We start from the raw sequence: 115,343 nt of genomic DNA, 5'->3' as shown, positions 1-115,343 counted from the left end.
AATCATTTCGGCTATTCCATCCATCACGTCGTCCCGCGTGAGAATTTCTGCGCCGCTGCTCATCAGTTCTGCAACGGAGTGGCCGGCTCTGGCGCCTTCCATGATTTCCGCGCTGATCAGGGCGATGGCCTCCGGGTAGTTCAGTTTCAGGCCCCGGGCCTTGCGGCGTTCGGCCAGCAGTGCGGCGGTGAACAGCAATAGTTTGTCTTTGTCTCTGGGCGTTAATTCCATGGTGTCTAACTCCGGTTATCGCGACGCAATTCGAATGGTGTTCAGGTCAGCCAGATGCGGGGAACGCTGGCTGGCTGGCCGGTGAGTTCTGGCCTGAGCAGTTCCCAGGCTTGCTGGCAAAGGGCCCAGGCTTCGTTTCTTTCCTGCCCCAGATAGCGCAACAGCAACACGCCACGGCGACGGGTAACGGCCCAGCGTTGATTAGCGGGCAGGTTTGCCCGGAGCGCTTCGATAGCAGCGGCTTCGTCTTCCAGCCCGACAACCCAGAGGGTGGCTTGCACGGTCGCACCACCCTGCCCCCAATGGCCTTTAAATCGGCTGTGGGTAGGGTCCATAGGCTGGCGTTCGAGCCACAGAGGGCGGCCGTTCATGTGCAGGCGAAAACTCTGTTCCAGATGACCGGACACAAACGGTAAATCACTGGCCGGGCGCCCCAGGGCAAGGATTTCCCAGCCGATGCATTTGGCGCCGGTTTCGAGTTCGATGGTGGTGCTTTGCTTGCCCCGGGAGCCGTCAAAGGCAATGGTTTCTTGTGGCAGGTATTCAAGAATGCCGTTTCTGGCCACCTGCAGGCGGGTGTGCTGCCCCCAGGCGACGCCGTGGCTGTCGGCTTTGTAAAGCTTGGCGGCGGCCGGAGTGGTTAGCAACACATGAGCTCGCTCACCGACCGAGGCTTCAATACGGAGCTCATCACCGCTCACCAACCCGCCGGGCGGGTGCAATAAATACACATGGCAGCAGCCGGTGCGCCCTTCCGGGTAGAAAGGCCGCTGCACCCTTAACGGGCCATGGTGTTTACGGCGAACCAGACGGGTAACAGGCTCACCTTTTTCTTTATCTCTCGCTTCAAAACCAAGAGACAAACCGGCGGCCCAACGCCGCTCCAGATCAAACCGGTGGCCCGACGCAGACTCGTGCTGAAGGAATGGTTCTAGTCGTTGGAAAGCTGTCATACCACGGGATGCTTTTGAAAGTGAGTTGCGCCGTTCATCATGAACCTTTCCCACATTGCATCAGCCGTTCCAGACCGGTAAAACCCTCATTAATTTCAGCTAGTTACATTAAAAACAAACATAGCATGGTGCTCTATTCCGGGTTCAAGAACCCCAAATCAGTGCGAGCAAAACCGGCGTGCGCCATTCTGGTGCGTTCACCCTGCCAGGTTGAGTGGGCTCTAGATCAGCACAACCTCGTCGCCAACACTTATCAGGCCCGAGTTTCTGACGTTTCCGTAGATCCCCAGATTCTGATCCGCGTGCCGAACAATGCTACGCAGCAAACCGGTATCTGCACCAAAGTCGCTCTGCTGCCGGGTAACCGCCCCGCAACGTGGTGCAGGCCCGTCGCATTCGATGCGTAGCTCGCCAATTTGTAGGGTTTTACCAATCCAGTCCTGTTCAGCCAGGCCCTCGATTCCCGGCAAGGTTTCAATCATCAGATTGGGGCGAAAGCGCTCCAGGTGCCAGTCGGCCTCCGGGTTCTGCTGCTTCATGTAATCCAGGCTGGCTGTGGTCAGGATATGAAACTGCGACACCAGAAAGAACGTGCCCCGAACAGACACGAACTCCTGCATGGACTTTGGCAGGTTGTCGAGATCGGGCAGTGGTTCACCTTCTTCTCGTGCGAAGGTAGCTTTCAGCTCGTCAAGCCAGGTGTGGTCATCGGTTTTGTATCGGCGATAGAAGTCGTCACCTGCATCTGCGCGCAGTGGCTGCAGAACGCTTTCATGGCCAATAAGGGCAGACACCTGGGCATTGACCTGCGGGTGATCGCTGCGAAGGGTTTGGCCGCCAGGAAAGGTGATTTCGATATGCTCGCTGTCAAGCTCACCCCGGGTGCGGGCACGGCATTGAAGGAGTTGCGGGCGGAACTTGCAGCTCTGGATCTCCTGGCGTTTTACGTCCTGCACAGCCCATGTGCGATCACCCGCCAAACCCTGCGAATCAAGAGCACAGGCTCCCAGACTTTCACCGGCCATGCCCTTTACGGGGTAACGCCAAATCGACTCGATCGTACCAATTTTCATTGCAGTTACCTCTGAAAATACCGTTTAAAGGTATTGCCGAGGTGTACAGGCGTCTATACGTCGGAGAACGTAGAAGCGCCCAAGGGGTTGCCAACCATCAACTTGCCTTACTTGATGCAGTTCTGGCGCTGTTGATGATGGCGTCTAACTCTAAACCGTCGCGAGGATACTCAGCAGCGCCCACTCTGCAAGAAACAAGCACATCCCGACCGTCCTCCAGCTGGATCGCCGACTTCAGGGCATCGGTTATAAGGTGGGCGACTTCACTCGCGTCTGCAGCGCTCTGCCCGGGAAGCAGAACAATGAATTCGTCGCCACCCCAGCGGGATACTGTATCGGCCTGGCCGATACAGGCGCCGACCCTTCGAGCCACCTGGCGGAGCACGTCATCGCCACCGGAGAACCCCAGCTTTTCGTTGACCTGTTTAAAGCCGTTGATGTTCACATACAAAACGATGACGGTACCCTGCCACCTGTCTGCCTGTATCATGGCCTGCCGTAATCTGTCGGTCAGTAACAGGCGGTTTGGCAGATCTGTGACACTGTCAAAATGCGTCAGGTACTCCAACTCCTGGCTTTTTTCCAGATTGGCGATTGCGAATGAGATATCGCCAGCGACTTCCCGCAAAAGTTCCATTTCAGCCTGGTCGAACGAAAACGGCTCACACCGATAGAGGACCAAAGCAGCGTCCAACGGCTGTCCCTGCGTGGTTAGCGGAAAACTGGCCAACGCCTGTATGCCCTGACCAACCAACCCCGCCAGGTCCACGTTGCCTTCCTGCTGCGCCAGATTGTTTCGCGTAACTACCTGATGTGTCTGCAGACACTCATAAATGGCATCGGTTTCGAAACCAGAGAGTGACCGGGCCTGCAGCTGCGTATTTTCGGCGTGTGCGTGCCGGATATTGAGCAGGCCCGAATGCTTGTCGTGCTCTACAACGATTGCAGCAGGCAACTCACCTTTCTCTACCGCAATCCATGTAGCGCCCTCATAGAGCGCATCCAGGGTCTGAGCGCGTAAGATCAGCGTGTTGATGCCACTCAGAACCTTATGAATCCGATTCAGGCGAAGTACTTTCAGCTCGGCTTCTACGCGCGCCGTGATATCCAGAATCGCCACGATAATAGAGTGGCCATCAGCCGTCTGTACCGGGTTCAGAGCAATCTCGGCCCGAAACTCGCTACCGTCCTGGCGCAAAGCAAACAGATCTCGCCCGCTGCCCAAAATTCTTCGTTCTCCCCCTTCCAGATACTCACGCTGGAAGGTTAAAGGCTCACTGCGGAACCGCTCGGGTAGAAGGCGTTCTACCTGCCGGTTAACCAAATGGCCTTGCGGGCAGCGAAATAATGAGTGTGCGAGTTGGTTGGCTATCTGGATAGTACCCCTTCGATCAACCATAAGCGTGGCCACTGGAGAGGAGTCCACGGTGGAGCGAAAACGTTCCTCCTCCCGGTTGAGGGCACCCGCACCGAGCCAGCCGACACAGGTCAGCACCAGGATGCTGGAGAGACTGCTCAATGCAAAGCCGAACGCCTCGGTGTAATAGCCAGCCACAACGCCTTCCATACTCAGCCAGCCTATAAGCACCGGAGTAACAACGAAATAAGGCAGAAGGCGCCTTAAGGAGCGGCCACCAATATACGCACTCGCTGCGGAACTCATCACCCCGGCGTGAGGCCTTACCATGAGCATGCCAGCGCCGCAGACAACGAACAAAGCAGCGGTGTGCAGGGCCATGGTGGAAAACAAAGGCAGCCTGAAGCGTTGCACACCGAAAATATATCCGATGAGTGCCGCACCGCTGATCACGATTACCGCCAGGGCAAGGAGTTGCAGTACGACGATGGAGTGGCGTAACGGCATAGCATTGATCAGCCACGCGACGCCCATCAGGCTGAAACAAAGGGCCGTGCCGGCCGACATACGCCCCGGCCAGTCCTCTGGAGGCGTATCCAAATCCTGAATCACAAGATTATCGATGCCCAGCTGCCAACCCAGCCCGTACTGGAGCAGCGTGAGGCCTGATATCACGAGAAGAAAAACCCCCAGGCAGGCAACGATCGAGTCCCGTGCAGAAGTCTCGCCACTCTGTGATTGACGATGAAAAAGAAGGCCGCAGATGAGGAAGCAAAATGCTGTATTGAACTTCATTGACTGGAAAGAGGGGCGAAGGCGTTTTCCCACCTCAATATCCAAACCCCACGACAGCATAACCAGCGAACTGATTACGATGACCGCCCAGCCAATATGACAGATGGTGCGGCTGTATGCGCCTTGCGAGCCTAGCGCTGGAATGTTATTCGGATAGCTTACCCCTGGCATGCCACTCGCCTCTTCCCTGGGTTAGCACGGAGTCTCTGCGCCAATTCGCCGGCCAATTCTCCGCCTGCCAACCCAGCATACACCTGAAGAATACAAGGTTGAAAGCTGAGCAGAAAACAAAGCACTCAAATAAAGCACTGCGCTCTTGAGTGCACCACTGTGGCACCAGCCGGGGCGATGTTTTACTCAAACAGGCAGTTTTTTCAAGGCTGGCCCAGCTCCTTGTTTTTCCGACACTATTAATAGAATCCGCACGCCGGGCAAAAGCCTTCTGGTCCCCACCCGGTACAAATCCTGCAAGCACCGTAAGGAAACATGCAGACAGGAGTGCACCATCATGTTACTTGCCACCGATCTTGACGGAACCTTTCTTGCGGGTGATCCGGAGAATCGCCTCAGGCTGTACCAACTGATCGCCGCCCACCCGGAAATCCAACTGGTGTTCGTAACCGGTCGAGGATTGGAGTCGGTATTGCCACTACTATCTGACCCGACCATCCCCCAGCCCGATTACATCATCTGCGACGTGGGCTGCACCGTTGTCCATGGGGATTCCCAGCAGGCCATACAGCCCTTGCAGGGCGAAATCGACGATATCTGGCCCGGCGAACAGATCATCGAGGCGGCGCTGACGTCGTTCGAAGGCCTGCAGCGCCAGGAAGTGCCTCAGGAACGCCGCGTTTCCTACTTCTGCCACAGCACTGCAGTGGGTGAGGAACTGAAAGCCAAAGCGGAAGCCTTGTCCTGCGACGTGCTCTTCTCCGCTGGCAAGTATCTGGACATTCTGCCCCGGGGTGTTAACAAGGGCAGTACTCTTACCCGTCTGATTGAGCACCTGGGCGCCGACCCGGAAACAGTTCTGGTGGCAGGCGACACCCTGAACGATCTGTCGATGTATCAGCAAAGCTTTAAAGGGGTTTGCGTTGGCGCCTCGGAGGCCAGTCTGCTGGAGGAAACCGAACAGCAGGCACGGGTGTATCACGCAGACGCGACCGGCTGTGGCGGTATTCTCGAAGCCTTTGAACACTTCGGGTTTCTGGGCCACGCCGGTATAGATGCTGAAATTCCGGATACCATGCGATCGGGTAAATCGGACCTGGTTATCGTGTACCACCGCCTGCCCTATGAAGAAGTGGTAGAGAACGGCCAACTGATCCGACGCCGGCCCCGTTCGCCCAACGGCATCATTCCCACTCTGCTGAGCTTCTTTGCCGATGGCAAAGCCGGATCCTGGGTGGCCTGGTCGATTGATGACCCGGAACTGGGGCCCTTCCAGACCCACACCGAAGTGGACACCAGCCGCTATGAAAAACTCGTAGCCGCACGGGTTGGGTTAACCGCCGAAGAAGTCGATATCTTCTACAAGCGCTTCTCCAAAGAAGCCTTCTGGCCCACCCTGCACACCTTCTGGGAACGCGCCACCTTCCGGGATGATCACTGGCAGGTGTTCCTCAAGGTCAACAAACTCTTCGCTGAACGCACGGCGGCGGAGGCAGCAGACAATGCCGTGGTGTGGATCCACGATTACAATTTGTGGATGGTGCCGGCCTTTCTGCGAGAGCTGCGCCCGGATCTGACCATCGCTTTTTTCCATCACACCTATTTCCCCTCTGCCGATGTGTTCAACGTTTTACCCTGGCGCCGGGAAATTATCAGTAGCCTGCTGCAGTGCGATCACATCGGGTTCCATATTCCCCGCCAAGCCGAGAATTTCGTGGATGTGGCCCGCGGCGTTACACCTCTGGAAGTCACCAAAAAAGCCGGCTGCGCACCTCGATTCCTGACTTACGGCTGCGCCGTGGGCCTGGACGAGATGAGCACCGAAATTACCGTGAACGAACGCAAGATAGGCCTTGGTGCACACCCGGTGGGGCTGGATCTGAGCCGTGTTCGCAACGCCCTTGCAGATACCGATGTCATTGCCCGTATGGAGACTCTCAGAGAAGAACTCGAAGGCATCCGGCTGATCCTTTCTGTGGAACGCCTTGATTTCACCAAGGGCATTCTGGAAAAGCTGCAGGCATACGAGCGCATGCTGACCGAGCATCCGGAACTGGAAACCAAGGTCACTCTGATGATGGTGTGTGTGCCCGCCGCGAAAGGCATGACCATCTACGAAGAACTGCTGGCGCAGATTGAACAGACCGTGGGCCGTATCAATGGCCAGTTTGCTCAGGTGGGCTGGACCCCGGTGCAATTCTTCTTCCGCGCCCTGCCCTTCGAGGAACTGGTTGCTTATTACACCATGGCCGATGTGATGTGGATTACCCCCTTGCGTGATGGCCTTAACCTGGTCGCCAAGGAATACATTGCTACCCAGGGGCTCACCAAGGGCTGCGGGGTGCTGGTGTTGTCCGAGTTTGCCGGAGCAGCGGCTGAACTTCGGGGTGCCATACTGGCCAACCCCCACCACCCACAGGACCTGGCAGACACCTGTTACTACGCATTGGCCATGAGCCCGGATGAAGCCAGAAACCGCTTGAGCGAGGCTTTCGAAATCGTGTGTCGCTACGACATAAGCTACTGGGGCGACGAGTTTATCGAGACAGTGGAACAGCGGCGCCTCAGCAAACTGAAAAAAGTCGTATCGCTGGGCCAGAGCGCGGCCTGATTGGTTTTTATCCGATAATTGATAACGCAGGAGCCCTGCCATGCTGCTCAAAAATGCCGTTCAGCTGATCTGCTATCCCGACCGGATTGGTAAAGATCTTAAAGACCTTCACACGGTGGTGGACAAGCACCTTTCGGAAGCCATCGGCGGGCTGCACATACTGCCGTTTTTTCCCTCCAATGCAGACGGCGGTTTCTCACCCCTGACTCACAAGGAAGTCGACCCCGCCTTCGGCGACTGGGACGACATTGAAGCCTTCACACAGAAATACGATCTGTGTGTGGATCTGACGGTGAATCATATCTCTGATGAATCCCCGGAGTTCCGGGATTTCATCGCCAAGGGGTTCGACTCCGAATACGCCGATCTGTTCGTACACGTGGACAAGTTCGGTGAGATATCGCCGGACGACATGGCCAAGATTCATATCCGTAAGGAAAAAGAACCTTTCCGGGAAGTGACTTTCGCCGATGGCACCAAAACCCGGGTGTGGTGCACCTTCACCGAACAGCAGGTCGACCTCAATTACGACGCCGATCTGGCCTACAGGTTGATGGAAAGCTACATCGGTTTTCTGACCTCCAAAGGCGTAAACCTGCTGCGGCTGGACGCCTTTGGCTACACCACCAAACGCATCGGCACCAGTTGTTTTCTGGTGGAGCCAGAGGTTTACCGCATTCTGGACTGGATCAACGAAGTGGCCCTCAAGCACGGGGCCGAGTGTCTGCCAGAAGTGCACGACCACACCAGTTATCAGTACGCCATCAGCCGGCGCAACATGCATCCTTACGGATTTGCCCTGCCACCCTTGCTGCTCTACTCACTGCTCGACGCCAACAGTGTTTACCTGAAGAACTGGCTGCGCATGTGCCCGCGCAACATGGTAACCGTGCTGGATACCCACGATGGCATTTGCATACCCGACGTTGAAGGGGTGCTGCCGGATGACAAGATCAGAGTGCTGATCGATAACATCGACGCCCGCAGCGCCGACCCGATTCTGCGCCGCTCTGCAGCGAATATTCACAGCGTGGGCGCTATCTACCAGCTTACCTGCACCTTCTATGATGCTCTGATGCAGAACGACGATGCCTACATTGCTGCCCGGGCCATCCAGTTTTTCACACCGGGCATTCCGCAGGTGTATTACGTGGGGCTTCTGGCGGGTTGTAACGATCAGGAACTGATGGAACAAACCGGCGAACTACGCGACATCAACCGGCATTATTACAGCCTGGACGAAGTAGAGCAGGAGATGCAGAAACCAGTGGTGCAACGCCTGCTGAGCCTGATGAAGTTTCGCAGCAACTACCCCGCTTTCGATGGCCACTTCGAGCTGAACTACTCCAACGATTCCAGCGTCGCCATGGCCTGGCGACATGGGGAATATTACTGCCACCTGTTCGTGGATCTGAACTTTAATACGGTAAAGGTCGAGTACCTTGATGTGCAAAGCGGGGAAACTCGGCGCCTGGATTGTTAGGCGCCGAGCCTGCTCAAAATGTCATATCAGCTAAACATTCTCGTCACGCAATAAAACATAATTGCCCTACCTAACGATCAATTACCTACCATAAAATATGGCTTATTGAAGTACTGATGAATAAGCCAATTTTATTGCTCTCCAGGCTGCACCCTCAAACAATATAGGTTCTCGATGTTAGAAAGCAGTTACAACGGGGTTTTAGTTGCCTGTTCCATCATAGTCGCCATTCTCGCATCCTACACTGCCCTCAACATGGCCAGCCGCGTCTCCAATGCCTCGGGCAAGACGGCTCTTTTCTGGCTGGTCGGCGGCTCGTTTGCCATGGGGTTTGGCATCTGGTCGATGCATTTTGTCGGTATGCTCGCTTTCAGCCTTCCCATTGATCTGGGCTATGACGTCCCGCTAACCCTGCTTTCATTGCTTATTGCCATCGCATCCTCTGCGTTCGCACTTTACCTGGTGTGCCAGGACAAATTGCCTTTGAGGCGGCTGTTGTCCGGCGGTGTTCTGATGGGGCTGGGCATCGCCTCCATGCACTATACCGGCATGGAAGCAATGCTCATGAATCCGCACATTTTTTATGTACCCTGGTTAGTTGTGCTGTCCATTGTTATCGCTATTGTCGCCTCTCTGGGCGCTCTCTGGCTGGCTTTTCGGCTTCGCGAGGAAACCAAACGGGCCACATTTAGCCGCATAGGTGCATCGCTGGTTATGGGCTGCGCCATCATCGGTATGCACTACACAGGAATGGCCGCTTCCAAGTTCCCCCTCAATAGCTTCTGCGGTGCCGCAAACAGTGGCATTGATGCCAAATGGCTGGCCATACTGGTCATCATTGTGAGCCTCGCGGTTTTTGCCATTGCGCTGATTGTGTCCATGCTCGATGTGCGCACAAACCGCCTGTCCACTTCACTTGATGACGCCAACAACGAACTGATCAAGCTGGCTTTGCATGACAACCTGACCCGCCTCCCAAATCGTGTTCTTCTGGGTGACCGGCTGGAGCAGGCCATACATCGGGCAGAGAGAAGCAAGAATGAGTTTGCAGTGCTTTTCCTCGACCTCGACGGTTTCAAGGCCATTAACGACATGCACGGGCACCATGTGGGAGACCTTTTGCTGAAGGAAGTCTCTCAGCGCCTCCTATCGAGCAAGCGCGAGGGGGATACGGCTGCAAGGCTTGGAGGGGACGAATTTATACTGCTGATGGAACCCGGCACCCCGGAAAATTCAGCCGGTTTTGCCCAGCGGTTGATTGATAAAATAGAAGAGCCTTACGAGGCTTTGAATAATCACCTGAAAATATCTACCAGCGTAGGTATCGCCATTTACCCTCAGGATGGTGAGACCGGACACGAGCTGATGGTGAACGCCGACGCCGCCATGTACCACGCCAAAAAGCAGGGCCGTAACGGTTACTGTTTTTTCGAACACAGCATGAACGCCGATGTACACCTGCAAATGCAGATGCAACAAAACCTGCGAAACGCGATTGATCGCAACGAGCTGGTTTTGCACTATCAACCCAAAGTTGTCGCTCCGAACGGACCCATGACCGGGTTGGAAGCCTTGCTAAGGTGGCAAAGCCCCGACCACGGTTTCCTGTCACCAGATCGCTTTTTGCCTCTGGCCGAAAGCTCCGGGTTGATCGTGCCCATTGGCAATTGGGTTATCAACGAAGCCTGCCGGCAAATGCGGACCTGGTACGAGCAAGGCCATCAGGACTGGAGTGTGGCGGTCAATCTTTCCGCTGTGCAACTTGAACACGACAGCCTGGTGGACGTTGTTCGTTCGGCACTGATGCGCAACTCGTTGTCTGCTTCACACCTGGTGCTTGAGATCACTGAATCCACCGCCATGCGCGATGCCGAGACCAGCCTGAAGGTGCTGAACAAACTGTCTGAGCTTGGCGTGTCCATTTCTATCGACGACTTTGGCACAGGTTACTCAAGTTTGCTGTACCTGAAGCGCCTGCCAGCCGATGAGCTGAAAATCGATCGGGGCTTTATAACTGAACTGGCCCAGGGCAACGATGACGAAGCGATCATTCAGGCCATTATTGCCCTGGGCAAGACGTTGGGTATGAGGATTGTCGCCGAAGGTGTTGAAACCTCAGACCAGCAGGCACTGCTGACTCGCCTGGGCTGCAATACCTTGCAAGGCTACCTGCTAGCCCGGCCCGCCGCGCCTGATGTATTGTTCGATAGCATTGCTCATCTGACCAAACGCGCTGAGCCAACGCTCGTTACTACTTAGCCTGATTCAACCCTACTTCACCCGGTGCGTTGCGGCATTTTTCGAGCCGCAACGCAGCAAGGAACAAACAACGAACCGGTGCAGCCAGGCCACCTGTTTGTAGTGTTTTGAGAGCCCTGACACTCCCCCATCGATAGCCCCCTGCCAATCGATTTTCTTCATAAAATAAACTAAGCTCCCACCACTCTCCCCATCTTCAGCGGGGGTGCATTTTTCAAACGCGTTATCGCCTGATTAATCAAGGACAATTACAATGACAAAACTCAGCCTGAATACGCTGGCGCTAAGCATTTCACTGGCCCTGGCCAGCACAGCTTTTGCCTCCGATTTCACCGATATGGACCCCGTTACCCTGCGACTGGCACACGTGGTCAACGAGCAGGATGGCTTTCACATAGCCGCTGTAAAATTTCAGGATTTGGTGGCCGAGCGTACCGAGGGTGCGGTAAGCATCGAGCTTTATCCGAACGCTTCTCTGGGTGACGAACGTACCTTGCTCGAAGGCATGCAGATTGGCACTGTGGATATGGGTGTGATCACCAACGGGCCGGTAGCCAACTTTGTAGAAGAGATGGCGGTTTTCGAACTCCCGTTTCTGTTCCCCTCACCACAAGCCGCTTATGAAGTGCTCGATGGGCCCATTGGCCAGGAACTGCTGGACAAGCTTTCTGAGGTTAACCTGAAAGGCCTGGCCTATGCAGAGCGCGGCTTTCGCAATCTGACCAACAGCGAGCGCCCGGTTAACACTCCCGAGGATCTGGATGGCCTGCGCATTCGTGTAATGGAGAACCCGGTGTATGTGGATACCTTCCGGGCATTAGGTGCCAACGCCATTCCGATGGCGTGGACGGAAGCCCTGACAGCCATGCAGCAGGGCACCATCGACGGGCAAGAAAACCCGGTCAACGTGGTTCACTCATTCAAGCTCAATGAAACCCAGAATTACATGACCCTTTCCCGGCATACCTATGCCCCGGCCATCTTCGTTATGGGCATGCCCGCGTGGAACAAACTACCGAAAGCTGCTCAGGACGTGCTGAGCCAGGCCGCTCAGGAAGCCGCAGAGCATGAGCGCCAGGTAAATGCCGAGATGGCATCAAAGCAACTCGAGGAACTCAGGGCAGCTGGTATGCAGATCAACGACGAGCCGGACATAAAAGCTTTCCAGTCTGCAGTAAAACCGGTTTACGAGCAGTACGGCAAAGAGTTCGGCGACTACCTGCCGCGCATTCAGGAGGCGCTCAAGTAAGTGGCATTAGCAACTCAATCGGTGCTGAGGCCGCTGAAGCGAGTTGAGCGCGGGCTGGATGCAATTCTCCAGCCCGTGGTCTTTGCGGCTATGGCGGCATTGATCGCAGTGATTACCCTGCAGATCGTATCCCGTGTGCTGTTCAGCGCGGTCGGCTGGACCGAAGAGGTCAGCCGCTTTCTGCTGGTCTGGATTACCTTTTTGGCAAGCACTCTGGCGTTTCAGCGTGGCCGGCATATCGCCGTAACCTTTGCCGTAGATGCGCTACCTGTGCGACTTCGGCAGGTCGCACGCATTGTTGCCACGCTGGCAGTGCTGGCTTTTCTGGTGACTCTTGTAGTGATCGGGTATCGCTACATGCAGGTTCAAAGCTTTCAGAAATCCGCCTCACTGCGTTTGTCCATGACCTACGTTTACGCCGTAATTCCCCTGAGCGCCGCGATAATGTGCTGGTATGCCTTGGTCGACGTGGTAGAGCTGATTGTGGATGGCGAACGTGTTGAGGGTCCCGCGCCATGACGTTGCTTCTGTTCGGGCTCTTCTTCGGGCTTATGCTTCTGGGCGTGCCGATTGCATTGGCAATAGGCGCCAGCACCATGATTGCACTGAGCCAGGCCGGGGTGCCACTGATGGTGGTCACCCAGCAGATGTTTCAGGGCATCAATTCGTTTGCCCTGGTGGCCATTCCGATGTTCATTCTGGCCGGCGACCTGATGGCTCAGGGCAAGGTAAGCGAAAGGCTGGTGAACTTCGCTGACTCCCTTTTCGGTTTCCTGCGTGGGGGCCTGTCTTTGGTGTCGGTGATGGCAGGTATGTTCTTCGCAGCGATTTCTGGCTCCGGAGCTGCGACCACGGCGGCAGTAGGATCAAGCCTGGTTCCGGAACTGCGCAAGAAAGGCTATGACCCTGCATCTGCCGCCAGCCTGATTGCCGCAAGCGGTACCCTGGGCGTGGTGATCCCGCCTTCTGTGCCCATGATTATCTATGCCGTGATTGCTCAGCAATCGGTAACCGAGCTGTTCCTGAACGGCTTTTTGCCGGGGCTGGCTATGGGGTTGGGTTTGATGGCAATTGCCATTACCCAGGCCTACAAGCGCCAGTATCCAAAAGGCACGACGCTCTCGCTGCGCACCATCTGGCGCACGCTGAAAAGTGCAAGCTGGGGCTTGATGACACCGGTGATCATTCTGGGAGGGATCTTTTCTGGCATTTTCACCCCGAGTGAGGCGGCTGTGGTAGCCGTAAACTACGCACTCATGGTGTCATTGTTCATCTACCGCGATCTCAAACCACGCGATGTGTATCGAATTCTGATTCGCTCGGCAATTACCACATCGGTGATCATGCTGGTGATCGCCACCTCGGCGGTGCTGAGCTGGACACTTTCCAGCTGGCAGGTACCCGGCGCCATTGCTCAAGCCGTGCTTTCCATCTCCACCAACCCATACGTGATCATGCTTCTGGTGGTAGGAGTAATCCTGCTGACCGGCGTATTCATTGAAACCGCCAGCGCCCTGATCATCCTGACTCCGGTGTTGCTGCCGCTGGTACTCCAGCTCGGAATCGACCCGATTCACTTCGGCATAGTCATCGTGGTGGGATTGGCGATAGGCATGATAACTCCGCCGGTGGCGATCAACCTTTATGTGGCATCCTCGATCACACAACTGCCGCTGGAGCGCATCACCCGGGCGATCATTCCATACTTGCTGACCTTGATCAGCGTATTGCTGTTAATCGTTTACGTGCCGATTCTCGCTGGCTGGTCAGGCTCCTGACCAGCCAGCGAGAATTTCACAGGCTATCAACATGCGCCACCATTCGCTTGCGCAATGTCTCATCAGGCAGCGCGCCCATGGCCCCACCCATGTTATCGATCATATGCCGGGCTTTGCTGGTCGCGGGTGTGGCAGCCGTCACCACGGGGTTTGAAAGCACAAACTTCAGGAAGAACTGAGCCCAGGAATGAGCATCAAACTCTGCTGCCCACTCCGGTAGCTCCTTGCCTCTTACCTTCTCCCACAGACGAGAGCGACCAAACGGCGCGTATATGAGCACGGCAATGCCCTTGTCTTTGGCCAGTGGCAAAATACGTTCTTCCATGGTCAGGTTGTCAACGGCGTAATCAACGCCGATAAAATCAATGGGCTCCTTCTTCATCACCTCTTCCAGGCCCTCGTATTGGCGCTGAAAGGTCGTCGTCACCCCGATGTAGCGTACCCGGCCATCGGTCCGAAGCTCCTTTAGCAGGCCAAGCTGGTTAGGGATGTCCGCCATGTTGTGGACCTGGATCAGGTCGATGGGGTTTTTGCCGATCCGCTCAAAAGAGGTTTCTATCTGGGCCCGGGCATCGTCCATGTTAGCGGTACGCCCACCCCAGCCAGCTGCGTTCAGTTTGGTCGCCCAGAACAACTTATCGACAATGCCCAGCTCATTGGCGATTTTCCCGGCCACTTCCTCAGACGCCCCGTAGCCCGGTGCTGTATCAAATACCGAACCGCCCTCTTTAATCAGCGCAGCCAGCACTTCCCGCAACGCGTCAAAATCCTCGCTTCGGGCGGTGCTGGAGAAGCTGGCAGAACTGCCCAGGCCGACACCCGGCAGGCGCTCGCCTGTGGAAGGGATGGGGCGGGTGATCAATTCAAGCTTGCGGTCTTCTGCCCACAACAGGCCAGGCCGCATGGCCAGGCTGGCGCCGGCCGCCATCGCCAGTTTGAGATAGGTACGACGGGATATCATGATGGCATTCTCCTCTCTTGCTCTGCACCGGCTAACTCGTAGGCCAGCGCCTTTTGTTTCTGGGATCGTCCAAGCCAGAAAGCCAGAACCGCCCACATCAGGGCAAGCGGAACAGCAACAGCGGCTATGCCGGCAAGGCCCATTCCTAAACGAGTCAGAAGGCCTTCTGTCTGGGCGCCCACCACATCACCCGAGCGATAAACAAAGGTATCGATAAACGCCTTGGCCTTGTATTTTTCCTCGCGGCTGGCAACGGTGTACAGGGTTTCCCGAGCTGGACGCATCAGCGACCGCTGCACCGCCCTGAAGGTGGCTTCGAATACCACCAAAGCCGCGAATGAACCCACCATCGCAAGGCCAACAAAACCCAGTGCAGCCGTCAGCGGCAACAACGCCAGGGTTACAGAGACCCCAAGGCGTTTCATCAAATGCCCTGCCACCAGCGCTTGCATCACCAGAGTGGCAATCTGGGTTATCAGATCAATTCGGGCAAACAGCGTGGTGCGCAGGTCGGTGCTTTCTCCCATGGCTGCCACCATATGCAGCCGGGTGAAGTAGATGAAGGTGGCCATCACGGCAAGAATCACCACGTAAGCCGCAATACCCATCAGGTAGCGGGAACGGCAGACCGCCCGCAAACCTTCCCAGGCACTGCCTCCGATGCGTGCATGCTCATCGACGGGAAGCGGATCTTCCGGGCTATGACGCTGTGACGGCGAATGGGGCTGCAGACGGGTGAGCACCAGAGCAGAAATCAGTGCCAGAACCAGAAAGCCGGTGGCTACCAATAAAAGAGCCGGTGTGCCCAATGGCTGGGCGAGGCGCCCCGCCAGCCAGGGCCCGAAAATAGCGCCCAGGGTGCCTCCAACCGCAATTAACCCGAAAAAGCGCTTCCCCTGCTCAAACGAGAAACGATCCGCCATCAGCGCCCAAAACACCATGGTTACGAACAGGTTGAACACGCTGAACCACACATAGAACACCTGTCCGGTGGTTACACCAATCACATTGGGGGTTAGCGTCATCAAACCGTAGAAAACCAGCAGGCTGGCACTGAAAAACAGGTAAGTTGCAGAGATAAACAGACGCCGGGGTAATTTGCTGACCAGCCACCCAAACACCGGGTTAACGGCCAGTGTAACCACCGCCGTGCCAATGAACAGCCAGCGAACCGTGTCGATGCCGCCCTGAATACCCAGCGCCTCCCGGGCGGGCCGAAGCACCATCAGCGCAGTCAGGACACAGAAAAAATACAGGACAGCTACAAAGACCGGCAGGACTTCATGTCGGTGGAGGTTGAAGGCGTTCTGGAACGGGTGACGCATGAAAGCTCTCCTGAGGCCAAGGTGTTAATTATCCAGCCATAGGTCGATTGCCGCATCGTAAGTTGATTGTCTTGCATCCTCAGAAGCGCTATAGCCGCCGTTGCCGCTTTGCTGAGAGGAAGTTTTCGGAACCGACCCTACACCATGTTTGTTGTACGACCAGCTTTCCATGTTTTCGAATAGTTTCTTTGCTTCAGCGAGGTCCCGCACCAGATACGCCCCTGCGCTGTGTTTGTAGTCCGGATGGTCAGACCATTTTGCACAGGAAATAAACGCGCAGGTTCTCCCATTAAAATTCCCTATCCTGCAGAACCTTTGGTTGCTTGAATTCTTGAACCGGTAGATTCCCCGTCTTTGCACACCTCCTTTCTCGAAAACCGGTTCCAGATAATGCGCCCGTGTCGCCCCATAGGTCTCGCGACCACAAGCGTCACTAACGGCTTGCATATAATCATTCGATACCCAGTTTCCAAGACTGTTGTGCCAAGTGCCTTTATTGGCTTTCTGATTTCGGCGAGCAAGCCTGGGATCTGCTGACGTGTGAACGATACTGACAAAATCATAGCCCAGAGATGGCTTGTGCCTGGTCACAGTTATCTGGGCTATTCCGGAACTTGAAACTTCGTACCAGCCGTGAGGATTATCCAGCTTTACTATGGGCTTTCTGACGGGGGTGGTAGCAACTTGAGGCGGTGTTGCCGCTTGGTTTGCTACTCGGTCCTGACTCAAAGAAGCTAACTCTTTCTGTTGGCGGTCATACCCCACAGCTAATATTGACTGTGCCTTAAAATTGTCTTGAAACGTACCGTCTTTCAAATTGATAGCAACAAATTCAGGCTGTTTCATCATATTCGAAATGTCACTCAAAACCTCCGGCGATGAAACGACTCTTTCAGGTACGAGCCCTTTTGACGTAAAAGCACCAACAGTTAACCCCCCGGGGGCAGGCTCCAGTGTGAAAAACAGGTTCCTCTCAACATTCTCGTTCCCATGCAGGTAAGGTTTCAGCTTGCCTGTGCGATCATCCCTCTTCGCAAGAGACTTCGCAGGAACTGTGGCTAATACACGTTCAGTGCCAGGAACCCACGACAAGACTGCAACACCAGAATAATGCGTCACAGTTTTTTGATTGCCTGTCTGGAAGCTGAATTTAACTGCCGGTAAGGCTTTAGCGGGTTCAGTAGATCCAGCCTCGCCAGGATGCGCTGGCGTAAATGGCGGGCTCCATGAACCCAATGAATCTGAAATCGATAAGTACCAGACGTAGTCTTTATCCTCGATCCGAAGATAAACACCCGATAGCTCGCGAAGCTCATGTTCACTTAATAAATGGTCTCGGAATACGACTGCATTATCGGAGACAGTCAGGCAGCCGGAAAGCAGCAGGAAAGAAGCGATCAAAAATAACTGAAAGCGTTTCTTCAGCGCTGCGCCGAATGCGAACTTGTGCTGATCGGAGTTGGTGCGGTATGTCGTTATTCTTCGATTCATTGGCGCTGACCCCTGTTTTTGACGTTCAGCCAGCAACTCCGAAACCGGAGCGACGCCAGAACCAACAAACAGCATGTTGATGCCGATAGCCCAACCTCAATCGTTCTATCTATAACAGACAGCCCCGCCAATGCAACACGCCGGCGACACCTGAACTGTTACAGAGCATTCACTACGCCTTATTTGCACACACCCCGGCCCTATGTTTGTATTAGCGAGTGGGGTCGATTGAACGGCTCAGCCTTTGCCTCTATTGTCCGAAGCGGGATCACCCGGTTCCGATATTCCCCAGGAGAGCTACATGGATAGTTTGTTCAGCAGTTTAGGAAATGTTTTCGGTGGCCTGTTGAGCCTGATCTGGCTGATCATCGTTATTATGGCCATTATTAACGTCACCAAAAGCAGCGCCAGCACCCTCGCCAAAGTGCTCTGGATTATCGTTCTGATTTTCTTCCCTCTTGTCGGCCTGATCATCTGGTATCTATTCGGCCCCAGAGGGTAGTTCGCCAGTGCCGGGAATGTTTCTACAATTCTCCCAGCGGGTGATACGCAACTTTCTGCGCAATCACGGCATATTGCTGGCAGGCGGGGTTGGCTACAACGTTCTGCTGTCGGCAGTGCCCATGCTTGCTCTGCTGGCGGTATTGCTCACTCGGGTGGTCGACGAGGAGCAACTGTTGGAAGTTATGTCAGTACAGGCACAGCACTTTGCCCCCGGCAACGCGAGCCTGCTGCTGGATGCGGTCCGGGCGTTCATGGATTCAAGGGACATCATCGGCATTGTCGGTTTACCAGTGATGTTGTTCTTCAGTTCGTTTGCTTTCCGTATGCTGGAAGATTCCATTGCAATCATTTTCCACCGGCCAGACAACCCTCACCGCAGTTTCTGGGTGTCCGCGGCGCTACCCTATGCCTTCATCCTGGTATTGGGCGCCGGCCTGCTTGCCCTGACGCTCCTATTCAGCCTGATCAACGCATTGTATGACGCCCCGGGGCTAACTCTGTATCTGATCAGTTTCCTGGGTGTATTTGCGCTGTTCAGCTCTATCTATAAGGTTTTACCCATTGTGCGCATCTCTCCCCGGAGAGCTTTGGTGGGTGGTCTGGTGGCAGCGATTCTCTGGGAAACTACCCGCCTTTTGCTGATGTATTACTTTCTCAACGTATCATTCGTCAATGCAATCTATGGCTCACTGGCGACCATCATTGTCATACTGATCAGCCTGGAAATTGCGTCTATTATCCTGTTACTTGGTGCCCAGGTAATCGCAGAGCTGGAACGAAGCGAACGATTGGGCTTGCCTTGGTATGTTTCCCCGGACTGAATACAGTGTCCTGAGGCGATTGATTGCTATACAGTTTCGTTTTCGAAAAGAAACCCATGAACTCCAGGGAGTTTAAAATGTTAAGTTCATCAGAAGGTAAGAAGGTCCCCGAGGTTACGTTTCCTATTCGCCAGGATAACGAGTGGAAATCTATAACCAGCAACGAGTTATTCAACGATCAAACAGTCGTTTTGTTCGCCTTGCCGGGCGCGTTTACACCAACCTGTTCGAGCACGCATTTACCGCGATACAACGAGCTGGCACCGGTTTTCAAAGAGCTTGGTGTAGATCGGGTAGTCTGCCTTTCAGTGAACGATCCGTTCGTGATGCAGGCGTGGGCGGAAGACCAGCACGCTGACAACATCGAATTTATTCCCGACGGTAACGGCGACTTTTCCCGCGGGATGGGCATGCTGGTCAACAAGAGTGACATAGGGTTTGGCGACCGCAGCTGGCGCTATTCCATGCTGGTCAAAAACGGCACCATTGAAAAGATGTTTATTGAGCCAGACAAGCCTGGCGACCCGTTTGAAGTATCAGACGCCGACACAATGCTTCATTACATGAAGCCGGATGTAACCTTACCGGCACGGGTCAGCATATTTACAAAACCCGGATGCCCACACTGTACCCGCGCTAAAACGCTGCTACAGAGCAAGGGCTACAAGTATGAAGAAATCACACTGGGCGGCGCTGGCCTGTCGTATAGCACACTGCAGGCAGTGACAGGAAAAGGCACAACCCCTCAGGTGTTTATCGACGGTCAACTGGTTGGTGGCGCCGATGAACTCGAAGCCGCGATGGCCTTGCGCTGATCGCCGAACCGAGCTGAACTGAGCTGCGCCTGCACGGATATTGTTCAGGCGCAGTTTTCTGACAACTCAGTTATTATCATTCACACCCCTTACCCTTTAGAATAGTCGCCCCTGAAAGATCGAAAGACGACCAAAAGTCTCTTTGCTACCTAACCTGTGCGCGATTATTTGATGACTCACACACCCTCAAACTCTGCCGGGGTTTCGCCACCAAGGCTGCTACAGCTACTCGCCCAACCCGGAGCGCAGACTGCCGACGAGCGACTACCCTGTTGCGGTGAACTGTTGGGGCGTCTGTTCGGGCTATCAGACACCCTGGCCCTGGATTCGGCGATCGGGTTTCGGACTCGTCAACCAGGCATGGACCAGGGGCCAGCTATTGAACGAGTCATTCAGGAACTGACCAACACTCGCAGGGCACTGATACGAAAAATCAGCAGCTACGGTAGCGAAGTCGAACCCATCGATAGCCTGGAGTTCGAGCCCTACCTGAACGCATGGACCACGCTACAGCGCAGGGTTATCGCCGCCAGCCGCCAGCTTCGGGACAAAACCCGCAAGGTGATGAAAGAGCACAACCAGAACCTGGCCCGGCTGGCAGAGCTGGACTCAGCGTTTGACCACGCCATGGCCGGTTACACCAGCCAGTGTTTTTCCCATATCCCCAAGGTACTGGAACAACGGTTCCAGGCACTGGCCCAGGCACTCCAGAGCCCCTCTGATATCCCCCAGGAAGCCGGTATTACGCCCGCTGACTGGCTCCACAGTTACTGCGAAGAAGCGCAGAATCTTTTACTTGCTGAACTGGATGTTCGGCTGGAGCCAGTGCTGGGATTGCTTGAGGCCTGCCACAACGAGGTAACACATTCGCCATGAGCAGATTTTTCTATTTTTTCGCTTTTGCCATTGGCCTGGCCGTGGTGGCCTGGATTGGCCAGCGCTTTCTTGGCTCGGACCTTCTGGCTCTTACCGTTACAGCTATTATTGCTGTGGTGTACGCCCTGGGCTTTGTCGAGTTGGCGGGGTTTCGCCGCACCACCCGGCAGCTCGCAGAGCGGCTTGATGATGTTCCGCAAAACCGTGAGCAGCTGGAGGGCTGGCTCTCTGGCCTGCCCGAGCAAGTTCAGTTTGCTGTACAGAAGCGCATTGATGGTCATTTTGCCGCCCTGCCCAGTCCTCAGTTGACGCCCTACCTGGTTGGCCTGCTGGTGATGCTTGGTTTGCTGGGCACCTTTGCCGGCATGATCGTAACCCTGAGCGGTGCTGCGTCTGCACTGGATGGCAGTACAGACCTTAGTGTGATTCGTGGTGCACTGGCCGCCCCCATTGCCGGGCTGAGCCTGGCGTTTGGCACCTCCATTGCCGGCGTTGCAGCTTCGGCTATGTTGGGTTTGGCATCCACTCTCAGCCGACGTGACCGATTGCAGATTTCCCGTCAACTGGATAAAACCCTGCGCCAACGGCTGTACCACTTGTCAGCGGACTACCAGCGCCAGCAAGCCTTCGCAGCACTCGAATCCCAGGCCGCCGCCCTGCCTCAAATGGCCACGGCCATGGAGTCCATGACTGCCCGCATGGAACAGCTGGGCCAGCAACTTGAGCAGTCGCTGACCCGCAACCAGCAGGAATTCCACAGCACCGTTGGCAACCACTACCAGGCTCTGGCGGATTCTGTTGCCAAGTCCCTGGAGAACGCATTGGAATCAAGCTCGCGCCTGAGTGCTGAACGTATAGAGCCCATAGTCACTGAAGCCATGACAAGCCTGCAGTCCAGTGCCGGACAACTCCATGAAAACTGGTCTTCCACCACCAGACAACAACTGGAGGAGCTTGCCGAAAGCTTCCAGGAAACCACCAGGGATGCGGGTGAAAACTGGCAGCAAAACCTTCTGGCTCAACAGCGAGCCTCGGCTGATCACAACAAAGCTTTGCAAGAGACGTCACAGCAGGCACAACAGCGCCTGTTGGAGCAGGTTCAGCAAGCTACTGAGCAAACCGCACAGCTCTGGCAGGCTGGCGTAGAGCAACAGCAGCAAACCGCAGAAGCGCTGATGACCAACCTGCAGAGCAGCTTGCAGGAATATCAATCCAGTCTCCGAGAAGAAAGCGAAAAGCTCACCACAAACCAGCAACAAGGCCTGGATGCTCTTATCAACCGCATCAGCGAGCAGCTCACCAAGCTGCGTGACCAGGAAGCTGTCAGAGGCGAAGCTGCCAATGACCGACTGGCTCAACTGGAAGCTGCTGTCGCCAAACACCTGAATGAATTGGGCTCCGGCTTGGAAGCCCCCATGACCCGCCTGATAGAAACCGCGTCGGAAACTCCGAAGGCCGCAGCACAGGTGATCTCCCGACTGCAAGGTGAAATGGCGCGCAACAGCGAGCGGGAAAACGAATTGCTGGAAGAACGCCAGCGGCTGGTGCAGGAACTGGATAGCCTCCTCGAATCCCAACGCAGCAACGCAGACAGTCAGCGCCAGGCGGTGGACTCCCTGATCAGCGGCGCTGGCGACACCCTCACAGGCATCAGCGAACGCTTCAACACACTGATCCAGGAACAAAGCCAGCAGCTAGGCAAACTGGGCGAAGACATCACCGGTAGCAGCCAGGAAGTAGGCGCCCTCAGCGAATCTTTCCTCGCCGCTGTGGAGCTGTTTAGCTCTTCCAATACGCAACTGCAGGAAAGCCTGACCAACATTCAGAAAGCACTGGATAGCGCCGGCAGCCGCCACGATGAGCAACTGGCCTATTATGTTGCCCAGGCCCGTGAAGTGATCGACCTCTCGGTTTCTTCCCAGAAAGACGTGATTGATGCTGCTGCGGCCTTGATCTCCAGCCGCGATGAGACCGCTGGAGCCAGCTGATGGAATACCTCGAGGATGGCGAACAACAGTCCACCCCCATCTGGGCGATTTTCTCAGACCTGATGGCCGCACTGGTGGGTATCCTGGTGCTGATACTGGTGTGGGTCATCGGAGTTCAGGTAGAACTCAGCCAGTCTCTGGAAGATGAAAAAGCCAAGCGGGAAGCCGAGGAGCAGCGGCGCATTGCGCTTGAACAGGCCCTGGAAGACCCACTGACCAAGGGCCTGGTAACCTTTCAGAACGGCCGCATTGGCATCAGTGGCAACGTGCTGTTCGAGTTGAACTCGGATCAGCTACAGGCAGACGGCCTGGACGTGCTGGAAGCCCTGATAACCCCTCTGCAAACCTATCTGACTCAGCATGAAGAGCTCTTGATGATCAGCGGTTTTACCGATGATCTGCCCATGCACAGTGGCAATCGATACCAGGACAACTGGGGCCTGTCAGCTCAACGAGCCCTGACGGTTACCCGAACCTTAATGGAGCTTGGCCTACCCAACGACCGGGTATTCGCCGCTGCGTTTGGCCCGCACCATCCGGCTGTGCCGAATACGGATGCCGAATCCCGGGCTCGGAACCGGCGGGTGGAGATCAGTACCGTGCCCCTGGCCCCCGAAACACCAGCAAGCGAAGAGTCCGGGGATTTATGACCACAGCGGTGGAAACAGCCCCCATGCACCCGCAACTGGAAGAGCTCCGGAACTGCGGCGCGAATCGGGCAAACCCGGCCCGCTTCCGCTATCTGGAATCTCTGGCCCTTCGCCTTCGCGCGAAAGGCCTGCAGCAAACCCGGCATTGGCAGAAGCTGGAGCAGGCTATTTCAGATTATCAGGCCAGCTATGAATCACCAGCCCAGCCTTCCAAAACCGATGAAGCACACTCCCCCTCACCTCTGTCAGATCTTCTGGAAAGGCTGAACCAGTCGCCAAATATTCCTGCGACCCAACCCAGCTCAACACTGGAACAGTTGGTTTTCGGAGCAGCCCAAGAAGATTCCAGCCCGGCCCAACGCCGGCCATTAAAAGCCATGACAAGGGCAAGCGCCGGGTGTGGCGAGCAAGCGTTACAGGAGCGTATTCGCCACGCCATCGAACACGCCCCCAAAGACGCCGGCCCGATAAACGCCCACCGGCTGGTAAGCCGGGCGCTTGCAGAAATGCAGAAGCTGTCGCCGGAGTATCTGAAACGCTTTGTGAACTATACGGATACACTGATGGCGTTAGAGCGGCTGGGGCGGAAGGGTTAGGCTGCATGGATCCCAAGCAGGCACACTGAAAAAACTACCAGCTACACACCTGGATGCACCACCCGTACTTCGAAGATATATTTCATACATACCCCTCCATTATTTGCGCAACCAAAAGCCCTGTGCTTGTATAAATATGATAGGCCAATTGGAAGGTAGCGCCTATCACCCTTCAACCCGCCGTGAGATCAACTGATTTCAAGCGGTCTGGCATCACTGTTAAACGGAGTTAGCTTTGTTATGGCTTATGAAACGATTGATGGTCAAAAATACGAAAAAGAACTTCTGGATCTGGCCCGCAAGCACACGACCGGGCAAGGCGAAGGTAATTTGTCCAAAGACGAGGTGGCTGATCTTTTCAAATCTGCCCAGGATGGCACCAGCGTGACTGAAACGGAAAAGGCTACGCTGGCGTATATCAGGAACAACTTTGATTTTACCGACGCTGCAGCCAAGGATTTCGATGCAGCTTTCGGCAAGCTCTGACCAAGTGAAGCGGTAATCGGGGCAATCAAATCCCCCGATTACCGTCCTGGTTCAATCTGCAACTATTCCGTTTCATTCACCAAAATAACTTTTCGATGGGGGAACGGAATTTCTATACCCGCTTCATCGAGAGCCTTTTTGATCTGTTCCGGCACTGAATACAGCACATCGAAATAATGCTCACCCTCGCAAAAAGGCCTGACCAGAAAGTCTACGGAACTGTTATTCAGGGTTTCAACTTCAACAAACGGTGCAGGGTCGGTCAGGATATGGGGATGGTTCGCCAGTACGCTGTCGATTACCTTTCGGGCTTCATCAATGCTTTCGTTGTAAGCGATACCAAAATGCATATCCACACCCCGCACAGGGTGGTGAGAATGGTTGGTAATCTGCTGCCCCCAAATCTGACTGTTGGGAATAATAATCTGCTGATTGTCGAAGGTTTGCAGGATGGTGGTGAACATATCCACTTCCCTGACATTTCCGAATTTACCGGCCGCATCGATAAAATCACCAACCTTGTATGGGCGGAATATCAATAGCATTACACCAGCAGCGAGATTGGAAAGCGTGCCCTGCAACGCTAACCCAATGGCCAGGCCGGCAGCACCGAGCAGGGCAATAATGGAAGCCGTCTGAACGCCGAAACGATTCAGCACCGCGATACCCACAAAAGCCAGAATGGTATAGCGCACAACGCTGCCAAAGAACTTGAACAGGGTATCGTCCAGCTGATCGTAACTCGCAGAGATACGGACAACAGACTTGTAAGCCTTGCCGGCAACCCAGAAACCAATTATGAGAATAACCAGAGCCAACAGAATGTTGGTTGCCCAATCCAGAGCAGTGGGGAGGTACTGGTTGATATCCAGTTGATCGATATAATCCGTCATCATCTTGAGCTTCCTATGTGTTGAAGCTCATTAAAATAAGTTAACCTTTAGGCGTGCGCAATATTTTTTTCTTGGCCATTAGAGCAACACGCTAACCATACCCACGCTGCTTACCACCAACAGCACTATGCCCAGCAGGCGGAAAAACACTGGTGTTTCAGCTTTCAGAATGCGTTCATGAAAGCGCAACCCGATCACATGACCTATGGCTGCGCAGGGTAGCAACCACAGGTGATGAATCAGTTGCAGATCAAGCCCCACCCAGATGAACGCTGCCAGTTTGATAAGTACCAGAATGAACCAGAGACCAAACAGCGTGTCGCGCAGTTTTTCCCGAGCCAGGTGCTGTGCCGCAACGGCAATAATCAGCGGCGCGCCAATCAGCGAGGTGCCGCTGATATAGCCGCCAGCCATCAACAAAGCCACATCCACGCTTTTACTTTTACTGCGAAACGGCCGGTTAATGATGTAGGACACCGAGTAGATTGCGACAATCACGAAAATAATTGCACTCAACACATTCGATGGCAGCGTAAACAGTCCAAACACACCAATCAGCTTGGGTATCAGCATCACGCGCAGCATGCGCCAAAGGTAACCCCAGTCAACCGTACCTTCCGCCGGAGCAGAGGCAACATCAGGTCCAAAGCCAGTCAATTTCTGCCGGCTCTGGCTATCTTTATTCGCTGAACTACGGCGATTGTTCGTCCAGATCGTCAGTGATGAAAACACCAACAGATGCACTGCAATAATGGGCAGAAAGACCAGCGGGTCGTCCTTCACCAGTAGCAGGAAAGGCAGCGACAGCACCGCCCCTCCAAAGCCCAGACCGGAGCGCACAAAACCACTCCAGATGAAAATGAGTGCGATCAGGGCATATTGAATTACGGAAAGGTCTGACATAACTTCCTGAACAGGGGAAAAATTTTCTCAATTGTAACGGTTTTCCAAAAAAAACACCGGGCAAAGCCCGGTGCAAATTTCTTTATATCTCTGCTAAAGCGGCTTATCTGCCACTTAATCGCTCACCGGCCCCTCCTTGATGGCGGTGCGCATGCGTCTGCGCAATATCGGCCCGAATAGAGTCGGCAACACCAGGCCAAGACCGGCTACCAGCCACAGCCCAATGGCCAGAGGGCTTGACCAGAGCGTTGACCAGTCACCATCAGACAGGATCAATGCGTGGCCCAGGTTTTTCTCCATTTCCGGTCCCAGAAGCAGACCCAGAATAATGGGTACCATGGGAATCTCGAGCTTGCGCAGAATAAACCCGCCAACCCCGAAGACGATCATGAAGTACAGATCGAAGGTACTGTGGCTGATGGAGTAAATCCCCACAAACGCCACCATGGTCACAATGGGCAACAGGTACATAGGCGGCACGGACAGCAGCCGCACAAACACCCCGATCATCGGAATGTTCAGCACCAGCAGAAGTACGTTACCGATCAGCAGCGCAGCAATCACGCCCCATACGATGTCGGCATTCTGTGTGAACATCAGGGGGCCTGGCGTGATATTCAGGGAGATCAGCATAGCCAGCAGTACCGCTGTGGTGCCACTACCAGGCACACCCAGAGTCAGCATCGGCACCAAAGCACCTGACGCAGCACCGTTATTGCCCGCTTCCGGTGCCACAACGCCACGAATATCGCCTTCACCAAAGCGACCTTTTTTGCCCAGTACCGATTTCTCCAGGGTGTAGCTGATAAAGCTACCCAAAGACGCACCGGCGCCCGGTAAAACACCAGCAACAAAGCCCAACAAACCACCACGCAGCTGGGTCGGAATTGTCGTTACGACCTCTTTAAAACTCAGTGTCAGCTTACCCACTTCCACTTTGCTACGGCCTTTGCCCATGCGTGATTCAACAAAAAACAGCAGCTCGGATATGGCAAACAGACCAACAATCGCCAGAATGAAATCGATGCCCTCGTACAGCTCCAACACACCGCCGGTGTATCGCTGGGTGCCGGTGGATATGTCGATCCCTACGGTGGAAATCATGATGCCCAGCGTTGCGGCAATGACCGTTTTCATCGGATTTTTGCCGGTAATACCACCCAGGGTGGCGAAGGCCAGCAAAAACAGCGCGAAATATTCCGCCGGCCCGAACGTCAGCGCAAAACGCGCCAGCACGGGCGCCAGCATGATCAGCCCTATGGTGCCAATCAGACTGCCCGCGAAGGACGCAATTGCCGAGATTGCCAAAGCGTCCGCCGCCCGGCCTTTTTGTGCCATGGGATAGCCATCAAGGCAAGTCATCATGGCAGGCTCGTCGCCCGGAATATTCAGCAGAATCGACGAGATCCGACCGCCGTACATGGCGCCAGCGTAAACCGATGTGAGCAGAATCATCGCGGTTTCAGGCGGCAACCCCAGGGTAAAAGCCAGCGGAATCAGAATGGCAACGCCATTCGCCGGGCCCAGGCCTGGCAGACAGCCAATCAAAGTACCCACAAAGGCACCGAACAGCGCAAACATCAAGTTGTACGGTGTCAACGCCACCGCAAACCCTTCCATCAGAAAGCCTATGGTTTCCATGATTAAAAGCCCCCCAACAAGCCATTGGGCAAGCTTAAGGACAGCCCATAATTAAACAGTCCAAACACCACAACAGCGCTGATCAGGCCAGTTACAAACGAGTTGGTTACCGGTGCACCCATACGCCAACTCAAAGCACCAACGGCCAGGGTGGTAGAAATAATAAAGCCCAGAGGCTCCAGCAGAAGTGCATAAATCACCAGCACAACGATTGATATCAGCAGTTCAAGAGCCGATTTCCCTACTGGCCACTGAGCGTCTGCATCTGGCTTTATCATCAGGTACAAGCTACCCACCACCAGTACGACCGCCAACATGGTCGGAAAGGTTTCTGGCCCCACCCCCTCGGTACCGCCGAAGGGCTCTGGCCATTGTTGAGCTACCCAGCCGTAGGCAACCGCCAACACCAGCAGGAATAGCCCCAGAATACGATCACCCATACCAGTCATTTCAGCAGCCCTATTTCCCGGGACAGGTCTTCGATCTCCTGCACCTGATTGGTCACGAAGGCCTCAAACTCACCTGCTTTGGGATGGAACGGAATCAGACCGTTACTTTTCATGACGGCTTTCCACTCTTCACTGGCGTAGAGGGTGTCGATTGCCTTCACCCAATACTGCTGAGCGTCTGCTGAAGTGTCTTTTGGCATGTAAAAGCCACGCCAGTTAGGGCCAAGCGCATCAATACCCTGCTCACGGGCAGTAGGGATATCGCCGAATTTACCCGGCAGGCGCTCCTCTGACAGTACCGCTAGCACGCGCAAATCGCCGGATTCCATAAAGCCGGTAGCCTCTGACACATCACCGGTAAAGGCGTCCACCTGGCCACCCACGACCTGGGTCATGGCTTCGCCGCCGTTGTTGTATGACAGGTAAGGAATGGATGGCAGTTTTTCAGCGCCTGCAGCCTTTGCTGCAATAAGGACTTTGAGGTGATCCCAGCCGCCACGGGCACTACCGCCGGCGAATTTGACCGAACGCGGGTTCGCTTTCAGCGCGTCCATCAGTTGATTCAGGTTTTCATATTTGGAGTCTTTGCCTACAGCAATAATGCCGTAGTCTGCACCCAGCGCGCCGATCCACTTCACCATGGAAGCATCCATACCGGGAAACTGTTTCTGCGCCAACCGCGTGGTGGTTGCGGTAGACGCCGCGACGATCAGCTTATCGTCGTTTTTACGCTTGCTGACCGTGTGAGCATATGCCACACCGCCGCCTGCGCCGGCCATGTTAACGGTTTGCACCGTTCCATCGACCAGATCAAGGGTTTGCATCACGTTGCCGACACTGCGGCAGGTAAAATCCCAGCCGCCGCCTGGATCGGCTGGCGCCAGGCACTCGACTTTTCCGCTGGGTTGCCAGGCCATGGCAGACATACTGAAGGCGGCTACTGCCGCAAATGCGATTGTTCTTTTAATAAACATACACATTACCTCTTTGTTGTTTGAGCACTCAGAGTAAAAGGCAATGCGTAGTTCCTGAAGTTTGCGGGCGTAACGCGTTTAAAAAAACTACTGTGCTTTTTGTGCATAAAGTTCACGAGCAAACCCGCCAACGGTGTCCTACCCTTTACCCATTCCATTGATGGACGATTCTTAAGAGCCTTATGCCTGTTAAACGACGCACCAAACTCAAAACCCGCATGATTCTCACCCTGGGCCTGGTGAGCGCACTGCAAACAGCGTTTATCGGGGTATTTGCCGGTTATTACCTTAGCGAATCCCTATACAGCGAAATTGGCCAGCGTGCGCTGATGGTGGCCAAAACCGTTGCCGCCAGCCCTGCAATTATCCAGGGCATACAGCAGAAGGACGTCGAGTCTCTCAACACGCTCACCCATACAATGGCTGTAACCAACGAAGCCTTGTTCATCGTGATTGGCGACCACAAAGCTATTCGCCTGGCCCACCCCTCACCCGATCGCATCGGACACTCCATGGCGGACGACGACGGCGACTTTGGCCGCCGCGCGCTGGAGGAGGGAGAGGGTTATGTGGCCCGTGCGGTAGGCAATCTGGGCGAATCCATGCGAGGTAAAGCGCCCGTGTTCGAGCCCGACAGCGGCGAGATTATCGGCATTGTGTCGGTGGGATACAGCGTGGGGCAGGTAGAAGCAACGGTGCAGCGCTACAACTTTGTGCTGTACGGCGTTCTGGGCGTGGTCTTGCTGGTTAGTATTCTGGCCGCGGTGGTCATCGCCGGTCGGTTCAAGCGCGCTATTTTTGGTCTGGAACCGGAAGAAATCGCGGGGCTCTTTCAGGAACGCGATGCTACTCTACAATCGATACGTGAGGGCATTATTGCCATCAATCGTCACGGCATTATCACTACGGTAAACCGTGCCGCCCTGACAACTCTGGAGCTCAGCCCAGATACCCCCATTGCGGGGCGACCCATTCTGGAAATACTGCCGGAAAGCGACCTGATGTCGGTTCTAACCACTGGTACGCCGGATTTCGATCGCGAAGTGTGGCTGCGCAACCGCCAGATGGTGGTGAACCGGCTACCGATGCGCCAGGGCAACGAGATTATTGGCGTGGTGGCCAGTTTTCGCCTGCGCAACGAGCTGGACCAGGTTAGCCAGCAGCTCACGCACATCCAGCAATACGCCGACACTCTGCGCAGCCAGACCCACGAATACTCCAACAAACTCCATACCATTGCAGGGCTGATCCAACTGGGCGCCTACAATGATGCGCTGAAGCTAATCGGTAATGAGGTGATCAGTCATCAGGCGCTGATACACCTGCTGCTTGAAGCGGTACCAGACCCCATTATTGCAGGTTGCCTTCTGGGCAAGCACAACCGGGCGCGGGAGATGGGCCTGCATCTCGACATAGACCCAGGCAGCCAGATGGCCGACCTGCCTGATAACCTGCCACGGGATCAATTGGTGAGCGTACTGGGCAACCTGATTGATAACGCGCTGGAGGCCACACGTCGCCACACCGGAGCAAACGGCCGGGTGCATTTGTCTATGACCGACCTCGGCCAGGAGCTGATTTTTGAAGTGGAAGATCAGGGGCCGGGCGTGGCACCGGAGGTACAAAACCGCATCTTTGAAAAGGGTGTGACCAGCAAAGCCGGTAACGAACACGGTTTTGGGCTTCACCTGGTGCGCCAGTTCCTCGACAGCTGGGGCGGTTCAGTAACCGTGGAGAATCTGGGCGAAGCAGGCGGCAGCCGCTTTACCTTATACTTACCCAAAGAACCCACAGGCAGGAGCCAACCGTGCCCCCCATCCGACTGCTGATCGCCGAAGACGACCGCCAGATTGCAGAAATTCAGCGCCGCTTTATTGAACGCCTGGGGCAGGTGGAACTGTGCGGCATCGCACACACCCTGGCAGACGCACGGGAGCAGGCCGAAGTGTTGCAGCCCGACCTGATTCTTCTGGATGTGTATTTCCCCGATGGCAGCGGCCTGGATTTACTGCGCGAACTGCGCGCCAGTGACAACAGCAGCGATGTAATCCTGATTACCGCCGCCAAAGAAGTGGACACGCTACGCACCGCCCTGCGCGGCGGGGTGTTCGACTATATCCTGAAGCCTCTGGTGTTCGAGCGCCTGGAAGAGGCCATAACCCGCTACTGTGATCACCTTTCGCGCCTATCGGCACTGAAACACCTGGGCCAGGACGAAGTAGACGCCCTACTCCCGCGCAACGCCGGCGACACGGGCAACGACACCCAGCATAGACTGCCAAAGGGAATCGACGTTATTACCCTCGACAAGATTCGCGAATTGATCGCAGATGGCAAACCCTGGAGTGCAGAAGAAGTGGGCGGCGCCATGGGTGCATCACGCACCACCGCCAGGCGTTATCTGGAATACATGACAGGCACCGGAACTCTGGTGGCTGAGGTTAGTTACGGCAGCGTTGGCCGGCCAGAGCGGCGCTACCGGATGCAGGGCCTCCCGACCTGAGAACTAAGGATTAACCACCCATTCCGGCTCGTTAAACTCTCCAAGAGGCCGGATTTCACAAAAAGGCGCCGCACTGCGGATAATCTCAGCCACGTCGCTGCTGTGTTGCGCCTCCATCGCATCCCGGCTGGCTTTGCTGTCCCAGTGGGCAATGGCTATAAGGATTTTGCGATGAACAAGCGAGCAACTAAGCCGCAGATGGCGATACATAACTGAAGCGCTTGCGGTACTGCTCCATGGTGCAGCCCGCTATCCTTTTGAAAAGGCGCCGGAACGAACTGGCATCTTCATAACCCACACTCCAGATAATGCGAGCAGTCTGTTCACGACTGGATTCCAGCAAATGCTTGGCTCCCTCGACCCGCAGGTGTTGCAGGTAACCAATGGGCGTTTCGCCAGTGGCCTCCTTGAAGCGGCGTTTGAAAGTACGGGCGCCAAGACCAGCAACAGCAGCTACCTCATTGATGGTCACGGAGTCGGCATAATGCTCTTCAAGCCAGGTTTGTGCCTTGCGGATGGCATCATCCTGATGAGCCTTCTGGCTGTATAACGCCATATAGGGTGTCTGCTCTATTCGGCGACCGTCCAGCACCAGCATTTTACTGCAGGCAAGAGCAACCGCAGGCGAGGCAAATCTTTCCACCAGATGAACACACAGGTCCACAAACGCCGAAGCACCACCGGCACAGATGATCTGGCCGTTATCCACCAGCAACTGATCCGCATCCATGCGGATATGAGGATAACGGCTGCGGAACAGTGAGGCTGCTCGCCAGTGAGTAGTCGCCACCTGATCGTCAAGCAAACCGGCCTCCGCCAACACAAAACTGCCGGTGCAGACACTCGCAACCACCGTACCCTTTGCCACGGCGTCCCTGAGCCAGCCATGCAGCGGAATTGCCGGCGCCAGGGTTTGATCCAGACGATCTGCACCAACGGCCGCTTCTACCGAGGACCCCATCACAATCAAATCTGCCTGAAAGTCTCTCCGCTGGATGGTCGGCGTGATCACGGCACCGCTGTAGCCGCGCACTGGTTTGTCATCCACGGTGACGATCTGGCAGTCGAAGAGCGGAGCACTCTGCGCCCCCGATTGGTTGCTGCAGTAATTGGCTACGGAAAAGAAATCCATTACGCCGTGCACACCAGAGGCGTGGCAGTATGGTAAAGCAACAATCGCGACGTTGAACATGAATCTGGCCCTTTTCGCATTTTATATGTCAAATATGACACTCCTGCTCATCGCCCGCAAGCCCTAACCTGAAGCTGTAAACAACCAGAGCAGGAAGAAGGACTTTCACTATGAACTCACCACTGACCACCCAACCTTCGATTACTCAACAGTCCACACCTCGCCGTGCTGGTCTTTCAGCCACCCGACTGGCTTTGCAGCTTTACGCTCGCGTGGCCCCGCAGAAAGCAGGTCAACTGGTAAATCGCATGGCATTCCGGCCATCACGCCTGCCATTGCCTATACGCTATGAATACCTGTTGGACACTGCCGACAGCTATACCCGGCTCCAACATGGTGCCCACAGCATTCCGGTGTATTCTTGGGGGAAGGGACCCGTTATTCTGGGTGTTCATGGCTGGGCCGGCGCAGGCATCCAGTTTGGTGCCTGGGTGAATCCGTTGGTAGAAGCCGGCTATCGCGTGGTGCTGTTCGACGCAATAGCCCATGGGCGCGCCCAGGGCAGCAGTACCGACCTGTTTGAGATAGCCGAGGTCACAACGAAGGTGGCTGACCATGTTGGCCTGGTCCAAGGGATATTGGCGCATTCCATGGGCTGCATAGCGGCTGCAAGAGCAATTAAGGACGGTCTTCATTCCCAGCACTTGGTCATGCTTGCGCCCCCACTCAGCGTAGCGGCTGTGATGGACAATCTGGGGCAGCAACTTGGGTTACGCCAGGATGTTCTCGACGTCCATCTTCGGCTAATGGAAGAGCGTTTCGGGAATTCGGTTTGGGAGAAGCTGGATCTGGAGGCACTATCCCTGTCACTTAAGCAGCGTGGCATGATCGTCATTGACCACGACGATATGTCGATTGCCCCAAATGAAAGTGAAAGAGTCTCTACCAACTGGCAAGCCGCACAGGTACTGCGCACCCGTGGCCTGGGGCATTACCGGCTGCTTTGGAGCCCACTGGTCATTGAAACCGTTCTTCAGGATCTGGGCAGGCCGGTGGTCGAGACGGTTGCTTGATTGAACATGACCGCTTTATCTCATCTATGACGGTTGCACCACCCATTCCGGCTCATCAAACTCACCAAGAGGCCGGATTTCACAAAAAGGTGCAGCACGGCGGATGATCTCAACCACATCCGGATTGTGCTGTGCCTCCATCGCATCCCGGCTGGCTTTGCTGTCCCAGTGGGCAATCGCTATAAGCGTATCCGGATCACCGATCTTGCGGTGCAATTCGGTTCCCCTCGCGCCCGGTGCACGCTGAATCAACTTACTTGCACGCACCCAGGCATCGGCGTAGTCCTCGGCGGTATAGCCCTCTTTGATATGTACTTCGAAGATGTATTTCATACCTGCCTCCACTGTCGGTAGGGGTAATCCACAAACCATGCCTTTTCAAAGGCCTCAGTACTGAAGCTACTAGCTAGCTTGTCCTTTATCAAGCAGCTACCTTGACTACGGATCAGACCACCTTATAGCATTTAACATTCATGCGAAATACTTGTTAAAGGTGACCACATGCTCTCTGAATATACCATTGCTACCGTTAAATCGACGGTGCCTCTACTGGCCGAAAATGGCCAAGCCATCACCAAAGAGTTTTATAGAAGGCTGTTCGCCAACAACCCCGACCTGCAGCATATATTCAACATGGCCAATCAACGCAGCGGTGGCGGTGGTCAATCATCCGCTTTGGCAGATGCCGTTTTTGCCTACGCCAATAACATCGACCAGATTGAAGTACTGGTTCCCGCAGTGCAGCGAATCGCCAGCAAACATGCCAGCATTGGCGTTGAGCCCAAGCACTACCCGATTGTAGGGGAAAACCTGATCGCAGCCATTCGGGATGTGTTGCAGTTGCCAGACAATCACAAAGCACTCATCGCATGGGAGGAGGCCTACAACGTGCTGGCACAGATTTTTACCGCTACTGAAGAAAGCATGTATAGCGAAAAAGAAACTCAACCAGGGGGCTGGCGCGGATTTCGCTCCTTTACCATTGAGCAAATTGTTGAGGAAACACCGGAAGTTAAATCGTTTTACTTCAAACCAACCGATGGTGGTGCTATTTGCGCCTATTCCGGCGGCCAGTATCTTGGCATCAAGCTGACCGGAACCGGTGACAGCTATGATGAGATCCGCCAGTATTCATTATCATCCTGGGGCACAGAGGATTACTACCGGATTTCGGTCAAAGCCGAAACTCACGGAGCAGCATCGCAACAACTCCATCAATGTGCGGTCGGTGATACAGTTGAACTGAGCGCGCCCAATGGGCAATTCATGCTGAACAAAAACATTCCGAAGCATGTATTTATCTCCGGTGGCGTTGGCATCACTCCGCTGTTCAGTATGTTGAAAGAAGCGCTGGCATCTGGCATCCCAGGCGACAACCTACAATTTATTAACTGCTGCCGCAGTGCCGAGCATCAGATCTTCCGCAAGGAGCTGGCAGAGCTGACAGCATCAACAGGGCTGGATCTTAGGCTTGCATTTGAGTTTGGCGAAGGAGCGGACTGGGTTGGGTACTTATCCGCTGACATTCTCAATACATGGCTGACCGACAAAACTGCCCACGTTTACTTCTGTGGCCCTATGCCCTTTATGGCCGCCCTTAAGAGCATACTTAACAGCATCGGATTCACCGACGATCAATTGCACTACGAAGTGTTCGGGCCAACCACGGAGATCCCTTCAACCCATTGATGCCATAAAGAAACCAGGCAGGATTGTAAGATGGAATGCTTTGCTGCCTGCTCATCCCACCGTACCCTTTGCCACGGCCTCCCAGAGCCAGCCATGCAGCGGAATCGCCGGGGGAAATTAATTCGCCCGGACAAAGACCCAGTTTATCCCGACGTTGTCGCAGACGATGACATCGCGATCGACGGTCTCACACATAGACAGGTTTTCTGGCAGCTCATCGTGGTAGCGGGCCTTCACGCCCAGAGTTTTTCGATCCTGTTTGAGCAGCTCGTAGGTCTGCCCCATACGCTTGGAAAAATCCACGCCACTGTTTTCAAGGGTTTGAAAGGCGTTGTGAAACGCCGTGAAACTCATGGTGTTTGCGCCAAGGCCAATAGCCAGCATTTTGAGGATGTAACGATCATAGGCGGCCGAGAGATAAGACCGCACGGCTTCATCATCGTTTCGTCCGCCATCAAAAGGCACTATTCCGAGACGGTTGCGAGGCTCCAGCACGCCGTCGTCCAGTGATGCAAGTGAGCGATTGCCTTCCAGCTCATAGGTGACTTTCGGGCACTGTATAAACTCGCCCCTCAACAGGCAACCCGCCAAGCCCCGGGTAACCGACGGTTCAGAGCGGGATTCTTTCGCGGGTTCTCGCTGCGACGTGGCCAATTCAGGTTTAGACCCAGGTTCAGGGGTGGCCGAAACCTCGGGCAATGTCAGGCTCAGACGTTTGGCTGGCTGGCGCAACAACAGCGCCTGCACCTTTGGATCATTACGCTTGAAATCCACCATAGAAGGCAGGCCTGCACCTCCACCGCGCTCTACAACCTCACAGTAGAGACGTTCCAGATCCGACTGTGCTGACGCCAGACAACCTTCATCGGCGCTGGCGACCGAAATCCAGCCAGCGGCGAAAATCATGAAGAGTTGTTTTAGGTAGGCGATGACTCAAACCTCAATAATTCTGTCTGCAACAAACAGCGGTGGCACGTATTCTTTCGGATAGGCACCGGGGTTAGCGAACACGCGAGTGCCTTCAACCTGCAGGTCTACCGGCTCATGAACGTGGCCGTGGACCCACAAATCCATCTTCCCCATCAGCGACCGCAAATCCGAAGCAAAAGCTGGCGACAGGATATCGCCCTGGTATTTTGGCGGAATGCATTCCGGCAAAGGCGCATGATGGCTGATGACCACTTGCGGTCCCGAACAGGCTTCGCTCAGCTGCGCCTCCAGCCATGCAATGGCTTCTGCGTGCAGCTTCTGGCTTTCTGCCGTAGTAAACACCTCACCCGTTGGTTGTTCGATAATACGGAAATCAGGCATATACGCGAGCGCGCGCCGTTCCGTCTGCAACGGATCCTGGTCAGGTTGGCCGTCATACAGACTAAAATCTGTCCATAAGGTGGTGCCATGAAAGCGCACGCCGCCAATGTTTACCGTATCGTTATCAAGCAGATGAATTCCCAACCGCCGGGCTTCGGCACGCATTGACTGGCGGGCCTCGGGCATACTTGTTCCGTAGAACTCGTGGTTACCGGCAACGTAAATAATCTCCTGCCCGACAAACCGCTCCGCTGCCCAGGCAAGACCCTCCGTTGTGCGGTGAATGTCTCCGGCAAGGATAACCACATCTGCGGCTACGTCCGGCAGCTCTCGACCTTCCCGAAAAGTCTCGATGTGTAAATCTGACAATATTCGCAAACGCACAATGTTACCTCCTTTATTGATGTGCCAGAGCGTAGTCGATCCCGGCGCACACCGCGGCAACCTGCGCAGCATTGCATTGCTCGGGGGTCGCACGGGGGCTGTCGGGATAAACCTCCGTCGTCGTTCTATAGGGTGCATTGGTCACACTGGCACAGAGGCCCAGTTGCTTGAGCGGATACTGGATAACGCCCCTGGCTGCCATCGTTGAACCAAGGATCTCCCCGTTGTCGTCAGCGGGAGCAATATGAGTGACCTGCTCCACCGCCTCAATCACCTTCTGCTGAAATTCAGAGTGCGGGTTCTCGCTGTCGTCGACCAGATAAAAACCATCGGGAATCTCACCCGGCTCGAATGGATTTCCTTCGAGAGCTGCCAGTGCGGGCCTAAACTCGCTTTCATCCGTATCGGTAGTTTCGTGCAGGTCCATATGCATCAGCACACGATCACGAACGGGCGCAACAAGCCGCATCAGTGCCGCCGCCTCCTCAGCCGGGCTATCATCCCGAAACGAGCGATTCGGGTCGACGGCGTGCGGGTTCCAGCGGTGGATGCGCTCATATGCCCAGGGGCTAACACAGGGCGCAACCAGCAAGTTTACGCGCCCGGCGTAATCTTCCGCACGCTGATCAACGAACTGCAGCGCACCATGCACCCCACTGGTTTCATAGCCGTGCACTCCGCCCGTTATCAGCACGACCGGAAGATCGTCACGCCAGTCGCGGCTGCGGATCGCCATCAGCGGGTAAGTATCCGGACCATAATCCAGCCGCCCAAACTCTTCCACGTCAAAGCGCGAGCGCAGGCGCTCGATCACGCTCAACACTTCTGACTCGTAGCTGCGCTGCCGAGTCTGTCGCGAAACCCACTCGGCGCGTTCCACCTCGCCCCAGGGAATGCCAGGCGTACCGATTGGGTAGAATGCGGTAACCGTGCTCATCTTGATTTTCTCCGGAATGCTTTCATATCACCTCTCTTTCCTGAGGCCGCCATCCAGACCGGCGCTCTGTATTGCCACGTACTCAGTGCCGTATTCGATAAACGACCATCCAAATGCATCACCAAAGAACTCCTTCGTTGCCCCATGCCCATATTAGCCCTTGATCAATTTATCGACCATACTGATAAATCTCGTGCAATCCCAGCCGAACTCAGCATGAACTAACCGCGCCCTATGGCCGCCGATGATCTTGGCTAATAACAAACTAGAGGTGAATCCGGTGCTGGAAGATTCAGTTTTCATAGGCAAAGGCAGTTCTGTTCAAAACCTGTTGTTACGTCGCGCCAATCGTCACGGCCTTATTGCCGGAGCAACCGGTACCGGCAAAACCGTCACCCTGCAGATTCTGGCGGAAGGCTTTTCCGCACAGGGTGTGCCGGTATTTATGGCCGATGTGAAAGGCGACTTGTCTGGCATTTCCCAGCCAGGCACTGCCAAACCTTTTCTTACCAAGCGCGCAGAGCAGGTTGGCCTTGAACCCTACAATTTCGCGGGATTCCCCACCGTGTTCTGGGACGTTTTTGGTAAGCAGGGGCACCCAATGCGAGCCACCATTTCAGATATGGGCCCGCTTTTACTGTCTCGTCTGCTGGAACTAAACGACACTCAGGAAGGCGTTATCAACATAGCCTTCAAGCTTGCCGATGATCACGGCATGGCCTTGCTTGATCTCAAAGACCTGCGTGCATTAATGACGTTTGTGTCCGAGCAGTCGAAGGAGCTCACTGCGTTATATGGCAACGTCAGCAAAGCATCCGTAGGCGCGATACAACGTCGCTTGTTACAACTTGAACAACAGGGCGGAGATCAATTCTTTGGCGAACCGGCCCTGGAACTCGCCGACCTGATGCGCTGTGATTCGGCTGGGCGGGGGCACATTAATTTGCTGGCTGCAGACCAGTTGATCGAAAGGCCCCAGCTATACGCCACCATCCTGCTCTGGCTATTGGCCGAGTTGTTTGAGGAACTACCCGAAGTTGGTGACCCTGAAAAACCCAGGCTCGTGTTCTTTTTTGATGAAGCTCACCTGCTATTCGAGGATGCTCCGAAAGCTTTGCTTCAAAAAGTGGAACAGGTGGTGCGATTAATTCGATCCAAGGGCGTAGGCGTCTATTTTGTTTCACAAAACCCTACCGATATCCCCGACAAAATACTCGGCCAACTCGGCAACCGGGTGCAACATGCCCTGAGAGCCTTTACCACTCGTGATCAAAAAGCCGTTCGCGCAGCCGCTTCAACCTTCAGAGAAAACCCCGAACTGGATACTGAAAAAGTCATAATGGAACTCGGTGTCGGCGAAGCCCTGGTCTCTACCCTCGATGCCAAAGGATCGCCCTCTATCGTTGATCGAACGCTTATACGTCCGCCTTCTTCACGCATGGGGCCAGCTACGGCAGAAGAACGCAAACGTATTCTCAACCTCAGTGAGTTTGGCCCTCGCTACGACCAGGTTATAGACCGCGAATCCGCTCACGAAATTCTGCAAAAACGCGCGGAGAAAGCTGCGAAAGAAGCTGAGCAAGCAGCCCTGGATAAAAGCCGGGTTTATAAACCGCCTGCCAGTAAAAGCAAAAAGCCCCCACAGCGTCGACGCTCCTCACGCCAGGGGGTCTTTGAAACCATGGCAAAAAGCGTAGCGCGTACCATGGGTCGCGAAATGACACGGGGAGTTATGCGAGGCCTGCTAGGATCCCTGTTTAAAGGGCGCTAACGAGGAGCATGCTTCGAAGGGATCACTCATAGGTTCGCCCGTTGTGCTTAAGCCAGCCTCCATCAGGGACCTCCTTATAGCGCAACAGTTTTATCTCCCTGGCAGAGCAACCTCAACGGTCTTACCTCCGTAGCCGAAACGTTGATCACGACCTTGAATGACCACCGTCGCAACGGACTTTGGAACCTTGACCGCATGGAGGCTTCTGGTGAAGGGCTGTTCGGCGGCGTGATCGTGTAGAAGTATTCGTTCGCCGTAGAGCGTGCCATCTTTTCCCATCACCCGAAATGCATCTGCATAACGTTGTGGCGTGTCGTAGGGTGAGGAAAGAGTAACGTCGAAACCGAAGCTGTCATCGCCGGTGGCGCGCACCTCGGCTGAAATGACATCGGGGTACCTCTGTTGAGGTGCATTTTCTGCTAATGCATCGCCCGCCAAGGTGATGATTCCGATCGCAAGAATCGTGAAGATTCGAAGGTGCGTCAGCATGGCGGATTACTCCTTCGTTGACTGAACTGTCTTGAGATAAGCCGAAAACACACGGTGTTTATCGTCCTGCCCATTTTATTCGCTAACTTCCATTGTATTAACGCGAGTGGTACCGGTCACTGTAACCAAAAACTTCCCGATCTTTTCTTCAATATGGCTTTCGACCGTTTTCAGCCGAAGCAAAGGCAAACCACCTTTTTGAAGGATGCTATTCTTCAGGGCATCCCATTGCTTCTGCTGAGGCTTTTCGTGATCACCTCCGTCTACCTCAATGACGGCTAGCGGTTTCTTACCCACCTTGAAGTAGAGCACAAAATCACAAGAGCTTCGGCCCTTCATAAACCCGCGTTCTCTGGCGGTCAAAGCTTCGCTGTTAAGTGACACCAACTGATTCAAGGCTATCTGCGTATGGAAGGTTATCCCCTGATTAGCAGGAAGAGAAAGACGTTCGCGCAGTATCTGGGCGACTATCTGTTCCGACCTGAATTGTGAATCGCCCGCCCTTAAAGCAGACTGCAGCTTTTCCAGGGATTGGTCATACTCGGCGTAGAGCAGATCAAAAGCCGACACAACGGGTGAGCGATGGACTTGTGCCGTTTCATTCGCGTAATACTCAATATAGCGTATCAAAGCTGCAACAGGCCCACTCGACGCACTGAAGACATCATCACCTGTTACCAACGTAAACTTCTCTTTTGCCCGGGACACCGCAACGTTGATCAGATGGGGATCATCCACAAATCCCAGATTTTTCTGGTTACTGGCTTTCTTGTCCAATACCGTCGAAAAAACAATCTCATCACATTCCCTGCCCTGGAACTTGTGGGTGGTATCTTTGATGAAGCTGGCAGGAAGGTGAGAGCGCGAAAGCGCAACCTGTGCGTTGTATGGTGCAATAAATCCTCGCTTGGAGGCTTCATCCCACTGGCTGCTTTCGCCCCCTTCCAGGACATGGAGTAATGAATCCAGCTCTCGCTGGTTTTTGTAGAGCCGGGTGTGATTCCCTTTGGCAGTTACTATAAGTTGCAGGACATCTTCGCCCGCATCCTGAGTCATCGGAATAAGTTCGTTGTCATAGAATTGCTGATTACAGAACTGGATGATTCTGGGGTGGCACCGGTAGTGCTCCTTCAACAGGGTAACCGGAATGGTGTCGCCAAAAACCCGAAGGCAGGAATCCAGCAAGCTGTACTTTTCGCAGTCATACGCTCTATCAGGCGCTGATTTACCAGTCTTCGTAAAGATTGGGGGCAATTGTTTTCCGTCACCAACGATAACCAGGTTCCGGGCGCACCCCAACGCCAATATTCCCGGAATAATATCCTGCTGGGAGGCTTCATCAATGATGGCGTAGTCGAGAACCGTCCCTGACTTGAGCGAGTTGATGATGGAGTGCGTACTGCTGCCGATGATTGGATAGCGCTTCAGAAACGCATCGATCCGGTCCCGGTACCCTTCCGAAGTAAAGGCTTCCTCAGGCCGTTTTCGTTGTTGAAGCTGATCTTTCAGGTAGGCCATCGAGGAAGTGGTTACGCTCGCTAATAATGCGTCGAAGTCACCATTCTTCAAAGTCTCCTGACAGGAAGCCAGCTCAGCTTCTTTTTCCTGCAAGGACTTGTCGTAGTATCTCAGTTGCAACGCATGGATTGTGGCGTCGCGTTTATCGGTGGTACTAAAAGGTTTGATGCGCAAAATCCGGAAATTCAACCACAGCTCTATTCTGTTCCTCATGCTGACGGGCTTGTCATCCAGCATAGTAAGATAAGCCATCAGATCGGTGATCTTTTGCTTTGATAACCGGTATTTGTCCAATGGGTCCGTTTTGGGCGAGTTTGGGTCAGTTTCCAGATTCTCCTGCCGCCAGTGAAGCAAGTGCTTTCGCTCGATGTTCAGTTCATCGACTTCAGCTTGCAGTTTCGCCATCTCGTTCCGTGCATGTAGAAACTGCTTTAAATGCTCCACATCTGCCTCGATATCATTCAATAACGGCGCAGGTGGCGACTCTCCTGTTGGAAGCGAGGGAGTATTTTCAAAAAAATTCTTACGATTTTCTCTGTTGCCGAGCTTGGCGACAAGGAAGTCCAACCCTTCTTTACCCAGCTTCTCATACACATTTTCAACGGCGGTATTATTGTTGGAAAGGATGGCAACGGTTTCATTCCTTAGCAGAATATTGGCAACGATATTCAATATCGTCTGGGTCTTTCCTGTGCCGGGAGGGCCCTTGATAATACTTACCTGCGAGGAGAAAACGCCCGCCACGGCCTCTAGCTGGCTCTCATTGATACCAAAGGGAAAAATAAGATTTTCTTGAGATTCTCTTGGCTGACTGAAGCCTGTGCAGTATGAATTCAATACCATCTCTGGATTTGAAGGCAGGGCCTTCAGTTGGCGCAACACATTTTCCGCAATCGCGGAATCTTCCTTAGGGCTTGCCTTCGCCTTTTCCAACCTGGCCTCGGCCACAGAAACGAAGTAACGGAAGACTTCTCCATCCTTGAGCTTTGTTTTTTTAACAAGCCGGATGTTGTCCATATTCATAACGTAGGTTTTAGCATTCTCCGAATACTGGACAACAGCCTGTTTGTTACCATAAACCACCGCCCTATCCACTTGCCCGAACACGCTACCGTTTTTCTTAACAAGGAGCGCGTCCTCCAGCACTTCTGTGGGCGTGACTTGGCATTCACTAAGCGGACGAGTGTAGGATTTTCCTGAGGGGAAAAAGCAGGTCAGCTCCAGGCCTTTACGAGAATCCCGTATTTTCCAATCATTGATCTGCTTGGTCTTATCCTGGCCGTCTACATGGATGGTGACCATGGCCCTCTCGATATTATTTGCTCTGAAAAAACTGATTGGAGTGCCTTGCAAGGTATGAGATGAACCAGGCAATTAGCCATGCAACCACTACCCAAAAGGTTACAAGCACAATGTAACCAAAAACAATCGGGCTGTAATCTACCAGCCCCCTGCCCTTATGCTCTGGATGGGTTAGACTTCAAACAGCCAGCCGGACGCCCCAATTAAAGGAACAGAATGAGTAAACCTGGCACCATCAGACCCGAAACCCGATACCTTCTTTACTTCGCTGTTTTCTGGATTGTGTTCCTCACCGCTGCAACCTATTTACTCGGTAGCTGGGACTCCCGCAAAACCAACCCGAACCAGCAACTGGTCAGCCACACCGACGGCGACGCCACCGAAATTAAACTGCAGGCAAACCGCCAGGGCCATTATCTGGCAAATGGCACCATCAATGACCAAAACGTGACCTTCATCCTCGATACCGGCGCGACAACCGTGTCTGTCTCAGAACACATCGCCCAAAACGCAGGCCTTGTCCGGATACAGCCCAGCCTTGCACGCACTGCAGCTGGTACCGTACGTGTGTGGGATACAACCATTCCAGAACTCCGCATGGGCGATATCACTTTCAATAACGTACCCGGCACCATTAACCCGGAGATGGACCCGGACATGGTCCTGCTAGGCATGAGTGTGCTTGGACAACTTAACTTCTCCCAACAATCGGGCGTTTTGACCCTGAGCCAGGGAACACATTGAGATGGAGGGGAGCCTCTCAATCGCCATAACCTGGCAGCCTGTCACTATCCGTGCCGTTTCAGAAGATGAGGGTGTCCGGTGGAGGCATCAAGTGCAGAATGAACTACAACTACTGGCTATGTGGTTGGGCTAATGAACACAAGGTTGCAGCGAAAACAAAAATAGCCCAAACCAAACATTCCCCAACAATATCTGAAGCCTGATCGCATCCCGAGCAAATGCCGGAATATTTTGATAGCGGTATAGATAACCAATGACTACCCACTGCACTGCCAGCCATATCGCAGAGAAATACAAAAAGCCTTTATGGCACTGAGTGTTGGGGGTCGTGTAATAGGCATACCACCAAGCCGATACTGCACCCGTAGCGATTAACACGAGAATCGCACACGACAAAAGATTGCGCCAACGCGGGTACTCCGTGCTTAAAAGCCTGTCCTTCGCTTCAGTCAAATTTTCCGGCATTCAAATCCCTTCATGAACTACCACATACCGCTCTATGTACGGGCTAGGCCTCACCGCGCTTCCACAAAAAGACCACGAATCAGTGGCCATGTGACGCTCTCGAATACCTTTCCAGTTAACTCAACATTCATGTCACCAAAGACGAGGTTCAGCCCCTCGCCCTGGTGGATCGTCGGGCTGTTCTGCATATGCATGTGCAGGTGCGGGAAATCGCTGTTTCCCGAATTTCCAACACGGCCGACCACTTGGTGGCGCTCGAGGCGTTCTCCCACCTTCACATCGACACTACCCCTCTTCAAGTGCGCCAGGAATACAAAAGTTCCTGCTTCGCTTCGAATGGAGACGTAGTTGCCGGCAGAACGCCGAACATCCCTCTTGCCCAGCGGATTGTCGGGAAGATCGTTGACAACCGAGGTTACCACCCCTTCCACAGGAGCGAGAACCAACTGGTTCCATGAGTAGAAGTGTTCGAGTCTGGAAGGCTTCTCCACGGGTGTCAGCGCCCTGCCAGAAGCACCACCGACCATAGCGAAATCAACTCCGTACCACTGCGCCCTTACCGCCATGTGATGGTTGACGTTCGGCGTATCCCCTCCCTGTACTACAAACCACCGCCCCTGAAACGGAAGAACAAGCTCCTGGGCATGTGCGCCAAAAGCAATCACGGTCAACAGCAACAGTGCGAGCTTCCTCAGCATCTCAACGTCTCCCGGAGGCTTAACGCGGAGCTTCGCGGCAATTTTAGAGCCGCGAAGCGGTGGAAAAATTGTCCGGCAACAGCGTCTTGTTAGCTCTCACTCTCTATCACCTTCAGATGGTGCAAGCTCACGATCGAAAGCGCGGCTACAGCAACATTAGTTGTTACAGGATTGAATGCGGCACCCAGCAACATAGGCTGCACCAGAATTACGAATGCCAGCAAACCTATCATTGCAAATAATGTAAGTAGCATTGGCCAACGCTGCCGCCAAAATATCAAGATCGCAACGGACATGGCAATCTCCAATGCTCCACCGATAGTGGCCAACTTAACTGCATCGGGCCGTGAAAATCCGGCGGCCATATTCATTGCCAGTTCATCCTGGTGCATGTAAAGCAATTTCGGAATCAAGCCTTGATAGAACCAAATAAACGCAATGGTGCCCCGGCAGACTGCGTAGCTCAAAAGTGAACTACTCACCCAGGAACCTTGATTTATGATCTTTATCAGGAATCACACAAGCCTCATAGCGACCGAACAGCTTGTAACGATTTAATGCGATACGGTCGTAAAGCCAGTCTCGAAAAACCGATGGGATAACCCGACCAATACAGGCCAATGGCCACGGCCATGGCAGTTCACGCATTACCCGGAAAAATGCGGTCGATTTGGTATAAATATCCTGCCCCTCAGCAAGCAACATGGTTTCGTAGTAGTCCGTTGGAAAACCGTGCGATTGCAGAATGGCTTGGCCTTCAGGTGACTGCACGGTAGCTAATTTAAATCGACGTTTTTTATCGAACTTAATAAGGAACCGCGCCCACGACGAGCACAATCGGCACACCCCATCGAACAAAACCACCCGATCCTCGGGAGCAGTATTTGATTGAGTTTGAGACTGTATTTTTTGTTTCATAATAGAGCTAACAGCGTATTAGATAAAACGCCTCATTATTGCAAAAACGTGACTTCCGCATTTTACGCAACCCGCGCTCTGCAAAAGAATTTTTTATCTTACAATATCAATAACTTAAAATCACAAACTTCCCATGCCCCGTAATCGCGTGACGCCTTCATTCTTGCAATAACAACGAAGCACCGGCGTCTTGCGGTTTCGGGTAATCGCTCTGAGTTTTTTTCGATCCGCACCGCATCATTCACAGGCAGAGCTGTGCCCAATAGACGCAATAAGGCGAAGCACCAAAAATTGAATAAAACAGATTGTATTAGTACTGAAGAGGTCATCGGCCACTGTCCCTAAACGCCGTGCGTCCATAGCGTATAGCTTCCAACACTAGCCCATCCCCGGACTATTTGCCGCCGTCTTTTGCAATACTTTGTTAATCTGGATGAAGAATATCGAGAAGAGAAACCGGAAGCGGGAATTACAGCCCCAGGCGTAGATCAGCAACACAAACAGTATTGCGGCCGCTGTTCTTAGCCTGATAGAGAGCCTGGTCAGCTCTGTTAACCCAACTGGTCAGAGGGGCGCCGGGCACAACTTCTGCAACTCCGAAACTGCAGGTAAGGTGCCCGACTTCGCCAAAAACCTGTTCAGCCATCGACAGACGCAGCTTTTCAGCGACTTTCTGTGCCTCTTTGGCATCACTCTGAGGTAACAGGATGATGAATTCCTCACCACCCCAACGGGCCAGAACATCACTGGCTCTCAGATTTTGAAGGGTCAGCTCGGTTAACCGAACTAAAACCTCATCCCCACTGTGGTGGCCAAAGCGATCATTGATCTTCTTGAAGTAATCGATATCGAATATTATCAATGAAAGAGGCGTTCCATGGCGCAGTGTTCGCGAAGCTTCTACTTCGACTCTCTCTTCAAAATGTCGTCGATTAAAAGCGCCTGTGAGAGGGTCCGTGGTCGCAAGCTTCGTCAATGCTTGACTCGAGTTCTGCAACTTCCGGTATGCAGATTTGATTTCAGCGACGTAGTTCATGATCAAAGCGCGGCCGACCAGCAGAAATACCACCAGATAAACGGGCAAAAACACGAAAATCAGACCAAGCTCTACGACCCTGATGCCGTAGGTCTTGTCGACCGTGATCGAGCTTCCCAGGAAAAACAGTCCTAGTCGCGCACACTGGACGACTAACTGGACGATCAGCAATGTTTTAAGTGAGTTCAGGAGGGGCTCGCCCGGGCTTCGCTGAAGGTGCAACACCAAAACCTCGGCCAGTGCCCAGCCCGCAAGGCAAATCAGCAGGATCAATAGTAAAAGCTGGTGCTCCCACTGTATGTTGAGCAAAGACAGAAGGTCCAAGCTGAAATTCAGTGCCAGTATCAACGCACTTAAGGCACCGACTATGCTGAGTGGCAGTCTCGCCTTTTGTAACCAGGGGGTCTGGTCCAGATCTCTCACTGGTGATCACCTGATTTTCTTATTAGAACGGGTTCCACCAACTCTTGCCATTCATCGGAGCAGCCCGGATAGAGCTCATCACAGTACTGCGCCCATTTTGGAAAGACGGTCTCTTTAAAAGCTTGGCCCAGTAACTGGTAGTCCTGCTCACTCGGCTCAACATCAACCAGGTTATAAGGCGTGCCGTCCTGGCAGGGTTGACCCGTGTTGCACGCTGAAAACTGTAAATGAAGTTGCTCAACAGACGCCCATATGGCGTCTACATAAGCTTCAAAGGCCTGCTCCAGCCTCTCCTGCTGGTGACGCGACAAGCGGTTCCAGAGGCTGAGGTTAATAACATAGCCATTGACCCCCGCCTGTGTGCGTAGCCGGAAGAAGTGGGTTGCGTATTCCGGCCATCCAGCTGCATTAGCCGAGGCGGCGCTACTGATGGCGCAGTCGATCAGCCCGCTACGCAGGCCCATTTGGACGTCTTCAAACAACATAATGACCGGCGAGGCACCAAAATATTCTATAAGAGGCGAGAAGGTTTCATTACTCACTCGTATCCTCAACCCCTCAAAATCCTGTAGGGACTCAACCGGTGTTCTACAGACAAACACCTGAGGGCCAAACGGCCACATACCCAACAATTTCACATTGAAACGGTCCTGCAGGCGACGGTCGAGTGCAGGAGCGTAGGCTTGCATGATTGCGTAAGCGTTCTCAACATCAACCGCTCCGCCGAGCAGGTCCACACCGAGCAATGCGGGTTCAACCCAGGCGTTCTGAGGAAACCGCAGCGAAACAAGATCAAGCGCGCCTTCTCTCAACATGATTAACTGGTGGGTATCTTTGAATCCAAGGGTATCGACTGGTGTATAGTTAATTTCAAGTGGCAGGTCCGTCGTTTCTGCGAGGTCCTCAAAAAATTTTCTTTCCTCGATGTGCACAGAACCCGACGCATGCTGCTGACCAACAACCTGAACAGGAATGCGGTCGTATACCTTCCAGGCGATGGAAAACCCGGCGATCAAAACCATCGCAACCAGAGGTCTAACCCACATACACGAAATGCCCTCAACGTGCGCGTTGGCGCCCCCACCCAGGATCAAAAGAAGTCATCAGCCGTTGTCCATTACAATACTTAATTAAGATGGGTAATGAATATCGAGGAGTGAGTTCAATGGGGGGGACATGACAGCCCCAGGCAAAGCGCCAGGGGCTGCTTTAACGCAACTTACTTAACTTTCGGATCCAGCTCACCAGACTCGTAACGCTCAAACATACGCTCGAGATTGATTGGCTTGATCTTGCTGGCCTGGCCGGCGCAGCCGAAGGCTTCGTAGCGTGCGATGCACACGTCGGTCATGGCGACCATGGTGGCTTTCAGGAATTTGCGTGGGTCGAACTCGGCCGGGTTCTGGGCCAGGAAGCGACGCACTGCACCTGTGCTGGCGAGGCGCAAGTCGGTGTCGATGTTTACTTTACGCACACCGTGCTTGATGCCTTCCACGATTTCCTCAACCGGCACACCGTAGGTTTCCGGAATCTCACCGCCAAACTCGTTGATCACTTTCAGCCATTCCTGGGGTACGGAGCTGGAGCCGTGCATGACCAGATGGGTGTCTGGAATGCGTTTGTGGATGGCTTTGATTTGCTCGATGGCCAGGATGTCGCCTGTGGGCGGGCGAGTAAACTTGTATGCACCGTGGCTGGTGCCGATGGCGATAGCCAGGGCATCTACGTGGGTCTTTTTCACGAAGTCGGCGGCTTCTTCGGGGTCGGTCAGCATCTGGCTCATGTCCAGGGTGCCTTCGGCGCCAATGCCGTCTTCTTCACCGGCCTGGCCGGTTTCCAGGGAGCCCAGGCAACCCAGTTCGCCTTCTACAGACACGCCACAGGCGTGAGCCATTTCGACGGTACGACGGGTTACGTCTACGTTGTATTCGTAGTCCATAGGCGTTTTGCCGTCTTCACCCAGGGAGCCGTCCATCATGACTGAGCTGAAGCCCAGCTGGATGGAGCGCTGGCAGATAGCCGGGCTGGTGCCGTGGTCCTGGTGCATGACTACCGGGATATGTGGCCATTCTTCAATAGCGGCCAGAATCAGGTGGCGCAGGAAGGGGGCACCAGCATATTTGCGGGCACCGGCAGAGGCCTGAACAATCACCGGGGAGTCGGTTTTGTCAGCCGCTTCCATGATAGCGCGCATCTGTTCCAGGTTGTTTACGTTAAAGGCTGGCACACCGTAACCATGCTCGGCGGCGTGGTCCAGCATTTGCCGCATCGAAATCAGGGCCATTTGGTTGTCTCCTTAGTTACACATTTGTTTGAAATCTGGTTCGCAGTCCTACGCGCCGCGCTCTTCCAGTACGGCAACAGCTGGCAGCACTTTACCTTCCACAAATTCCAGGAAGGCACCACCGCCGGTGGAAATATACGAGATCTTGTCAGCTATGCCGTATTTGTCAACGGCCGCGACGGTATCGCCACCGCCGGCCAGAGAGAAAGCATCGCTCTCGGCGATGGCGTTGGCCAGGGTTTTAGTGCCGTTACCAAACTGGTCAAACTCAAACACGCCCACAGGACCATTCCACAGGATGGTTTTGGCATTTTTGAGCAGTTCAGCGAACTGGCCCGCAGTTTCCGGGCCTACGTCCAGGATCATGTCGTCTTCAGTTACGTCGGAGATGTTCCGGGTGGTGGCTGTAGCGTCTTCTGCAAACTCACTGGCAACCACCACATCGACCGGCAGTGGTATGTTCACGCGGGAGGCGATATCTCTGGCAGTTTCCAGCAGGTCGTGTTCGCACAGGGATTTGCCTACCGGGTGACCAGCAGCCGCAAGGAAGGTGTTGGCGATGCCGCCACCGACGATGATCTGGTCACACACTTTTTCAAGGGCGTTGAGCACGTCGAGCTTGGTAGAGACTTTCGCGCCGCCAACAATGGCAACAACTGGCCTGGCCGGGTTATCCAGGGCTTTGCCCAGGGCTTCCAGCTCTGCCGCCAACAGCGGACCGGCGCAGGCTTCCGGTGCAAAACGGGCAACGCCATGGGTTGAGGCCTGGGCGCGGTGCGCGGTGCCGAAAGCATCCATCACGTAGATGTCGCACAGAGCGGCGTATTGCTTGGCCAGGGTTTCGTCGTCTTTCTTTTCGCCTTTGTTGAAGCGCACGTTCTCGAATAGCACCACTTCGCCGTCAGCTACTTCAACACCTTCGAGGTAGTCTTTGATCAGGCGCACTTCCTGGCCCAGCACTTTGGTGAGGTGCTCGGCAACCGGCTTCATAGAGGAGGCTTCGTCGTACACGCCTTCTTCCGGGCGCCCCAGGTGGGACATCAGCATCACCTTGGCGCCGGCGTCTTTTGCCGCCTTGATGGTTGGCAGGGAGGCACGGATGCGGGCATCGCTGGAAACCGCGCCGTTCTTCACCGGTACGTTGAGGTCTTCGCGGATCAGAACCCGTTTGCCCGCGAGGTTCAGGTCGGTCATTTTTTTGATGGCCATAACACTCTTGTCCTTAACGTTTAAATCTTGAAGATGGGGGCAGGCGATTCGTCGCCTGCCCCCTATTCAGTCTTGAACCTCTGCGGTCTTGCTCAACCAGCTCTGACTTACGTCCAGCATTCGGTTGGCAAACCCCCATTCGTTATCAAACCAGCACAACACTTTCACCATGGTGCCCCGGGTTACCCGGGTCTGGCCGCCATCCACAACGCCGGAATGGGCATCGTGGTTGAAGTCGGAGCTGGCCAGCAGTTCGTCGGTATAGCCGAGAATGCCTTTCAGCGGGCCCTGGGCGGCCTCTTTGATTACACGGTTTACCGATGCCACATCAGTTTCTTGCCTCACGTTGAACACCATGTCGATGGCAGATACGTTCATGGTGGGGACACGCAAAGCCACGGAGCTGAACCGACCTTCCATATGAGGCAGCAACCGCTCCACACCGCGCGCCAACCCAGTGTCCACCGGCACTATGTTGTGCAACGCACTGCGGGTGAGGCGCAAGTCCTGCTGGTGGTATGCGTCGATGACTGGCTGGTCGTTCATGGCGGCGTGGATGGTGGTGGTGCTGCCCTGCTCCACACCAAAGGCTTTATCGAGCACACAGATCACCGGCACCAGGCAATTGGTGGTGCAGGAACCTGCGGCCATAATGCGATCAGCACCGGTGATTTCCCTTTCATTGATTCCGTAAACCACCGTGCGGTCGACATCCGATTCCGCAGGCTGGGAAAACAGCAATCGTTTTGCGCCCGCCTGAAGGTGCCGTTCCGCGGTCGCCCGGTCAGAATAGGAACCGGAGCATTCCAGCACCAGATCAATGTCCAGTTCATTCCACGGCAACTCGGCCGGGTCCGAATGGCTGAGCACGCGGATGGGATCGCCGTTAACAATCAGTTCCTGCCCTTCCACCGCAATGCTTCCGGAGAAGCGGCCATGGGTAGAGTCGTACCGGGTCAGGTGTGCAATCGTGTCGATATCAGAAAGCTCGTTAATCGCGACCACCTGAAGATGATCGCGAAAACCGTTCTCGTACAGAGCACGCAACACGCATTGGCCGATACGGCCGTAGCCGTTGATAGCAATACGAAAAGGCGCAGGTGCTGTCATCAGGCGTCCAGAAGCTCCGCAGCAACTTCGAGGATGTTGTCCACGGTAAAGCCGAACTCTTTGAACAGTTCGCCAGCTGGCGCAGATTCACCAAAGGTGGTCATACCTACAACGCGACCGTCCAGGCCAACATACTTGTACCAGTAGTCGGCAATTGAGGCTTCGATGGCAATGCGGTTAGTGACTTCCAGCGGCAACACCTGCTGTTTGTACTCGGCACTCTGGGCATCGAATACGTCAGTAGACGGCATGGATACAACGCGTACCTTCTTACCCTGCTCACGCAACTTGGCAGCGGTATCCTGGGCCAGACCCACTTCGGAACCGGTGGCAATCAGGATCAGGTCCGGAGTGCCTTCGCTGTCTGTCAGCACGTAGCCGCCTTTGGCAACGTCTGCCAGTTGCTGCGCATCACGCGCCTGACCGGGCAGACCCTGACGGGAGAAGATCATGGCCGTTGGGCCGTCTTTGCGTTCCAGTGCGGATTTCCAGGCAACGGCAGACTCTACGGCATCGGCCGGGCGCCAGGTGCTCATGTTCGGCGTGGTGCGCAGGCTGGCCAGCTGTTCAACCGGCTGGTGTGTGGGGCCGTCTTCGCCCAGACCAATGGAGTCGTGGGTGAATACGTAGATGGAGCGCTGCTTCATCAGTGCGGCCATGCGCACCGCGTTACGGCAATATTCCATGAAGATCAGGAAGGTCGCGCCGTAGGGTACAAAACCGCCGTGCAGGGCAATACCGTTCATGATCGCAGCCATGCCAAACTCACGCACACCGTAATAGATGTAGTTACCGCTGGCGTCGTCTTTGCTCACGCCTTTGCAACCGCTCCAGATCGTGAGGTTGGAGCCTGCCAGGTCGGCAGAGCCGCCGAGCAGTTCCGGTAGCAACGGGCCGTAGGCGTTCAGGGTGTTCTGGGAAGCCTTGCGGCTGGCAACAGTCTCGCTCTTGTCCTGACATTCCTGAATGTAAGCCTGAGCTTTTTCAGAGAAATCAGCAGGCAGGTCACCCGCCATGCGACGCTTCAGCTCGGCAGCCAGTTCCGGCTCAGCTTTTTCGTAAGCTGCAAAGGTATCGTTCCAAACGCTTTCAGCCGTTGCGCCTTTGTCCTTGGCGTTCCAGGCGCTGTAGATGTCGGCCGGAACTTCAAACGGGCCGTGAGTCCAGCCCAGTGCTTCGCGGGTCAGTGCAATTTCATCATCCCCCAAAGGAGCGCCGTGACAATCTTCTTTACCCTGTTTATTGGGAGAACCAAAGCCAATGATGGTTTTGCAACAGATCAGCGTGGGTTGATCTTTATTGGCACGGCCAGCTTCTACGGCAGCGCGGATGGCGTCAGCGTCGTGGCCATCAACATTGGCAATTACCTGCCAACCGTATGCTTCAAAGCGCTGCGGGGTGTTATCGGTAAACCAGCCCTCAACTTCGCCATCAATGGAGATGCCGTTGTCGTCGTAGAACATGATCAGCTTGCCCAGGCCCAGGGTGCCTGCCAGCGAAGATACTTCGTGGGAGATGCCTTCCATCAGGCAGCCGTCTCCGAGAAACGCGTAAGTGTAGTGGTCAACCACATCATGGCCAGGGCGGTTGAACTGCGCGGCCAGTGTTTTCTCAGCCAGTGCGAAACCCACTGCGTTGGCCATGCCCTGCCCCAGCGGGCCGGTGGTGGTTTCAACACCCGGCGTGTAACCGTATTCCGGGTGGCCCGGGGTTTTTGAATGCAGCTGGCGGAAGTTCTTGAGGTCGTCGATGGAAACGTCGTAACCGCTCAGGTGCAGCAGCGAGTACTGCAGCATCGAGCCGTGGCCGTTGGAGAGTACAAAGCGGTCGCGGTTGGCCCACTGTGGATTAGCCGGGTTGTGGCTCAGATAGTCATTCCACAATACCTCGGCGATATCCGCCATGCCCATGGGCGCACCCGGGTGGCCGGATTTGGCTTTCTGGACCGCATCCATGCTCAGCGCGCGAACGGCGTTGGCGAGATCTTTACGAGAGGGCATCAACGTTTCTCCAATGTTTTACGAAAAATAGGAAGCAATCCAGGGCTTTTTACAATGCTTGAAAAAGCTGCTTAAAAATAAGGCGCGTATTTTCGCCGATTAGGGTGTGCCGGGGCAAATCAACATGCCGCTTGTGTGTAAATATCCTGACGCGGAAACCCGAAAGAGATTGATTTCAAAGAATGATAAATCTATATCAAAAAACTTTGATATGGCTATTGATTGAACAACTCAACGCCCTTACACTTCGCAACCATGACAAGTTTGAATGCACACGCTAACCAAATTTCCTCCGTGGACGTGCTGGCCCCGATCTTCAAAGCGAGCGGCGACCCTTTGCGTCTGGAGATTTTGCGTGTGCTGAGGCGCGATACCTTTGGTGTTCTGGAACTGAGCCAGCTGTTCGATATGCGCCAGTCCGGCATGAGCCACCACTTGAAGGTGATGCATAAGGCTGGCCTGGTGGAGCCGCAACGTGAAGGCAACGCGATTTTCTATCGCCGTCCGTTGCACCTGGATAGCGAAAAGCCAACCGACCTGACCATTCGCCAGATTTTTGAAGCGGTGGATCGCGCGCCTTTACCTGCGCAATTGCAGGAAAAGATTGAATCTATACGTACCCAACGGGCAGATCAGTCGCAGGCGTTTTTTTCCCGGCACTCAGAACAATTCCGGGAACAGCAGGAGCTGATCGCCGCGTTTGATCTGTATGCGGCACCCGTGGCCGACATGATTCGTAAGCGGACCCGCAAGCAGCAGTGGCAGACTGCGCTGGAAATTGGTCCGGGCGAAGGCGGCTTTCTGCCCGTACTGTCGGAATTGAGCGAACACGTTGTGGCGCTGGACAATAGTAAAGACATGCTCGCCAAGGCAACGCGCACCTGTATTGACGAGCGTCTTAATAACGTGGATCTGATAGAAGGCATAACCGACACATTGCTGGCCCGGGGAGATGCGTTCGATCTTGTTGTGGCCAATATGGTTCTGCACCACGTACCTAGCCCTGCAGACATTTTTCTGGATGCTGCGGCACTCATGAATAATGGCGGCTGCCTGGTTGTCAGTGACCTTTGCAGGCACGACCAGAACTGGGCAAAAGACAATTGCGGCGATCTCTGGCTTGGCTTTGAACCGGAGGAATTGACCGCCTGGGCGGTAGCAGCCGGCCTCAAAGCAGGCGAGCAGCTATTTATTGGATTGCGCAACGGCTTCCAGATCCAGGTCAGGGAATTCTGGAAAACCCAATTGCCACTGAGATGAACAACCCCTGATACGCCAACAGCTTCACAGGCATATCAAAAAACTTTGATATTGGTGTAGGTAGTACTACTTACACGCTAAACCACAAGATTTCGAAACGCTCACAAAGGAGCAAACCTATGTCTGACTACAGCATTTTCACCTCCGAATCGGTCTCCGAAGGCCACCCGGACAAACTGGCAGACCAGATCTCCGACGCCGTTCTGGATTCCATCCTGACGACTGATCCGCACGCCCGGGTAGCTTGCGAAACCATGGTGAAAACCGGTGTAGCTATCGTAGGTGGTGAAGTTACAACCAGCGCCTGGGTAGATCTGGAAGACCTGGTTCGCGGTGTGATCAAAGATATTGGTTACACCTCTTCCGATGTCGGCTTCGACGGCGACACCTGCGGCATTATCAACATCATCGGCAAACAGTCTGTGGACATCGCCCAGGGCGTTGACCGTCAGAAACCTGAAGACCAGGGCGCCGGCGACCAGGGCCTGATGTTCGGCTACGCCAGCAACGAAACCGAAGTGCTGATGCCCGCGCCGATCACTTTTGCCCACCGTCTGGTCGAGCGCCAGGCAGAAGCGCGTAAAAATGGTGTCTTGCCGTGGCTGCGCCCCGACGCTAAGAGCCAGGTAACCTGCCGTTACGAAAACGGCAAGGTAGTGGGCATCGACGCGGTCGTGCTCTCCACCCAGCACGATCCGGACGTTTCCCAGGCAGATCTGCAGGAAGCCATCATGGAGCTGGTGGTCAAAAACGTACTTCCGGCTGAGCTACTGCATAAAGGCACCCAGTTCCACATCAACCCTACCGGCAAGTTTGTGATCGGCGGCCCAGTGGGTGACTGCGGCCTGACCGGCCGCAAAATCATCGTAGACACCTACGGCGGCATGGCTCGCCATGGTGGCGGCGCTTTCTCCGGCAAAGACCCCTCAAAGGTTGACCGCTCGGCGGCCTACGCTGGTCGTTATGTTGCCAAAAACATCGTCGCAGCAGGTCTGGCTGACAAATGCGAGATTCAGGTTTCCTACGCCATCGGCGTGGCACAGCCAACCTCTATCTCTGTAAACACGTTTGGAACGGGCAAAATCGGCGACGACAAAATCATCGAACTGGTTCGACAGCACTTTGATCTGCGCCCTTACGCCATCACCAACATGCTTGATTTGCTGCACCCCATGTACCGGGCCACAGCAGCCTACGGCCACTTCGGGCGCCAACCAGAGGAAGTGACCATCGGTGGCAAAACTTTCACGACCTTCCCTTGGGAAAAAACCGATCGTGCAGCCGCTTTGAAAGACGCAGCTGGCATCTAAATCATTTTCGGGCGTATTGATGAACTCAAGCGTCTAAACAGAACTGACTGGAGAACACCTGAATGAGCAACTTCGAAGACTTTAAAGTCCGCGACATTTCCCTGGCAGACTGGGGCCGCAAAGAAATCAAAATTGCTGAAGGCGAAATGCCTGCTTTGATGGCGCTGCGTGAGAAGTACAAAACAGAGCAGCCGCTGAAAGGCGCCAATATCATGGGCTGCATCCACATGACCATCCAGACCGCTGTACTGATCGAAACACTGATCGAGCTGGGTGCAGACGTGCGCTGGTCATCCTGCAACATTTTCTCAACGCAGGACCAGGCGGCTGCAGCCATCGCGGCGCAAAATATCCCTGTGTTTGCCTGGAAGGGCGAGACCGATGAAGAGTACGACTGGTGCCTTGAGCGCACTGTCGGTGTTGACGTAGAAGGTTGGGAACCCAACATGATTCTGGATGACGGCGGCGACCTGACAGCCCTGCTCCATGAAAAGTATCCGGAAGTTCTGGCCAACTGCCACGGCGTGACCGAGGAAACCACCACCGGTGTACACCGCCTGCAGGAGATGCTGCGCGACGGTACACTGAAAGTCCCGGCTATCAACGTTAATGATGCCGTAACGAAAGCAAAGAACGACAACAAGTACGGTTGCCGTCATAGTCTTAACGATGCCATCAAACGCGGCACCGACCACCTGATGGCCGGCAAGAAAGCGCTGGTTGTCGGTTACGGCGACGTGGGCAAAGGCTCTGCTGCCTCACTGCGTCAGGAAGGCATGATTGTGAAAGTTACCGAAGCCGACCCCATCTGTGCCATGCAGGCCTGCATGGACGGCTTTGAAGTTGTTTCTCCCTACCTCAATGGTGTGAATACCGGCACCGAAGCAGGCGTAGATAAAGCTCTTCTGCAAACCACCGATCTGCTGGTGACCACCACCGGTAACATGAACGTGTGTGATGCGAACATGCTCAAGTCCCTGAAGTCTGGCGCGGTGGTTTGCAACATCGGCCACTTCGACAATGAGATCGACACTGCGTACATGCGCAAGAACTGGGAATGGGACGAAGTGAAGCCTCAGGTTCACGTGATCTACCGTGACAAGGCCACCAACGATCATCTGATCCTGCTCTCCGAAGGCCGTCTGGTAAATCTGGGCAACGCGACAGGTCACCCGTCACGAATCATGGACGGCTCATTCGCCAACCAGGTTCTGGCTCAGATGTACCTGTTTGAGCGCAAGTTCGCTGACCTGCCAGAAGAAGCACGCACCAAGGGTGTGTATGTTCAGGTCCTACCCAAGCAACTGGATGAAGAAGTTGCTCGAGCCATGGTGGAAGGTTTTGGTGGTGTGATCACCAAAATGACCCCGGAACAGGCAAAATACATCGGTGTACCGGTCGAAGGCCCGTACAAGCCAGAAAGCTACAAGTACTGATCAGGTAACAAGATGCAATCCCAGAAACAGTTCAAACGCCGTTTCAGCTTCGAGTTTTTCCCGCCCAAGACCGACCAGGGCAAGGAAAAACTCCAAGTGGTGCGTGATCAACTAGCCGGGGTGAATCCGGATTTTTTCTCAGTGACTTTCGGGGCGGGGGGCTCCACCCGGGAGCGCACCATTGAAACCGTCCTCAACCTGCACAAGCAGGGCATTTCCACAGCGCCACATCTCTCCTGCGTCGGTGGTACGCGGAGCGAGATTGCTGAGCTGCTGGATGTGTATAAAGAGAACGGCATCAACCGGATTGTCGCCCTTCGGGGTGACATGCCGTCCGGTATGGGTGCCTCCGGCGAAATGCGTTACGCCAACGAGTTGGTTGAGTTTATTCGTGAGCACAGCGGTGATCACTTTAATCTCGAAGTAGCAGCCTACCCGGAGTTCCATCCCCAGGCCCGTAACGCTGAAGAAGATCTGAAAAACTTCGCCCGCAAGGTAGAGGCTGGTGCCAACAGCGCCATTACCCAGTACTTCTTTAACCCGGACAGCTACTTCTACTTCATCGACAGGCTTGAACAGCTCGGGGTTACCATTCCGGTGGTACCCGGCATCATGCCCATCGTGAACTTTTCAAGCCTGGTGCGCTTCTCCGACATGTGCGGTGCAGAAATACCGCGCTGGATTCGTAAGCAGCTGGAAGCCTATGGCGATGATAAAGAGAGCATTCTCAAGTTCGGCGAAGAAGTCGTCACCAATATGTGTGAAAAGCTTCTGAAAGCCGGTGCACCGGGATTGCACTTTTACACTCTGAACCAGGCTGAACCCAGCATCAGCATATGGAAAAACCTTGGAATCAGTGAGCGCGAGAAAATCGCATTCTGATTACATGTCAGAGCGTTCGAAATATTACCGGGTTATGCCACGTGGCTATAACCCGGTTATCTAAACTCCCTTCATTCGCTACAGGGCACAACCCAAGCAGTTGATATTGGGTACGCTCCTGAGTAATAGTCTAAAGTGTACGTGACGCATTCACTAATGCTCCCCGGGAATCACAGTCATCAGCAGTGAACTCCCCGGCCTGCCTTATCGGGCAAACGGAGCCTCATAAGAAAGAAAAGGAGAAAGCATGAGCACGAAATGGCTGAAAACAATGGGTACTGGCCTGGCACTTACCGTAGCCGCCAGCGCCGTAAGCGCCGAAACCCTGCGAGTGGCTACCGACCCTAGCTTCGTCCCGTTCGAAATGCTGGACCAGGAAACCGGTGAGATGATCGGGTTCGATATGGAAATCATTGCCGAAGTCGCTGAGCGTGCCGGTTTCGATTACAACATCAACACCATGGACTTCAACGGTATTATCCCTGCACTTCAAACCGGCAACGTGGATATTGCCATTGCCGGTATCACCATTACCGACGAGCGTGAAAAAATCGTTGATTTTTCAGACCCCTACTACGATTCTGGCCTGCGCATTCTGGTTCGCCAGGACAACGACAATGTCACAGAAATATCCGATCTGGAAGGCCTGAAAATCGGCTCCAAAATCGGCAGTACCAGTTATGACTTCCTGAAGAAAAATCTGGATGAAAACGACGGTGTAACGCCTTATCCGGGCAGCTCGGATATGTACATGGCCCTGATGTCCCGTTCAGTTGACGCGGTATTCTACGATGCCCCGAACGTTGGCTACTTTGCCCGCACCAAGGGTGAAGGCAAAGTCAAAACCGTTGGCCAGCTATACGAAGGTCAGCAATATGGCATCGCGCTTAAAAACGGCAGTGAGTGGGTAGACGAGGTTAATGAAGCCCTCGCAGCCATGAAAGAAGACGGAACCTACAAAACCATCTACGAAAAGTGGTTTGGCCCAATGCCTGACGGCATGTAAAGGCCGAAAGGGCCATCAGGTCCTTTCCTTTTGTAGCGCCGGGGTTATTTGCCCCGGCGTCTTCTGCCCCTAACTCCTGCGGAGACGCACACTGTGGAATCCCAGTTCCAATTTGACTGGCAAGCAGCCATCGACTCGATTCCCTTTCTGATTAAAGGGATCCCCTATACCTTGATGATCTCATTTGGCGGCCTGCTTATCGGCTTTGCCCTGGGCATCATTTTCGGCCTGTTGAGCATCAATAAAAAGTGGTTTCTTAAGTGGCCCGCAACGGCTTATATAGAAATCTTCCGTGGCACACCGATTCTGGTTCAGGTTCTTTTTATATTTTATGGCCTGCCCGACTTGATCGGCGGCCCTATCGATCCTCTTACCGCGGGTGTCGCCGCCATCGCGCTGAACTCAGGCGCTTACATTTCTGAAGTGGTACGTGGTGGCGTTCAATCCATTGCCAAGGGTCAGACCGAAGCCGGGCTTTCCCTGGGTCTTTCCCGCACTCAGACATTCTGGTCAATCACCTGGCCGCAGGCCTTCCGGCGCATGATTCCGCCGCTTGGCAACCAGGCCATCGTCAGCATCAAGGACACCTCGCTGTTCTCGGTCATTGGCGTCGGCGAACTGGTTCGTCAGGGCCAGGTTTACATTGCCAGCACCTTCACTGCCTTCGAGGTGTATTTTGTGGTCGCGATTATGTATCTGGCCATTACCCTCTCACTGTCTCTGATTCTCCGCCTGGTTGAACGGCGTGGACTGGCCTCTGTCTGAAGGAACCTGACCCATGACTCAGATTGTAAAGATGAAGGGCATGAACAAGTACTTCGGCAAGGTACATGTCCTTAAAGATATAGATTTAACGGTAGAACAGGGCGAAGTCGTGGTGATTATCGGTGCCAGTGGCTCCGGCAAATCCACTCTGATCCGTTGTGTGAACGGGCTGGAAGAATTCGAATCCGGCCACCTGGAAGTCGACGGCCAGGCACTGGCACCGAAAGGCGGTAACCAGCAGGCGCTAGCGGAGATCCGCAAAGAAGTGGGCATGGTTTTCCAGCAGTTCAACCTGTTCCCTCATCTTACGGTGAAAAAGAACATCATGCTGGCGCCCCAGAAAGTTAAAAACACATCCCAAACAGTTGCGAATGCAACGGCTGAACGCCTTCTGGAACGAGTTGGGATTGGCAGCCAGGCCGACAAATACCCCGGCCATCTCTCGGGCGGTCAGCAACAACGGGTTGCTATCGCCCGCGCCCTGGCCATGGAACCGCGCCTGATGCTGTTCGACGAGCCCACCTCGGCACTGGACCCGGAAATGATTGGTGAAGTGTTGGATGTAATGCGGGAACTGGCCAAAGAAGGCATGACCATGATGGTGGTTACCCACGAAATGGGCTTCGCCCGTGAAGTGGCTGACCGCGTGATATACATTCACGAAGGCCAGATTGTGGAAGAAGGCAAGCCGGATGACGTGTTCGACAACCCTCAAAATGAGCGCACACAGGCGTTTCTATCGAGGGTGTTGGCGCACTGACCACTTGCGGACATTTTCATGCGCAAGGCTTCTAACAAGCCCCTGTGGACCTTTTGTCGTCCACAGGGGCTTTTTTAGGGCCTCCACTAAAGAAACAGATCACCAGCGCAAAGACTCCATACTCGGCTACTTCTTGAACACCTCCTCGCGTGATGATATATATGATGCTATATGTCATCAAAACTGAGGATAACACGCTCATGCGTACTACCGTGACCATCGATGAGGAACTCTACCAGCAGGCGTTGGACATGGCTGATCCCGACATGGATAAGGCTGAGCTGTTTCGGGAAGCTATCAAAACGTTTGTAAGAGTTCGCGCGGCCAAACGCCTTGCTGCTCTTGGTGGTGACACCCCCGACATGGAGTCCATTCCTCGCCGTCATGAAGTCGCGCCTACATCATGAGCGTACTGGTTGATACATCAGTATGGGTAGACCACTTCCGAAACCGCAATATAGTGCTCACCCACCTTTTGCTCTCCGACAGAGCTCTCACCCACCCCATGGTGATCGCCGAACTGGCCTGCGGCACACCACCCGCGCCACGAAAACAAACCTTGGGCGATATCGGCTTGCTTCAGCCCGCAACTCAGGCAAACCTTAGCGAAGTCAGAGAGCTAATTGAGCGGGAACAACTCTACGGTCTTGGCTGTGGCTTGATAGATATCGCGCTGCTGGCATCCACATTGATCACACCGGATGCCCGGCTATGGACCTTTGATAAACGCCTGGCGACGTTAGCGTCGCGATTTGATGTGGGCTATCAATACGAAATAGCTGAGTAGGCAACCAGGCATTGAGAAATAACCAAACTCCAGGCGCAGAATTCTTCGCCAGCTTTCAGGCAGGACCAAACGCAGAATCCGTCAACTAAAATCCAAAGAAAGACCAACCGAAAAGAACACGATACCAGAGAGAAAAAATACGATGTGCGGAAAAGTCGCCCACAACTTGAGGCTCAACGATAGTGGTTCGACTTCATCACCGTAACGTGCAGAGATTTTTGATCCGTATTTCGGGATTTTCCGAAACGCAAAAAAAGCAAACACATGAAGCGAGCGCATCCATCGCCCTATAGGCCCACCACCGAAAGACAGCCTCACAGAATCAATCAGTTTTCCTGCGGTACCAATTCGCCGTTCCACATCTGCAATTCTGGGAAATGCAACCGTCACTATAAATATCACGGAAAGCAGCCCGGTTGGCAGCGAGACCATCAATGCATATTCCCAAAAGGTAAGTGCGCTATTCTCCATCAGTAACGACCTTCCTCATCAAATTACCAGCATTTCCCCCGGCCGTTCCGCCTAACTGCCCCCCAACCGCCGAACCAATTCCACCCACGATAATAACGCAGGCGACACCTCCGATCCCGGCAGAAGCCACACCAAGCAAGCCGCAGCCCAGTGCTGCTGTGGAGCCTAACGCTCCACCAAGTGCACTCCCTGAAAAACGTCCATACTCCTGATATTTGGCTACTTCACATTGCTCCTGGCTGCCAAATGTACAAACCTGCTCAAGGCGCCGATCCATGGCCAAATAATCGAGCCCCAAAGCCACATAACCCACACCCTGAGCATATTTCGCAGCATTTGCGAGCGTCGCGTAATGCGTGCCATAACCCGGAATCCCGCCAACTCCCGAAGCTTTCCACTCATGCACAATGCTCTTGGAAGACAAGCCCAATGCCCGCTTGAGTTTCGCGTTGTCGTCTAAAGACATCCCTTTTCTGGCGACTTTACCGAGCGCAAAGTCCAGCTTCGTAAACAGTCGCTGGCGGCGCTCAAAAAACTCCGAATGGCTAAGTGTTCCATGTTTTCGGAAGGTATCCTGGTGCAGAACTTCCAGCTCCTTCAATGTGGCATTGATGCTCTTGATTTGCTGGCCAATCATTGTGGCACCTACACCAAGTCCAGTTGCGGTGCTTGAGGTCATCATTTCCAATAAATTGTAGTGATCTACAATGAACTGGGCTTCCGGCTCACTGAGTTGTCGAACTTCCTGATTCACCTGCTCAGCCACCTGCATCAGGTCGTTTTCCTCAACCGTGCATTCAAGGCTGTTCGGGTCAGCGATCACGATCATTTCACCAGGCAACACCCGGCTACCCAGGCCCGGATTGAGGCGTTCGAAATTATCTGGTTTGGCTGATGCATCACCATAGAGCAACGTAAGAAGTCCGAGCTTGCTCATGGGCTGACGCACGATGTGAAATCCCGGTTCGCTCAACAGCTGATCCGGCTTCTGGGCGAGGTTGCCTGAAATACCCTCGACAGGGGGCACGCTTTGGACAGAGACTGGTGATTGCTGCGGAGACGCATGCGGGCTAGCCGCTTTAGCCGGGGCTATTCTATTCTGTAATGCCGAAGCCTGAGCGGCTGCAAAAGTACCTCCCTCGGATAATGTTGTCGGTGACACCCCCGAGAATGTGGCGGGTGTATGAGTATCACCAATCACCACCGACCCTGAACCAATCGTTACACCCCCACAGGAAATCGCACTACCCGTTACGGCTGCGGGTATGCCATTGATCATCACGGTGCCAGAACCGTCAGCAATCACGCGCGGGTGCGAAGAGTGCTTAGGCTTGGAGTGAGGCGCCAGTGGATCACCAACCCGGGCTACGGGTTTGCCATCAATCAGAACATCGGGGGAACCGGCAATAACCGGCGTAGGCGGGAAACCTTCGTGATCGGAGCCCATGTCTCCGAGAAGCACAGCTGCTTTACTCATGCCGCATCCTTTGCGTTATTTTCTTCCTTGAAACCAGACCGCACATCTTCGAGCCAGCCAGGCTCTGTCGGTATGAACGAGCATCTTATACCGAAGGCGCGCAGAGGCCAAACCAGGCAAAACCTCGGTGGTCTGGCTGTGCTCGGCATCACAGTGGCCAGGCACCGCTGTTAACTGTATTATCGCCAAAGGTTAACAGCCAGACTTTTTCATTGTAGAACCACCGTCTTATCGGAGCTCCCATATGCGCAATGCCGACCTTGTCGCCCGCGGCCTGAAATCCGTGTGGCACCCTTGTACGCAGATGAAAGACCACGAAACTCTACCTCTGGTCCCGATCAAACGGGGCGAAGGCGTCTGGCTGGAGGATTTTGAAAACAACCGGTTTATCGACGCGGTCAGCTCCTGGTGGGTAAACCTGTTCGGCCACGCCAACCCCAGAATCAACGCTGCGATCCAGAAGCAGATCGGTGAGTTAGAGCATGTCATTCTGGCCGGTTTTACCCATGAACCCGTCGTCAATCTATCCGAACGGCTCATCGAAGTTACGCCTGAAGGACTCAATAAATGCTTTTACGCTGACAATGGCTCATCAGCCATCGAAGCTGCGCTCAAGATGAGCTTCCACTACTGGAAGAACCTGGGAAAGCCCGGCAAAAAGAACTTCGTAAACCTTAGCAACAGTTACCACGGCGAAACCCTCGGTGCCCTGGCACTGGGGGATGTTGCTTTGTACAAGGACACTTACCAGCCATTGCTGATGGAAGTGCTAACCGCCCCCTCGCCAGACGCTTACAACAAGGAAGAAGGCGAAACCGACGAAGCCTATGCCCTGCGCCAGTTTGAGGTTATGGAAACGCTACTGGCAGAGAAGCATGAGGAAATCTGTGCCGTTGTGGTGGAACCGCTGATCCAGTGCGCCGGTGGCATGCGCATGCACCACCCGATTTACCACACCAAACTACGCGAAGCCTGTGACCGCTATAACATTCATCTGATCGCAGACGAAATCGCCGTCGGCTTTGGGCGCACCGGTACTCTGTTCGCCTGCGAGCAGTCAGGTATCACCCCGGATTTCATGTGCCTTTCAAAAGGGCTGACCGCCGGCTACCTGCCGCTATCCGTAGTGTTGACCACCGATACCGTCTACAACGCTTTCTATGATGATTACGAAACCCTGAAGGCCTTTCTGCACAGCCACAGCTATACCGGAAACCCCATCGGTTGTGCAGTAGCACTGGCAACACTCGATATTTTCCGCGACGATAATGTAATTGAGAATAACCGCCGGCTTTCAGCCTGTATGGCTGACTCCGTCGCCCATCTTGCCGATCACCCCAACGTCGGGGATATCCGCCAGCACGGGATGACGCTCGCAGTGGAAATGGTGAAGGACAAAGCCTCGAAAACGCCTTTTCCCTGGCAGGAGCGTCGGGGTGTTCGCGTTTATCAGCACTCTCTCACGCGTGAGGCCTTGCTTCGACCCCTGGGTAATGTGGTTTACTTCATGCCGCCTTACGTCATCACCGAAGACCAGATCCGCCACCTGGCCCAGGTCGCGACCGAAGGCATCAACATAGCCGTTCGGGACTGACCAAGGTAAACACGCATGCGTATCCCAAGAATTTATACCGATTCGCCACTAAGCGAAGGCCACCAATCGGATCTGGACGAAAACGCCACCCAACATGTTGGCCGGGTATTGCGCATGCAGCCAGGCCAGGAGCTGAGACTGTTTAACGGCGATGGCCAGGACTACCCTGCCACTATTACTGAAGCGGGCAAGAAGCGTGTGGAAGTACTCGTGGGAGCGCCCGAGACAAACCACACAGAATCGCCGCTGCAGATCACTCTTGGCCAGGCCCTTTCCAAAGGCGACCGAATGGATTATGCCGTGCAGAAAGCGGTGGAAATGGGCGTCACCCGCATAGTGCCGCTCACCACCGAGCGCTGCGAGGTAAAACTCAAAGGCGACCGTGAAGACAAGCGACTGCGTCACTGGCAATCCATTGCTGTAAGCGCCGCGGAACAATGTGGTCGCGCCCGGGTGCCCGAAGTCCTGCCAGTTATGACGGTGGCACAGTGGCTAGAGCACAGCCACAACTGCGATCTGCGCCTGGTGTTACACCACCGCACTGAACAGTCACTGGAATCCATGGCCAAACCCGACAGCATAGCCCTGATGATCGGACCGGAGGGCGGCTTGACTGCCGATGAAATTGCACACGCAGAGAAAGACGGATTCATGCCTGTGGCACTTGGCCCCCGTGTTCTCAGGACAGAAACCGCACCGGTCGCAGCCATGGCCCTTTGCCACTGGTTATGGGGTGACATTGGGCACTAGCGCCGCTTTTAAGGGGCTGGCGAGTCATTGACAGGCACAGGCCTTCCACACATGCTCCATCCCACAGACATAATCAAAAAGTGAGCACGAGCCCGGATGACAAGCCTGTTTAGTAACCCAGAATTCTGGCAATACCTCAGCATCCCCATTATTGCGGCACTCATTGGCTGGACCACCAACTGGCTCGCCATCAAGATGACTTTCTTCCCACTGGAGTTCGTTGGCAAACCGCCCCTGTTGGGCTGGCAGGGCATCATTCCATCAAAAGCCCGAAAAATGGCTGCTATCAGTGTCGACGCTACAATTTCCAAAATCGGCACCGTGCGGGAAATTTTCCAGCAGATTGACCCCAGAGTACTCGCCACCCACATTGTCCACTCCGTTGAGCCTCGCATTGAAGAATACGTGGACGAACTGATGCTTAGAGAGCACCCCACATTCTGGGAAAACCTTCCCGCTTCAGCGCGAAAAATGGTCTACGACCGGGTGCGTAAATCTACACCTCAGCTTGTAGACAACCTGGTGGACGACATATCTGACAACGTCGAAGATCTGCTTGATATCAAAGGCATGGTGATTGAGAGGCTGGCTGCAGACAAACAGTTGCTGAACCGCATCTTTCTGGAATGCGGCGAGGTCGAATTCCGCTTCATTGTAAACTCCGGCCTTTACTTCGGTTTCCTGTTCGGCCTGATTCAGATGGCCGTCTGGTACTTTTATCAGAACTGGTGGGTGTTGCCCGTTTTCGGGTTATTAGTGGGCTGGGCAACCAACTGGATTGCACTGAATGTTATCTTCCGGCCTTTGCGTGCCAGGAAGATCGGACCATTCCGCATTCAGGGCCTGTTCCTCAAACGGCAACCCGAGGTCGCGGAATCCTTCTGCCACATAGTGACCCACGAAATCCTTACCGTCGGGAATATTATCAACGCTATTCTGGAAGGCCCCAAGGGTGACCGCGCCAGCAATATGGTAAAAAAGCACATCAAACCTCTGGTCGACGAAACGGCTGGCATGGGCAAGGCACTGACACAGATGGCGTTTGGCCCTACAGGTTTTGCCACCCTCAAAAACCAGGTGGGCGAAAAAGCCATCGAGATATCTAAAACATCCTTTAATAATCCGGTGTTCGAAACCGACCGCGCACGCGCCGTTGAGTCTATTATGGTCGAGCGAATGGTTGCCCTGTCATCGGTAGAGTTTCAGGATCTGCTGCGCCCCTGTTTTCAGGAAGATGAGATCAAGTTGATTCTGGTAGGTGCCACGCTCGGCTGTGCGGCAGGTATATGCCAGCTTGTTTTCGTATTTGGTGGCGCACTGGTATAACCGCCCTACTGGCCTTAACGGGTTTGGCCTGTGCAAGCCTGCGGTGTACCTCTATACTGCGGAATATGAGTGCGTACTCTTTCACGACTGATTGATCCGGAGGGTGTGGATGCCAGGCTTCTTTTCCTGGATTGCAGGCTTTTTCAAGACAGCAGAACCGCCACCTTCTCCGATGGCTGAGGCCAGGCTGTTTAATCCTGCGAAAACCACAGAACAAGGTGAAGTACCGGAGAACACCCAGGACCTTACCCTGCAACTTGAAGAAAACCTGTTCTGCTGGCTTCTGGACACGGGGCCTTCAAACCTGCACTCAGAATCAAGCTCATGGGACGCAGTGCTTCAGGAGCTTCAATCCCGCCTTACAAATAACACGATGGAAGAGGTTCCGAGACGGCCCATGACGCTGCCCATGCTCATGAAAGCCCTCTCGGATGAGGGTTCTGACCGTCATAAGCTGACGCAGATTATTCTTGGTGACCCCGCTCTGACGGACCAGATTCTGCAAGTTGCGAACAGCCCGTATTTCCGCACCGGGGAGCACACCATCGAGTCTGTTGACCAGGCTGTCTTTGTACTCGGAATGAACGGCATCCGAAATGTGATCTCTGCTGCGGTTATGCGCCCTATGATGGCCGCCCGTAACAGCCGGGAAGCGCTGTTCGCCCAGAGGGCCTGGGCCTGGGGCCTTACATGCGCACGCGCTGCCGAGTTTATCGCCGATATCCGCAACGAAGACACAGGTGCACTTTTTACGGCCGGCTTGTTGCCGGCGCTTTCCTATATAACGATTCGCCGGGAGCTTCAGCGCATTTGCAAGGCTCAACGTGGCAGCGATGAACCCGATACTGCATTGATACGCAACGCAATTTCACGCTATCAGTGGGTGGCTTGCCAGCTAATTGCAAGCGAATGGAACCTGCCGCCCAAGTACCACGCTTACCTGATGGCAGCAGAGCGCCCTGCCCCGGATCAGGAAGAAACGACATTGATCGACGGCATGGTAATAGGCAGTCGCGAAGTCCTGCGCCACGCCCACCAACGAAATCTGCCCGAAGAAGATCTCAACAAGATTGTACACCTTACCCCGGAGCAGACCGGTCGCGTGCGTACAGCGCTGAAAGCTTTGCTCAACCAGGGGGCTAGGGGCTGATCTCAGGCCGGGCGCCGTTTTTCAGCAGAGCCGCGAATGTCATGGATTCATTCTTGCGCTCGCCCTTGAGCAACTCGACAGGAAATACGGGCGGCAACCGATCAACGACCCGATCCTCATCGTGGCGCACCACCTGAAGCACATCACCCACCGTAATCAGATCCAGAGCCCGCCCGGGTACAAGCTGATCTCCCTGCTTGCCCGCCAATGAAAGCAACCCCGCACGAATCAACTTGTCACTGACTCCGCGCGTCACTTCACCCGGCACCCTCAAGGTTTGTTCCAGAGCTTCCTGCTGCGGTGCTTTGTGGCCCTCATTGAATGGACGCGCCACCAGCCACATCATGGCTAAAGCCACTTTCTCCTGGAGCTCCGGTGCCAATTGCACATGGGTATGCTTGGCAACAGCACCGGGGTTTTGCAGGTAAAACGCCAGGCTCGCACCCAGAAGCAGAATCATCCAGTTCAGGTAAATCCAGATCAGCATGATAATACCGATCGCAAAGCTGGAATAAATGGCGGCGTACTTTGCTGAACCGGCCACAAAGGAGGCAAACAACATTCCACCGGCTTGCCAGGAAACCCCGGCAACCAGACCACCAATAAAGGCATACCTCAGCTTCACCCGGGTGTTGGGCATGAACACATAAACAAACGTAAAGGCGCCTACCACCAAAAAGAACGGCGTAAAACGACTGACCACGAGGATAACCGAGCCAAACGGCTCAATGGCAATCAGCGCCTGTACAATGGATGAAGAGAAGATAGTTGCGCTGACACCAATGGCCGAGACCATCAGTAGCGGCCCAACCATGATAACGCTGAGGTAATTGCTGAATCTCTGGGCGACCGACCGCATCTCCGGCACTCGCCAGATCATGTTGAATGACCGCTCGATTTTCTGCACCAGCGAAACCACAGTATAAACCAGCAACGCAAGGCCTACAGAGCCCAGGACACCCACCTTCATATTGTCCACAAAGCCAAGTACGCGCTCGGCCATTTCAATACCCTCAGGCCCCATGGGCTGAAAAAACTGGAACAGGAACGGCTCCATGCGCTGGTGGACACCCAACGCTTTCAGCACCGAAAAACTCAGAGCCAGCAGAGGGACAATACTGAGCAGCGTGGTGTAGACCAGACTCATGGCATGGAGGGTCAGCTGCCCACTGATAACATCTCGCATCAGCGCGTAAGCAGAGCGCCCTACTTTATAGAGCCAGGTCCAGGGCCACCTTTGCGGCGGGTTCGGGTTTGCAAGAATCCAGCTTTCTGCAGCCTGGAGTCGCTCTTTGAATTGGAAGGAAGCCACTTTAGATCCTGTTAGTCCAGATTTGTTCAGATTATCAGTCAGATATCTGCTTTCCATCCAGTATGACGGATTAACAGCTTTTTGCGAGGCGCTCGTTCAATATAACCATATCGACATTAGTTACTTCCACTTATAACAAAAAGACTGTAAAAACGTTCACATCTTATATGTCGCCCAACCAAATAGGTTTTACATGCGCATCAAAACCGCCTTGGGAGCTTTTGCTCTTTCAACACTGTTCCCTACCGCCGCCCTGGCAACGAATGGTTACTTCAGTCACGGTTACGGGGCCATAAGCATGGGCATGGCCGGCGCTGGTTCAGCCTTGTCTCAGGACAGCATGGCTGCTTCCACCAACCCGGCGGGCATGGCCTTTGTGGGCAGCCGTATTGATGGCGGCATAGAGGTATTTTCACCACGGAGAGAATATTCAGTTGAAGGCCCTCTATCACCCCCTCCCGCATTTTCTCTTCAGCCGGGCACCTACGAAAGCAGCAAAAACGGCTTCCTCATCCCTCATTTCGGATTCAACCATGAGGTCTCAGACACCACGGCTGTAGGTGTTTCCATTTTTGCCAATGGGGGCATGAACACCGACTACTCGGGTGACAACGGCGGGGCATTCTATGGTGGCCGTACCGGGGTGAACCTTGAGCAGCTATTTATTGCACCGACGGTGTCCTGGGAGTTTGCCGACAATCAAGCCATCGGTATTTCTCCAATAGTCGCCTATCAGCGCTTTTCGGCGGAAGGGCTGCAGAGCTTTGCGCCGTTTTCGTCCGATGCTGACGCACTTTCCAATAATGGTACAGATGACGCCTGGGGTTACGGGTACCAGATAGGTTGGCAGGGTAAAATCACCGATACCCTGCGGGGTGGTGTCAGTTGGCGCAACATTCTGAAAATGGGAGAGTTCGACAAGTATCGCGGACTGTTCGCAGAACAAGGCGACTTCGACATTCCACAAATGTTCAATGCCGGCATTGCCTGGTCAGGCATCCAGGATCACTGGCTTCTATTGGACATCCAGCATATTCGATACAGCGAAATTAACAGCATAGGCAACTCTGTAATGCCCATCACACCGGGATCTTTGGGTACAGATGAAGGGCCCGGGTTCGGCTGGGACGACATGACCATCGTAAAACTTGGATGGCAGTGGCAGCAGACTCCTGGGCATGCCTGGCGGGCTGGCGTGAGCTACGGAGAAAACCCGATCTCCGCCGAAGACGTTTTATTCAACATCCTCGCGCCGGGAGTGCAGGAATGGCACTTCACGGGTGGATTCACTCACGGTTTCAGCGAAAACCTGGAATTGTCAGCAATGGCCTTCTTCTCGCCCGCGAAAGAAGTCTCCGGCCCCAACCCACTGGCGCCTAACCAGACAATTAGCCTGGAAATGTACCAAATCGGCGCCTCCGCCAGTCTGGGTTGGGTCTTTTAATCGCCACAGTAAAGCAATGGGTGTGACAGCTCCTCTTCTGATTACCAGGAAACGGAGCTGTCAGGGCCACGCTTGATGATAGGCGTTTCACCTTCCCAGATAGCCAGGCCTGATTCGAGATCGGTCAGGGACAACTGAATGTAGTATTCCACCTGTTGCTCCTTACCCACCTTATGATTACGCTGAAGAATTTTTCCTGAAAGGCTCAGATCAGGTGCCTGAAGTGTGCCTTTACGCATAACGCCTGACTGATCAAACTCCTCCGAATCGCGCAACTCACGCGCTTTCATGTTCATTTCATCCTCTGCGCCGTTGAGGCCGACGGCTGTGGTGGTCACAACCTTTCCGGATTGGAGAAGGGATACGCGGATTTTTTTGGTGAGCTGGTCGGTATCAATACGCTGCATGGTGTCGTTGGTCACACGGCTGACCACCATGATGTAACGGCTACCATCGGGATTGTTTACGGCGCCACTGGCAAGCATGTCCTCAACAGCATCTGTGGCCGCCTTTTCAAAATCCCGGTAGTCCATAGTCATAGCGACGGGACCATCGTCAGCAGCCGGGTCAATATAGCGGGCAGGTGCGGCGCAGCCGGCGACAACAGCCAGGCCGACTGAAATGGCAAGAGCACGTATCAACATAGGAAGTTCCTTTTATTTGGGTTCACGGAGGTGCAACTGGTAACTGGTGGCCCTGGCATGAGGTGCAGTGGCATCGAAGTAGCGCACCTGGCCAGTCAACAGGGTTGCTTTGCGATACCCCTCACCAACGCTTTTAACAACCATGCCATTGTCGTCAAACCAGATCACGGTCCATGCAAGCTCGGCATCTGACCTCGCTTCCACCGCAAACTGCACTTGCAGAAGGCTATCACCACCGGGTTGAGCCAGGCGTTGATCAAAGAGTTCTGTCACCGTCATGGCGTAGCTGACTTCCGGGTCTACCCTAAGGTTTTGCCTCTCACTCATTGAATGAGTTTCCGGCTGCGAGGCGCAACCTGCCAGGCCGAAAATCAGCAGACTGGCTAATAATAGTGTTTTCATAGCATGATTCCTCATCTCACTCGGGCATGCGCCTTAATGTCGCTTCAGTTTTCCCCTGCAAATCCATAGTGATAACCGTCGCAGGGGCACTCAGTGTAGGTCGCTTAACATACACCAGTGTGAATGCCTGGTGTGGAATATCCAGTTCACCCAGCACCTTTCCCCGGTTATCCAGTAGCGTGATGCTCCCGCTTTCAGGGCGATCGACACGTAAGGCTTCCCAATGATCAGGTAATGCCTGCCAGCTGCGCAGATCGGCCTGAGTAGTCGCAACCGCATATGCGGCAGCAAAAAGCTGGCCCCAGGGGCCAAACTGATCTGCCGCCTCGCTCTGGAGAACGGCTTTACTTATCGCAGACGCAACAGCTCGGGAGAGTATGCCCGGGAACCGCTCTTTCATCTCGGTACGGATAACCTTGCCCATGTCCGAAATTCTTTCTGTCTGAACGAGCTGTCCGGTGGGCTCGACCACGCCGAGACCACCAGGTACAGCGGATCGTTCAGTATACTCCGGTAGAGCTATACCCACATACGCGGGCGCCTGGTGGGCGCCGCGCACAATAAACAAGGGTACATCCAGTCGGGATTCTCGCAGAACCGGCCCCAACCCGTTTTCATACAAAACCCATACTTGCGGGGGCAACTCTTTCAATGACTGTCTGCCCGACGCGAGGTCGGCAGCCAACTCTGCATCGGCTTGCAGCACCCTGCTCCCCGGGCTCATTTGTGCAACACGACCAAGCGAGGTAACCGCCCGTTCATAATCTGCGGCGTCTTCAGCATTCGCAAGAAAGTAAATGCCATGGAGATACGTACTTGAGGGCACAATAAATTCAGGGAAAACAGACCAGCTCGAAGTCGCACCGTACTGGTTATCAACAGCTGACTGAAAGCGGCTGTCTCCAAGGCTGGTGCGAACCATCGAGGCTTTCTGGTTCCCGCTCTGAGCCTCACGCTTCAGGGCAGCCTGCTGCTCAGCGATTTCCTTGCGGAAATAATCAACAGCGCGACGGGTCCGGTCGTCGGCCCGGTTAAACTCGACCCGGGCGTATTCGGTATTGCCCGAAGCCAGAAACGCCAGTCCTTTATAGGTATTCACCAGCACAGCCTCAGACATCAAAGCCTCGTAGTCCCGTGTTGAGTCATTGACCATAACCGCCAAAAGGCCTTCCGTAGCACTCGCCAGCAAGCCCTCAGTATCGAGGTATTTCATCCCCTCCTCTGCCAGGTCGAACGCTTTGACAGATTCGTCATAATGGCCTGTCAGGCGGTACATTTCGCCCTGATGCAGTAATTCGAGCAAGTGCGCCCTGGAATCGACAGGTTTCTTATCAGACTCACGGAAGCTCATCGCCTTAAGCGCCGACGTGTAATCACCGGCAACATAGGCTGAATTAAAAGAAGCAAGCTGATCACGTTGTTGGAACGACGAGCACCCTGAAACAAGAAGTGCCAAAATCGCCGCAAAAACCACGTACCAAGAGCTTTTCAAACTACCATTCCTTGCAAACCATCATCTCCCGCCCGGCCCTGTCCTTTGATGCGTCAGGAAATCGACGCAAGATTTCGTGCCGTAATTTCCACAATTCGCTGCCGCGCCTCACGGCTGGCCCAGGCCGAGTGCGGCGTAACAATCAGGTTTGGAATATCATCTGCTAACAAGGGGTTGCCATTTCGCGGCGGCTCCTCCGTCAGCACATCAAACCCGGCACCTCCAATAATGCCCTTTCGCAACGCATCTGCCAGGGCCGCTTCATCGACCAGCCCGCCGCGGCTGGTGTTAATCAGCAGCGCGTCCGGTTTCATCATCTGCAATTCCCTGGCTCCAATCATATTACGGGTTTCATCGGTTAACAGGCAGTGAAGTGAGAGAACGTCCGCTTGCGGGAGGAGCTCGTCCATAGGAATCCTGGGGTACCCATCAACTTCCCCTGCCGACTGTCCAGGCCGGGCGCCCAGCACTATATTCATGCCAAATGCCCTTGCCCGTTCCGCAACACCCTGGCCGAGATCTCCGTAACCAACGATTCCGAGGGTTCGCCCCTCGAGTTCCATGATCGGGTGGTTCATCAGGCAAAACATGTCGCTTTCAGCCCAGCGCCCTGCACGCACATCACGATCGTAATCCAGCAGGCGCGTTGCCAAAGCCAGCATCAACGCCACGGTGTGTTGCGCCACCGTTGAGCGGCCATAGTTGGTCACATTGAGAACCTGGACGCCATGTTCTCGAGCGGCTTCCAGGTCAATATTGTTCACCCCGGTGGCCACTACTGCGATAGTTTTCAGCTCCGGACAATTCTCGAAATGCTCCCTGGTGAGCAAAACCTTGTTAACCAGAACAGTGTCGAAGCCGCAGATCCGCTCGGCCACTTGCTCTGGCGTGGTTGCGTCATGTTTAACAATGCCGCCAGCAACCCGCTCAACAGCGGCAAGGTCTACATCATGGCCAAGTGTGGCCGCATCAAGAAATACCGCTTTCATACTTTTCTCCCTCATCAATATCGCCTGAGATTAAGGTAGACTGAACCAAACGTCCAAATAAGAGAGCGGAAACATGGAACACGAATTCTGGCACGAGCGCTGGAGTAAAAAGGAAATTGGCTTTCACGAAGGCACCGTCAACCAGTTTCTTTACGACCACTGGCCAGAGCTTTCCGGCAGTGGTACCGAAAGCGTATTCGTTCCGCTATGCGGCAAAGCCCACGATATGTGGTGGCTGCATGACCGGGGTCATGCTGTCCTGGGCGTGGAACTGAGCGAGATCGCCTGCAAGGATTTCTTTGAAGAAGCCGGCGAAAAAGCCATGGTTCATCCCGGCGAGCCTTTCACAACCTTCAGCCATGACAATCTGCAACTCTGGGCCGGCGACTTTTTTCAGTTAGCCCCGGACGACCTGAAGCATGTCCGTCTGGTATACGATCGCGCTGCACTTATTGCCCTTCCCCAGCCTATGCGCAAGAAATATGTCGAGCACCTTACGGCCATTATCCCGGAAGGCACCAAGATTCTGCTCATTACCCTGGACTACAAAACCAGAATTACCCCACCGCCGTTTAACGTCAGCGACGAAGAAGTTCGGGAGCTCTATTCTGCCGACTACGACATCGAGCATGTCCTTTCCAATACCCTCCCCAACGATCACATGTTCACCAAACGCAAGGGCCTGATAGGCGCAACTGAGAGCGTATTCCGGCTCACTAAACGCTAGCACCGGGGCAGTAGCGGTAACATAATTTAATGAACCTTAACCGTTTACTGCCTGTCCAACCTCGTGACCGTGAACTAAGCTCAAGTTAGAGCTGGCCGGAATCCGGCACAGAACGTGATCGGCCGAAAACATCCTTTCCTTTAACCCATAACCAACGAATCGCCAGCATGGCGACCGTAACTGCAACGGGGATATTGCGTGTACTGAAAACTGAAGAACAGCGAGCGAGGGGCTACCCATGAGCATACTGCAGCAGTTTAGAAACCGGTATGAGAGCACCCAGGAAGAAGAGTACAGCCTTGAGGAATACCTCGAGATCTGTAAAAAGGATCCCACGGCCTATGCTACGGCCGCAGAACGATTATTGATTGCCATCGGCGAACCCGAATTTGTCGATACTTCCCGTGACACCCGCCTGTCACGTATCTTTTCCAACAAAATCATTAAACGATACCCGGAATTTTCCGAATTCTACGGCATGGAAGAGGCTGTGGAGAATATCGTGTCGTTCTACAGGCACGCGGCTCAGGGGCTGGAAGAAAAGAAACAGATTCTTTATCTGCTGGGTCCCGTCGGCGGTGGCAAATCATCACTAGCAGAGAAGCTCAAGTACCTAATGCAAAAGGTGCCCTTCTACGCCATCAAGGGTTCTCCAGTTAACGAGTCGCCTCTAGGCTTATTCGATCCAGCCGAAGACGCCAGCATTCTGGAAGAAGAGTACGGCATTCCCTCTCGCTATGTGAAAAACATCATGTCGCCCTGGGCAGTCAAGCGCCTTCATGAATTTGGCGGCGATATCAGCCAGTTCCGTGTGGTGAAAAAATATCCCTCGGTGCTGGATCAGATTGGGGTATCCAAAACCGAGCCGGGGGATGACAACAATCAAGACATCTCTGCGCTTGTAGGCAAGGTGAATATCCGCATGCTGGAAGACTACTCCCAGGACGATCCGGATGCCTACAGCTTCAGTGGTGGTCTGTGTAAAGCCAACCAGGGACTCATGGAGTTCGTAGAGATGTTCAAGGCGCCCATCAAGGTGCTGCATCCATTGCTTACTGCGACTCAGGAAGGCAACTACAACACCACCGAGGGCATGGGTTCTGTACCGTTTGATGGCGTTATCCTTGCTCATTCCAACGAATCGGAATGGCAGACTTTCCGTAACAACAAGCACAACGAGGCGTTTCTTGACCGGGTGTACATCGTCAAGGTGCCCTACTGTGTGCGTGTGACGGAAGAGATCGAGATCTACAAAAAATTGTTGAAAAACAGCTCTCTGGCCGGTGCGCCCTGCGCGCCGGATACACTGGATATGCTGGCGCAGTTTTCCGTGCTCTCCCGCATCAAAGAGCCGGAAAACTCCAGTGTTTTTTCCAAAATGCGGGTCTACGACGGCCAGAACATCAAGGACACAGATCCCAAGGCTAAATCCATCCAGGAGTACCGCGATGCAGCGGGCGTTAACGAAGGCATGGACGGCCTTTCGACCCGGTTTGCGTTCAAGATTCTCTCCAAAGTCTTCAACTTCGATACCACCGAAGTGGCCGCCAACCCCGTGCACCTGCTTTACGTGATTGAAAAGCAGATTGAACAGGAGCAGTTCGCGCCCGAAACTCACGAACGCTATCTGCGTTTTATCAAAGAGTTTCTGGCTCCGCACTATGTGCAGTTTATCGGCAAGGAAATCCAGACGGCCTATCTGGAAAGCTACAGCGAATATGGTCAGAACCTGTTCGACCGCTATGTAACCTATGCCGACCTGTGGATTCAGGATCAGGAATTCCGGGATCCGGAAACCGGCGAGATTCTCGACCGTTCGTCTATCAACGAGGAACTGGAGAAAATCGAAAAGCCGGCAGGCATCAGCAACCCCAAAGATTTCCGCAACGAAGTTGTCAATTTTGTACTGCGGGCCCGAGCTAACAACCAGGGACAGAATCCATCCTGGCTTAGCTACGAGAAGCTGCGCAGCGTGATAGAGAAGAAGATGTTCTCGAACACCGAAGACCTGTTGCCGGTTATTTCGTTCAACCCAAAAGCCAGCCAGGAAGATCAGAACAAGCACAAGCAGTTCGTCGAACGCATGGTCGATCGGGGCTACACGGAGAAGCAGGTGCGCTTGCTGGCCGAGTGGTACCTGCGAGTACGCAAGTCGCACTAGCAGTGGCAGCGGACTCGGTAAACGCGCCCGCGATACTTGCCCCGAACGCGTAAGTGGAGTGTGAATTATGGGTATGACCCACATTGTCGACCGACGACTGAACGGCAAAAACAAGAGCGCGGTGAACCGGGAGCGGTTTTTACGCCGCTACCGCCATCACATAAAGAAGGCAGTTTCTGACGCAGTACATCGGCGCTCGATCACCGATATAGAACGGGGGGAGCGCGTCAGTATTCCCACCAGGGATATTGATGAGCCAGTCTTCCATCATGGCCAGGGTGGCCATCGCGAAATGGTGCACCCGGGTAACCGGGACTTCGTGGCGGGAGACCGACTGCCAAAACCGGAAGGCGGCGATGGGCAGGGCCAGGGACAAGGTCAGGCCAGCCCTGACGGCGAAGGCATGGATGAGTTTGCCTTTCAGATCACCCAGGACGAATTTCTGAACTTTCTGTTTGATGATCTCGAACTTCCGAACCTTGTCCGCAAAAAGCTCAAGGATACGGAAACCTTCAATTATGTGCGCTCCGGCTTCAGCACTCAGGGTGTGCCTGCAAAACTAGACGTCGTTCGATCACTACGCGGTGCCCACGCCCGTCGCCTGGGTCTTGGCGGCGCTCGCAAAAAGAAAATTCGTGAACTGGAAGCCCAGCTTGCCGACCTGAAATCTGCTCCCGCTGATCTGGATGCCGCGTTCAGCCATGAAGATCAGATAAAAGTGCTGGAAGACGAAATTGCCCGCCTAAAGGCCAACGTAAAACGGATTCCGTTCATTGATGAAATCGACCTGCGTTATCGCCAGCATCTGAAGCAGCCAAAACCGGCCACCAGCGCAGTCATGTTCTGCCTGATGGACGTGTCTGGCTCAATGACTCAGATGCACAAGGACACCGCAAAGCGGTTTTTCATCCTGCTGTACCTGTTCCTGAAAAAAAACTACAAAAAAATCGATGTGGTGTTCATTCGCCACCACACCAGCGCCAAAGAAGTGGATGAAGAAGAATTTTTCTATTCCCGGGAAACCGGTGGCACCATCGTTTCCAGCGCCCTGAAACTGATGCACAAGATCATCGAGTCCCGCTACTCCCCGGCAGAGTGGAACATCTATGCGGCACAAGCGTCTGATGGCGACAACTGGAACGACGACTCACCCGTGTGCGGCAAGTTGCTGACCGACAGCATCCTGCCCCTGGTGCAGTATTTCGCCTACGTGGAGATTACTCCCCAGGACCACCAGATGCTGTGGCACGAATACGAGCGGGTGCAGGAGCGCTTCCCCGAGAGTTTCGCCCAGCAGCAAATTGCCGACCCCGGCGAGATCTACCCGGTCTTCCGCCGGCTTTTTGAGAGGAAAGCCGCATGAGTGATGCCCTCGATACTCCGAACGACTCTGGCAATGAGAGCCGGGCAAGTGGCAATCCGGTTTCCACCGGCTCGGAATGGACGTTCGAACTGATTCGACAATACGATGAGGAAATTGCCAAGTGCGCCGCCGAGTTCGGCCTTGACACTTACCCCAACCAGGTTGAGGTGATCAGTGCCGAGCAGATGATGGACGCCTACAGCTCGGTAGGCATGCCAGTTGGCTACAATCACTGGTCGTTCGGCAAGCAGTTTCTCAGTACATCCAAAGGCTACCAGCGCGGGCAGATGGGGCTGGCCTATGAAATAGTGATCAACTCCAACCCCTGCATTGCCTACCTGATGGAAGAGAACACTCTGCCCATGCAGGCACTGGTGATTGCCCATGCCTGCTATGGCCATAACTCGTTCTTCAAGGGCAACTATCTTTTCCGCACCTGGACAGACGCCAGCGCCATTATTGATTACCTGGTGTTTGCCCGGAATTATGTGTCTGAGTGCGAAGAGCGTTACGGCGTGGATGCGGTCGAGGAAATACTCGATTCCTGCCATGCTCTCATGAACCACGGCGTCGACCGCTATAAACGACCCGCTCCGATCTCTGCCGCCGAGGAAGCCCAGCGCCAGGAAGAACGAGAGGACTATCTGCAACGCCGGGTGAACGATCTGTGGCGCACTATTCCGAAAATGGGGGAGGATGAAGATCCGATAAAGCGCCAAAAGCGCTACCCGGAAGAGCCCCAGGAGAACCTGCTGTACTTCATCGAGAAAAATGCGCCCCTGCTGGAGACCTGGCAGCGGGAGATCATCCGGATTGTGCGCAAGCTGGCCCAGTATTTCTACCCGCAGCGCCAGACTCAGGTGATGAACGAGGGCTGGGCTACGTTTTGGCACTACACTCTGCTGCATCGGATGTACGAGAAGGGCCTGGTGACCGATGGCTTTATGCTGGAGTTTCTGCAAAGCCACACTGCGGTGGTGTATCAACCGCCATTCAACAGCCCATGGTATTCCGGCCTTAACCCCTACACTCTCGGGTTCTCTATCTTCACTGACCTGCGACGGATTTGTGAAACGCCCACCAATGAGGATCGCGAGTGGTTTCCAGACATCGCCGGCTCAGACTGGCTTGAAACCCTGCATTTTGCCATGGCCAACTTCAAGGATGAGAGCTTCATCCTGCAATTCCTTTCGCCCAAGGTGATGCGGGATTTAAAGCTGTTTGCCATTGAGGATGATGACTTGGAAGACAGCTACATGGTAACTGCTATCCACGACGAGCCCGGCTATCGGAAGCTGCGGGAGAAGCTCGCCCGCCAGTACAATCTTAGTTATCGGGACCCTAACATTCAGGTGTGGAGCGTGGATTTACGCGGCGATCGCTCGTTGACGCTCCGGCACGTGCCCGCAGACAGAGTGCCTTTGGGCACAGATACAGAAGAAGTACTGCGCCATGTTCACAGACTATGGGGCTTTGATGTGCACCTGGAAAGTGTGGAAGAAGGTATTGTGGTGGAGGATTACCACTGCCCGCACGCGCCTCCGCTAGGGTCCTGAGTGCAAGTGTGTCAGAGGCAAAAGCACCTTTGCCTCCAGGCCACCTTCAGTGCCGTCTTCCAGCCGGAGCTCGCCGCCATGCAAAGCAGCAATATCTGTAACGATCGCCAGCCCCAGCCCGGACCCGGACCTTGCCTCGTCCAGCCTGCCCCCCCGGCTCAGAGCCTGCTGACGCTCTTCCGGTGACATACCAGGCCCATCGTCGGCGACACTGAGCACCAGCCAGTCCCCTTCAACAACGCCAGTCAGGCTGATGGCACCTTTAGCCCAGTTGATTGCATTTTCAAGTAGATTGCCAACAAGTTCCTGCAAATCCTGGGCATCAATCCGCACCTTGAGTCCCTGTGGAAGACTACTCTGAAACATCAGGCCCCGCCTGCCTGCCAGGCGTCGGACGCCTTCAATAACGGGCTCAAGCACTGTGCCAATTTCCTGTTCAGCGCCCAGTGCGGCTGGGCCGGCCGCAGAAGCACGGGCCAGGTGATGCCGTACTGCCTCGTCCAACCGCTTGAGCTCCGCCCGCATTGCCTTCTCCTGCTCTTGCGGTAACCGTTCTGCCAGGGTGCCCAGCACAGCGACCGGGGTTTTCAATGCATGAGCCAAATTACCCGCAGCGGTTCTGCCTCGCTCCATCAGGCGCTGGTCTCTTTCCAGCACGGTATTAATCGCCTCTGCCAGCCGCGCCAATTCCCGGGGCAGGTCGGTCTCAATGGACGGCTGCCGACCCTGCTCTACCGCCTTCAGGCTTCGTTCAATCCGCCGCAGGGGCGCGAGCCCCCAACGGATCTGCAAACCAATCAGCACAATGAGAAGCCCGCCCAGTGTTACCAGCGACAGCCACAGCAAAGTCTGGAAACGGGCAATCTGCGTTTCTACCTCATCAAGGTTAGCGGCCACCTGCACGTGCAGAATGTCGTCAAGGTTGGGAAGGCGTATGTCCCGTTCCAGCAATCGAAGCTGCTCGCCTCTGGGGCCGGTGACGGTGCGGAAGGCTATGCCTGGTTCATGGGAAACGGCTAACCGCTGATCCCATAGCGACCGGGACGTAAGTACCCGCTCACTCTCATCACGAACTTGCCAATACCAGCCAGAAAACACCCGGTCAAAACGAGAGTCACCCAGCTGCCTGCTGGTCACCAGTGCATCTTGCCGGACATCGTAGCTGACCCCGGCAATCACAACATTGAGCAGACTTTCAAGGCGCTCATTAAAGGCCGTATTCACCGCTTCCCGGAAGTTCCATGACAGCAGCGCACCGGCGGCAGGTAATACCAGAACAACAAGCACCAGCGCTGAGACCAGCATGCGCGTAGCTATAGGAAGCCGGCGCAGCCGGCCTGTCAGGGTCATGATGCCTCTTTATCCGCAACCATCCGGTAGCCCTGACCACGCAGGGTTTCGATACTTTGGCTACCGAGTTTCCGCCGCAAGCGGCTCACCTGAACATCAATCACATTGGAATCCGGCTCTGTATCACCGTCATAAACGTGCTCGGCTAACTCGGTGCGGCTAACCACCCGGGGCGCGGCATGAACAAGGTGGGAAAGCAGCCGGAATTCCTGGGCCGTCAGAGATACTGGCATGCCTGCCCGGCTTACCTGGGCACTGTGCGTATCCAGGGAAATATCCCCGACCCGAATAACCGGGTGGGCATGACCGTGAGCTCTGCGCACCAACGCTCTTAAACGAAACAGAATTTCAGCAGTTTCGAAAGGCTTGGTAACGTAATCGTCGGCACCAGCGGAAAAGCCCGCGGCTTTATCAGACCAGCGCTCTCTTGCGGTCAGAATCAGAACCGGTAATTCGATGCCCTGCTCACGCCACTGGGACAACCACTGAGCACCATTACCATCGGGCAGCCCAAGATCCAGAATAACCGCATCGTAGCACTCGGTACTGACCAGGAAATCTGCAGTGCGGCCATCGCCTGCGATTTCCACCAGAAGGCCCGCATCTTCAAGCGAAGCTGCAAGCCCCCTGGCCAGCGGCTGATCATCCTCTACCAGCAAGATTTTCATTGGCGCTTCATTCCGTTGATGTTGGTGCCCTCAATGCCGATAAGCTCCCCGGTTACCGCATCCACTTCGAACTCGATCACTTGGCCTTCAGGGCCCAGAAGTTCGATTTCATAAAGCTTTTTACCATCCTCCTGCTCAAACTCCACATCAATTACCTGCCCGTTCCAGTCGCGCAACAGGCTATCCAGAATTTCACCAAGAGATTTTATTTTGCCCGCCTGCACGTCTTCATGCAGCTTGCGCCAATCCTCATCGGCAGAGACCGGCGCTGGTCCGGCCAGGAACAATACAACGGCAAACGCCGCAGCAATGAGCGCCGTGGTGGGGATGATCAGTTTCAGCATGTAGAAGGGCAAATGTTTCATGATTTCATTTTGTCAGAGTCAACATGAATGAACCATGAACAAAATACTCACTCTCCTGCAAGCAGCCTTTACCTAAGATACCCCCAACGTTCAGGAAGACCTCCCTCAGGAGGCGCTACCAGAACACATTCAGATAAACACTGTATGCACCATTAACAGATACATTGTGACCAACGAGTCAGGAGAAACAGCATGAAGACACTGATCGCAACCGCACTCGCCGCCAGCCTTGTTGCAGCACCCCAGGCTTTCGCATCCGGAACCATTGATGACGCCAAGCGAGCTGTCCAGATCGGCTCAGACTATGGCATTTCGCACTTCCACAGCATTGAACTGGAAGATGACCGCGACGACGATGGCAGCATGGAAATCGAAGGCTGGGTTGATAACGAATGGTTCGTAGAGATTGATGTAAACAATGACGGCTCGATCAAAAAAGAAGAGCGCCGCAAGCGCGCGGATGGTCCCTGGGGCTTATCCGCTGCCGAAGTTGCAGACTACATTGATGCCAGCGTAAAACAGGGCATGAGCCGGGTTGAGGAAATCCAAATCAATTCCCGAGGCGAAATTGAAGTGGAAGGTGATAACGCCGACGGGCAGGAGCTGGAAATTGATTACCGCAGCGGGAACATGGAACCTACCCGAGTGGATAGAGACGACCGCTCTTAAGCACGAACGGCTACCGGCAAAGGACTGCCGGAGTGCCCGGCTACATGGCCAGCTGGTTTAGAACAAACCCTGAATCCAGTCCACCATCCAGGGCACCAAAATCGCCGTAGCGAAAGCAGATAGCGCCATTGCCAACCCTGAAAACGCCCCCATTCGACTACTCACCTGGAACGCCCTCGCAGTTCCTATGCCGTGGGCCGCAACGCCCATGGCAATGCCTTTTGTCGTATCATCTTTTACGCCAATCCACTCGAACAGCTTGGTGCCTAATACGGCCCCGATAATGCCGGTAATCACCACCAAGACCGCTGTCAGTGAGGGCAATCCCCCGATGTTCTCGGATATACCCATCGCCACAGGGGCGGTAGCGGATTTGGGCGCAAGAGACATCTGGACCTCCAGCGATCCGCCCAGAAGCCGTGCCAGCAAAACAGAGCTACCCGCCGCGATTCCAACGCCGCAGATCAGCGATATGAGTACCGGCAACCACAGTTGGCGCAACCTCGAAAACTGCTGATAAAGCGGCACAGCCAAAGCTACTGTGGCGGGCCCCAACAGAAAGTGCACAAACTGTCCGCCGGCAAAATAATCGTTGTAGGAGATGCCCGAAACAAGCAACAAAGTAATCAGCATGGCCACCGACGTAACCACCGGATTCGCCAGCGGGCTACCATTGGTTTTCAGATAAAACCGGTATGCCAGCCCATAGGCCACAAGAGTGACCGTCAGCCCCAACAAAGGAGTCGCGGAAAGATAAACCCAGATATCCGACAGCCCGGGATTATTCATCGTTCTGCCCTTGCATCTGCCCCGTTTTTGTAAACCAGCGACTGGTCTGTTGCATGATCAACGCCGTGGCTACCATGGTGATAACCGTGCTAAGAAGCAAAGCGAGCGTAATTGGCAACCATTCATCTGCAATCCGGCCAAAGTGCGTGATCATGCCTACGCCTGCAGGAACAAACAGCAATGAAAGATGACTGAGTAGTCCGGTAGAAGCCTGCTCAACGGACTCGGGCGCCCGCCCACGGATCATCATGGTGACGAACAGCATGACCATACCGAGAACAGGCCCCGGAATCGACACGCCGAGCAGACGCACAATTATTTCTCCTGCCAGCTGATAGACCAGCAGTAATGTAATACCATTGAGGAACTGCACGACCTTGCCCTCCGATTACCTAACAACACCCGAACTGACTTTAGGAATAATACTCCGGCCATATACAGCGAGCAGAAACCCGATCGGAAACATCAACACTCCGTATACTGCAGCCGGTATGGACATCGCGCTGGATTCCAGCAGCGTGAGTGTGACCATCAGGGCAATGGTCCCGTTTTTGACGCCCAGTTCGACGGCTACCGCCAGGGATTCTCTCTGGGTCAACCCGGTGACACGGCCGGCGAGCAGGCCGATAAAAATACCCACCACATTCAACAGAATCGTTGCTGGCCCTGCCTGCTTAAGCAGCTCCCAGATCTGGTCTCGCACTCCGTAAACGAGCACCACAATCAACAAGGCGAGCACAACACCGCCGAACACGCTTACGATGCTCTCCGCTTTACGCGCAACATCAGGCTTACGGGCCCGCACCAGCATGCCAATGGCTACAGGAAAGAGCACGATGCCAACCAGCATGCCGATGGTTTTCCATACCGGCAGTACAATATTTTCTTCCGTGCCCATGTAGAACTGGAGCGCCACATTGGCAAACAACGGCAGTGTGAGGATGGTGATCAAACTGGCACTGACCGTCAGCACAATGGATAGTGCAATATTACCCCGCGCGAGCAGAACGAAAAGGTTTGAGGTTGTTCCACCGGGACACGCCGCTATTATCACCAGGCCAACCGCAATAGCCGGAGGTACTGCCAGCGCAGATGCCAAAGCAAAAGCCACGAGAGGCATCAACAGAATCTGGGCGACAGTGCCTACAATTATACCTTTTGGATAAACCGCGACCTGCCGGAAATCCTGAAAGGTCAGTGTCATGCCTATACCAATCATGATGATGAACAGCGCGATTGGCAGTCCTGCTGAGATAAGTGGGCTTGATTCCACAGTGCCTCCGGATGTCGTTGTTTTTATTAATTCATTGTTTAGAAAGTAACACAACTCATCAGATTTCGGGAGCTTGCCAATAGCAGCTCACGAAACCGCCGGTATCTGCAGTGCTGACACTTTTTTTCACCTCGGAGATCGTCTCCAAAGACACTAACCCGTATACTCATAATCAACAATTATAAAGACCCACTTTCACGCCCGAACAGGGCAGAGGTGCACAAGGAATGAAACGTCTGGGAACTCTTGATGCTTCATGGCTGGCTGTAGAATCAGAAGACACGCCAATGCATGTGGGTAACATGCAGATTTTTTCATTGCCGGAAGGCGCGACCGATACTTTCCTGCGTGACATGGTCACCAGCATGAAAGAAACGGGGGATATCGCCCCGCCGTGGAGCTACAAACTCGCATGGTCCGGTTTTCTGGGCCGGCTGCTGGCACCATCCTGGAAAGTCGATAAAGATATCGATCTGGATTACCACGTGCGTCACTCCGCACTTCCGAAACCCGGTGGTGAACGGGAGCTCGGCATCCTGGTCTCGCGCCTGCATTCCAACCCGCTGGATTTTGCTCGCCCGCTCTGGGAATGCCACGTTATTGAGGGGCTGGAGAACAACCGCTTCGCCCTGTATACCAAGATGCACCACTCGATGATTGATGGCATCAGTGGCGTGCGCCTGTTGCAACGGGTCCTTAGTACCAACCCGAAAGAGCGGGATATGTTGCCGCCCTGGTCGGTGAAGCCAGAGCGCCGACGGGGCAATAAGAGCGATTCAGAAGCAAGCATTCCTGCGGCATTTTCTCAGGCCCTGGACGCTCTAAAGCTGCAGGCCGATATGGCGCCGACACTCTGGCGGGCGGGCACCAGACTCGTGCACTCAGCGCGACACCCCGAAGACGGTCTGACTCCACCATTCAAAGGACCGGTTTCAAAGATTAATCACCGCGTAACCGGGCAGCGTCGATTTGCCACGCAGCATTACCAGCTTGATCGCATCAAAAAACTCGCCCACTCATCTGGCTCTTCACTGAATGATATTGTGCTTTACCTTTGTGGTACGGCACTACGGCGTTTCCTGCTCGAGCAGGATGACCTTCCGGATACGCCGCTGACCGCTGGCATCCCGGTAAATATCCGACCGGCGGATGATCAGGGCACGGGCACCCAGATCAGCTTCATGATTGCTTCGCTTGCCACCAACGAGGCGGACCCACTTACACGTTTACAGAACATCAAGTCATCCAGTCGCCGGGCCAAAGAACACTTGCAGAAACTCCCGAAAAGCGCACTGAATCAGTACACCATGCTGCTGATGTCGCCGTATATCCTGCAATTAATGTCAGGCCTCGGCGGGCGCATGCGCCCTGTTTTCAACGTGACCATCTCAAATGTTCCTGGCCCACAGGAAAGTCTGTACTACGAAGGCGCAAAACTCGAAGCCATGTACCCGGTTTCGCTGATTGCCCATGGCGGCGCTTTGAACATTACCTGCCTGAGCTATGCCGGGTCACTGAATTTCGGATTTACCGGCTGCCGTGACACCTTGCCAAGTATGCAAAAGCTGGCAGTGTTTACCGGAGAAGCGCTGGACGATCTGGAAAAGCTGATTCTTCCGCCCAAGCCCAAAAGAGCGCGGGTGAATAAAGACGGGAAGGCCTGAACCTGCCTGGCGCCCCGGTTTCAGGGGCGCCAGGTTCACCGCACAATCGAAGATCAGGCGATCTGCAGCAGCCTTAGCAATTGCGGTTTGTAGTGATCCTTCATAACGTCTTTGAGGGTGTACTTATCAAGTACTGAGAGAAACGCCTGCAAGGCTTCACCAAACATGGGCTTCAGACCACAAGCCGGCGTGATTTTGCAGGCATTCTTGGAGGAGTAACATTCAACAACACTGAGATCGTGCTCGGTTTCGCGCACCAGCACACCCACATTAATATCTTCTGGCGCCATATGAAGCCTCATACCGCCCTTTTTCCCCCTGACCGTCTCTATATACCCTTTCCTGTTGAGCTGATGCACCACCTTCATCAAGTGGTTCTTGGATATATCGTAGCTATCTGCGATTTCCTGAATTGTAGTAAGGCGATCACCTTGTGCAGCCAGGTAAATCAGCACTCGCAGTGAGTAGTCAGTGTAGCGGGTAATGTGCATTCAACACTCCGGTTGTTCGGTGAAGGCTGTCAATAAGAAGGCCTGGTCAGTAAATAACTTGCTACGCCGGCCATAAAAATTCCCGAGATCGCAAGTATTGTCCCGGCGGCTCCCATGAAAACAAGTGAACTCCAGCTCAACAGCATCATGCTGCATGCCAACACCTTCGCCTTTAACGGTATGACCCGGTTTCGGCGCCAGTCGCTGATGGCAGGCCCGAACGAAGGGTGTTCCTCAATCCAGCTGGCAAAGGCCGGAGAGCCCTTGCTGGCGAAAAATGCCGCAAGCAACACAAACGGTGTGGTAGGTAGTAGGGGCAAAACAACACCGATAGCGGCAAACGCTACCGATATATACGCAAGAATTCTAAAACTGGTTTTACCGGATCGCGCTGCCATGGCCGACACCTCTGAACTTTTCAATCCTCTATTCAGTATACATCTAATCAATAATCAGGTCTCCCTGGACGATTAAAAACGCCAACCGACTTACCCCGCGAGGGGTATCGGATTCCCATAATGATTCTGCGATACTTGGTCTATACTCAATTCAAAAACGTGCGACCAGCAGTTACAGGAAAGAAACAGATGTCCCAGAGCAAGCTGAGAGACCGTTTTGGCAGGACCGTTAATTATGTGCGCCTGTCCGTTACCGACCGCTGCGATTTCCGTTGCGTATATTGCATGGCGGAAGAGATGACTTTTCTGCCCCGGCAACAGGTTCTGACGCTTGAAGAAATCGCCCGAGTGGCAAGAACGTTTGTTTCCCTGGGCACGGAAAAAATCCGCCTTACAGGCGGTGAGCCTCTGGTTCGCAAGGATATCCTCGAACTTGTTCGCGAGATTGGCACCTACGGCTTGCGCGACTTTGCCATGACCACCAATGGCAGCCAATTACCCACAATGGCGGAGCCTCTTCGTAAGGCGGGCCTTGCGCGGCTAAACATTAGCCTGGATTCACTCGATCCCGAAAAATTCGCGAGCATTACCCGTACCGGAAAGCTGTCACGGGTACTCGATGGCATAGACGCCGCCAAAGAAGCCCAGTTCAAAGGCATCAAACTGAACACGGTGGTAATGAAAGGCGGGAATGATCACGAGGTTCCGGACCTGATCGAGTTTGCCCGAAAGAAGAATGTCGACATTACCTTCATTGAAGAAATGCCTCTGGGCGATATTTCCGAGCACGATCGCGGACAAGCTCTGTGTACAAGTGATGAAGTACGCGACATTGTCCGCCAGCATCATGATCTGATTCCCACACCGGAGGACTCCGGCGGACCAGCCCGTTACTACCGTATGTCGGACAGCCCCATCAAGGTTGGCTTTATTTCGCCCCACTCCCACAACTTCTGCTCCACCTGCAATCGCGTCAGGGTAACGGTTGAGGGCAGATTACTACTGTGCTTGGGGAACGAACATTCGGTTGACCTGCGCCGGGTTCTTCGTGGTCATCCGGTAACCAATGACAAACTCCGGCAAACCATTATCGACTCCATGGATCTCAAGCCGGAGCGCCACCATTTCTCTGCCAATGGTGACGTCCAGATTCTGCGCTTCATGAATATGACAGGGGGCTGAGGCAACTCGGCCCCCTTAAGAAAACACCGGCCTTAGTGTTCGTGGCCGTGTTGCATGCCTGAGTGCATTTCTCCATGTTGCTCTCCAGACATATCTTCATGCATACCACCCATGGGCATCCCGGTATTCAGGTGATCCAGAGTGATTGCGTCATAGGTCACTACTTCACCGCCGTACTCCATCATAAAATCATGGGCAGCCGATTCTGTGGCGAATGACGCCAGGGTTGGCCCCATGGCGCCTTCGCGCCCGGAGCCTGCCACGTAAAAGGCTTCACGGGCATCGATCAGTGCGGTGTCGTTCGGGTTATCCCATTCTTCCTGGCTCATGTCGTGCACATAGAGGGTGTGCTTGCGGTTCACGTTCTCTGGCTGCAACACCCAGGCAAACATGTCCTTGGTGGAGCAGAATTTATGAACGGCTTGCTCTTTTTCGGTAATTACTTCGCCTTTGGGGCCGGGGAATCGGGTGATGGCCATACCGCAAACGTGACACTCGTCGCCGTCTTCTATATGAACCGGTGCCGGTTTTTCAGCGATTTTTTCGGCTTCACCGGAACAGCCGACCAGGAATACCCCTGACATCAGCAATGCGAACAGCAATTTCAAACGAACAGATTTCATCGGTAAATATCTCCAGATCAGATACGACGGCTACGAAACAGTGCCAGGGCACCGGCCAGGGGAACAACAAACCAGAGCACCAGTGCCAGCCATAGCCCGCCAGGGCCAATGGGCAGATCTGCACCAAGGCTGAGAACGCCGCTGAGCTGCGCACCATCGCTGAACGTAACAATGTTCAGTAAACGGTATATATCTGTGGGGTTAAGCAACAGAAGCCAGGGCAGCAAGTCCGGATTGAACTCGCCCTGGCTGGCAACCAGTGTGCCCAGCAACATCAAGTCAAAAATCAGAACGAAAAAGAACCAGATGGCCAGGGCCAGACCTGCGGCGACCGGCTTCTCACTCACCCGCACACTCACCACATAAGCCAGAGCAATAAACCCCCAGCCGAGTAGCGTGGTTGAAACAATAAAGCGCAACATGGCGAGGGCCAATGCGCCAACCGCAACATCCTGAACCAGCACTGCAATCGCCACGCCGGCCACGCCAAAACCAATCAGTGTCGCCAGTGCCAACGTGAGCCCGTGACCTAAAAACTTGCCAAACAACAGCTGCCCTCGGCTCAACGGATAGGTCATCAGCAGCAACAATGTGCCACCCTCTTCCTCGCCCACAATGGCGTCATAAGCCAACAACAACGCAATAAGCGGTATCAGGAAAATGCCCAAACTGGCGAGACTGGCGATGGTCGCCGGGGTAGACGCATAACCAACCTGCCCGGACGCGGCGGCGCCAAACCAGGCAATGCCCAGAGCCAGAGTGGCGAAAACGAGAGCAATAGCGATCAGCCAGCGGTTACGCAGACTGTCGCTGAGCTCCTTGCGGGCGATGGTCCAGATACTGTTCATTGGGAACCTCCGCGATGGGAAAGGCCGCCGGAACCAATAAAGTGCACATACACATCCTCCAGCGTCGGCTGATAGATACCCAGGTCACGAACTTCACCAGACGCCATCAGGGTCTTGACCAGGGCCATTTTTTCCGAAGAACGGACATCCACATGCAAGTGCCCGTTATCGCGTCTTACCATCAGCCCGGCAGACGCCTGCGCGCCATTGATGACAGCTTCCAGTTCTGCCACACCGTTCTCCGGTTCAAGGGAAAGGGTTATCGGCATGTTGGCTTGCCGACGCAGTGAACCGAGATCACCAACAGCCTTCAGGGACCCATCAGTCAGAATCGCCGCCCGGTCTATGTAAGGCTCCACACCAGGAAGCACATGGGAGCAAAGAACAATGCCAGTGCCTTCATCGCGCAGCTTGCGAAGCAAACGATAGAGGTCAGCCGTGGCTACCGGGTCCAGCCCCACGGTGGGCTCATCCAGCATCAACAAGCGCGGTTTTCCAAGTAAAGCCTGAGCAAGCCCCAGACGCTGCCGCATGCCTTTGGAGTAGGTCTTAACGCGAGCATCCATGGCATCTTCCAACCCCACCTGCCCCAGCAGTTCCGGCACCTGTCGCAGGTTCGCGCCTTTCAGACGGGCAAAGTGGGCAAGGATTTCACGGCCGGTTAGCTGCGGGTAAAACATCACGTTTTCCGGCAAATAGCCGATATACTGGCTTACTCGGGGATCCCCCGCCTCGCCATCCAGCACTGAGACCTTGCCCTGAGAGGCTGTCATAAGGCCAAGAATCAGTTTAATACTGGTGGTTTTGCCGGCGCCGTTGTGGCCAAACAACCCGAGGATTTCTCCCGGCTCAAGGCGCAAGTCAATACCATTTAACACCAGCGCCTTATCGTACCGGTAGCTCACATTCTCAAGACGAAAACAGCTCATCAGGACTCCGGTTGTAACATTTTGGGAGGGCTCATCAATGGGTGTGAATCACTGACACCCGCTGCCTTGATCACTGGAAAAGCTTCCTGAACCCAGCGCAGAGTATCCACCGCCGGGCTGAACATCAGGATTTTGGCCTCGGGGTAGGTCCATAGCAGGCGATCAACATTATCGTTGGGCTCGTAAGGCACATCGCCGATACCATCCTGATTGCGATCCCAGCCCAGGTAATCACTCCAGAAATTGCCCTCACTGCCCTTCGACCACTCCTGGGTGCGGATTGCCACATACTTCACCTGGCGCTGGTTATTGATAAACGCATTGTGAAATACCTCGTTATCTTCCGAGCCGGCAGTCAGATGAATCCCTACGCCGCTATCCCGGAACACATTGTTCTCAAATGTGTTGTAGAGAGAGTTGTAGATAAACACAGCCTTGCCTTCCGCGCCGGAAACCGACACACCCGCGGTCTGGCCTTGCGACACCCCGGAAACTACATTTCCCCGAAGCACCGACTGGGTAATAAAGTTCATCAGAATGCCGTAATTCTCATCATTCTCAGACCGGTTATTGAGCACCTTGAGCCGCTTGCTCTGCATCAACGCATAACCGGTGCGCGTTCCCCGGGTCACATTGCCTTCCAGAAGGTTATCCATGGAGTACATATAGTGAATGCCATACCTGAGATCCGTCATCGTGTTATTGATAATCTCGTTACCGTTAGCGGTCTCGATATAAATCGCATCCCGGGTCTCGCGGATATCATTCCCCTCGATCAAGGCCCCGGTCGTGTTGAACAGATGAATACCATTCCCTCGATCATTCGAACGCACCGAAGCATCGCCCCGAATGACATTGCTCCTGACCGTCACATCCGGCGTCGCATCCAGCCAGATACCAAACGCCGAGCCTTGCAGGTCGTTATTCTCCACCGTCGCATTGCTGGCCTCCCGGTTAACAAAAACCCCGGCATCCAGCTCATTCAGATCCGTACCCCAATTCCGGATACGACAACCAGAGAGCGTTACACCCTCGGCCTGAATCTCAACGGCGTTCCCCACTCCACCGCCATCTATTAGGGTTTCCGAAGCACAAGCCACAGTCACACCCGGCACCCTGATAGCAAACGGCGAAAGGTTTTCAGAGGGAAGCTCAAACATAGCGCCTGGCTCAAGGTCATCCAGCTGCTGCTGAATATCCGCCTGTGCGGTCAGTGATAGCAAAGCGACTGTCAGGGCCGCCCCTAAACGCAAAATGGGGTGCATTACCGATCACTCAATAGATTCAAAACTTACTGGAAACTCTGGCAAATCAAGGGAAGAGGGTCTTTCAAAACTGTGCGGAGCCATGGATGGCGGAGCCCAAGCGCCACATGGATGTGCCGCAAGGAGCGTGTTTTGAAAGACCCTCTTCCCTTGATTTGCTTCTCCAAAGTACGACTAAAAAACCGGAGCCCAACAAAGGACCCCGGCCATATCTACTAAATCAGGCCTTCTCTACCAACATCCGACCCGTCATCTCCATGTGCAGAGCGTGACAGAACCAGTTGCAGTAATACCAATGAACGCCCGGCTTATCCGCAACGAAGGTAACCGAAGACGTCTGCTGCGGGCTGATCTCCATACTCACGCCATGGTTCACCATAGAGAAACCATGAGTCACATCTTCGATGGTATCCTGGTTGGTAACATACACAGTCACCTCATCACCCTGCTTCACCTTGAACTCAGTCATGCCATACATGGGTGCAACCGACGTCATGTATACGCGAACCTTGTTACCGTCACGAACTACCTTGTTATCGGCTTCCAGAGTAATACCGTCCTTCTCCGCCTGAGCACGGGCGCTGGCGAAGTAAGGATCGTCACGCTTGTAAACCTTCTGAGTCTTGATCTGGTCACGGCGAACCATAATGCAGTCATGCGGCTCGGCGAACGCAGGGCCATCGTGAACCAGCTTCATCTCGTCCCCGGAAATATCGATCAGCTGATCGTTCTCCGGGTGTAGCGGGCCAACTGGCAGAAACCGGTCTTTCGAGAATTTCGACAATACGACCAGCCACTTGCCATCGGCATCCCGGGATTCGGTCAAAGACGCATGGTTATGGCCTGGCTGGTAATGCACATCCAGCTTCTGGCGCAGGTAGTTAACGTCTTCACCGTTGTAGTGCTTGATGGCGTCAGCGATGTTCCACTTGGCTACCTGGCTGTCAATAAACAGCGTGGTATAGGCATTACCACGGCCATCGTAAGTGGTGTGCAGAGGCCCAAGACCCAGCTCCGGCTCAGCAACAACGACATCACGAAGTTCAATTTTGTCATCAAACACATCGTCCAGCTTATCGATCGCGATCACCGTACAAGTGGGCGACAGCTTACCCGCGGCAATGAAGTACTTGCCGTCAGGTGAGGTGTTCACACCGTGCGGGTTCTTGGGCACAGGAATGTACCGGGTGAGCCTGGATTTACCACGACCATCGACCACAGGAACCTTGGAATCGCCCAACGTTTTGAAGTCCCCATTCTTCACAGCTTCTTCGATGCGCTCAACGTTGAATACAACCACCCAGTCGCGGTCGTTGCGCATAGTGCCGGCCAAGTCGGCTGCTTTCTCGGAGTTGTAGCAGGTAGACGCCGCGTATTTACCAGTGTAGTCGGCGTCGGTGTTATCCAGGTTGCCGTCAACAATAACCTGCCAGGCTACTTCCATGGTTTCCGCATCCAGTGCGTTAAACATGGTGTAGCTGTTCTCCATCGAGAAGTCGCTACCATCGTTGGGGTGCGGAATCACATATTCCGCGTTACAGAATACATATTTGGTGTGCGGCACCTTCTGCAAACGCAAGCCGTGAATGGCCTGCACGTTCGGAATGTGGGTAATCTTGTCGCACTTCATGATATCCAGACGGATACGGGCTACGCGAGTGTTGGCTTTATCGTTGATGAACAAGTACTTGCCATCATAACGACCATCGGTCATGGAAACGTGCGGATGGTGACAGTCGCCATTCAGGAACTTGTTGTCGTGGCCAAGAACGTCCTTACTTTCGTTGGTAATACCCCAGCCCGTCGCTGAATCAACGTTAAAGACCGGAATCCGCATCAACTCACGCATCGACGGCACGCCAAGAACACGCACTTCGCCCTGATGGCCACCACTCCAGAAACCGTAGTACTCGTCCAGCTCACCTGGCCCTACATGGATCTTGTTCTGGGCTTCCTTCGCGGCAGCGGCGAAAGATTCACGAGTCATTACCGCACTGCCGAGGCCAGCGGCACCAACTGCACCAGCCAGCGCCGTGGCGCCCAGGAAACGGCGGCGGCTCAGGCCGCTTTCACCACTTTCCGGCATGTCCTTTTCGAACTCATCTGTCTTTTTCATAACATTCAACTCCGTTATTGGTAATGGCGGTTCTATTTCTATTTTTTTGGTTTTTTTCGTTTTTGGTTTTTTGCTTTGCTAAGTCACCTGAACCACTGGAATCTCTTCCGGGTGGCCCGGTGCATTGTGGCCACGACGTTTACCCCGGCGCTTGACGATCAGCGGTGGGCATTTGTGGTCATCGAAATAGGTCATCTGACAATCCAGGCAATAATGGCATTCCTGGTAGTTGATGGTGCCGTCGGGATGGATGGCCTGAACTTCACACTCTTTATCGCAAAGGCGGCAAGGATTACCGCACTCCTTGCGGCGCTTCAGCCAGTCGAAAACACGCAGTTTGGTGGGTAATGCCAATGCAGCACCCAATGGGCACATATAACGGCAGAACACTTTACGGGTGAAAACATTCACCACGAGCAGCACCACCGCGTAGGTCACAAACGGCCAGCTGCGATCAAAATGCAGGGTGATCGCGGTTTTGAAGGGCTCGACTTCCGCCATCTTCTCGGCGGTCGCCAGGGAGTCCAGCGATACCCCGAACAACACCAACAAAATGATGTATTTCAAGGCCCACAGACGTTCGTGAATAGGCCAGGGCACGGTGTACTGGGGCACCTTGAACTTGCGTGCAATCTCGTTGATCAGTTCCTGCAAGGCTCCAAACGGACACAGCCAGCCACAGTAGACAGCCCTGCCCCAAAGTAAGACGATGCCGGCCACAGCTGCCCAGAGCACAAAGATAATCGGATCAATCAGGAAGGTTTCCCAGGTGAAGCCACTGACCAGGCTGTGCACAAAGGCCAGAACGTTGACGATCGACAATTGGCCCAACGCATACCAACCAATGAAGAACAGTGTGTAGGTAAGGAACGCATGACGGATCCAGCGCGTAATCTTCGGCTTTTTCACCAGCCAGTCCTGGAAGAACAGAATCAGTAGCAGCACACCAATACCGATACCCAGCACGACCACCTGGAACTGGCGCTGATACCAGACCTGCACCCATAAAGGCTGTGCTTCAAGCCACTCTTCTTCAGTCAGCACCGGCTCTGCGCGGGTGTAATACTGATCCGGCAACTGATACTCCAGGGGAAATACCTGAAACTCGCTGTCCAAAGGACCAGTCTGGCGCTTTACAGTTAATTCAAGAGTCCAGGGTGTACCTGGATCAAAGTTGTGCTGCTGCCGGACGATAAAAATCGCCATTTCCTTGAAATCAGGCATACCCTCAGCGTAAACATCGCTGAGCCGGTAAAAATCCAGATCGCGGAAATTGAATGTATCCCCGTACTGGCGGATCTGAACCCGGTCAAAAATACCGCCGCGCACATAGCCTGAGCCTTTAAAGGAATATTCACCGCTGGCCATAACGGCGATCGCCTGCTCTCCTTCCTTCAGTTCGGACATTAACCACTCGTATTGGCTTTCACCGAGCAGGTTCCGGCCAATCGTCGGTGTATCCAGATAAGCCGTGTACAGATCGATCAGCGGATCATTTCTTTCATCAGGCGCAGCCGTTTCGACACCTTCGGCCTCGGTACCCTTGAACGAATCATCAACCTGACCCTTGGTAAGGAGCATGCGACGAATCGAGCCATCACCGGTCAGCTCTTCCCAGGTACGGGGCTGAAAACCGTCCTTGACCACCTCAGCCTTTGGCGGGCGCTTGGTGCCACTGCCTTCCACCAGGCCCAGCTCAACACCCACCCGGTGGGCGGTGCGCATGATCACTTCACTAACCACCATCACAGTTACCGTTGCACCGGAGAGGCCATCAACCGCAACCTTGCGCTCGGTTGACGTGCCGCCTACGGTTACTCTCTGATCGGCCTTCAGGCCAGCATACTGGTCGGTAAAAGCGTGTAGCTTACTCTCAGGGATGCCCACCAGAAGTATGGGCTCGTCGTGGTGGATCACTTTGGTAAAGCGAATAGTGCCTTCAGTATCCAACACAACCATGGCGTTTAGTGGCTTACCGGAATAGGCGGGGGTCTGAACAAAATCGAGGGATTGGTAAGCGTAGCCTTTCAGCTCGTCACCGGCATATAACTCCTGAATGGCCCGGTTATTTTCCCGGGGCTCATACCGGGTCACTTCCGGGAACGCCTTCTGAATAACCTGACGCCCGGCAACCGGCTCGTACTGAGCAACTGGTTCGGCTTGAGCCAGAGGCGCAGTTGCCAGCAGCAAGATAAATCCGCAAAACACAGTTCGAAAAAGAACGTTCAAAACCAGCCCCCGACTGAAACAGCGAAACACCCAAACCTGAATTAATCAGCCTAGGCACTTTAGAAACAAATCAAATACCTCTATATGGATACACCCTCCCCCAGAATCGGGGGAACAGGTCGATTCAGCCGAGGTTGACTGCGTTTCCTTCAGTATCCAGAGGCAAGTAGTTGCTGATATGTCCCATGCGGATTGACTCCACCATCATGGTCATTGGCTGCTGAGCTTCATCTGAAGACGGTGGGGTACCGCCCCTGCCGGACATGGCGGCAACAAAAACCACATCCCATGACTGGCCCGTGGTCCGGGATTCTTCAACCAGAGCGGAAAACTCTGAGGCTTCTTGTGGTGCCTTATCGACACAAATAACCGGCGTAAGGGCACCGCCCTCACCACGCTCAAATGCCGCCTTCTCTTCCGCGGAAGCATCATCCGGCAGTTCTGCACGGCAAAAAACGAACAACAGGCGCTGGGGTTCTTGCTCGCTTTCGGTTGCTTTGATCAGATCACTGTAACTACTAATCATGAACACAATATCCTTGGTTGAAACATTCAGGCACTGATTAAGCCTGACGGGTAATCAAAATTTGAGCGTCCCTGCGCCGCAGAACTTCCTCGCAGACCTCGTCGACGGCCTCGTCGCCATAACTCTGGCCATAGTGCTTTTTAAAGCCGAACTCGTAGAGGCGCACATGGTCATCCGCCTCTACACCGATGTTTTCCAGGCATGCCCTTGCACAATGCAGAGGGCAACCATCAATCACCGTAATGGGGCGCCCGGATTGAGCCGTTTTTACGAGGGCGGGCACCTTGCCACCCACGCCGGAAATGCAGGACATTTCGAATTCACCGGCGTGATCCAGCTTTACCGCTGTGTTGTTCGCAAGTTGCGCCACGTCGGAGCAACCGGAACAGGAATAGATTAATGGGCGCTGCTTTCTTGCTTTCACAATTCCTCCTCTGCATAGCCTGGAGGCTTGAATGCTGACTGAACCGAAAGTCGGCCAGATTACTGGCTGATTTCGATCAATCGCTTGGGGTCGGAGATGTACAGTTTGCTGCGGTTGACCCGAACCAACCCGTTGGATTTAAGATCTGCCAGAATCCGCGAAAAGGTTTCAGGCTGCATTGCGAGGCGGGATGCGACCAGGCATTTCGGCAGTGGCAACTCGACCTCGCCACCCTCAGCCGCGCCGTTCGGCAGCAGGTCTATCAGGTAACGGATCAGCCGGTCACGGGCATTCTGAACCGTCATGATTTCCAGATCATGGAATCTGGATACCGCTCGTTTGGCGTAGTGACGTAGGGCCGCGTTGGCATATTCCGGTTTCCGTTCCAGCATTTCCTGGTAGGCCTTGACCGGAATCATCAGAACTTCGCTGGATTTCAGCGCTTCGGCGTAGCAGGCATAGTGGGCAGGATCTGCATAGATCATAACCTCCGCAAAACAGTCTCCGGGGGCAATGCTGTCGAGCGTGCGGTCAACCCCGGATGAGTCCAGCCGGTATAACCTCAGCCGCCCTGATATAACAAAGAAGAAATGGTGGGCCGGCATATCCTGCCGATAAAGCAACTGATGATGCCCAAGGCGAAGACGACGGGATTGCAGAATAAGGCTCTGCAGATCCCCGTCTGAGAACGTATTGAAAAGGGCATGGCTGCGCAGCGGCTCCAGCCCGTTTTCATCGTCAGCCAGAGTATTGATAGCCACCAGAACCGGCTTGGCGTAGCGGGTTTCCGCAGATTGCATCGCCACCATTGTCTTATCCTCTTTCATATCATGCATTCAAAATGATGTTTATGATAATAGAAGGATACGCCCGAAAAATCGCTCCCCCCATAGGGGTAGAATGGCGTTTAATTTTGACAAACTGACCTATATCAATAGTTTTCATTGCTATCAATACTCCCACCATCTGGCGCGGATCAGCGCAAGACACTTACTGCATCAACGGAGAGTCGGGGATCTCAAGATCGACACCCTTCACGCCCGTCTCAGCCGCCAGAACCTGCAGGTACTGCCGGAAGGCGCGCCGGGTTACGCTCTCGCTCAGGTATTGCCGGATTTGCGGCTTCACGTGCTCGTAGGGCAGTTGCTCGCCATCAATACGCTGATCTACGCGCACTATGTGCCAGCCATAGCGGCTTTCAATCAGTTCGGGGTTAAGCCCTTCTTTGAGCGAAAGAACCGGCCGTTCAAACTCTTCAACAGTCTGGCCTTTGCTGATCTGACCCAAACCACCGCCCTGATGACGAGATTCGCAGGCAGAGTATTGCTTCGCCAGCGGCGCAAACTGGGCACGACCTTCAAGCAGGGAGGACAGCAACTGTCGCCCAACCTCCTCCTGGCGCATGCGCTCCTGCACATCGTCCGGTGCAGCAGCCAGCAAAATGTGGCTGACAGCCATCAGCGTCGGGCTGCGAAAACGGCCAGGATTCGCAGCGTGAAAACGCTCGCAATCCTCGTCGCTTGGCTCCGGCACATCAAGTTCCAACTCCAGTACCCGAGCGATGGCCGATTCCTCATCCAGATCTTCTGGCAGCTTCAGTATCCTGGCCTGTTGTAGCAGAAGCTCACGGATAACGAGACTCTTTGCGGCGTCGTGCCAGGCCTCGACGACTTCTTCGGCAGGATGGTGTTGCAGTTCACGGGCGATATCCTCTTCGGATATCAGAGTTTCACCCACATAAACGGGTGGAAACTGATTTCTGGGTTTTTCGGCTTCACCGGTGGGGATGAGTTGCATGGTAGGTCTCCGTAGATACGTTCATTGCCCCCGGCCTCCTGTGTTGGAAGCGGGGGCATTTTTACCTTTACGCCCGCTTGCGAACCACCTGATACTTCCGCCCGAAATACTCCAGCGGCACACTCAGCATGTGAACCAACCGGGTGAACGGGAAGAGAACAAAGATGGTCAGGCCCAGAAAGATATGGAGCTTGTAGATCCAGCCTACGCCAACCATGTATTCAGCCGCTCCGCCCTGGAAGGTGAAGATGCTTTGAGCCCAACCCGCCAGCAACAGCATGGTGCTGCCATCAAGGTGACCGAGTGTTGGCAGAATGGTCAACAGCCCCAACACTACCTGAACCACCAGCACGATGATGATCATGTTATCGGCGAAGGTGCTGCTAGCCTGGACTCTGGGGTCCGTCAACCGGCGATAGGCCAGCATGGCACCCCCTATCAGGCACATGACTCCGGCAATGCCACCCACCACAATAGCCAGCACCTGTTTGGTTCCCGCGCTCATGAACGGCTCGTAAACAAAGTGCGGCGTCAGCAGGCCAACCAGATGGCCGAAAAAGATCACCAGGATGCCCACGTGGAACAACACGCTGGCCAGAACCATATTTTTCTTGCGCAGTATCTGGCTGGACTGAGCTCTCCAGGTGAACTGCGACTGGTCATATCGCGCCCAGGTGCCGAGAACCAGCACTAGCAGGGCGATGTACGGATAAATCCCGAAAATCAGTGTATTCAGATAAGACATCATCTTGGTCTCCTCCTGCGCCGTCAGGCGTCTCTCGCGGCGGCACGCGCCTGAGCGGGCGTCACATCCGTCATCAGATGATCACTGAGGTGAATGGTCTGGGTCTGTTCCAGTTCACGGCGACGCTGGCCAACAACCCCGCCCGTATTGCAGGAACTGCCCTGGTCATCCACAAACTTCACCATTTCCTCTTCCCAGACCTTGTCCAGAGCCTCAGGCGTATCGTCGCGCTCCTCCGAGGCTACGATCTGCGCCAGTTCCTGACGATCCGTCGCACGGCCCGACAGCTCCAGCAGTGAATCCATAGCTACGTGGTAAATACTTTCGCGCTGGTACAGCCGCTCTCCCAGAAGGCCAAGAATATGGTGGATGTCTTCCAACCAGTTCTGGATCTCTTCCCAAGGGCGTGTCGAAAGGTATTCGAGGAACAACGGCAGGTAATCCGGCAGCTCTTTGGCATCGATTTCCAGACCGTTGGCGCGATACTGCTCCATCAGGTCAACCATCGCCTGACCTCGATCCCGGGACTCTCCATGCACATGCTCAAACAACAACAGCGATGTGGCGCGGCCCTTGTCGAAGGTACCCGTGTAAGCTTCTTCAAGGTCCAGCAGATCCCCATCACACAGACGGTCGATACACTGGAGCAATTGCTCCTTGTTTTTCCGTGGCAGCCGGCTGTCCTCAAGGACAGCGGCAACCAGGGCGTCTTTGGAGGCCTGAAGTTCCGCTGTGGGATACTCCAGAATTCTTGCCAGTACTTTTAATAGCTTCATCGTGGCCTCCTTATTCCTGCAGCTGTTTAGGGTCGACTTGCTTAACTGTCGTCAGCTTCTGCACCATGGTGGTGGTCTGCTTACGGCCACCAAACATGTTGAATTCACTGTCGCCGTTACAGCCGTCACCAAAGCTGAAACCACAACCACCGCGCTCACCATGTGCGTCCGGGAAGGCCTCCTTCGCCAACTCACGATGGCTGGTAGGAATCACGAAGCGGTCTTCGTAGTCGGCAATGGCCAGATAACGATACATTTCATCCGCCTGGGCCTGAGTCAGACCGACCTCCTCCAGTGCTCGCAGGTCTTCAACGCCTTCAACGGTTTCTGCACGCTTGTACAGGCGCATCGCCATGATGCGTTTAAGCGCACGAACGATGGGCTTTTCGTCCCCTGCGGTAAGAAGGTTGGCCAGGTACTTCACCGGAATGCGCAGGCTTTCGATCTTCGGCAACACGCCGTCGAACTCAACCTTGCCAGCTTCTGCGGCAGACTGGATCGGGCTCAGAGGCGGCACGTACCAGACCATGGGCAGAGTGCGGTATTCTGGGTGCAGTGGCAGAGCCAGCTTCCAGTCTACGGCCATCTTGTAAACCGGGCTGCGCTGAGCGGCTTCGATCACATTCATGGGCACGCCGTCTTTTCTGGCTTGCTCGATAACTTTCGGATCGTTGGGATCAAGGAAGATTTCCAGCTGCTTTTCATAGAGCTCGTGCTCGCCCGGAGTGCTGGCCACTTCTTCAATGCGGTCAGCATCGTAAAGCAACACCCCGAGGTAGCGGATTCGGCCTACACAGGTCTCGGAGCACACGGTCGGCATACCAGCTTCAATACGCGGGTAGCAGAAGATGCACTTTTCAGACTTGCCGGTTTTCCAGTTGAAGTAGATCTTCTTGTACGGGCACCCGGAGACACACATCCGCCAGCCACGGCACTTGTCCTGATCGATCAGTACGATGCCGTCTTCTTCCCGCTTGTAGATAGCGCCACTTGGGCAGCTGGCCACACACGTCGGGTTGAGGCAGTGCTCGCACAGGCGCGGCAGATACATCATGAACGTACTTTCGAACTGACCGTAGATATCGGCCTGAATCTGGTCGAAGTTCTTGTCCTTGCGACGCTTGGCAAACTCGGTGCCCAGGATTTCTTCCCAGTTCGGGCCCCACTCGATTTTTTGCATACGCTTGCCGGAGATCAGCGAGCGTGGCCGTGCAACCGGCTGGTGCTTGCTGTCGCCCGCGGTGTGCAGGTGTTGATAGTCGAAATCAAACGGCTCGTAATAGTCGTCAATTTCCGGCAGGTCGGGGTTGGCAAAAATATTCGCCAAAACCCGGAAGCGACCGCCGATGCGGGGGCGGATCTTGCCACTGGCATCGCGCATCCAGCCGCCTTTCCACTTGTCCTGGTTCTCCCACTCTTTCGGGTAGCCAATACCGGGCTTGGTTTCGACGTTGTTGAACCAGGCGTACTCCATGCCTTCACGGCTGGTCCACACGTTTTTACAGGTCACTGAACAGGTATGGCAACCGATGCACTTGTCCAGGTTCAGCACCATGCCTACTTGGGAACGGATTTTCATTTTACAGCCTCCTGAACAGTGTCGTTGCCTTCGCCATCAAGCCAGTCAACGTTCTTCATTTTGCGCACCACAACAAACTCGTCACGGTTAGAGCCTACGGTTCCGTAGTAGTTAAAGCCGTAGGAGAACTGCGCGTAACCACCAATCATGTGAGTGGGCTTCGGGCATACCCGGGTTACCGAGTTGTGAATGCCACCGCGGCTGCCGGTAATTTCCGAGCCGGGAATGTTCACAATCCGCTCCTGGGCGTGGTACATCATCATCATGCCCGGCATGACCCGCTGGCTAACCACCGCCCGGGCTGAAATAGACCCGTTGGCGTTGAACACTTCTACCCAGTCGTTATCTTCCACACCCACATCACGGGCATCGTCTTCACTCAGCCACACAATGGGGCCGCCGCGAGACAGGGTCAGCATCAGCAGGTTGTCGCTGTAGGTGCTGTGGATACCCCACTTCTGGTGCGGCGTCAGGAAGTTCAGCGCCTTCTCCGGATTGCCATTGGGCTTGGCATTCAGCAGCGGTGCTGCCGCCTTGGTGTTGATGGGCGGGCGATACACCAGCAGGCTTTCGCCGAAGGCTCGCATCCACTCGTGATCCAGATAGAACTGCTGACGACCTGTCAGCGTGCGCCAGGGAATCAGTTCGTGCACGTTGGTGTAGCCGGCGTTGTAGGACACATGCTCGTCTTCCAGGCCAGACCAGGTCGGGCTGGAGATGATTTTGCGCGGCTGCGCCACTATGTCCCGGAAACGGATCTTCTCGTCTTCCTTGTTCAGTGCCAGGTGGGAATGATCCAGCCCGGTAAATTCAGACAATGCCTTCCAGGCTTTCACAGCCACTTGACCGTTGGTTTCCGGCGCCAGGGTCAGAATCACTTCTGCCGCATCTATGGCGCTCTCAATCTTCGGCCGTCCGGCATTCGCGCCTTCGATGTGCTTGTAGTTCAGATCACCCAGGAACGAGACTTCTTTCTCGGTGTTCCAGTTGATGCCTTTGCCACCGTTACCCAACTTGTCCATCAATGGCCCAAGCGAGGTGAAGCGGGCATAGGTATTCGGGTAATCCCGCTCAACCGTAATGAAGCTAGGCGCAGTTTTGCCGGGAACCAGGTCGCACTCGCCCCGTTTCCAGTCTTTCACATCAAACGGCTGGCCCAGTTCCGCAGGGGCATCGTGCATCAGCGGCAGGGTAACCACATCTTTCTCGACACCCAGGTGGCCTTCCGATGCTTTCGAGAAGGACTTGGCAATGCCTTTGTAGATTTCCCAGTCACTGCGGGCTTCCCACGCAGGATCGGTAGCCGCCGTCAGCGGGTGGATGAACGGGTGCATGTCAGAAGTGTTCAGGTCGTTCTTCTCGTACCAGGTCGCGGTCGGCAGAACGATATCTGAGTACAGGCATGTAGTGGACATGCGGAAGTCGAGCGTAACCAGCAGGTCGAGCTTGCCTTCCGGCGCCTCATCGTGCCACTTCACTTCCTGCGGCTTGAGACCTCCGTCGTGGCCCAGATCCTTGCCCTGCAGCCCGCTGGTGGTGCCCAACAGGTATTTCAACATGTATTCGTGGCCCTTACCGGACGAGCCCAGTAGGTTGGAGCGCCAGATAAACATGTTGCGCGGGTGGTTCTCCGGAGCTTCCGGATCTTCCGAGGCAAATGCCAGTGAGCCGTCCTTCATGGACTGGGTCACGTACGCAGGAACCTCCATGCCAGCCTTTTCAGCTTCGGCAGCAATGCCCAGCGGGTTGCGATTAAGCTGCGGTGCAGATGGCAACCAGCCCATGCGCTCGGCGCGCACGTTATAGTCAATCAGGCTGCCACCAAATTTGGATTTGTCCGCCAATGGCGACAGAATTTCGTCAACACCCAGCTTCTCGTAGCGCCACTGACCAGAGTGTGCATAAAAGAAGGAGGAACCGTTCATCTGACGCGGCGGACGCTGCCAGTCCAGACCAAAGGCCAGCGGTTGCCAGCCGGTCTGCGGGCGCAGCTTTTCCTGGCCAACATAGTGAGACCAGCCACCACCGCTTTGGCCAATACAGCCACACATGATCAACATATTGATCAACGCACGGTAGTTCATATCCATGTGGTACCAGTGGTTCATACCGGCACCCACGATGATCATGGAACGGCCCTTGGTCTTATGGGCGTTATCACCAAACTCACGGGCAATGCGAATCACTTTCTCGGCGGGAACGCCGGTGATTTTCTCCTGCCAGGCCGGGGTATAAGGCTTGACCTGATCGTAGGAAGTTGCACAGTCGTCTTCACCCAGGCCACGGCTGATGCCGTAGTTGGCCATCATCAGGTCGTAAACGGTAACCACGTGGGACTCGCCGCCCTCGGCCAGCTCAACCTTGCGGCTGCCCAGCTTGTGCGTAAGCGTGTCGCTGATTTCAACTGACTTGAAGTGATCGTGCTTGATACCACCGAAGTATGGGAAAGCAACGTCGACCACTTCGTCGTGCTTTTCGACCATAGACAACTGCAAGCTCACCTCTTCTGACTTGGCTGTCTGCTTGAGGTTCCACTTGCCCTTCTCGCCCCAACGGTAGCCGATAGAGCCGTTAGGTGCGGTCAGCTCATTGGTGGCTTCATCAATGGCAATGGTTTTCCATTCCGGGTTGTTTTCTTCTCCCAGACCACCCACCAGATCACTGGCACGCAAGAACCGGCCAGGTACATAACGGCCATCTTCCATTTTGTCGAGTTTTACCAGATACGGCATGTCGGTGTACCGACGTACGTAATCGGTGAAGTACTCACTGGGGTTATCAATGTGGAATTCTTTCAGGATGACATGGCCCATGGCCATGCCCAGAGCGGCGTCGGTACCCTGCTTGGGGTTCAGCCACTCATCTGACAGCTTGGAGACCTCGGCGTAGTCCGGGGTAATGGCAACAGTCTTGGTGCCTTTGTAACGCACTTCGGTAAAGAAGTGGGCGTCCGGAGTACGGGTCTGGGGTACGTTGGAACCCCAGGCAATGATGTAGCCGGAGTTGTACCAGTCTGCCGATTCAGGAACATCGGTCTGCTCACCCCAGGTTTGGGGGGAGGCCGGTGGCAAATCGCAATACCAGTCGTAGAAGCTCAGGCACACGCCGCCAATCAGCGACAGGTAACGGCTGCCCGCAGCGTAGGACACCATGGACATGGCCGGAATCGGCGAGAAGCCGATGATACGGTCCGGGCCGTGCTTTTTAGCTGTATAAACGTTCGCCGCACCGATCAGCTCGTTGACTTCGTTCCAGTCTGAGCGCACGAAACCACCCATACCGCGACGGGGCTTATACTCTGCGGTTTTCTTCGGGTCTTCCACGATGGAAGCCCAGGCCTCAACCGGGTCGTTGAACTGCATGCGAGCAGCTCGCCAAAGCTTCATCAGATGCTTGCGCATCAGCGGGTATTTAAGGCGGTTGGCGCTGTACATGTACCAGGAATAGCTGGCACCACGAGGGCAGCCACGGGGCTCATGGTTCGGGAGATCCGGGCGGGTACGAGGGTAGTCGGTCTGCTGGGTCTCCCAGGTGACCAGACCATTCTTGACGTAAATCTTCCAGCTGCAGGAGCCGGTACAGTTTACACCGTGAGTAGAACGCACAATTTTATCGTGCTGCCAGCGTCGACGGTAACTGTCTTCCCAGTCACGATTTACGTCGTGGGTTTCGCCGTGGCCGTTCGCGAAGGATTCGCGCTTTTTGCTGAAGTAACTCAGCTTGTCGATTAAATGACTCATGGTCTCACTCTCCATCTACCCGTATACCGGATCGTTTTCCGATTTGAGACCATTGTGTGGGAGAACAACCCCAAAATCTGCGTGGTTACTACCACATAACCCGCCCCTACCACTCAAGGGGTAGAGGGCTTATAACCCCGGTTGGAGGAAAGCATGCCGCTCCTGGCGGCGACTGAAGCGGGAATACAAAAACTGACAGAGGCCCAGCAGCAAAAACAGAATCATGAACACGGCACTGCGAACACCCAGCCAGTGATTTGCGGCACCAAAAATAACGGGCAACAAAAAAGCCACGGAACAGGCACTGACCAACAGCAACCCAGCCACAAACGCAGCGTTCTGGCGACTTTCTATAATCACAATTCTCTGCAGGCTACCCATGGCACACCCAAGCGCCACCCCGAGTACCACCACAAAGATGCTTTCAACGATCATGGGCAACGCAAATTCGACCTCGATCGTTGCATCCACCCCCCGGATAAACAAGGTCATAGGCGGGTAGGACAATACCAACAGTGCCGCCAGGCCGACGAGAAGTGACCGGCCGATAACTCGGTGGCTGCCGTGGAGATCGGACAGACCCCCGCCCAGAATCTGGGCCAACGCCCCAGGAAGAATAAACCATTGCGCAAGCCCGGCACCGGACCCAACCTGCAGCTCGAATTGCGAAGAAAGATAGTCTGGAAGCCACAGCGCCAGGGCGAAAAAACTTCCTGCAATGACACCGAAGTATGCGCCATGCTGCCAGACCCCCTGACGCCTGAAGCGTTGGAACAGCACCCGGATGGAGGTTTCGGTTTCCGGGTCTGCAATCGCATCTTCCGGATCTGAAAGCAGTATCAGAAGTGCAAGTACAAGCAGAAGAACAATCAGATAGGCAAGCGGAACACCTTGCCAGGAGAAAGCTTCGTGAAATAGCGGGACAAGATAATAGGTAAACCCTGCGCCGGTAACGCCTGAGCCAAAAATACCAAGAACAAGTCCGAGTTGATGACTCTGGCATTTACTGATTACAAACTGTAAGCCGGCACTATAAAACCCGCCAGCCAACCCAAGCCCCCCAGCCGCCAGGAGGTAACCGGGGAAGGTGTCCGTTGTCAGCAGTATGACCATGCAAACGGCAAGTCCGGTGAGACAAATGAGCATAACGCGGCGCGCACCAAACTTTCGGGCTGCCAGTCCGGCGGGAACCGCCAATACGGCGCTGACCGCCATGGGCATAGCAAGCAGTAGCCCGAATTGCAGATCAGTGAGACTTAATTCGGCGCGCAGGTGGATCCCGGCTACCGCAAATAGCGTCCAACAGCCCGCTGCGATAACAAACCCCGTCACCGCAAGCGGCAGAATCACGGCAAGTGACGCCAGCCGTTCATCCTCCTGATCCGCCTCAGACCTCATTTGCCAACGCCTTTGTGAATATTCTTTTACGTTGCCTTTCAGTTTCTGATTTTGCCCTGATGCAGGTCAAAGACTATGATGGGTTACCGACCATTGGGGTAATTGACTATCCTCAAGGAGGTATTCCGGCCCGGCGACTGTAAAGACGAGATTCAATGAAATCCAGAAGCCCCCTTGTTAATCGCATAGCTGTCGTTGTTTGCGCCGTGGTGTTGACAGCGCTTGTCAGCATGACCACGACCCTTGCGGTTTCGAAGAGTATTGAAGGAAACGCCACCGCCATTAACCTTGCAGGCGCGCTGCGTATGGGCGCTTTCCGCTTGCTGGCTCATGCCGCAGGCCCGGTGGATAGCCTTACTTCAGCAAATAGCATCAAAAGCCTCGCCGCCGAATATGAAGACAATCTGACCGACAACCTGATTACCCGGGCAATTCCGGGGTCAGCAGACCACCCCTTGGCAAACCAATACCGCACCATCCAGGCCTATTGGAAACAGACTCTGCGCCCTAGCCTGGAAAATCATCCACACGGGCTGCCGGTCAGCGCCAACATGGTTGCGGCCACAGAAGCCTACGTGGATTCGGTAAACCAGCTGGTCAGCATGCTCGAGCGCCGGACAGAAGCCCGAATCGACCTGTTGCACCTTATCCAGATAATCAGCCTGGCTTTCTCTGTGTTGATCATCATTGCCCTGTTCGTTGATCTGAGAAACCGGGTTCTCAAGCCGCTGCGCAAGCTCGTCAGTATTGCTGTGGCGGTTGGTGAACAGGACTTTTCCCGTAAGGCAAACCTGAAGGGAACCGATGAACTTGCACAACTGGGCAGTGCGTTTGATCAGATGAGCAGCGAACTTGCTCTCACCTACTACGAGCTTGAGGAGCGAGCCCGCAGCAAAACCGAAGAGCTGGAAAAAAGCCATACCGCGCTTCAGTTACTTCATAACGCCAGCCGTAACCTTTTTGCTAATCACGACCTTTGCAGTGGCGCGGTTCCCATGCTGCAGGAACTTGAACAACTTCTGGGCATCGGCCCAATTCTGCTCTATCTCCACGATAAAGAGTCAACAGAACCTGTGCAGGCGGTAACAACAGCGTCAGCGGATCGGCCCTTCTATTGTCGCGACCACCACTGCAACGCTTGCTTGGTGACATCGGAAATTTATGACGAACTCCCGATAGAAGAACACGACGGTCGCAGGCTGTTGCTACCTATCCGAACCCCGAGCGGGCTCCTTGGCACTCTGGAGGTGTGGTACCCTGCCGGCAAAGGCCTCTCTGAAACTGCTCGTCGCCTATTGGAGACGCTCAGTGACCAACTGGCTACCGCTATTTTCCTCGAACGACAGATAACCGAACAGCAGCAGATTACGCTGGCCGAAGAGCGCACCGTGATAGCGCGGGAACTCCACGACTCCCTGGCCCAATCGCTGTCTTATCTAAAAATGCAGGTGGCTCGTTTACGCCGCCTTAACATTGAGGGCAGCCAAAAACCCGCTCACGACGCGATACTGGAAGAATTGAGTACCGGTTTGAACAGTGCCTACCGCCAGCTTCGAGAGTTGTTGGCCACGTTCAGGCTGAAGCTGGACACACCGGACCTGGCAACGGCGCTGCGCAAAACCATCGAGGAGTTCTCGGGCCGTTTAGAAAAACCCGTAAAGCTGACATACAACTTGCCGCCGCAGGCGTTATCACCCAATGAGGAGATTCACACCCTGCAGATCGTAAGGGAAGGCCTTGCCAATGCAGTTAAACATGCTGACGCCACTGAAATTTTTGTAGAGGTAGTGTTTGAATCTCCCCAGGTAAAAGCAAGAATAAAGGATAATGGTAAAGGTTTGCCCGAGAATGGGCAGCCGACCAATCATTATGGTTTGATTATCATGCAGGACCGCGCGCGCACACTGGGGGGCCAGGTTGCCGTGCGAAACCGTGAAGAAGGTGGTGTTGAAGTCAGTTTAACGTTCGTCCCCAAAAGCCGACACCTGATCCCGACCGAAACATCAAGTACCTAAATAAAGGAAGCGAAGTACCATGTCTGATAAACCGTCTGATACACCTGCAAGCATATTGCTGATCGACGACCACCCACTGCTGCGCCAAGGTATCAAGCAGCTCGTCGAGATGGAGGACGACATGGTTGTGGCTGGTGAAGCCAGCAACGCAACAGATGGGATTCGGCTGGCGACCGAACTGGAACCTGATCTCATCCTGATGGACCTCAACATGCCAGAAATCAGCGGCATCGATGCCCTGAAAAAACTGCGGGAACTGAACGTAAGCTCGCGCATCGTCATGTTTACTGTTTCTGACCAGGAGGACGACGTAGTCGCTGCCCTGCGTGCCGGTGCCGACGGCTACCTTCTGAAAGACATGGAACCGGAAGATATGATCGCCCAGCTCCACCAGGCTGCAGTGGGCAAAATGGTGATCAGTGACCGGCTAACTACACTGCTTGCTGAGGCCTTGCGTTCCAACAAGCCACAACAGGCATCGCGACCTGATTTTGACAGCCTGACACCTCGGGAAAAAGACATACTCCGGCTTATCGCGGAAGGACTGTCCAACAAGATGATCGGTCGGAAGCTGGACATCAGCGACGGCACGGTAAAAGTGCACGTAAAACACCTGCTTAAAAAGCTCAGCTTGCGCTCACGTGTAGAAGTCGCGGTATGGGCTGTCGAAGAGGGCCTGCACAAGGGCTGAGCTATATCAAATCAAGTACTGGCGGTTTTGGTTACTCTGGGCAGATCGAATTCACTGCCCGGAGTTGATTATGGCCCTGCCATCGCTTGCTGCCTTCCCACTGCGCACTAACCCTTTGATAAGCGACGCCCTGACGCTGCTCTCCGAGTATCTTCCCTCCCCCTCCCCTTTGCTCGGCGCTATAGACCGTGCAGTGCCCATGCCTGTAAAACAGCTTGTCGCGGAAGAGCCCCTGAACCGTATCTTCGCCACCGCCATTGCCGAGGGTGAATTTGACGATTTTGAAGGGCGCCGCATCCGGCTGGAAGTTAACGGTGGTCAGCCGGGAATCACCTTCGGTTTTTGGGCAGGGCGGCTCCGGGTGCTGGAAGGCGCAGGTGAAGCGACAATCCGGGGCTCTCTCTCTGCTTTCAAAACCCTGGCCGAACGGCGACAAGACCCTGACCAACTTTTTTTCCAGCGTCGCCTGGTGATTGAAGGGGACACCGAACTGGGGCTGGGCTTAAAGAACCTGCTGGACAGTCTTGATTGGAACCTTAATATCCGCCAACTGCTCTTCTTCTGACCGCAATCCCGCTTCGGGAAACTTTGGAGAATTCGAATGGCGAAAGTCGTTGTTATCAGGGAACTCAGGCTCGGCATACTTAAAACGTTTGCCGGCACCAACACTGATACCGGCATCTACAAACAGGAAGTGGACTCCGCTTTCCTGAACACAAACGGCCTGAGCGGTGACCAGCAAGGTGACAATAATCACCATGGCGGGCCCGAAAAAGCCCTGCATCACTTCGCGTCAGACCATTACGCAAGATTGCGAAAAGAGCTTCCCGAGCTGGCCGCCAGCCATTGCAAGCCAGGTGCCTTTGGTGAAAATCTGGTGACCGAGGGTTTTACCGAAACCGATGTCTGTGTTGGCGATGTTTTCAAGCTTGGCGAGGCAGTGATTCAAGTGTCCCAGCCTCGCCAGCCCTGCTGGCGCCTGAACCTGCGCTTTGGCATATCGGATATGTCCCAAAGACTGCAAAACAGCCTCAGAACAGGATGGTACTACCGGGTGATGCAGCCAGGGCTGGTTCGCCGGGGTGACACACTTACCCATGAACAGCGGCCGAACCCCAGCTGGCCCCTGAGCCGGGTGTTGTCCCTTCTGTACGATGCCACACTGGAGCATGTCGCCCTCATGGAGATGGCCAATCTACCTCAGCTATCCCCTAATCTGCGCGGCCTGGCTCAAAAGCGGCTGGAAACCGGCAAGGTTGAGGATTGGGAGAGGCGGCTGTTTGATGGAACCAGATCCATACCTGGTTTGCCATACCAGTAACCGTTGCAGGGCGGCGCCTCCACCAGCTGCAATGGATCTGTGCCCGGAGCCTCGCCGCGGCGCACCTGATCATAACGGCGAACCACGTCCGCCATACCCTGATGTTCCGGGCTCAGGCGCACGGTGGCCACGCCCATTTCTTCCATGTCCGGCATTTCCCGCATCAGATCGTAGCGGGAACCCGACAGGGTCGAAATCCCGTTCAGACGAAACAGCTCCTGGGATTCCCGTGAACGCAGTTCCATACCATCAGGGTGCTGTAGGCAACGGAACTCACAGTTATCTTTGGGCAGATTGTAATGGCGGGCAGTAAAACAGCGGGACGACCAGGCCAGTGGCAAGAAGCCCCAGGCAAATACTTCTGCCGGCAAATCCAGCCCTTCGGCTTTGAGCTCTGAAATCAATTGCCGCAGGGTTTCACGGCCCAGTTCCACTGGCAGGTTCCAACCTTTCAGCCCCTGTTTCGCCAGCAGCTTCAGGGTCGCGGTGTTATAGATATTCATCGAGGGACCGGTCACAAACGGCAACTTGTTCTCTGTAGCCAACTGCAGCGCACTCTGGTCGTTGGCTTCAACGAGATACTCCTGCTGGCTGCATATTTTGCGCAGCGCCCGCAAATCCGCCTCGGACTCGATCAGGGTTTGCGTTGAAAGCACCACCTGTTTGCCGGCGTCTTTGAGAACGCCGGCAATGTCCAGCCAGTCCGCCAGCCTCAGTTCCCGGCGGCGGGAGCACACGGTTTCCCCGAGGTAGACAGTATCTACGGGCCATTCGGCTGCATTGGCGTAAAAATCAAATACGGTTTGCTTGGACCAGAACCAGAGAATCGGGCCCAGAGAAAGCTTCATCATGGGTTACTCCGCCTTATTTCCATTTGCGATGATAGGCGCCGATGGTGGTCAGGCCACCCTCCGACAAGCCCGACAGCGTGTTGTTCCAGGCAGGATCCACACGGAAACCGTCTGTACCGGCATCCAGCCTATCCAGTGCCTGGCGCCAGGTGCGGGCGACATCGGCAATATAGGACGGACTGCGTTGGCGACCTTCAATCTTTACTGCGCTGATACCCAGTTCTTTTAGCTCCGGCAGCAGATCCAGAGTGTTCAGGCTCACTGGCTCTTCGATGGCGTGATACACACTACCCTCGACCTCAAAGCGGCCTTTGCACAGGGTTGGATAACCGGCAGACTCGCCTTTGCCGTATCGGTCAATGAGCACATCGTTAAGGCGGGATTCCAGCCCGCTGGGGGTTTCCTGCCAACGCACCGCCTTGGCTGGAGAGCATGCACCGCGGGTATTCGGGGATTCATCGGTCAAATAGGAAGACAGGTAGCACCGCCCTTCTGCCATGATGCAGAGACTGCCAAAGGCAAATACCTCCAGCTCTACCGGGCTGTGTTTCGCGACACCGCGTACCTGGTCTATAGACAACACCCGGGGCAACACAGCCCGGCGTATACCAAAGTTGTCTTTGTAGAAACGAAGGGCCTCGTAGCTCGTGGCAGAGCCCTGCACAGAAAGGTGCCGGTGAACCTGTGGGTATTTGTTGGCTGCGTACTCCAGCAGCCCCATATCGGCCAGGATAATGGCATCCACCCCCAAAGACGCTGCGCGATCGACAGCTGACTTCCAGGTTTCCCAGCCATCTGGCTGCGGATAAGTGTTGATGGCACAAAACACCCGGGCGCCTTTGCTATGCGCATACTCAATGCCTTCGCCTGCGCGCTTGTCATTAAAATTGAGCCCGGCGAACTGGCGCGCATTGGTGCTGTCCTTGAACCCCAGATACACGGCGTCTGCTCCGTTATCCACCGCTGTTTTCAGAGCCGGCAAGCTACCGGCCGGGCAAACAAGTTCCATGGGCTCTCTCCGCATCAAAGTTCGCAAAACCATACTCTGGAGTTCCGTGGACGGCATTGACCTTTGTCAGCGTGCGGAGAGTTGTTGCATATAAAACATGCAGTTAACACTTGATGACAAATTTACACAGCAAAATGCTCGTTACTACAGATATCCAATCAATATGCATGGAGCTAACTGCTACACTTCTTCACAATAATTCCAATTAACAATAAGAGA

General features: G+C 54.5%; 105 protein-coding genes and 1 pseudogene (1 of these 106 only partly in view). 45 read left to right on the top strand and 61 right to left on the bottom strand.

Annotation, left to right across the window (positions count from 1 at the left end; all coding sequences use genetic code 11):
• The 4 genes from ureA to Q4606_RS03925 form a co-directional block, all read right to left on the bottom strand.
• A protein-coding gene (ureA, locus tag Q4606_RS03940; RefSeq protein ID WP_303596487.1) for an urease subunit gamma crosses the window boundary here: on the bottom strand, positions 1-231 show its 5' portion. Its footprint begins 72 nt before the window's first position; the window shows 231 of its 303 coding nt (coding positions 1-231); its start codon is at positions 229-231; its stop codon lies off the left edge, out of view.
• Between the two features lie 41 nt (positions 232-272).
• Positions 273-1,184: an urease accessory protein UreD gene (locus Q4606_RS03935; protein ID WP_303606725.1), complete on the bottom strand. Its 912-nt coding sequence runs from the start codon at positions 1,182-1,184 to the stop codon at positions 273-275.
• Between the two features lie 221 nt (positions 1,185-1,405).
• Positions 1,406-2,257 (bottom strand): MOSC domain-containing protein, encoded by an 852-nt coding sequence (locus Q4606_RS03930; protein ID WP_303606724.1) that lies wholly within the window; start codon positions 2,255-2,257, stop codon positions 1,406-1,408.
• A 97-nt stretch (positions 2,258-2,354) separates the two neighbouring features.
• The gene (locus Q4606_RS03925; RefSeq protein ID WP_303606723.1) at positions 2,355-4,580 is read right to left on the bottom strand and encodes a diguanylate cyclase; all 2,226 of its coding nucleotides are present in this window, start codon (positions 4,578-4,580) and stop codon (positions 2,355-2,357) included.
• A gap of 337 nt (positions 4,581-4,917) precedes the next feature.
• On the opposite strand from Q4606_RS03925, the gene ggpS reads away from it, so the two are divergent.
• The 6 genes from ggpS to Q4606_RS03895 all read left to right on the top strand — a co-directional run bounded on the left by ggpS (position 4,918) and on the right by Q4606_RS03895 (position 13,960).
• Positions 4,918-7,191, top strand: a complete 2,274-nt coding sequence (gene ggpS, locus Q4606_RS03920) for a glucosylglycerol-phosphate synthase (protein WP_303606722.1) — start codon at positions 4,918-4,920, stop codon at positions 7,189-7,191.
• A 40-nt stretch (positions 7,192-7,231) separates the two neighbouring features.
• A complete protein-coding gene (gene gtfA, locus Q4606_RS03915) occupies positions 7,232-8,674 on the top strand; it encodes a sucrose phosphorylase (RefSeq protein ID WP_303596492.1) in 1,443 nt (480 codons plus the stop codon).
• 174 nt (positions 8,675-8,848) lie between these two features.
• Positions 8,849-10,933, top strand: a complete 2,085-nt coding sequence (locus tag Q4606_RS03910) for a bifunctional diguanylate cyclase/phosphodiesterase (protein WP_303606721.1) — start codon at positions 8,849-8,851, stop codon at positions 10,931-10,933.
• A 253-nt stretch (positions 10,934-11,186) separates the two neighbouring features.
• The gene (locus Q4606_RS03905) at positions 11,187-12,182 is read left to right on the top strand and encodes a TRAP transporter substrate-binding protein (RefSeq protein WP_303606720.1); all 996 of its coding nucleotides are present in this window, start codon (positions 11,187-11,189) and stop codon (positions 12,180-12,182) included.
• Positions 12,183-12,701 carry a TRAP transporter small permease gene (locus Q4606_RS03900; RefSeq protein ID WP_303606719.1) on the top strand — a complete coding sequence of 173 codons (519 nt, stop codon included), beginning with the start codon at positions 12,183-12,185 and terminating at the stop codon, positions 12,699-12,701.
• Positions 12,698-13,960 (top strand): TRAP transporter large permease, encoded by a 1,263-nt coding sequence (locus Q4606_RS03895; protein ID WP_303596496.1) that lies wholly within the window; start codon positions 12,698-12,700, stop codon positions 13,958-13,960. The genes Q4606_RS03900 and Q4606_RS03895 overlap by 4 nt, the downstream gene beginning before the upstream one ends.
• Positions 13,961-13,976: 16 nt before the next feature.
• Here the strand turns inward: Q4606_RS03895 and Q4606_RS03890 are convergent, their stop codons facing one another.
• From Q4606_RS03890 to Q4606_RS03880, 3 genes are read right to left on the bottom strand one after another with little or no spacing between them, the layout of a single operon-like run.
• The gene (locus tag Q4606_RS03890; RefSeq protein WP_303606718.1) at positions 13,977-14,921 is read right to left on the bottom strand and encodes an aldo/keto reductase; all 945 of its coding nucleotides are present in this window, start codon (positions 14,919-14,921) and stop codon (positions 13,977-13,979) included.
• Positions 14,918-16,246 carry an NTP/NDP exchange transporter gene (locus Q4606_RS03885; protein ID WP_303606717.1) on the bottom strand — a complete coding sequence of 443 codons (1,329 nt, stop codon included), beginning with the start codon at positions 16,244-16,246 and terminating at the stop codon, positions 14,918-14,920. Before Q4606_RS03885 ends, Q4606_RS03890 begins: the two co-directional genes overlap by 4 nt.
• Before the next feature lie 24 nt (positions 16,247-16,270).
• Positions 16,271-17,812 carry a hypothetical protein gene (locus tag Q4606_RS03880; protein WP_303606716.1) on the bottom strand — a complete coding sequence of 514 codons (1,542 nt, stop codon included), beginning with the start codon at positions 17,810-17,812 and terminating at the stop codon, positions 16,271-16,273.
• Positions 17,813-18,038: 226 nt separating this feature from the next.
• Here Q4606_RS03880 and Q4606_RS03875 point away from each other — a divergent pair, with 226 nt between their 5' ends.
• The 8 genes from Q4606_RS03875 to Q4606_RS03840 all read left to right on the top strand — a co-directional run bounded on the left by Q4606_RS03875 (position 18,039) and on the right by Q4606_RS03840 (position 24,473).
• Positions 18,039-18,239, top strand: a complete 201-nt coding sequence (locus Q4606_RS03875; RefSeq protein WP_303596500.1) for a PLDc N-terminal domain-containing protein — start codon at positions 18,039-18,041, stop codon at positions 18,237-18,239.
• Between the two features lie 16 nt (positions 18,240-18,255).
• Positions 18,256-19,062 carry a YihY/virulence factor BrkB family protein gene (locus tag Q4606_RS03870; protein WP_303596501.1) on the top strand — a complete coding sequence of 269 codons (807 nt, stop codon included), beginning with the start codon at positions 18,256-18,258 and terminating at the stop codon, positions 19,060-19,062.
• A 77-nt stretch (positions 19,063-19,139) separates the two neighbouring features.
• Positions 19,140-19,877 (top strand): glutathione peroxidase, encoded by a 738-nt coding sequence (locus tag Q4606_RS03865; RefSeq protein ID WP_303606715.1) that lies wholly within the window; start codon positions 19,140-19,142, stop codon positions 19,875-19,877.
• Between the two features lie 171 nt (positions 19,878-20,048).
• Positions 20,049-20,753, top strand: coding sequence for a DUF3348 family protein (locus Q4606_RS03860; protein WP_303596503.1), 705 nt, complete (start codon positions 20,049-20,051; stop codon positions 20,751-20,753).
• Positions 20,750-22,741, top strand: coding sequence for a DUF802 domain-containing protein (locus Q4606_RS03855; RefSeq protein WP_303606714.1), 1,992 nt, complete (start codon positions 20,750-20,752; stop codon positions 22,739-22,741). The genes Q4606_RS03860 and Q4606_RS03855 overlap by 4 nt, the downstream gene beginning before the upstream one ends.
• A complete protein-coding gene (locus tag Q4606_RS03850) occupies positions 22,741-23,391 on the top strand; it encodes an OmpA family protein (RefSeq protein WP_303606713.1) in 651 nt (216 codons plus the stop codon). Before Q4606_RS03855 ends, Q4606_RS03850 begins: the two co-directional genes overlap by 1 nt.
• Complete coding sequence (locus Q4606_RS03845; protein ID WP_303606712.1) at positions 23,388-23,987, top strand: DUF2894 domain-containing protein; 600 nt, start codon at positions 23,388-23,390, stop codon at positions 23,985-23,987. The genes Q4606_RS03850 and Q4606_RS03845 overlap by 4 nt, the downstream gene beginning before the upstream one ends.
• A gap of 240 nt (positions 23,988-24,227) precedes the next feature.
• Complete coding sequence (locus Q4606_RS03840; RefSeq protein WP_303596507.1) at positions 24,228-24,473, top strand: hypothetical protein; 246 nt, start codon at positions 24,228-24,230, stop codon at positions 24,471-24,473.
• 62 nt (positions 24,474-24,535) lie between these two features.
• On the opposite strand, the gene Q4606_RS03835 is transcribed toward Q4606_RS03840, so the two are convergent.
• The 5 genes from Q4606_RS03835 to Q4606_RS03815 form a co-directional block, all read right to left on the bottom strand.
• Positions 24,536-25,369 carry a mechanosensitive ion channel family protein gene (locus tag Q4606_RS03835; protein WP_303606711.1) on the bottom strand — a complete coding sequence of 278 codons (834 nt, stop codon included), beginning with the start codon at positions 25,367-25,369 and terminating at the stop codon, positions 24,536-24,538.
• A gap of 75 nt (positions 25,370-25,444) precedes the next feature.
• Positions 25,445-26,269: a sulfite exporter TauE/SafE family protein gene (locus Q4606_RS03830; protein WP_303606710.1), complete on the bottom strand. Its 825-nt coding sequence runs from the start codon at positions 26,267-26,269 to the stop codon at positions 25,445-25,447.
• A gap of 114 nt (positions 26,270-26,383) precedes the next feature.
• On the bottom strand, positions 26,384-27,910 hold the full coding sequence (locus Q4606_RS03825) for a tripartite tricarboxylate transporter permease (protein ID WP_303596510.1): 1,527 nt from the start codon (positions 27,908-27,910) through the stop codon (positions 26,384-26,386).
• A gap of 2 nt (positions 27,911-27,912) precedes the next feature.
• Positions 27,913-28,359 carry a tripartite tricarboxylate transporter TctB family protein gene (locus Q4606_RS03820; protein ID WP_303606709.1) on the bottom strand — a complete coding sequence of 149 codons (447 nt, stop codon included), beginning with the start codon at positions 28,357-28,359 and terminating at the stop codon, positions 27,913-27,915.
• The gene (locus Q4606_RS03815) at positions 28,356-29,333 is read right to left on the bottom strand and encodes a tripartite tricarboxylate transporter substrate binding protein (protein ID WP_303596512.1); all 978 of its coding nucleotides are present in this window, start codon (positions 29,331-29,333) and stop codon (positions 28,356-28,358) included. Before Q4606_RS03815 ends, Q4606_RS03820 begins: the two co-directional genes overlap by 4 nt.
• Before the next feature lie 182 nt (positions 29,334-29,515).
• On the opposite strand from Q4606_RS03815, the gene Q4606_RS03810 reads away from it, so the two are divergent.
• Both Q4606_RS03810 and Q4606_RS03805 read left to right on the top strand, forming a co-directional pair.
• Positions 29,516-31,162 (top strand): sensor histidine kinase, encoded by a 1,647-nt coding sequence (locus Q4606_RS03810; protein ID WP_303606708.1) that lies wholly within the window; start codon positions 29,516-29,518, stop codon positions 31,160-31,162.
• Entirely contained in the window at positions 31,141-31,836 is a 696-nt protein-coding gene (locus Q4606_RS03805) for a response regulator (RefSeq protein WP_303606707.1), read from the top strand. The genes Q4606_RS03810 and Q4606_RS03805 overlap by 22 nt, the downstream gene beginning before the upstream one ends.
• Before the next feature lie 3 nt (positions 31,837-31,839).
• Here the strand turns inward: Q4606_RS03805 and Q4606_RS03800 are convergent.
• Positions 31,840-32,019, bottom strand: a pseudogene (locus Q4606_RS03800) (antibiotic biosynthesis monooxygenase); the annotation flags it as partial.
• Positions 32,020-32,023: 4 nt separating this feature from the next.
• Positions 32,024-33,028 (bottom strand): GlxA family transcriptional regulator, encoded by a 1,005-nt coding sequence (locus Q4606_RS03795; protein ID WP_303606706.1) that lies wholly within the window; start codon positions 33,026-33,028, stop codon positions 32,024-32,026.
• A 110-nt stretch (positions 33,029-33,138) separates the two neighbouring features.
• Between Q4606_RS03795 and Q4606_RS03790 the strand changes: the two genes are divergently transcribed.
• Positions 33,139-34,041: an alpha/beta fold hydrolase gene (locus Q4606_RS03790; protein ID WP_303606705.1), complete on the top strand. Its 903-nt coding sequence runs from the start codon at positions 33,139-33,141 to the stop codon at positions 34,039-34,041.
• Between the two features lie 24 nt (positions 34,042-34,065).
• On the opposite strand, the gene Q4606_RS03785 is transcribed toward Q4606_RS03790, so the two are convergent.
• Positions 34,066-34,374, bottom strand: a complete 309-nt coding sequence (locus Q4606_RS03785; RefSeq protein WP_303606704.1) for an antibiotic biosynthesis monooxygenase — start codon at positions 34,372-34,374, stop codon at positions 34,066-34,068.
• Between the two features lie 168 nt (positions 34,375-34,542).
• Here Q4606_RS03785 and hmpA point away from each other — a divergent pair, with 168 nt between their 5' ends.
• A complete protein-coding gene (hmpA, locus tag Q4606_RS03780) occupies positions 34,543-35,730 on the top strand; it encodes an NO-inducible flavohemoprotein (protein WP_303606703.1) in 1,188 nt (395 codons plus the stop codon).
• Positions 35,731-35,847: 117 nt separating this feature from the next.
• Here hmpA and Q4606_RS03775 read toward each other — a convergent pair whose 3' ends face one another.
• From Q4606_RS03775 to Q4606_RS03765, 3 genes are read right to left on the bottom strand one after another with little or no spacing between them, the layout of a single operon-like run.
• Complete coding sequence (locus Q4606_RS03775) at positions 35,848-36,636, bottom strand: hypothetical protein (RefSeq protein ID WP_303606702.1); 789 nt, start codon at positions 36,634-36,636, stop codon at positions 35,848-35,850.
• A gap of 27 nt (positions 36,637-36,663) precedes the next feature.
• Positions 36,664-37,425 carry a metallophosphoesterase family protein gene (locus Q4606_RS03770; protein ID WP_303606701.1) on the bottom strand — a complete coding sequence of 254 codons (762 nt, stop codon included), beginning with the start codon at positions 37,423-37,425 and terminating at the stop codon, positions 36,664-36,666.
• Between the two features lie 13 nt (positions 37,426-37,438).
• The gene (locus tag Q4606_RS03765) at positions 37,439-38,362 is read right to left on the bottom strand and encodes a M14 family metallocarboxypeptidase (RefSeq protein WP_303606700.1); all 924 of its coding nucleotides are present in this window, start codon (positions 38,360-38,362) and stop codon (positions 37,439-37,441) included.
• 250 nt (positions 38,363-38,612) lie between these two features.
• Here Q4606_RS03765 and Q4606_RS03760 point away from each other — a divergent pair, with 250 nt between their 5' ends.
• Complete coding sequence (locus tag Q4606_RS03760; protein ID WP_303606699.1) at positions 38,613-40,133, top strand: helicase HerA-like domain-containing protein; 1,521 nt, start codon at positions 38,613-38,615, stop codon at positions 40,131-40,133.
• A gap of 90 nt (positions 40,134-40,223) precedes the next feature.
• On the opposite strand, the gene Q4606_RS03755 is transcribed toward Q4606_RS03760, so the two are convergent.
• Positions 40,224-40,622: a hypothetical protein gene (locus Q4606_RS03755; RefSeq protein WP_303606698.1), complete on the bottom strand. Its 399-nt coding sequence runs from the start codon at positions 40,620-40,622 to the stop codon at positions 40,224-40,226.
• 75 nt (positions 40,623-40,697) lie between these two features.
• A complete protein-coding gene (locus Q4606_RS03750; protein ID WP_303606697.1) occupies positions 40,698-43,442 on the bottom strand; it encodes an AAA domain-containing protein in 2,745 nt (914 codons plus the stop codon).
• 216 nt (positions 43,443-43,658) lie between these two features.
• Between Q4606_RS03750 and Q4606_RS03745 the strand changes: the two genes are divergently transcribed.
• Complete coding sequence (locus Q4606_RS03745) at positions 43,659-44,186, top strand: TIGR02281 family clan AA aspartic protease (RefSeq protein ID WP_303606696.1); 528 nt, start codon at positions 43,659-43,661, stop codon at positions 44,184-44,186.
• A gap of 515 nt (positions 44,187-44,701) precedes the next feature.
• On the opposite strand, the gene Q4606_RS03740 is transcribed toward Q4606_RS03745, so the two are convergent.
• From Q4606_RS03740 to tkt, 9 genes are all read right to left on the bottom strand, one after another.
• Positions 44,702-45,349, bottom strand: a complete 648-nt coding sequence (locus Q4606_RS03740) for a M23 family metallopeptidase (protein WP_303606695.1) — start codon at positions 45,347-45,349, stop codon at positions 44,702-44,704.
• An 89-nt stretch (positions 45,350-45,438) separates the two neighbouring features.
• Complete coding sequence (locus tag Q4606_RS03735; RefSeq protein WP_303606694.1) at positions 45,439-45,816, bottom strand: DoxX-like family protein; 378 nt, start codon at positions 45,814-45,816, stop codon at positions 45,439-45,441.
• 7 nt (positions 45,817-45,823) lie between these two features.
• Complete coding sequence (locus Q4606_RS03730) at positions 45,824-46,267, bottom strand: thiol-disulfide oxidoreductase DCC family protein (RefSeq protein WP_303606693.1); 444 nt, start codon at positions 46,265-46,267, stop codon at positions 45,824-45,826.
• A 469-nt stretch (positions 46,268-46,736) separates the two neighbouring features.
• Positions 46,737-47,726 (bottom strand): diguanylate cyclase, encoded by a 990-nt coding sequence (locus Q4606_RS03725; protein WP_303606692.1) that lies wholly within the window; start codon positions 47,724-47,726, stop codon positions 46,737-46,739.
• Positions 47,723-48,772, bottom strand: coding sequence for a TRAP transporter substrate-binding protein DctP (gene dctP / locus Q4606_RS03720; protein ID WP_303606691.1), 1,050 nt, complete (start codon positions 48,770-48,772; stop codon positions 47,723-47,725). Before dctP ends, Q4606_RS03725 begins: the two co-directional genes overlap by 4 nt.
• A gap of 173 nt (positions 48,773-48,945) precedes the next feature.
• On the bottom strand, positions 48,946-50,010 hold the full coding sequence (gene fba / locus Q4606_RS03715; protein ID WP_303606690.1) for a class II fructose-bisphosphate aldolase: 1,065 nt from the start codon (positions 50,008-50,010) through the stop codon (positions 48,946-48,948).
• A gap of 48 nt (positions 50,011-50,058) precedes the next feature.
• Positions 50,059-51,219 carry a phosphoglycerate kinase gene (locus Q4606_RS03710; RefSeq protein WP_303606689.1) on the bottom strand — a complete coding sequence of 387 codons (1,161 nt, stop codon included), beginning with the start codon at positions 51,217-51,219 and terminating at the stop codon, positions 50,059-50,061.
• Positions 51,220-51,285: 66 nt separating this feature from the next.
• On the bottom strand, positions 51,286-52,329 hold the full coding sequence (locus Q4606_RS03705) for a type I glyceraldehyde-3-phosphate dehydrogenase (RefSeq protein WP_303606688.1): 1,044 nt from the start codon (positions 52,327-52,329) through the stop codon (positions 51,286-51,288).
• Positions 52,329-54,329 carry a transketolase gene (gene tkt, locus Q4606_RS03700; protein ID WP_303606687.1) on the bottom strand — a complete coding sequence of 667 codons (2,001 nt, stop codon included), beginning with the start codon at positions 54,327-54,329 and terminating at the stop codon, positions 52,329-52,331. The genes Q4606_RS03705 and tkt overlap by 1 nt, the downstream gene beginning before the upstream one ends.
• Before the next feature lie 255 nt (positions 54,330-54,584).
• Here tkt and Q4606_RS03695 point away from each other — a divergent pair, with 255 nt between their 5' ends.
• The 9 genes from Q4606_RS03695 to Q4606_RS03655 all read left to right on the top strand — a co-directional run bounded on the left by Q4606_RS03695 (position 54,585) and on the right by Q4606_RS03655 (position 62,535).
• Positions 54,585-55,589 carry a metalloregulator ArsR/SmtB family transcription factor gene (locus Q4606_RS03695; protein WP_303596538.1) on the top strand — a complete coding sequence of 335 codons (1,005 nt, stop codon included), beginning with the start codon at positions 54,585-54,587 and terminating at the stop codon, positions 55,587-55,589.
• Between the two features lie 119 nt (positions 55,590-55,708).
• On the top strand, positions 55,709-56,899 hold the full coding sequence (metK, locus tag Q4606_RS03690) for a methionine adenosyltransferase (RefSeq protein WP_303596539.1): 1,191 nt from the start codon (positions 55,709-55,711) through the stop codon (positions 56,897-56,899).
• Positions 56,900-56,961: 62 nt separating this feature from the next.
• Positions 56,962-58,335 carry an adenosylhomocysteinase gene (gene ahcY, locus Q4606_RS03685; protein WP_303596540.1) on the top strand — a complete coding sequence of 458 codons (1,374 nt, stop codon included), beginning with the start codon at positions 56,962-56,964 and terminating at the stop codon, positions 58,333-58,335.
• Positions 58,336-58,347: 12 nt separating this feature from the next.
• Positions 58,348-59,217 carry a methylenetetrahydrofolate reductase [NAD(P)H] gene (gene metF, locus Q4606_RS03680; protein ID WP_303596541.1) on the top strand — a complete coding sequence of 290 codons (870 nt, stop codon included), beginning with the start codon at positions 58,348-58,350 and terminating at the stop codon, positions 59,215-59,217.
• Positions 59,218-59,464: 247 nt separating this feature from the next.
• Entirely contained in the window at positions 59,465-60,223 is a 759-nt protein-coding gene (locus Q4606_RS03675; RefSeq protein ID WP_303596542.1) for a transporter substrate-binding domain-containing protein, read from the top strand.
• 93 nt (positions 60,224-60,316) lie between these two features.
• Positions 60,317-60,988 carry an amino acid ABC transporter permease gene (locus Q4606_RS03670; RefSeq protein WP_303596543.1) on the top strand — a complete coding sequence of 224 codons (672 nt, stop codon included), beginning with the start codon at positions 60,317-60,319 and terminating at the stop codon, positions 60,986-60,988.
• A gap of 13 nt (positions 60,989-61,001) precedes the next feature.
• Positions 61,002-61,748: an amino acid ABC transporter ATP-binding protein gene (locus Q4606_RS03665; protein WP_303596544.1), complete on the top strand. Its 747-nt coding sequence runs from the start codon at positions 61,002-61,004 to the stop codon at positions 61,746-61,748.
• 200 nt (positions 61,749-61,948) lie between these two features.
• Positions 61,949-62,155 carry a type II toxin-antitoxin system VapB family antitoxin gene (locus Q4606_RS03660; protein WP_303606686.1) on the top strand — a complete coding sequence of 69 codons (207 nt, stop codon included), beginning with the start codon at positions 61,949-61,951 and terminating at the stop codon, positions 62,153-62,155.
• Complete coding sequence (locus Q4606_RS03655; RefSeq protein WP_303596546.1) at positions 62,152-62,535, top strand: type II toxin-antitoxin system VapC family toxin; 384 nt, start codon at positions 62,152-62,154, stop codon at positions 62,533-62,535. The genes Q4606_RS03660 and Q4606_RS03655 overlap by 4 nt, the downstream gene beginning before the upstream one ends.
• Before the next feature lie 81 nt (positions 62,536-62,616).
• Here the strand turns inward: Q4606_RS03655 and Q4606_RS03650 are convergent, their stop codons facing one another.
• Positions 62,617-63,006, bottom strand: a complete 390-nt coding sequence (locus Q4606_RS03650; protein ID WP_303606685.1) for a hypothetical protein — start codon at positions 63,004-63,006, stop codon at positions 62,617-62,619.
• Positions 62,996-64,483, bottom strand: a complete 1,488-nt coding sequence (locus tag Q4606_RS03645; RefSeq protein ID WP_303606684.1) for a type VI secretion system PAAR protein — start codon at positions 64,481-64,483, stop codon at positions 62,996-62,998. The genes Q4606_RS03650 and Q4606_RS03645 overlap by 11 nt, the downstream gene beginning before the upstream one ends.
• Positions 64,484-64,727: 244 nt before the next feature.
• Between Q4606_RS03645 and Q4606_RS03640 the strand changes: the two genes are divergently transcribed.
• The 4 genes from Q4606_RS03640 to Q4606_RS03625 all read left to right on the top strand — a co-directional run bounded on the left by Q4606_RS03640 (position 64,728) and on the right by Q4606_RS03625 (position 69,303).
• Positions 64,728-66,077, top strand: a complete 1,350-nt coding sequence (locus tag Q4606_RS03640; RefSeq protein WP_303606683.1) for an adenosylmethionine--8-amino-7-oxononanoate transaminase — start codon at positions 64,728-64,730, stop codon at positions 66,075-66,077.
• A gap of 15 nt (positions 66,078-66,092) precedes the next feature.
• A complete protein-coding gene (locus tag Q4606_RS03635; protein ID WP_303596550.1) occupies positions 66,093-66,827 on the top strand; it encodes a 16S rRNA (uracil(1498)-N(3))-methyltransferase in 735 nt (244 codons plus the stop codon).
• Positions 66,828-66,923: 96 nt separating this feature from the next.
• Positions 66,924-68,153 (top strand): DUF445 domain-containing protein, encoded by a 1,230-nt coding sequence (locus tag Q4606_RS03630; protein ID WP_303606682.1) that lies wholly within the window; start codon positions 66,924-66,926, stop codon positions 68,151-68,153.
• Between the two features lie 109 nt (positions 68,154-68,262).
• The gene (locus Q4606_RS03625) at positions 68,263-69,303 is read left to right on the top strand and encodes an HDOD domain-containing protein (RefSeq protein ID WP_303596552.1); all 1,041 of its coding nucleotides are present in this window, start codon (positions 68,263-68,265) and stop codon (positions 69,301-69,303) included.
• Here the strand turns inward: Q4606_RS03625 and Q4606_RS03620 are convergent.
• Positions 69,293-70,615 carry a YihY/virulence factor BrkB family protein gene (locus Q4606_RS03620; RefSeq protein WP_303606681.1) on the bottom strand — a complete coding sequence of 441 codons (1,323 nt, stop codon included), beginning with the start codon at positions 70,613-70,615 and terminating at the stop codon, positions 69,293-69,295. The genes Q4606_RS03625 and Q4606_RS03620 overlap by 11 nt on opposite strands.
• 193 nt (positions 70,616-70,808) lie before the next feature.
• On the opposite strand from Q4606_RS03620, the gene Q4606_RS03615 reads away from it, so the two are divergent.
• A complete protein-coding gene (locus Q4606_RS03615; RefSeq protein WP_303596554.1) occupies positions 70,809-72,059 on the top strand; it encodes an OmpP1/FadL family transporter in 1,251 nt (416 codons plus the stop codon).
• Positions 72,060-72,100: 41 nt separating this feature from the next.
• Here the strand turns inward: Q4606_RS03615 and lpoB are convergent, their stop codons facing one another.
• The 4 genes from lpoB to Q4606_RS03595 are packed head-to-tail and all read right to left on the bottom strand — an operon-like array spanning position 72,101 to position 75,586.
• On the bottom strand, positions 72,101-72,703 hold the full coding sequence (lpoB, locus tag Q4606_RS03610; RefSeq protein ID WP_303596555.1) for a penicillin-binding protein activator LpoB: 603 nt from the start codon (positions 72,701-72,703) through the stop codon (positions 72,101-72,103).
• Positions 72,704-72,715: 12 nt separating this feature from the next.
• On the bottom strand, positions 72,716-73,105 hold the full coding sequence (locus tag Q4606_RS03605; RefSeq protein ID WP_303596556.1) for a YcfL family protein: 390 nt from the start codon (positions 73,103-73,105) through the stop codon (positions 72,716-72,718).
• Positions 73,106-73,121: 16 nt separating this feature from the next.
• Positions 73,122-74,597: a COG3014 family protein gene (locus tag Q4606_RS03600; protein ID WP_303606680.1), complete on the bottom strand. Its 1,476-nt coding sequence runs from the start codon at positions 74,595-74,597 to the stop codon at positions 73,122-73,124.
• 53 nt (positions 74,598-74,650) lie between these two features.
• Positions 74,651-75,586 carry a D-2-hydroxyacid dehydrogenase gene (locus Q4606_RS03595; protein WP_303596558.1) on the bottom strand — a complete coding sequence of 312 codons (936 nt, stop codon included), beginning with the start codon at positions 75,584-75,586 and terminating at the stop codon, positions 74,651-74,653.
• Between the two features lie 73 nt (positions 75,587-75,659).
• On the opposite strand from Q4606_RS03595, the gene tmpT reads away from it, so the two are divergent.
• The 4 genes from tmpT to Q4606_RS03575 all read left to right on the top strand — a co-directional run bounded on the left by tmpT (position 75,660) and on the right by Q4606_RS03575 (position 81,393).
• Positions 75,660-76,313 (top strand): thiopurine S-methyltransferase, encoded by a 654-nt coding sequence (tmpT, locus tag Q4606_RS03590; protein WP_303596559.1) that lies wholly within the window; start codon positions 75,660-75,662, stop codon positions 76,311-76,313.
• Positions 76,314-76,551: 238 nt separating this feature from the next.
• Positions 76,552-78,474 (top strand): PrkA family serine protein kinase, encoded by a 1,923-nt coding sequence (locus tag Q4606_RS03585; protein ID WP_303596560.1) that lies wholly within the window; start codon positions 76,552-76,554, stop codon positions 78,472-78,474.
• Positions 78,475-78,541: 67 nt separating this feature from the next.
• Complete coding sequence (locus tag Q4606_RS03580) at positions 78,542-79,837, top strand: YeaH/YhbH family protein (protein ID WP_303596562.1); 1,296 nt, start codon at positions 78,542-78,544, stop codon at positions 79,835-79,837.
• Positions 79,834-81,393 (top strand): SpoVR family protein, encoded by a 1,560-nt coding sequence (locus Q4606_RS03575; RefSeq protein ID WP_303596563.1) that lies wholly within the window; start codon positions 79,834-79,836, stop codon positions 81,391-81,393. Before Q4606_RS03580 ends, Q4606_RS03575 begins: the two co-directional genes overlap by 4 nt.
• On the opposite strand, the gene Q4606_RS03570 is transcribed toward Q4606_RS03575, so the two are convergent.
• From Q4606_RS03570 to Q4606_RS03560, 3 genes are read right to left on the bottom strand one after another with little or no spacing between them, the layout of a single operon-like run.
• Positions 81,382-82,743 carry a HAMP domain-containing sensor histidine kinase gene (locus tag Q4606_RS03570; protein WP_303606679.1) on the bottom strand — a complete coding sequence of 454 codons (1,362 nt, stop codon included), beginning with the start codon at positions 82,741-82,743 and terminating at the stop codon, positions 81,382-81,384. The genes Q4606_RS03575 and Q4606_RS03570 overlap by 12 nt on opposite strands.
• Complete coding sequence (locus Q4606_RS03565) at positions 82,740-83,411, bottom strand: response regulator transcription factor (RefSeq protein ID WP_303596565.1); 672 nt, start codon at positions 83,409-83,411, stop codon at positions 82,740-82,742. Before Q4606_RS03565 ends, Q4606_RS03570 begins: the two co-directional genes overlap by 4 nt.
• On the bottom strand, positions 83,408-83,776 hold the full coding sequence (locus tag Q4606_RS03560; RefSeq protein ID WP_303606678.1) for a PepSY domain-containing protein: 369 nt from the start codon (positions 83,774-83,776) through the stop codon (positions 83,408-83,410). Before Q4606_RS03560 ends, Q4606_RS03565 begins: the two co-directional genes overlap by 4 nt.
• A 192-nt stretch (positions 83,777-83,968) precedes the next feature.
• Between Q4606_RS03560 and Q4606_RS03555 the strand changes: the two genes are divergently transcribed.
• Positions 83,969-84,445, top strand: coding sequence for a hypothetical protein (locus Q4606_RS03555; protein WP_303606677.1), 477 nt, complete (start codon positions 83,969-83,971; stop codon positions 84,443-84,445).
• A gap of 57 nt (positions 84,446-84,502) precedes the next feature.
• Here Q4606_RS03555 and Q4606_RS03550 read toward each other — a convergent pair whose 3' ends face one another.
• From Q4606_RS03550 to Q4606_RS03540, 3 genes are read right to left on the bottom strand one after another with little or no spacing between them, the layout of a single operon-like run.
• Positions 84,503-85,234 carry an LrgB family protein gene (locus Q4606_RS03550; protein ID WP_303606676.1) on the bottom strand — a complete coding sequence of 244 codons (732 nt, stop codon included), beginning with the start codon at positions 85,232-85,234 and terminating at the stop codon, positions 84,503-84,505.
• Entirely contained in the window at positions 85,227-85,607 is a 381-nt protein-coding gene (locus Q4606_RS03545) for a CidA/LrgA family protein (RefSeq protein ID WP_303596569.1), read from the bottom strand. The genes Q4606_RS03550 and Q4606_RS03545 overlap by 8 nt, the downstream gene beginning before the upstream one ends.
• A 15-nt stretch (positions 85,608-85,622) precedes the next feature.
• On the bottom strand, positions 85,623-86,507 hold the full coding sequence (locus Q4606_RS03540; protein WP_303596570.1) for a bile acid:sodium symporter family protein: 885 nt from the start codon (positions 86,505-86,507) through the stop codon (positions 85,623-85,625).
• Between the two features lie 227 nt (positions 86,508-86,734).
• On the opposite strand from Q4606_RS03540, the gene Q4606_RS03535 reads away from it, so the two are divergent.
• Positions 86,735-88,171, top strand: coding sequence for a wax ester/triacylglycerol synthase family O-acyltransferase (locus tag Q4606_RS03535; protein WP_303596571.1), 1,437 nt, complete (start codon positions 86,735-86,737; stop codon positions 88,169-88,171).
• Positions 88,172-88,224: 53 nt separating this feature from the next.
• Here the strand turns inward: Q4606_RS03535 and Q4606_RS03530 are convergent, their stop codons facing one another.
• Both Q4606_RS03530 and Q4606_RS03525 read right to left on the bottom strand, forming a co-directional pair.
• Positions 88,225-88,662 (bottom strand): Rrf2 family transcriptional regulator, encoded by a 438-nt coding sequence (locus Q4606_RS03530; RefSeq protein WP_303596572.1) that lies wholly within the window; start codon positions 88,660-88,662, stop codon positions 88,225-88,227.
• A gap of 29 nt (positions 88,663-88,691) precedes the next feature.
• Positions 88,692-89,060, bottom strand: a complete 369-nt coding sequence (locus Q4606_RS03525) for a YbaN family protein (protein ID WP_303606675.1) — start codon at positions 89,058-89,060, stop codon at positions 88,692-88,694.
• Between the two features lie 189 nt (positions 89,061-89,249).
• Between Q4606_RS03525 and moaA the strand changes: the two genes are divergently transcribed.
• Complete coding sequence (gene moaA / locus Q4606_RS03520) at positions 89,250-90,242, top strand: GTP 3',8-cyclase MoaA (protein WP_303596574.1); 993 nt, start codon at positions 89,250-89,252, stop codon at positions 90,240-90,242.
• Positions 90,243-90,274: 32 nt separating this feature from the next.
• Here moaA and Q4606_RS03515 read toward each other — a convergent pair whose 3' ends face one another.
• The 15 genes from Q4606_RS03515 to Q4606_RS03445 form a co-directional block, all read right to left on the bottom strand.
• The gene (locus Q4606_RS03515) at positions 90,275-90,865 is read right to left on the bottom strand and encodes a nitrous oxide reductase accessory protein NosL (protein WP_303606674.1); all 591 of its coding nucleotides are present in this window, start codon (positions 90,863-90,865) and stop codon (positions 90,275-90,277) included.
• Between the two features lie 17 nt (positions 90,866-90,882).
• Complete coding sequence (locus Q4606_RS03510; RefSeq protein WP_303596577.1) at positions 90,883-91,713, bottom strand: ABC transporter permease; 831 nt, start codon at positions 91,711-91,713, stop codon at positions 90,883-90,885.
• The gene (locus tag Q4606_RS03505) at positions 91,710-92,642 is read right to left on the bottom strand and encodes an ABC transporter ATP-binding protein (protein ID WP_303606673.1); all 933 of its coding nucleotides are present in this window, start codon (positions 92,640-92,642) and stop codon (positions 91,710-91,712) included. The genes Q4606_RS03510 and Q4606_RS03505 overlap by 4 nt, the downstream gene beginning before the upstream one ends.
• Positions 92,642-93,907, bottom strand: coding sequence for a nitrous oxide reductase family maturation protein NosD (locus Q4606_RS03500; RefSeq protein ID WP_303606672.1), 1,266 nt, complete (start codon positions 93,905-93,907; stop codon positions 92,642-92,644). Before Q4606_RS03500 ends, Q4606_RS03505 begins: the two co-directional genes overlap by 1 nt.
• Before the next feature lie 220 nt (positions 93,908-94,127).
• Positions 94,128-96,023 (bottom strand): TAT-dependent nitrous-oxide reductase, encoded by a 1,896-nt coding sequence (nosZ, locus tag Q4606_RS03495; RefSeq protein WP_303606671.1) that lies wholly within the window; start codon positions 96,021-96,023, stop codon positions 94,128-94,130.
• Between the two features lie 78 nt (positions 96,024-96,101).
• Positions 96,102-98,207, bottom strand: coding sequence for a transcriptional regulator NosR (gene nosR / locus Q4606_RS03490; protein ID WP_303607006.1), 2,106 nt, complete (start codon positions 98,205-98,207; stop codon positions 96,102-96,104).
• Positions 98,208-98,376: 169 nt separating this feature from the next.
• Positions 98,377-98,778, bottom strand: a complete 402-nt coding sequence (locus Q4606_RS03485) for a ribonucleotide reductase subunit alpha (protein WP_303606670.1) — start codon at positions 98,776-98,778, stop codon at positions 98,377-98,379.
• Between the two features lie 37 nt (positions 98,779-98,815).
• Complete coding sequence (locus Q4606_RS03480; protein ID WP_303596582.1) at positions 98,816-99,202, bottom strand: putative zinc-binding protein; 387 nt, start codon at positions 99,200-99,202, stop codon at positions 98,816-98,818.
• Between the two features lie 59 nt (positions 99,203-99,261).
• Positions 99,262-100,011, bottom strand: a complete 750-nt coding sequence (locus Q4606_RS03475; RefSeq protein ID WP_303607005.1) for a Crp/Fnr family transcriptional regulator — start codon at positions 100,009-100,011, stop codon at positions 99,262-99,264.
• Positions 100,012-100,192: 181 nt separating this feature from the next.
• A complete protein-coding gene (locus Q4606_RS03470) occupies positions 100,193-100,999 on the bottom strand; it encodes a peptidylprolyl isomerase (protein WP_303606669.1) in 807 nt (268 codons plus the stop codon).
• A 67-nt stretch (positions 101,000-101,066) separates the two neighbouring features.
• Complete coding sequence (narI, locus tag Q4606_RS03465) at positions 101,067-101,744, bottom strand: respiratory nitrate reductase subunit gamma (RefSeq protein WP_303607004.1); 678 nt, start codon at positions 101,742-101,744, stop codon at positions 101,067-101,069.
• Positions 101,745-101,767: 23 nt separating this feature from the next.
• Positions 101,768-102,520 (bottom strand): nitrate reductase molybdenum cofactor assembly chaperone, encoded by a 753-nt coding sequence (narJ, locus tag Q4606_RS03460; RefSeq protein ID WP_303596584.1) that lies wholly within the window; start codon positions 102,518-102,520, stop codon positions 101,768-101,770.
• A 10-nt stretch (positions 102,521-102,530) separates the two neighbouring features.
• The gene (gene narH, locus Q4606_RS03455) at positions 102,531-104,099 is read right to left on the bottom strand and encodes a nitrate reductase subunit beta (protein WP_303596585.1); all 1,569 of its coding nucleotides are present in this window, start codon (positions 104,097-104,099) and stop codon (positions 102,531-102,533) included.
• A complete protein-coding gene (locus Q4606_RS03450) occupies positions 104,096-107,839 on the bottom strand; it encodes a nitrate reductase subunit alpha (protein WP_303606668.1) in 3,744 nt (1,247 codons plus the stop codon). The genes narH and Q4606_RS03450 overlap by 4 nt, the downstream gene beginning before the upstream one ends.
• A gap of 129 nt (positions 107,840-107,968) precedes the next feature.
• On the bottom strand, positions 107,969-109,237 hold the full coding sequence (locus Q4606_RS03445; protein ID WP_303606667.1) for a nitrate/nitrite transporter: 1,269 nt from the start codon (positions 109,235-109,237) through the stop codon (positions 107,969-107,971).
• Positions 109,238-109,392: 155 nt separating this feature from the next.
• Between Q4606_RS03445 and Q4606_RS03440 the strand changes: the two genes are divergently transcribed.
• From Q4606_RS03440 to Q4606_RS03425, 4 genes are all read left to right on the top strand, one after another.
• On the top strand, positions 109,393-111,252 hold the full coding sequence (locus Q4606_RS03440; RefSeq protein ID WP_303606666.1) for a histidine kinase: 1,860 nt from the start codon (positions 109,393-109,395) through the stop codon (positions 111,250-111,252).
• Positions 111,253-111,271: 19 nt separating this feature from the next.
• On the top strand, positions 111,272-111,943 hold the full coding sequence (gene narL / locus Q4606_RS03435; RefSeq protein ID WP_303596589.1) for a two-component system response regulator NarL: 672 nt from the start codon (positions 111,272-111,274) through the stop codon (positions 111,941-111,943).
• Positions 111,944-112,013: 70 nt separating this feature from the next.
• A complete protein-coding gene (locus Q4606_RS03430) occupies positions 112,014-112,508 on the top strand; it encodes an SCP2 domain-containing protein (protein WP_303606665.1) in 495 nt (164 codons plus the stop codon).
• 36 nt (positions 112,509-112,544) lie between these two features.
• Positions 112,545-113,264, top strand: a complete 720-nt coding sequence (locus Q4606_RS03425; protein WP_303606664.1) for an MOSC domain-containing protein — start codon at positions 112,545-112,547, stop codon at positions 113,262-113,264.
• Here the strand turns inward: Q4606_RS03425 and Q4606_RS03420 are convergent.
• Complete coding sequence (locus Q4606_RS03420) at positions 113,174-114,115, bottom strand: U32 family peptidase (protein ID WP_303606663.1); 942 nt, start codon at positions 114,113-114,115, stop codon at positions 113,174-113,176. The genes Q4606_RS03425 and Q4606_RS03420 overlap by 91 nt on opposite strands.
• A gap of 13 nt (positions 114,116-114,128) precedes the next feature.
• The gene (locus Q4606_RS03415; protein ID WP_303596594.1) at positions 114,129-115,124 is read right to left on the bottom strand and encodes a peptidase U32 family protein; all 996 of its coding nucleotides are present in this window, start codon (positions 115,122-115,124) and stop codon (positions 114,129-114,131) included.
• Positions 115,125-115,343 lie beyond the last annotated feature (219 nt).

This window comes from Marinobacter sp. 1_MG-2023 (assembly GCF_030549045.1).
Lineage (GTDB): Bacteria > Pseudomonadota > Gammaproteobacteria > Pseudomonadales > Oleiphilaceae > Marinobacter.
This window is presented reverse-complemented; position numbering and strand designations above follow the sequence as displayed.

Excerpts from the sequence above, each read along its gene's own strand:
- Q4606_RS03935 (WP_303606725.1), bottom strand. The coding sequence starts at position 1,184 with ATGACAGCTTTCCAACGACTAGAACCATTCCTTCAGCACGAGTCTGCG.
- Q4606_RS03930 (WP_303606724.1), bottom strand. The coding sequence starts at position 2,257 with ATGAAAATTGGTACGATCGAGTCGATTTGGCGTTACCCCGTAAAGGGC.
- Q4606_RS03925 (WP_303606723.1), bottom strand. The coding sequence starts at position 4,580 with ATGCCAGGGGTAAGCTATCCGAATAACATTCCAGCGCTAGGCTCGCAA.
- ggpS (WP_303606722.1), top strand. The coding sequence starts at position 4,918 with ATGTTACTTGCCACCGATCTTGACGGAACCTTTCTTGCGGGTGATCCG.
- gtfA (WP_303596492.1), top strand. The coding sequence starts at position 7,232 with ATGCTGCTCAAAAATGCCGTTCAGCTGATCTGCTATCCCGACCGGATT.
- Q4606_RS03910 (WP_303606721.1), top strand. The coding sequence starts at position 8,849 with ATGTTAGAAAGCAGTTACAACGGGGTTTTAGTTGCCTGTTCCATCATA.
- Q4606_RS03905 (WP_303606720.1), top strand. The coding sequence starts at position 11,187 with ATGACAAAACTCAGCCTGAATACGCTGGCGCTAAGCATTTCACTGGCC.
- Q4606_RS03895 (WP_303596496.1), top strand. The coding sequence starts at position 12,698 with ATGACGTTGCTTCTGTTCGGGCTCTTCTTCGGGCTTATGCTTCTGGGC.
- Q4606_RS03890 (WP_303606718.1), bottom strand. The coding sequence starts at position 14,921 with ATGATATCCCGTCGTACCTATCTCAAACTGGCGATGGCGGCCGGCGCC.
- Q4606_RS03885 (WP_303606717.1), bottom strand. The coding sequence starts at position 16,246 with ATGCGTCACCCGTTCCAGAACGCCTTCAACCTCCACCGACATGAAGTC.
- Q4606_RS03880 (WP_303606716.1), bottom strand. The coding sequence starts at position 17,812 with ATGCTGTTTGTTGGTTCTGGCGTCGCTCCGGTTTCGGAGTTGCTGGCT.
- Q4606_RS03875 (WP_303596500.1), top strand. The coding sequence starts at position 18,039 with ATGGATAGTTTGTTCAGCAGTTTAGGAAATGTTTTCGGTGGCCTGTTG.
- Q4606_RS03870 (WP_303596501.1), top strand. The coding sequence starts at position 18,256 with ATGTTTCTACAATTCTCCCAGCGGGTGATACGCAACTTTCTGCGCAAT.
- Q4606_RS03865 (WP_303606715.1), top strand. The coding sequence starts at position 19,140 with ATGTTAAGTTCATCAGAAGGTAAGAAGGTCCCCGAGGTTACGTTTCCT.
- Q4606_RS03860 (WP_303596503.1), top strand. The coding sequence starts at position 20,049 with ATGACTCACACACCCTCAAACTCTGCCGGGGTTTCGCCACCAAGGCTG.
- Q4606_RS03855 (WP_303606714.1), top strand. The coding sequence starts at position 20,750 with ATGAGCAGATTTTTCTATTTTTTCGCTTTTGCCATTGGCCTGGCCGTG.
- Q4606_RS03850 (WP_303606713.1), top strand. The coding sequence starts at position 22,741 with ATGGAATACCTCGAGGATGGCGAACAACAGTCCACCCCCATCTGGGCG.
- Q4606_RS03845 (WP_303606712.1), top strand. The coding sequence starts at position 23,388 with ATGACCACAGCGGTGGAAACAGCCCCCATGCACCCGCAACTGGAAGAG.
- Q4606_RS03840 (WP_303596507.1), top strand. The coding sequence starts at position 24,228 with ATGGCTTATGAAACGATTGATGGTCAAAAATACGAAAAAGAACTTCTG.
- Q4606_RS03835 (WP_303606711.1), bottom strand. The coding sequence starts at position 25,369 with ATGATGACGGATTATATCGATCAACTGGATATCAACCAGTACCTCCCC.
- Q4606_RS03830 (WP_303606710.1), bottom strand. The coding sequence starts at position 26,269 with ATGTCAGACCTTTCCGTAATTCAATATGCCCTGATCGCACTCATTTTC.
- Q4606_RS03825 (WP_303596510.1), bottom strand. The coding sequence starts at position 27,910 with ATGGAAACCATAGGCTTTCTGATGGAAGGGTTTGCGGTGGCGTTGACA.
- Q4606_RS03820 (WP_303606709.1), bottom strand. The coding sequence starts at position 28,359 with ATGACTGGTATGGGTGATCGTATTCTGGGGCTATTCCTGCTGGTGTTG.
- Q4606_RS03815 (WP_303596512.1), bottom strand. The coding sequence starts at position 29,333 with ATGTTTATTAAAAGAACAATCGCATTTGCGGCAGTAGCCGCCTTCAGT.
- Q4606_RS03810 (WP_303606708.1), top strand. The coding sequence starts at position 29,516 with ATGCCTGTTAAACGACGCACCAAACTCAAAACCCGCATGATTCTCACC.
- Q4606_RS03795 (WP_303606706.1), bottom strand. The coding sequence starts at position 33,028 with ATGTTCAACGTCGCGATTGTTGCTTTACCATACTGCCACGCCTCTGGT.
- Q4606_RS03790 (WP_303606705.1), top strand. The coding sequence starts at position 33,139 with ATGAACTCACCACTGACCACCCAACCTTCGATTACTCAACAGTCCACA.
- Q4606_RS03785 (WP_303606704.1), bottom strand. The coding sequence starts at position 34,374 with ATGAAATACATCTTCGAAGTACATATCAAAGAGGGCTATACCGCCGAG.
- hmpA (WP_303606703.1), top strand. The coding sequence starts at position 34,543 with ATGCTCTCTGAATATACCATTGCTACCGTTAAATCGACGGTGCCTCTA.
- Q4606_RS03775 (WP_303606702.1), bottom strand. The coding sequence starts at position 36,636 with ATGATTTTCGCCGCTGGCTGGATTTCGGTCGCCAGCGCCGATGAAGGT.
- Q4606_RS03765 (WP_303606700.1), bottom strand. The coding sequence starts at position 38,362 with ATGAGCACGGTTACCGCATTCTACCCAATCGGTACGCCTGGCATTCCC.
- Q4606_RS03755 (WP_303606698.1), bottom strand. The coding sequence starts at position 40,622 with ATGCTGACGCACCTTCGAATCTTCACGATTCTTGCGATCGGAATCATC.
- Q4606_RS03750 (WP_303606697.1), bottom strand. The coding sequence starts at position 43,442 with ATGGTCACCATCCATGTAGACGGCCAGGATAAGACCAAGCAGATCAAT.
- Q4606_RS03745 (WP_303606696.1), top strand. The coding sequence starts at position 43,659 with ATGAGTAAACCTGGCACCATCAGACCCGAAACCCGATACCTTCTTTAC.
- Q4606_RS03740 (WP_303606695.1), bottom strand. The coding sequence starts at position 45,349 with ATGCTGAGGAAGCTCGCACTGTTGCTGTTGACCGTGATTGCTTTTGGC.
- Q4606_RS03730 (WP_303606693.1), bottom strand. The coding sequence starts at position 46,267 with ATGAAACAAAAAATACAGTCTCAAACTCAATCAAATACTGCTCCCGAG.
- dctP (WP_303606691.1), bottom strand. The coding sequence starts at position 48,772 with ATGTGGGTTAGACCTCTGGTTGCGATGGTTTTGATCGCCGGGTTTTCC.
- fba (WP_303606690.1), bottom strand. The coding sequence starts at position 50,010 with ATGGCCCTGATTTCGATGCGGCAAATGCTGGACCACGCCGCCGAGCAT.
- Q4606_RS03710 (WP_303606689.1), bottom strand. The coding sequence starts at position 51,219 with ATGGCCATCAAAAAAATGACCGACCTGAACCTCGCGGGCAAACGGGTT.
- Q4606_RS03705 (WP_303606688.1), bottom strand. The coding sequence starts at position 52,329 with ATGACAGCACCTGCGCCTTTTCGTATTGCTATCAACGGCTACGGCCGT.
- tkt (WP_303606687.1), bottom strand. The coding sequence starts at position 54,329 with ATGCCCTCTCGTAAAGATCTCGCCAACGCCGTTCGCGCGCTGAGCATG.
- Q4606_RS03695 (WP_303596538.1), top strand. The coding sequence starts at position 54,585 with ATGACAAGTTTGAATGCACACGCTAACCAAATTTCCTCCGTGGACGTG.
- metK (WP_303596539.1), top strand. The coding sequence starts at position 55,709 with ATGTCTGACTACAGCATTTTCACCTCCGAATCGGTCTCCGAAGGCCAC.
- ahcY (WP_303596540.1), top strand. The coding sequence starts at position 56,962 with ATGAGCAACTTCGAAGACTTTAAAGTCCGCGACATTTCCCTGGCAGAC.
- metF (WP_303596541.1), top strand. The coding sequence starts at position 58,348 with ATGCAATCCCAGAAACAGTTCAAACGCCGTTTCAGCTTCGAGTTTTTC.
- Q4606_RS03675 (WP_303596542.1), top strand. The coding sequence starts at position 59,465 with ATGAGCACGAAATGGCTGAAAACAATGGGTACTGGCCTGGCACTTACC.
- Q4606_RS03665 (WP_303596544.1), top strand. The coding sequence starts at position 61,002 with ATGACTCAGATTGTAAAGATGAAGGGCATGAACAAGTACTTCGGCAAG.
- Q4606_RS03660 (WP_303606686.1), top strand. The coding sequence starts at position 61,949 with ATGCGTACTACCGTGACCATCGATGAGGAACTCTACCAGCAGGCGTTG.
- Q4606_RS03655 (WP_303596546.1), top strand. The coding sequence starts at position 62,152 with ATGAGCGTACTGGTTGATACATCAGTATGGGTAGACCACTTCCGAAAC.
- Q4606_RS03650 (WP_303606685.1), bottom strand. The coding sequence starts at position 63,006 with ATGGAGAATAGCGCACTTACCTTTTGGGAATATGCATTGATGGTCTCG.
- Q4606_RS03645 (WP_303606684.1), bottom strand. The coding sequence starts at position 64,483 with ATGAGTAAAGCAGCTGTGCTTCTCGGAGACATGGGCTCCGATCACGAA.
- Q4606_RS03640 (WP_303606683.1), top strand. The coding sequence starts at position 64,728 with ATGCGCAATGCCGACCTTGTCGCCCGCGGCCTGAAATCCGTGTGGCAC.
- Q4606_RS03635 (WP_303596550.1), top strand. The coding sequence starts at position 66,093 with ATGCGTATCCCAAGAATTTATACCGATTCGCCACTAAGCGAAGGCCAC.
- Q4606_RS03630 (WP_303606682.1), top strand. The coding sequence starts at position 66,924 with ATGACAAGCCTGTTTAGTAACCCAGAATTCTGGCAATACCTCAGCATC.
- Q4606_RS03625 (WP_303596552.1), top strand. The coding sequence starts at position 68,263 with ATGCCAGGCTTCTTTTCCTGGATTGCAGGCTTTTTCAAGACAGCAGAA.
- Q4606_RS03615 (WP_303596554.1), top strand. The coding sequence starts at position 70,809 with ATGCGCATCAAAACCGCCTTGGGAGCTTTTGCTCTTTCAACACTGTTC.
- lpoB (WP_303596555.1), bottom strand. The coding sequence starts at position 72,703 with ATGTTGATACGTGCTCTTGCCATTTCAGTCGGCCTGGCTGTTGTCGCC.
- Q4606_RS03605 (WP_303596556.1), bottom strand. The coding sequence starts at position 73,105 with ATGAAAACACTATTATTAGCCAGTCTGCTGATTTTCGGCCTGGCAGGT.
- Q4606_RS03595 (WP_303596558.1), bottom strand. The coding sequence starts at position 75,586 with ATGAAAGCGGTATTTCTTGATGCGGCCACACTTGGCCATGATGTAGAC.
- tmpT (WP_303596559.1), top strand. The coding sequence starts at position 75,660 with ATGGAACACGAATTCTGGCACGAGCGCTGGAGTAAAAAGGAAATTGGC.
- Q4606_RS03585 (WP_303596560.1), top strand. The coding sequence starts at position 76,552 with ATGAGCATACTGCAGCAGTTTAGAAACCGGTATGAGAGCACCCAGGAA.
- Q4606_RS03580 (WP_303596562.1), top strand. The coding sequence starts at position 78,542 with ATGGGTATGACCCACATTGTCGACCGACGACTGAACGGCAAAAACAAG.
- Q4606_RS03575 (WP_303596563.1), top strand. The coding sequence starts at position 79,834 with ATGAGTGATGCCCTCGATACTCCGAACGACTCTGGCAATGAGAGCCGG.
- Q4606_RS03570 (WP_303606679.1), bottom strand. The coding sequence starts at position 82,743 with ATGACCCTGACAGGCCGGCTGCGCCGGCTTCCTATAGCTACGCGCATG.
- Q4606_RS03565 (WP_303596565.1), bottom strand. The coding sequence starts at position 83,411 with ATGAAAATCTTGCTGGTAGAGGATGATCAGCCGCTGGCCAGGGGGCTT.
- Q4606_RS03560 (WP_303606678.1), bottom strand. The coding sequence starts at position 83,776 with ATGAAACATTTGCCCTTCTACATGCTGAAACTGATCATCCCCACCACG.
- Q4606_RS03555 (WP_303606677.1), top strand. The coding sequence starts at position 83,969 with ATGAAGACACTGATCGCAACCGCACTCGCCGCCAGCCTTGTTGCAGCA.
- Q4606_RS03550 (WP_303606676.1), bottom strand. The coding sequence starts at position 85,234 with ATGAATAATCCCGGGCTGTCGGATATCTGGGTTTATCTTTCCGCGACT.
- Q4606_RS03535 (WP_303596571.1), top strand. The coding sequence starts at position 86,735 with ATGAAACGTCTGGGAACTCTTGATGCTTCATGGCTGGCTGTAGAATCA.
- Q4606_RS03530 (WP_303596572.1), bottom strand. The coding sequence starts at position 88,662 with ATGCACATTACCCGCTACACTGACTACTCACTGCGAGTGCTGATTTAC.
- Q4606_RS03525 (WP_303606675.1), bottom strand. The coding sequence starts at position 89,060 with ATGGCAGCGCGATCCGGTAAAACCAGTTTTAGAATTCTTGCGTATATA.
- moaA (WP_303596574.1), top strand. The coding sequence starts at position 89,250 with ATGTCCCAGAGCAAGCTGAGAGACCGTTTTGGCAGGACCGTTAATTAT.
- Q4606_RS03515 (WP_303606674.1), bottom strand. The coding sequence starts at position 90,865 with ATGAAATCTGTTCGTTTGAAATTGCTGTTCGCATTGCTGATGTCAGGG.
- Q4606_RS03510 (WP_303596577.1), bottom strand. The coding sequence starts at position 91,713 with ATGAACAGTATCTGGACCATCGCCCGCAAGGAGCTCAGCGACAGTCTG.
- Q4606_RS03505 (WP_303606673.1), bottom strand. The coding sequence starts at position 92,642 with ATGAGCTGTTTTCGTCTTGAGAATGTGAGCTACCGGTACGATAAGGCG.
- Q4606_RS03500 (WP_303606672.1), bottom strand. The coding sequence starts at position 93,907 with ATGCACCCCATTTTGCGTTTAGGGGCGGCCCTGACAGTCGCTTTGCTA.
- nosZ (WP_303606671.1), bottom strand. The coding sequence starts at position 96,023 with ATGAAAAAGACAGATGAGTTCGAAAAGGACATGCCGGAAAGTGGTGAA.
- Q4606_RS03485 (WP_303606670.1), bottom strand. The coding sequence starts at position 98,778 with ATGATTAGTAGTTACAGTGATCTGATCAAAGCAACCGAAAGCGAGCAA.
- Q4606_RS03475 (WP_303607005.1), bottom strand. The coding sequence starts at position 100,011 with ATGGTGGCGATGCAATCTGCGGAAACCCGCTACGCCAAGCCGGTTCTG.
- Q4606_RS03470 (WP_303606669.1), bottom strand. The coding sequence starts at position 100,999 with ATGCAACTCATCCCCACCGGTGAAGCCGAAAAACCCAGAAATCAGTTT.
- narI (WP_303607004.1), bottom strand. The coding sequence starts at position 101,744 with ATGTCTTATCTGAATACACTGATTTTCGGGATTTATCCGTACATCGCC.
- narJ (WP_303596584.1), bottom strand. The coding sequence starts at position 102,520 with ATGAAGCTATTAAAAGTACTGGCAAGAATTCTGGAGTATCCCACAGCG.
- narH (WP_303596585.1), bottom strand. The coding sequence starts at position 104,099 with ATGAAAATCCGTTCCCAAGTAGGCATGGTGCTGAACCTGGACAAGTGC.
- Q4606_RS03450 (WP_303606668.1), bottom strand. The coding sequence starts at position 107,839 with ATGAGTCATTTAATCGACAAGCTGAGTTACTTCAGCAAAAAGCGCGAA.
- Q4606_RS03445 (WP_303606667.1), bottom strand. The coding sequence starts at position 109,237 with ATGAGGTCTGAGGCGGATCAGGAGGATGAACGGCTGGCGTCACTTGCC.
- Q4606_RS03440 (WP_303606666.1), top strand. The coding sequence starts at position 109,393 with ATGAAATCCAGAAGCCCCCTTGTTAATCGCATAGCTGTCGTTGTTTGC.
- narL (WP_303596589.1), top strand. The coding sequence starts at position 111,272 with ATGTCTGATAAACCGTCTGATACACCTGCAAGCATATTGCTGATCGAC.
- Q4606_RS03430 (WP_303606665.1), top strand. The coding sequence starts at position 112,014 with ATGGCCCTGCCATCGCTTGCTGCCTTCCCACTGCGCACTAACCCTTTG.
- Q4606_RS03425 (WP_303606664.1), top strand. The coding sequence starts at position 112,545 with ATGGCGAAAGTCGTTGTTATCAGGGAACTCAGGCTCGGCATACTTAAA.
- Q4606_RS03420 (WP_303606663.1), bottom strand. The coding sequence starts at position 114,115 with ATGATGAAGCTTTCTCTGGGCCCGATTCTCTGGTTCTGGTCCAAGCAA.
- Q4606_RS03415 (WP_303596594.1), bottom strand. The coding sequence starts at position 115,124 with ATGGAACTTGTTTGCCCGGCCGGTAGCTTGCCGGCTCTGAAAACAGCG.